Origin of the sequence: Vibrio sp. HDW18 (genome assembly GCF_011306175.1) — a bacterium.
Classification (GTDB): domain Bacteria; phylum Pseudomonadota; class Gammaproteobacteria; order Enterobacterales; family Vibrionaceae; genus Vibrio; species Vibrio chanodichtyis.
Genome location: NZ_CP049913.1, coordinates 576,716 through 692,058, shown reverse-complemented (window position 1 = coordinate 692,058; position 115,343 = coordinate 576,716). Strand labels below are relative to the sequence as shown.

Below are 115,343 nucleotides of genomic sequence, written 5' to 3'. Positions count from 1 at the left end.
GCAGCGCCCTTCGGACATGATGCACAAACTACCAAAGGCAAACACTTCCAGCTCGACACCTTGTGGAATATGACGCGAAAGCTGCTTAACCTGATGGATCGACAGCACACGCGGTAGCACAACCCGTTTGACGTTAAAATTCTGATGATAAAACTCAACCGCTTTAACGTTAGTGGCTGATGCTTGCACCGATAGATGCAGCTCAAGGTGTGGATATTTGCGCGCCGCGTACTCTAGTACGGCAATATCGGCGATGATTAAGGCATCGACGCCAAGATCGGCGGCTTGATCGACAGCGGTAGTCCAGCGTTCAAAACCATGTGGGTGAGCAAAGGTATTGAGCGCAATATGAATTTTTTTGCGGTGATCGTGCACATATTGCACTGCTTTTTCGAGTTTCTTGCCGCTAAAATTAAGACCGGCAAAATGGCGGGCATTGGTATCATCTTTAAAACCGATGTAAACCGCATCGGCACCGCAATCAATCGCTGTTTTCAGGGCCGGCAAATTTCCGGCCGGACAGAGAAGTTCCATAGCGTAAGGCTCTGAATTCAGGGAATAGTGTCTGCATTTTAGGCAGGATTAAGCGCAGCAGATTTGATATAAGGCAGGTTTCCGATAATCAAAACCAAATTACCCCCTTAGAGGGATTTGTGATGACGACGATTTTGGGCGAAGAGTTCTTCCACTTCATGCTTTGGCTGTGGACGATAAAAATGGAAGCCTTGGATCGAATGGCAGTTGAGGTTAGAAAGCAAAGTGGCTTGGTGCTGGGTTTCTACCCCTTCCGCGACTACAGTTAAACTCAGCGAGCGCCCCAAGTTGATGATGTTTTCTATCACTGTCAACTGCTTAGGCAGAGTATCGATATCACTGATGAATGCGCGGTCAATTTTTAATTCATCAATCGGGAAGCGAGCTAAGTAGGCTAGCGATGAATAACCGGTGCCAAAATCATCGATGGATAAGCTAAAGCCTAACTTTTTAATCGCATTGAGCATTTGTAACGTGTGTTCGCTATCACTCATCACTGCACTTTCGGTTAGCTCAAAAGTGATGCAGTTTGGATCTAATCCACTGGTGCGCAGCAATTTTTCTAAATAGTCAATTAACTGAGGGTTACCAAATTGCTCTGGTGAGATATTGATGGCGACTCGTCCTGGTAAAATGCCTTGCAGTTTCCAGCGTTTAACGGTGGCGAACACTTCACGCATCACCACGCGACCTAAGTGTTCAATTAAGCCCGCTTTTTCTGCCACCGGAATAAAGGAGCTTGGGCTGATATAACCCTCAATCGGGTGCTTCCAACGCACCAGTGCTTCTGCTCCATTGATACTGAAATCGCGCGCGTTGACTTTCGGTTGATACCAGACTTCTAAACCATTTTGCTGCAGTGCTTTTTGCAGTTCAATTTCCAACCACAGACGCATACGTGCTTCTTTGTTCATCTGGTCATTAAATTTGATCAAGCGATTGCGGCCACGTTCTTTGGCTTCATACATTGCGGTATCGGCATTTTGTAGCAGTAGCCGCGCATCATTGCCATCTTGCGGATAGCACACGCTACCAATTGAACAGGCTAAACGCTTACTAAAATGGTGCAGATCAAACGGCTGATTAATCAAAGAAATAATTCGCTCTGCCAACATCTCGGCGGAACGATGGTGCTCTGGATCGGGTAAAATTAGTCCAAATTCATCACCGCCCAAATGGCCCAAAATCGCTTGTTGAGGCAGCAGACGTTTTAAACGTGCGGCGACTTCTTTAATCACCTTGTCGCCAATATGATGACCGAGTGAGTCATTGATATTTTTAAAATTGTCGATATCCAGATACAGCATCACCAGCGGGGTTTCGTTGTGGATACACTGTTGTAAACGCTTAGTAAAACCGTGTCGATTATACAGACCCGTTAGGCTATCGATATGAGCATCGACCTGGGCGGTAGTTGAAAACACTTTGGAGGTATCATCAGCACTTTGTAATAAAATCAATTGTGCTTGATTACCGAGCAGTGAGGCATGCTTGGCATGCAGTTGCACTTGGTGCTCAAAACCACATCTTGGTCCGGTTAGACAGACGAGGGGCCTTTCGGTCAGTTGAGTGGCGAATTGGTTGGAGAAAACGGTTTTGGTTTTTTCATCGATAAACAGGCGCGATAGGTTTTCACCTAACAGTTTTTGCGGATCCTCAAAGCCCAGTAAGCGTGCGGCCGAGGGATTCGCTGAGAGAATGCTGTCGTTCTCCACCATCAGCAAGCCATCGGGCAATAGGCTGGTTAGTAATGCATAGTTAGTTTCAGACTCTTGCAAACTGCGTACTAAAATCTGTTTTTCTGAGCTATCAAGCGCGTGAAATACGATGTATTGCACTTGTTCGTTGACCACCAGCGGTGACAGTGAAAAGTGCAAACTGGTTTCGAGGTCTATTTCACTCAGTGTCAGCTCGGATTCGATGTGTTGATTATTAAAAGCTCGTTCATAGAAGGGTTTAAGGTGGTTGTAAAAATGTTCGCCTAACACTTGCTTATCACTCATACCGACCATCTCTTCACATGGTAGGCCAGCAATATCACCATAGCGCTGATTGACCATCACATACTGGTGTTGATCATTAAGGATGGCAAAAAAGAACGGACTATGTGACGTAATTTTTGCAAACCAGTGCTGGAGTTGGGATAGAGCTTGAACTGACATCAAGTGATTACCAACGGTCCATACGCAGTGACATTTATGTGATCCCTTCTAAATTGAGCCTGATATCGGCGGGAGTTGATACGAGCTGATGCAGATTATGCTGTTCATCATGACTTGGTTTCAACCACCGTAATTAACACTGATGATCAGAATGTTACACTCCGATCTGATAACTGAGTCACTATAACCGCGATTGCTAGCATAGAAAAGCTTCTCAGCCTCAAGTTATTTTTTTGATACATAACAGGAATCGGTATCCTGACATCCAGTATGATGTGCCTAGACAGACTAACAAGGTAACGGATAACGCTCGTGTTAAACAAGATTCGCACTCAACTGGTTCAGAACGCGGCTTCAATTTTGCGATCTCCAATCCACTTATTGCCTCAAAACGTTCAAAAAAAAGCCTTGCTTGATGCAATGAGTTTAGTATTTCGCGAGGCACTACAAGACGGAGATTTTGAGTTTTTGGAAGATAAATGGCTGAAAGTCGAAATAAAAGATCTCGATTTGCGTTGGTTTATCAGCTATCAAAACGATAAATTGGTGGTGGCGGATAGTCCTGTCGAGCAAGATGTCAGCTTTAGCGCTGAGTTAAATGATTTAGTGCTGATCGCGGGGCGTAAGGAAGATCCTGACACGCTATTTTTCCAACGCCGTCTTTCGATTGAAGGCGATACCGAACTTGGATTAGAAGTCAAAAACCTGATGGATAGCGTGGATCTGCAACAATTACCTAAACCTTTACAGATTTTACTTCACCAGTTAGCCGATTTTGTGCATAAAGGGATGTCAGTAGCGAACTCATCCCAAGAGGTTATTAATGCTTATTCGAACTGAAGCTCCCGCCGATATTCTCGTGGTCGATCAACTGCTCAAAGAGGTTTTTGCCACCGAGGCAGAAGCCGAATTGGTCATGGCACTACGTGAAAATGGGCGGCGTACCTTATCGTTAGTCGCTTGTGATGATGAGGGTGAAATTGTCGGTCATGTGCTATTTAGCCCAGTAACGGTCGCCGGTGAAGATTTGAATTGGCAAGGCTTAGCGCCTTTGGCGGTTAAGCAAGCATATCGTCGTCAAGGGATTGGTGCAGAGTTGGTTAAAGAAGGGTTAAGCTCACTCGGTGAGTTAGGCTATCCGGCTTGTGTAGTGCTTGGCGATCCAGCTTATTACGCTCGGTTAGGTTTTGAAGATGCGGCTCAATATCAGCTCTATTGTCCTTGGGAAGTGCCGCAAGGTGCATTTCGCGTGGTGGGATTGTGGGAACGAGAATTAGACGGTCGTCATGGCTTGATTGAATATTGTCCAGAATTTGCCAGCGTTTAGTCGTTTATCATCGACCTAGCCGTAGAGAAAGGAGCTTTTGAGCTCCTTTTTTGATTAGCGCTTGAGTCGGTTATCCTCGGTTTGTTAGCATGGTCACTTAAGTTAGTTGCGAGGCATGCATGTTTTCTTCTTCACACTATTTATCCGCGATGGGCATTCAACAATGGGATTTGATCCACCCTGAACGCTTGAGCGGTTTTCAAGTGACTGCGCAGCTATTGGATCCGGATTGTCGATTGTTGCTGGTGGCCAATCAGCCTCCACAAGATGCGGAAATTGTATTGTTAGAGCGCATTCTTAGTAGTTTTAAGCTTGAACTGGCAGTGGTACGTTATATTCAACCGACTCAGCTCAAACAACTGGCTTATCAAGACCTTGAGTGGATCTGGTTTGCTGGCTGTGAACCGATGGTTCACCAAGCACAAAAACAGCTACACTCACCTCGTTTGAGTGAGATTGCCGGCAATACTCAATATCGCCGCGCTCTGTGGCAACAAATTTGTCGTTATCAAGCTGCTACCACTCAAACCACTAGCACGCAAGCCAGCGCGACTCAAATACCGAACAGCCAAGGAACTCATCTATGACGCCACGGTTTAGCGCGATGCAAACTGAACATTTGCAGGCCATTTGGCACATTGAATGCTGTGCTCATTCGCATCCTTGGGCCGAATCTTTAGTGCGTGATCTCTCTAGCCGAGGAGCCTGTCATCAAGTGATGCTGGTTGAACAACAGGTGGTGGGGTATTTCTATGCCCAGAATATCGTCGGTGAAGTGACGCTACTCAATATTGCGATAGATCCCGCCGAGCAAGGTAAAGGGTATGGTAAGCAACTGTTAGAGCATTTTATTGAGCAGTGTGAGCAACAACAGGCGGAAAGCGCTTGGCTTGAAGTTCGTGAAAGCAATCAGCGCGCTTTTCAGCTGTATCAGCAGGCGGGTTTTAATGAGATTGATCGGCGGATTAACTATTACCCTGCCGCTAATGGCAAAAGTGAAGATGCAATCATCATGAGTTATCTATTTTTTTGAGCAATCCATGTTTTTTGAGCAATCCATGGTGAGCGGTAAGCGGTCGATTTGTGCATAGCTATTGCTAATAAAGCGCTGCGCGATCTCCTCTGCCCGTAGCGGTTTGTCAAATAAGTAGCCTTGAAATTGCTTGCAGCCAAGCTTTTTAAGGGCGGCAAGCTCGCAAACATCCTCGACACCTTCCGCGATGACTTCTAAGTCCAGTTTCCGTGCAATCGCCAAAATAGTATCGACGATGGCTTGATCGTTATCGTTGAGATGAAGCCGATTAACGAAAGAGCGATCGATTTTCAAAGCATCAATCGCCAAGTCTTTTAGATAACGCAGTGAAGAGTAACCCGTACCAAAATCATCAATCGAAATACTGATTTGACTCTCTTTGAGTTTGGCCATTTTTTGCAGCGCATTTTCGACGTTTTCCAGCAGTAAGCCTTCGGTGATCTCAAACTCAATCTGTTCGCCAGTGATCCCCGTTTGCTGCAGAATATGCTTCACTTGTTCGATAAACGAATCTTGTGCAAATTGTAATGGGCTAATGTTGATGGCTAAGCGGCGAAAATGCGTGGGTAGAATACCTTGTTTTTTCCATTGGGCGTATTGATAGCACGCTTGTTCGATGATCCAGTGACCAATTGACAAAATCAGCCCGGTTTCTTCGGCAATCGGCATAAATATTCCTGGTGAGAGTAAACCCCGTTTAGGATGATGCCAGCGGATCAGCGCTTCCACGCCAATCAGTTGCCCATGTTCGTCCACTTGTGGCTGATAATAAAGCTCTAATTGATGTTGTTTAAGCGCTTCATGCAGTCCTTTTTCGATCTCTAGAAAAGATTCCACCTGTGCCTGCATTTCTGGCTCATAGAAGACAAATTTATTACGGCCACTGGCTTTAGCTCGATACAGGGCTGTGTCCGCCTGACGTAACACATCAATATTACGGCATCCAAGCGCTGGGAAAATCGCGATGCCAATACTCGCGGTACAATAAAGTTGGTGATCATCAACCGTGTAAGAGTTGGAGATCAGCTTGAGCAGTTGTTTGGCGAGTTTTTCGGCTTTATTGGGGGATAAATAAGGGATCAACACCACAAACTCATCACCGCCAATCCGAGCGGATAAATAAGAATTTTTGGCCCAAATATCCATCCGTTGTGCCACGGATTTGAGCAATTGATCGCCAATCGTGTGGCCAAGTGAATCATTGATGGTTTTAAAACGATCAAGATCGAGATAAAACAACACGCCAGTGGTGTGTGAGTTTTCGGCGGTTTCAATCGCATCACTCAGCTTTTGCAGTAATAAACGGCGGTTGGCTAAGCCGGTTAAGCTATCGTAATAAGCAAGCTGGTTGAGCTTGGATTCGGCCAATTCTTTTTCTTGCCACATGGATTGAAAGGTCGAGGCTAACTCGCTCAGTTCATCATTTTGCTTGATCCGAGTTGGTAATGCTGCGCGTTGTGTATCATTGAGTGAGTTGACCCAATTGATAAGCATAGTGAGTGGCAATGAGAGCTTTTGATAGAAAAAAATCAGCAAAATCGAAGTCAGTAAGATATTTCGCAACAGATCAAACAACAAATCATGGGTGGTTCTTGCGATAAACATTCTGGCCAGTGAAAACCCATCAATATAGAAGCTCAGCTTACCCACAACCTGATCCGAGTTGGGCTGATGGAGATCCATACTAAACATCGAGACTTCAGGGGTTAGATAACCCGCCAGTACACTGACTAATCGGGTTTCTTCACAAGCATCGCGCGCGGTACTGCTCATCACATCACCAAAATCATCGACAATTTCGACTTTGGAGATGCCTGGATCAAGCATCAAGGCGGTCGCCACTTGTTCCGCCTGCAGATTATTCAAGTTATACGCAGCTTGACTGGCATTCTTATAACTTTGTGCCAGCTTAATGTTGTAGTACTCCTGTACCTTAGCTTGCTCATCGTGTAGGTCGGCTAAGGTGTGGTATAGACTAAAACCGAGCCCTAATAGCACCGAAACTAAAAACACACTTTTAGCTTGTTTAAACGCCAAAGAATGAAATTTGCGAAATTGGGTCATCGGTTGAGCTCGTGATTAGTCTCATTCTAAAGTTATGTCAATCATTCCCAAGATATGAAATAAAGCACTTACTGGTCGGATATGTTGCATCAAGTTGCACTGGTTGGGCATAGAGACGTAACAAGGATGAGGATAGGGTTAGCAATACTCAATATTGAGCATGAATGATGGTCGATTGGGCAAGCATAGATTGTGTATAACCGCAAGATCAGCGAAAATAGCCGCTAATTACGATTCCCACGATGGATTTGATCGGTGCCGTGCTCAGTGCTGGGCTAAATCGCGATCAATCTATGCACAAACCAAAAGAATTTATCCATGGCAAACCAAGAATTTCTTAATGAAATCAATAAGCGCCGCACGTTTGCGATCATTTCGCACCCTGATGCGGGTAAAACCACCATCACTGAAAAAGTGCTACTATTCGGACGTGCAATTCAAGTTGCCGGTACTGTAAAAGGTCGTGGATCCAACCAGCATGCCAAGTCAGACTGGATGGAAATGGAAAAAGAGCGGGGTATTTCGGTTACCACTTCAGTGATGCAGTTCCCGTACGGCGATTGTTTGGTTAACCTGCTAGATACCCCAGGACACGAAGACTTTTCGGAAGATACCTACCGTACTCTAACGGCTGTCGACTCATGTTTGATGGTGATTGATGCCGCGAAAGGGGTTGAAGATCGTACCCGTAAATTGATGGAAGTCACTCGCCTGCGTGATACGCCTATCGTTACTTTTATGAACAAATTAGACCGTGAGATCCGCGATCCGATGGAACTGATGGATGAAGTGGAAAATGAGCTGAAAATTGCTTGTGCCCCCATCACTTGGCCAATTGGTTGCGGCAAAGAGTTCAAAGGTGTTTACCATATCTCTCGCGATGAAACGATTTTGTACACCACTGGTCAAGGGCACACCATTCAAGATCAGCGTATTATTAAAGGGTTAGATAATCCTGAGTTAGATCAAGCGATCGGTGAAGAGTTGGCCGAGCAGTTGCGTGAAGAGTTGGAGCTGGTGGTAGGGGCTTCGCATGAGTTTGATCATGAACTGTTCTTACAAGGTGAATTGACCCCTGTGTTTTTTGGTACCGCACTGGGTAATTTTGGCGTAGATCATATGCTTGATGGCTTGACGCAATGGGCTCCGGCTCCGATGCCTCGTCAAGCGGCTGAGCGAGTAGTTGAGGCCAGCGAAGAGAAATTCAGTGGCTTTGTATTTAAAATTCAAGCCAATATGGATCCGAAACACCGTGACCGTATTGCTTTTGTGCGGATTGTGTCTGGTACTTACAAGCAAGGCATGAAAATGAACCATGTGCGCTTGGCGAAACAAGTTAATATTTCCGATGCGGTAACCTTTATGGCTGGTGACCGTGCCCGTGCTGAAGAAGCGTTTGCCGGAGATATTATTGGTTTACACAACCACGGTACTATTCAGATCGGAGATACTTTCACCCAAGGCGAAACGCTTAAATTTACCGGTATCCCTAACTTTGCACCTGAGCTATTCCGCCGCATCCGTCTGCGCGATCCGCTCAAGCAAAAGCAGTTGCTCAAAGGCTTAGTGCAACTGTCTGAAGAAGGGGCAGTACAGGTTTTCCGCCCACTGCAAAATAACGATTTGATCGTTGGTGCGGTTGGTGTGTTGCAGTTTGATGTGGTGGTGTCGCGTCTTAAATCAGAATACAACGTTGAAGCCATTTATGAAGGCGTTAACGTGGCGACTGCGCGTTGGGTAGACTGTGATGATGTGAAGAAGTTTGAAGAGTTCAAACGTAAAAACCAGAGTAACCTAGCGCTGGATGGCGGCGATAACCTAGCCTACATTGCACCGACTATGGTTAACCTCAACTTAGCTCAGGAACGTTCACCAGAGGTGGTGTTCCGTGCTACGCGTGAGCATTAAACCTGAGCATGATTGACTAAGGTGCACGTTGTATAATTCGTAGCTTAGTGACTAAATTGCAGTGATAAAAAAGCCGATGATGAATCATCGGCTTTTTTACTAGAGATTTTTTACTAGTGGTTTATTTATTAGTGAGTTAACGGCTCAAACGGGTGGCTATTTCTTTTTGGCCTTTTTGACTTTGCCTGTGCTTTTTTTCTTAGCAGTGCTTTTATCCGCTGGTTTCTTGCTGTCTTTTTTCTTTTTCTTGAACACGGGTTTTTTATGCTTAGGGCGTAAGCCATCAACAAAGCGCTCTTTGACTTCCTCTTTGATGTAGCGCTCAACGCGCGCCATCATCGGCTGATCATGAGCTTCAACCAGTGAAATCGCGATGCCTTTTTTGCCAGCCCGCGCGGTGCGGCCAATGCGGTGTAAGTAAACATCGGCACTGCGTGGTAGGTCAAAGTTGATCACGTGGCTGATGTCTGGCACGTCGATGCCACGAGCGGCAACATCGGTCGCGAGTAGAATGTTGATTGAACCATCACGGAAACGACTGATCGCATTGTTACGGCGATCTTGCGGCATTTCACCTTGGATCCACACGCACGGGATCTGGGCTTTTTCTAATTCTGCACGCAGTTCTGCCAGGCGTTCACGTGTTTTGAAAAAGACAATTGAACGCTCAGCTTGTTCGGTGAGGATTTTTTTCAGCAGCTCGACTTTATGTGGCATATCATCAGCACGATGATACCACTGAGAGATCTTTTTACGCTCGCGACGTGGTGGCTCGGCATCGACATGCGCTGGGTTTTTCAGCAGATCGGCAGTAAAGCCTTCGACGCCACGCCCTTCCAAAGTGGCAGAGAATAGCAGGGTCTGTTTACGCCAACGGCATTCGGTTGAAAGGCGATCCACTGTTGGACCAAAGCCCATATCCAGCATGCGATCCGCTTCATCGAGGATTAACCACTCAATGGCACGGCAATCAAAGCGTTCAGCATCAATATATTCTAAAAGACGGCCAGGTGTTGCGACCACGATATCTTGGGTTTTCGCCAAAATGTCCGCGTGCTCTTGATACTGAACACCACCGGTAATAGTGAAAATATTGAGATGGGTATTTTTCGCTAGAGTTTGGATTTGATCGGCAACTTGCATCGCCAGCTCACGGGTTGGGGTTAAAACCAAAATCCGCGCAGGGCCTGCTTTACGGCGTGGAAAATCGAGCAAATATTGCAGCGCAGGAATCGCAAAGGCTGCGGTTTTGCCAGTACCCGTTGGGGCAGAGGCTAAGACATCACGTCCATCCAGAGCTTGCGGGATCGCTTCAGCCTGAACTTGGGTTGGGCGGCTAAAGCCCATATCATCGATCGCTTCAAGCAGCACCGGATCGAGTTCGAGATCGGCAAAAGTTTTAATCACAAATAATTACTCCACAAGCGTTGAAAGGCTCTGTCTTAAAACAGGCCGCACATTATAGATGGATCACACTTTAGATCACATCTTTAATTACGTCATCTTCAGATAAAAATCGCGCGTCAGTTGGCAAAACGGCTCACTGTAAGCGCCATGCTGCTGGATCACCAGCTCGGTGGCTTGGCTGATAAAAGGTGATCGGTGCAGCTCAAACAGTAACCGATGGACCGGTTTGCTGGCAGTAGCTTGAACCTGACAATAGCGTCCCAGATAAAGTCCTGCCTGTTGGGCTAACGCGATAAATTGCTCGCCTTCGCTTTTTGGCAGAATAAAACTCGCCACGCCGTCTGAGGTTAGTAACTGAGGCAAGCGTGCAATTAATGCTGGATGACTCAAACCGAGCGTATGGCGAGCGGTGGCGCGAACCGGTTGTTGTGCGCTTGCACCACTAGTGAAATAAGGTGGATTACAAATAATCGCCGCAAAACGTGTCAGTGGTTGCCAATCGAGAATATCGGCCTGTTGGCTTGTAATGCGTGCTGCCCAAGGGCTGTTTTTGCGATTGAGTTCAGTGGCTTGATAGGCGCTAGCTTCAATATCGATGGCTGTGATGACAGCCAGAGAGAAACGCTGTGCGCACATTAAACTCAACAGTCCTGTGCCACAACCAATATCCAGAATTGTTGCCGGTGGAGTGCTAAAGGCCCAACTTCCGAGCAGCACTCCATCGGTACTGACGGGCATGCCACATTGCCCCTCTTGGATACTGAATTGTTTAAATTGAAAGCTTTTATTGATTAATTTATTGGTTTTCATCGTAAATTTGCTGCCAAACAGGAGTTAAGCGAAAAGCTCTTTCGGAAAGATGATTCATAATATTTTATTCTGTTGGTTGGTGAAAAAATAAGCGCATAAATCAGTTTGTCGTGCTGATTTTCTTGCGGCAGATAGCACATGTCACTGGGTTATTGTGCTAATTATAAATTATTGTGGCGTTTTTTGCTTTGCGGTTGCGAAATAGCAGCGCATTGGTCATTATTCGGCAACACAGGTTAGTGTTAAATTTTACTAAGCTGTGAGATGCATACACAACATTCATTACATTTATAAATAAGGGTTATCTGTGAAGCAGACGTTAAAACTAGCAGATATTTTAGCTTTGGGCTTTATGCTGTTCGCCTTCTTTCTTGGCGCAGGCAATATCATTTTTCCACCACTCGCGGGCCAATTAGCGGGTGAGCATATTACTCCAGCCATGCTTGGTTTTTTGCTGACTGCAGTGGGTTTACCGCTGATCACCATCATTGCTATTGCGGTAGCCGGAGGAAGTTGGGAGCATCTGACCAAAGATTTACCGGCTAAAGCCTCGCTGCTGATGGCGGCCTTGATCCTGATTGTGATTGGTCCTGCTTTTGCCGCACCTCGTACTGGTTTGGTGGCCTATGAAATGGCGGTAAAACCATTTTTTGTAGATAGCACTCAATCTTATTTAACCATTTTTTCGGTGCTGTTTTTTGCGGTGGCGATGTTCTTTTCATGGTCACAAGGTAAGTTGGTCGATCTGATTGGTAAGCTACTGACACCAGCACTGTTTATCGGTTTGGCGATTCTTGCGCTTGGGGTATTCACCAATCCACAAGGTGAAATGATTGCCGCACAAGGTGATTACCTGACGCAGCCGCTGACCAAAGGTTTCTTGGAAGGCTACAACACCATGGATACCTTTGCATCATTGATGTTTGGTATTTTGATTGTGGATGCTCTACGTAGCAAAGGTATCACTGAGCGTAGTGCGATTACTCGTTACTTGATCTCCTCTGCCGTGATTGCGGCGATCGGTTTAGCGCTGGTGTACGGCTCACTGTTCTATCTGGGCGCGACCAGCGCCAGTGTTGCCGCCGGTGCAAATAACGGCGGTGCGATTTTGAGCCAATATGTGCAAGCCCTGTTTGGTGCTAACGGTCAATTGGTCTTGTCCGTGATTGTGCTGTTGGCCTGTTTGACGACGGCGGTTGGCTTGATCTCAGCCTGTGCGGATTTCTTTAGCAAACACACTAAGCTTTCGTACAAGCAGTGGGTGGTGATCAATGGGATTGCGTGTGGGGTAGTGGCTAACGTAGGTTTAGCACAATTGATCACGCTATCGATTCCGGTACTGTTTGCACTATACCCAGTTGCGATTGCCTTGGTTGCTCTGACGTTTGTGCGTCACAAACTGCCGAATCCGCGTATCGCGTATCGGGTTGTGCTATCCGTTGCTCTGCTAGTGGCCTTGCTCGATGCGGCAAAAGTGGCGGGGTTTGATGTAGCGCTGTTCGATTTCTTACCTTTCTTTGAGTACGGAATGGGCTGGCTGTTACCTACTTGTGTGACGATGATCAGCATGTTTTTCGTATCGGCTCAAGCATCTCCATCGCTTGAGCAAGAGTTGGCATAAGCTGATTAAAGGTTGAATGGAGCGGAGGCAATAGCTTCCGCTTTTTTTATGTCTGGATTAGGTGCTTTCTCGCCATTCACCGGCAGAGATTGCGTATTTTTTCCTGTATCTTCATCACGTTTTTCAGTAGAATTTCGCGGTTAATTTCTATCCATAACTCATAAGCCAACATGTTTGAAATCAATCCTATTAAAAACCGCCTGCAGGATGTGTCTGAGCGCACAAATATCCTGAGGGGGTATCTTTGACTATGATGCCAAGAAAGAGCGTCTTGAAGAAGTCAATGCCGAATTAGAGCAACCGGATGTCTGGACTCAGCCTGAGCGTGCGCAAGCCCTCGGTAAAGAGCGCTCAGCACTTGAAGCGGTGGTCGAGACTATCGATCAACTGGATCGTGGTGTTGAAGATGTTGATGGTCTGCTGGAACTCGCGATTGAAGCGGAAGATCAAGAGACGTTCGATGAAATCGGTCCTGAGCTTGATGAACTAGAAGCCAAGCTCGAACAGCTAGAGTTTCGTCGTATGTTTGCCGGCGATCATGACTCCTCCGACTGCTACCTCGATTTGCAAGCTGGCTCTGGTGGTACTGAAGCGCAAGATTGGACCTCGATGCTGCTGCGTATGTATTTACGTTGGGCCGATGCCAAAGGTTTTAAAACGGAAGTGATTGAGGTTTCAGAAGGTGATGTGGCTGGTTTGAAATCGGCCACGGTGCGTATCATTGGTGATTATGCTTATGGTTGGCTGCGTACCGAAACCGGCGTACACCGTTTAGTGCGTAAATCACCATTTGACTCTGGCGGTCGCCGCCACACTTCATTTGCTTCGGCGTTTATCTACCCAGAGGTTGATGAAAATATCGATGTCGATATTAATCCAGCCGATCTGCGTATTGACGTGTATCGAGCTTCGGGCGCTGGGGGTCAGCACGTTAACACCACCGAATCAGCGGTACGGATCACCCACGTTCCAACCAACACCGTGGTACAGTGTCAAAACGATCGCTCGCAGCATAAAAACAAAGATCAAGCGATGAAGCAACTGCGCGCCAAGCTGTTTGAGCTGGAACTGCAAAAACAGAATGCGGAAAAGCAGGCCAATGAAGATGCCAAATCGGACATTGGTTGGGGTAGCCAAATTCGTTCTTACGTGCTGGATGATTCGCGGATCAAGGATTTACGTACAGGCATTGAAAACCGCAACACGCAAGCGGTACTCGATGGTGACTTAGACAAATTTATTGAAGCTAGCCTGAAATCAGGCCTATAAGCTTTTTACCGACTACACAAGGTATATGCCAATGACTGATGCTGTTCAAAATGAGATGAATCACGAACACAATGCGCAAGAAGAAAACAAACTGATTGCAGAGCGTCGTAGCAAGTTGGATCACATCCGCAAGGAGTGTAAAGCCAACGGGCACCCTAACTCGTTCCGTCGTGATAGCCTCGCGGGCGATCTGCAGAGTATGTTTGGTGACAAGACCAAAGAAGAGCTAGAAGCGTTAAATCACGTGGTGTCTATCGCTGGTCGAGTGATGGCAAAACGCGGTCCATTCTTGGTGATTCAAGAAACCTCTGGCCGAATTCAGGCTTATGCTGCCAAAGAAGTGCAACAACAGTTAAAAGACCAGTATCAAGGTCTCGACATCGGTGACATCATCGGTGTGCAAGGTGCGCTGCACAAATCAGGCAAAGGTGACTTGTATGTCAATATGGAACAATTCCAACTGCTGACTAAAGCACTGCGCCCACTGCCAGAGAAATTTCACGGTCTGACTGACCAAGAAACCCGTTATCGTCAGCGTTATGTTGATTTGATCGTCAACGAAGATTCACGCAACGCGTTTATCATTCGTTCTAAGTTGGTGTCGTCTATTCGTAACTTTATGATTTCAAAGGGTTACTTGGAAGTTGAAACGCCGATGATGCACGTGATCCCAGGTGGTGCCTCGGCACGTCCTTTTGTGACTCATCACAATGCATTAGATATGGATATGTACCTACGTATTGCCCCTGAGCTGTACCTAAAACGTCTGGTCGTGGGTGGCTTTGATCGCGTATTTGAGATCAACCGTAACTTCCGCAATGAAGGTCTGTCACCGCGTCATAATCCAGAATTCACTATGATGGAGTTCTATCAAGCCTATGCTGATTTCAATGATTTGATGGATCTGACTGAAGAGATGCTTAGCTCCGTTGCGCTGCAAGTGCTTGGTACCACTTCACTACCATACGGTGAGCATGTGGTTGAATTTGGTGGCAAATACACGCGGATGAGCATGCTGGAGGCGATCAAACACTACAATCCGAACCACGCTGAGATTCAGGCGTTGGATTACGATAAAGTGCAAGATCGTGAGCACATGGTCGCGATCGCTAAATCGGTGCGCGTCGAAGTTGAACCGTTTTGGACTTGTGGTCAACTGTTAGAAGAAATCTTCGGTGAAACCGCAGAGCCTAAACTGATGCAACCAACCTTCATTACTGGCTACCCAGCAGATATTTCACCGCTGGCGCGCCGTAACGATGATTTCCCATTTATTACTGATCGTTTTGAATTTTTCATTGGTGGCCGTGAAGTAGCGAATGGCTTCTCTGAGCTGAATGATGCGCAAGATCAAGATGCGCGCTTCAAAGCTCAAGTGGATGCGAAAGATGCCGGTGATGATGAAGCGATGTTCTATGATGCGGATTATGTACGCGCACTAGAGCACGGTTTGCCGCCAACCGCCGGTCAAGGGATCGGTATTGACCGCTTGGCGATGCTGTTTACCAATACTCACACTATCCGTGATGTGATTTTGTTCCCGGCTATGCGCCCGCAGCAATAATCGCTGATTGTGATGGATAAAGCCGCTTAATTCGCGGCTTTTTTTATACCGCTCACCAGTAATATGGCCGGGAACAGGCTTGATTTGCCGCGGTGAAGAATGCCAAATCATCCGTTTGTCATGATCGAGTTAAGTCAATTGACGAAAATATCACCCAATATCACTAATGATTTGATCTCCGATATTATGTGAACTCACACAAACGTTGACTGGAAAGTTTAGTATTTATAATTCAGTCTTATTTATGAAACAGACGGCAATCTAAAGTCTGGTTAATGTAGTCTATGTGACAAGTGGCAGATGTGGGCTGGTTGGCTTGCATTGAAATGATAAATATAAGGAATGTTGTTTCATGAGCACTCATTTCCGTATGGATTCAGTACCTGGCTCACTGATTGTGGTGGGTGGCAGTTATGAACCTTGGCTTGCTGTATTAGAAAATGTGGGTTGGCGCTGTACCCAAGTAGCGGATTTACGTAAAGCCGATACGTTGTTTGTTGAAACAGGGCCATGTATTGGGATTGTCGATTTAACCCATGATGAGTTTAGTCTGAACGGGATTGCTAATCTGGTTAGTAGCCATAAACAAGTACGTTGGCTGGCATTTATTCGTGAAGCGCAGTTAGGCTCAGATACGATTTGCCAATTTATTGTTAACTTCTGTATAGATTTTTTTACCGCGCCAATCCCGGATGCTCAATTGCTCGGTACCATCGGTCATCAGTTGGGGATGCTCAAGCTGGAAAAAAAGGTGTGGCCGCATTTTGGCTCGGTGGGCAACCTTGGTTTGATTGGCGAATCGATGCCACTCAAGCGTCTGCGTGATCAAATCAAACGGATTGGACCGACTGATGTCAGCATTTTGATCTACGGTGAAAGTGGCACGGGCAAAGAAACCGTGGCTAAAGCGATCCACAAAACCTCATCACGCGCAAAACAGCCTTTTTTTTCAGTTAACTGCAGAGCAATGTCCGAACGGCGCTTGGAAAGTGAGCTGTTTGGGATTGGCGAGCAGGATGCTGCTCAGCCGCCGATCTTGTTACAAGCTGATGGTGGGACTTTGTTGCTGAATGATGTTTTGACCCTGCCCAAAAGTCAGCAATTGAACTTACTGCGTTTTTTACAAGAAGGCACGCTAGAAACTTTGCAAGGTGTGGTTAAACTGGATGTGCGAATTTTGGCCGCCAATTCATCGGATATCGAAAAAGCGCTGATTGATGGGGATTTTAACGAGGAGTTGTATCACTACATCAATGTGCTGCGAATTAATGTCCCTAGCCTCAAGGAGCGTGCGCCAGATATTGTGTTATTGGCCAAATATTTTTTGCAGGAATATTCCAGAGAGTATAATTCCCAAGCGCGTAGTTTTTGTGAGGATGCGGTTCGTGCTTTAACTCGTTATTCCTGGCCGGGTAATGTGCGTGAACTGATGAATCATATTAAACGTGCAGTACTGATGTCTGATAGCGCGGTATTGGATGAGTCGTTGCTCGATATCCCTAAGCGCAGTGATAGTCGGTGCAGTTTAAAAACTATTCGTGAACGTTCCGAGCGAGATGCACTGTTGCTGGTGTTGGAGTCTAACTTTGGGCAAGTTTCCACGGCAGCCAAAGAGCTTGGCGTGTCGCGTGCGACTATGTATCGCTTGCTCAATAAGCATAATTTGATCACCGATGACAATCTCTCCTCACGTTGATTTAATCAGAGTTTGGCGAGGAGCTGCATAGATGCAGTGTGTTGCGATCGTCGATGTTAACCGGGGGCTGGTGTAACCGCCCCCATTGCAACACAAATATCCAAGTCCCTGTTGGCGAGGTGTGTAATAACTGGCTAGGAGTATTAATCGGTTAGGCGTAGTAACGCTGCAAAATTTGCGCGGTAAATTGAGTGCGTAAGTAGAAACCGCGTGGCAAGGTTTTAATCGGCCGTCCATTAATGCCGTAAGCCTCAGTAAGAGCTCGTCCATTGGCGGCTTTCGGACGTAGTTGCAGTACTTCACCATGTTTGGCGGTGATTTGCGCCACATTTCCTAGCACAATCAACTCCATTAACTCTTCCCAATCGGCTTTGAGCTGAGCTTCTTCATCTTGATTAGGGCTCCACAGCAGTGCTGAGCCAACACGGCGATCAGCGAGGGGGATTTCTCGCTCACCTTGCACTGGGATCCACAGGACTTTTGATAGCTTATTGCGCACGTGGCTCTGCTCCCAAGTTAAGCCATGCACCCCAGTCAGCGGTGCCACACACACAAAGGTGGTTTCGAGTGGTTTGCCTGAATGGCTGATCGGAATACTTTTTAACTCAATACCTAGGTGAGCAAAATCTTGCTCTGGGCGGCTGCCCGCGCTGGCTCCTAAATGCCATTCCAGCAGTTGACCCACCCAACCTTTATCTTTGCGTAAATCAGGTGGTACCACCATACCGGCTTCTGCGGCCAATTCTGCAAAGCTAAGTCCGGCAATTTGTTCTGCTCGCAACAGGAGTTCGGATTGAGAAGTGGGGGTTGGTTTCATACGCTGGCTTGGTTTGGGGTAATCGGCAAGATTGTACCAATTTTGTTGCGGATTGACATGGATAAACACCGTTCAAATAGCGTATTGAGTCAGGTTAGCTCACATGCTGCCTAGGCTGAGTTGAGCGCAGCAGTCTCGCTCAATCACTATGGATGTTTAGGTTATCCACAGCCTAGGTGTTGATCATCAACTATACTAACTAACTGGTTTTATACACAGTATTGTTAAGTAGGCCAATCTGAGCGTCACGCTGGATCTCTCGACTATCTGCTGTAGAGATAATCATGTTTAGCCTCGATTGATGGATCTTTAACCGCTGGTTAGGCTGTTTGATTCGGTGGTCGTGTTCTCCGTTTGTTTTCGGTGCGTAATTAAATTAACATCTTGTTTTTATGGATATTTTGTTTTTAATTGTCTGTTTTTATTGGTTGCTATTCCGTTAAAAAAATTTTTTTTTGCACAACCTCAAAGTTTTTTCACATGGTTATTCACAGAAAACGTGCATAAATGTGCGGAATGTCTCGTAAAGTTGTTGATAACTTAGTTTTTAAGCCAGATTTGGTTTTTTTCGCCGATTTACCGATAAATATCGAAGGAATCACAATAGTAAGTTTGCTCCGTTTGGGGATATGTGGAAAAATCAGCGCAATTAAACAAGTTACTAGAGGTTTGCCAGTGATCGATGGCGATGGTTACCGACTGAATGTCGGGATTGTGATCTGTAACAACCATGGTCAGGTTTTCTGGGCAAAACGATACGGGCAACACTCATGGCAGTTCCCACAAGGCGGGATTGATGATGGAGAATCTCCAGAACAGGCCATGTATCGTGAATTGTACGAAGAGGTTGGGCTGACCAAGAAAGACGTTAAAGTGATTGCGACCAGTCGTCATTGGCTGCGTTATAAGTTACCCAAGCGTTTGGTGCGTTGGGATTCGCAACCGGTCTGTATCGGACAAAAACAGAAATGGTTCTTGCTGCGTTTAGAATGTGATGAATCGAGAATCAACATGCAACGTGGTAGTTCGCCTGAGTTTGATGGTTGGCGCTGGGTAAGTTACTGGTACCCGGTTAGGCAAGTGGTATCGTTTAAGCGTGATGTGTATCGTCGCGCTATGAAAGAGTTTGTTTCATTGGCGATGCCATTTAAAGAGCGAAAAGTGAAGGGTAAACGCAACACTTATAGAGGTTAAGCCGCATGCTTTCTCAGCTAAGGGATATAGTAGAGCAAGTTTCAAAGGTCGAAGATGTCCATCAAGCCTTGGATATTTTTGTCAAGCAGACGTGTGAAGCGATGAGCACAGAATGCTGTACGGTCTACTTAGCTAACGAAGAGATGCATCGTTTAGAACTGATGGCAACTCAAGGGCTGAAGTTCAAAGGCGATAAAATTCACATTGATTTTGATGAAGGTTTGGTCGGTTTAGTGAAGCGTAGCGCTGAGCCGATTAATCTGGCTGAAGCATCAAAGCATCCTAATTTCAAATATTTTAAGCAACTCGGTGAAGAGGTGTATCACTCTTTCCTAGGGACGCCGATCATCTATCGCAAACAAGTGCTTGGTGTCTTGGTGGTGCAGCAAAAGTCACCTCGTTTGTTTAGCGAGATGGAAGTTTCTTTTTTAGTCACCCTTGCCGCCCAGCTAGCGGTGCTCGTTGCCCACGCTCAAACTCAAGGCCAGTGGCGTTTATCGAAAAAACAACCTGCAATCACTGGGGTTGCGGCTTCTTCTGGGGTCGCGATTGGTGAGTTTTGGTGGGATGATACTCAACCAGATCTGGCCGAAGTGTTACCAGCCTCAACCCTTGATATCGATCTTGAGCAGGGGCGTATCGCGTTAGCGGTTGAGAGTGCGCTGGCTGACTTTCGGCATATGCGTAAAAAACTCGATAATGACATCAACAAAGAAGCGTTGGCTATCTTTGATTTATTTACTCACCTACTCAATGATCCGATGTTGCGCAAAGATCTCAAAGCGCAGATCCAAAAAGGCGATCGCGCGGATTGGGCGCTGCGCCAAGTGGTGGAAAGTTATTCAAACCGTTTTGCGCGCATGTCCGATGTTTATCTGCGTGAACGGGCGCAAGATATTCGTGAATTAGGCCAGCGCTTACTGTTTTTCTTGCTCAATACTGAGACAAGCGAGCCAAAAATCGATAAACCCGTGATCTTGGTGGTACGTGAGCTGACCGCAACCGTTTTAGCGTTACCGAAAGACAAGTTGTTAGCGGTCGTTTCACTGGAAGGGGCTGCGAATTCCCATGCCGCGATTTTATCGCGTGCATTAGGCATCCCTGCGGTGATGGGCGTCTCGGTTAACCTGCGTGATATCAATACCAAGCAAGGTATTGTCGATGGTTATCGTGGCAAGTTATTTATTACCCCATCGAAAAGCATTCTGAATGAATATCGCACCTTGGCCAGTGAAGAGCGTGAGTTGGCACAGATGGTCAATGAGGCGATCCATGAGCCTGCTGTAACGTTAGATGGTGCAAGAATTGAGCTGTTATTAAATGCCGGACTTAACGCTGACACTAGCAGTGTGATTAATCAAGGTGTTGATGGGGTTGGGCTGTATCGCACGGAAATCTCGTTCTTATTGCAGCATCGTTTTCCTTCCGAACAAGAACAAACGCAACAATACCGCCAAGTGTTAAACATGTACCCTCATCAATCGGTGGTGATGCGTACCCTTGATATTGGTGGCGATAAACCTTTGCCCTATTTGCCGATTGAAGAGGATAATCCATTTCTTGGTTGGCGTGGCATTCGCTTCACCTTAGATCACCCTGACATTTTCATTATTCAGTTGCGTTCCATGATCAAAGCGAGCGCAGAATCTGGCAATTTATCCATTTTGCTGCCGATGATTTCGGGCGCGAAAGAGCTGGATGATGCGCTGAAGTTTATCGATCAAGCCTATCAAGAGGTTTCACAGTTGGATCCGCGCGTGGTGATGCCGAAAATTGGCATCATGCTTGAAGTGCCTTCCATGCTCTATTTATTACCGCTGATCGCTGACAAAATTGATTTTGTATCGGTTGGCAGCAATGATTTAACCCAATACTTACTGGCCGTGGATCGTAACAATGCGCGAGTCGCGGATGTGTATGAATCGATGCATCCTGCGGTGGTGATGGCGCTCAAGCAGATCCAAGTCACTTGTGCCATTCATCGTATTCCGGTGTGTGTTTGTGGTGAGTTAGCCGGCGATCCGATAGGGGCTTTACTGCTGATAGGGCTTGGTTATACCACCTTAAGTATGAATGCTTCGAATATCGCCAAGGTAAAATATTTGGTGCGTCATTCGCAATTGGCTGAACTCAAGCAACTTGCCGAACAAGCAGTAAGCCAACCCTATGGACGTACAATCTACAATATGATGGTGTCGTATATCGAACAGCAGGGATTTGCAGATTTTGTGCGTGCGGGTAAACAATAGGAACCGAATGTGAATCTTGAACTCTTAGTATTACTGTTGCTATTAGGTGCTGTGGTCGGGGTGTTGGCTGGCTTGCTCGGGATTGGCGGTGGTTTATTGGTCGTCCCCGTGCTGTTATTTTTATTGCCCTCTGCTGGTATTGCGCTGGATATGGTGATGCAAGTGGCTTTAGCTACTTCGTTAGCGACCATCATTGTCACTTCTGGCTCGGCGGCGCTCAATCATATCAAGCTGGGTAATGTTGATCTGTTTGTGGTCAAATGGTTAATGCCTGGGGTAGTGATCGGCGGCTTTGGCGGCGCGCTGCTCGCCGAATGGATCCCCAGTCAATATCTGCCCAAGGTATTTGGGGGAATCGTCTTGGTGTTGAGTTGGCAGATGTTTCGTTCGATCCGTCTCTCGCATGATTATCCAATGCCCAATGCTTTTCTGACTACGCTATGTGGCACAGGGATCGGTGTGGTTTCAAGCTTGGCAGGGATCGGTGGTGGCTCGTTATCGGTGCCGTTTTTAAATCGACATGGCATTGAGATGAAAAAAGCGGTTGGCTGTTCTTCAGTCTGTGGCTTTGCGATTGCCATCGCGGGCATGGCGGGGTTTATTTGGCAAGGTTATCAGCTCGAAAATTTGCCACCATACAGTATTGGCTATGTTTATCTGCCCGCTTTGCTGGCGATTGCGACGACCTCAATCCTGACAACGCGGATTGGTGCTAAGCTCGCCAGTCAAATACCGACGGCACAGTTGAAGAAGTTATTTGCGATTTTTTTAATGTGTGTTGCTGTGACCATGTTATTTCAATAACGCCATAAATCATGGCATTACTATTTTACAAGAGAAGGTTTGTTATGCCCGAGGGTTACCTGCAGTTTCCTAATATTGACCCAGTACTGTTTTCTATCGGCCCGCTGGCGGTGCGTTGGTATGGTTTAATGTATCTGGTCGGTTTTTTATTTGCGATGTGGTTGGCAAATCGTCGCGCGGATCGGCCAGCTAGTGGGTGGAGCCGTGAGCAAGTCTCAGATCTGTTGTTTGCTGGTTTTCTCGGCGTGGTGGTTGGTGGGCGAGTCGGTTATGTACTGTTTTACAATTTCGATCTGTTCCTTGCCGATCCAACCTATCTGTTTCAAATCTGGACCGGTGGTATGTCATTCCACGGTGGCTTACTTGGTGTGATCGCTGCGATGGCCTGGTATGCACACAAAAACCAACGCACTTTCTTTGGCGTGGCTGATTTTGTTGCGCCCTTAGTGCCATTTGGATTGGGCATGGGGCGGATTGGCAACTTTATGAACAGTGAATTGTGGGGACGGGTAACGGATGTGCCTTGGGCCTTTGTGTTCCCCAATGGGGGCCCGCTGCCACGTCATCCTTCGCAGCTTTATGAGTTTGCTTTAGAGGGTGTGGTACTGTTTTTGATCCTCAACTGGTTTATCGCCAAACCGCGTCCGCTTGGTAGTGTGTCTGGCTTGTTTTTAGCCGGTTATGGTAGTTTCCGTTTCTTAGTGGAATATGTGCGTGAGCCAGATGCGCAGTTAGGTCTGTTTGGTGGCTTCATTTCGATGGGGCAAATCCTCTCTTTACCGATGGTGATCATCGGGATGTTGATGGTGGTGTGGTCTTACAAACGTGGTCGCTATCAAGATCGTGTCGTAGCAAAATAGGGTAGTTAGGTGAAACAATATTTAGAACTTTGTCAGCGCATCGTCGATCAAGGTGTTTGGGTTGAAAATGAACGCACTGGCAAAAGGTGTTTAACCGTGATTAACGCCGATTTGACTTATGATGTTGCCAATAATCAGTTTCCACTGGTGACAACCCGTAAGAGTTTTTGGAAAGCGGCGGTCGCGGAATTACTGGGCTACATTCGTGGCTATGATAACGCCGCCGATTTTCGTCACTTAGGCACTAAAACTTGGGACGCCAATGCGAACTTGAATCAAGCTTGGTTGAGTAATCCTTATCGTAAAGGTGAGGATGATATGGGACGAGTTTATGGAGTTCAGGGTCGAGCGTGGGCTAAACCTGATGGCGGGCATATCGACCAATTACAAAAAATTGTCGATGATTTGACGCGTGGAGTGGATGACCGAGGTGAGATCCTCAATTTTTACAACCCAGGTGAGTTTCACATGGGCTGTTTGCGTCCCTGTATGTACAGCCATCACTTTTCGTTATTAGGGGATACCTTATATCTCAATAGTACTCAGCGTTCGTGTGATGTCCCGCTTGGGCTCAATTTCAACATGGTTCAAGTCTATGTGTTGTTGGCCTTAATAGCGCAGATCACCGGTAAAAAGGCAGGTACAGCCTACCATAAGATCGTCAATGCTCATATTTACGAAGATCAGTTAGAATTGATGCGTGATGTGCAGCTTAAACGCGAACCACTCGCCGCGCCTCAGTTCCATATCAATCCTGAGATCAAAACGCTGCATGATTTGGAAACTTGGGTCACTTTGGATGATTTTGAGGTGACGGGTTACCAATCCCACGACTCTATTCAATATCCGTTTTCGGTCTAAAGGCAACACAGGCTAGAACAATAAGTTGTGTTTGAGATAGCCCCAAACCAAAACCAAAAGCGCCCAAATTATGGGCGCTTTTTTTATCCATCGATACTCAATAAGGCTTAAGCGGTTAAAGCGAGGATTGCACCTGGAATGACTACAAATACACCCAGTAAGTAGGCAAGCACCACCATTTTGTTTTTACATGCCCAAGTTGAAATCAGCTCAGCCCCTTTGATCGGCAGTTCGCGCAGGAATGGAATACCATAGATCACTACAGTTGCCATCAAATTAAAGCATAAGTGCACCAGAGCAATTTGCAGTGCAAACACGGCAAACTCACCTGAAACTGCTGTTGCCGCAAGTAGTGCGGTGATACAAGTACCGATATTGGCACCCAGTGTGAATGGGTAGATTTCACGGATCTTTAATACGCCAGAGCCAACCAAAGGCACCATCAGGCTAGTTGTCGTTGACGAAGATTGTACCAGTACCGTTACTACAGTACCTGATGCAATTCCGTGCAGCGGACCACGGCCAATCGCATTTTGTAAGATTTCACGGGCACGACCTACCATCAGACTTTTCATTAGTTTACCGATCACAGTAATTGCTACGAAAATGGTCGCGATGCCGAGCACAATAAGCGCAACTCCACCTAATGGATAACCCAGAAACGCAAGTTGGCTTTCAAGAGTGCTGAGTACAGGCTTAGTGACCGGTTTAATGAAGTCTAAGCCTTTCATGCTCATATCACCGGTTGCCAGTAATGGTGATACCAACCAGTGTGACACTTTGGCTAAGATGCCAAACATCATTTCGAGAGGTAGGAAAATCACTACCGCTAACAGGTTGAAAAAATCGTGGATAGTGGCACTGGCGAACGCGCGGCGGAATTCTTCTTTGCAACGCACGTGACCTAGGCTGACCAAGGTATTGGTAACGGTAGTACCAATATTAGCGCCCATCACCATTGGAATCGCTGTCTCAACCGGTAAACCACCGGCGACTAAGCCAACAATAATCGAAGTGACGGTACTTGAGGATTGGATCAGGGCGGTGGCCACTAACCCAATCATTAATCCGGCAACTGGGTGTGAAGCAAATTCAAACAGAACTTTAGCTTGATCGCCAGTCGCCCATTTAAAACCACTGCCGACCATTGCGACAGCAAGAAGTAGTAGATACAGCATGAAAGCCAAGTTTGCCCAGCGCAGGCTCTTCGTCGTTAGCGAAATTGACGCTGTTGGGGAAGTTGCTTGGTTTATCATCATTTTCTCCGTGGACCGTTATTTAAAGGTGCGGTCGGTTATTCAATTCGAGGCTGATGGTAGAGTGGAAATATTTCACTAATATGACACTTTAGTGTAATCGGTAATTAATTAATCCAATCTTGCCGCTGACTTAAAAGCTTAGCCAATTGGATTTTTTATCTTGCTGATTTTAAAGGAATTGTAAGTGATAGTAAGGGGCGCGCTCGAATGAGGGGATCGGCAATAAAGTTGTAATAAGTCGAATAAAGCCAAGTGTTACATATTCATAATATGACGAATGGTTGATTTTTGTTGTGGTAAAATTCAGTGTTGTTTGTCGTTTTGTTCGGTTTATCCGAATTTATTGTGATAACAGAACGCATCTGTTATAAAACGGTTTGGTTTTTATTGGGTGCCACAAGCCATGTCTCATCTTAATTACAATCACCTCTATTACTTCTGGATGGTATGCAAGCAAGGCTCGGTGACTAAGGCAGCAGATGCCTTATTTTTAACGCCACAAACGGTTACCGGACAGATTAAAGCTCTCGAAGATCGTCTTGATGGCAAATTAACCAAGCGCAATGGTCGTAGCATTGAAGCCACTGAATTGGGGCAATTGGTGTTTAAATATGCTGATCGCATGTTTGGCTTGAGTTATGAAATGTTAGATATCGTCAACTACAGCCAACGTTCCAACGTATTGTTTGATATTGGGGTGGCGGATGCTTTATCAAAAAGATTGGTGAGTAAAATTTTGCTCACTTCAATGCCGAACGATAATCGGATCCACTTACGTTGTTTCGAATCGACCCACGAAATGTTGTTAGAGCAGCTGGCGCAGCATAAATTGGATATGATCTTGTCTGATTGCCCTGTTGATTCAAGCCAAAGTCCGGGTTTGTTTAGTAAAAAACTCGGTGAAAGCCGAATGAGTTTCTTTAGTTTTGGTGACGTCGACTTAGTGCCTTTTCCGGCGATCCTAGAACATAAAAAGTTACTGTTGCCTGGCAGTCGTACCGCTATGGGGCGCAAAGTAAGGCAATGGTTTGATCGACAAGGGTTACAACCGAATATCCTCGGTGAATTTGATGACTCGGCGTTAATGAAGGCATTTGCGATTTACCATAGTGATGCGGTATTTATGGCGCCATCATTTTATGTGTCCGAGGTCGATGCTGAATCGTCACTCAAGCTGATTGGTCATGTCGATGAGATCAAAGAAGAGTATTACGTGATTTTTGCCGAGCGCATGATCCAACATCCGGCGGTAAAAAATGTGTGTGATGCGGATTTTAGCAACTTGTTTTTATAGTCATCGAGAGTGATGAATTGGCTATTTTATCGACATTCGATTAGCCATGTCGTTACTATGATGGCCACTGAATAAATCACAGCAATAAAAAAACCGGCATTAAGCCGGTTTTTATTGCTGGTTTAAAACTCAATTACAGAGCTTTGATCGCAGCAGCAAAGCGAGACTTGTGACGAGCAGCTTTGTTCTTGTGAACAAGGCCTTTAGTCGCCATACGGTCTAGGATTGGTGTAACTACCGCGAATGCAGCAGTTGCAGCTTCTTTGTCGCCAGCAGCGATTGCAGCAACAGTTTTCTTCATGTAAGTGCGCATCATAGAACGACGGCTAGCATTGTGCTGGCGACGTTTCTCAGCTTGGATAGCGCGCTTCTTAGCAGATTTGTTATTTGCCAAGGGTCTAACTCCCAAAAACATAGTTCGGTGACATTTTAAGGGCGGGAAATATCCCCGATTTGCTCTTTAATGTCAAATGATTTGTGCAAAAACCCAACTGAACCAAACAAGCTTGGTATCGGAGAGTCTTCGCGGTTAAGATGGCGGGGATTCTATCAGCATTTTTTTACCAATGCTAATACTTATCTGATCTCTCGATGACATTCTTATGCTTTCGAATCAGATAATTTGGTTTTGACTGTTTGTTCGAGGTTACCGTGAGTAAACGCTTACTCAAGTCAGGCATGATTGTCAGTGCTATGACTTTGATTTCTCGTGTTTTAGGCCTAGTGCGTGATGTAGTTGTAGCGAACTTGATGGGCGCTGGTGCGAGCGCTGACGTGTTCTTTTTTGCCAACCGAATTCCCAATTTTTTACGGCGCTTATTCGCGGAAGGCGCTTTTTCTCAAGCCTTTGTGCCAGTATTGACTGAGTATCATGCCTCCGGTGATATGCATAAAACCCGCGAATTGATTGCACGGGTCTCAGGCACGTTAGGCGTGCTAGTCACTATCGTCACTTTAGTCGGAGTGCTCGGTTCTGGCGCTGTGGCAGCACTGTTTGGTGCTGGTTGGTTTATGGATTGGCTCAATGATGGCCCCGCAGCCGCAAAGTTTGAGCTGGCCAGTTTACTTTTGAAGATTACTTTCCCCTATTTATGGTTTATTACCTTTGTTGCGTTGTCAGGGGCGCTTTTAAATACCTTAGGTAAGTTTGCTGTTGCCTCTTTCACTCCCGTTTTCTTAAATGTAACCATGATACTCTGTGCTTGGTATCTATCGCCTAATTTGGCTCAACCAGAGATTGGATTGGCAATTGGTGTTTTTTTAGGTGGTTTGGTTCAGTTTTTGTTCCAATTGCCATTTTTGATCAAGGCTGGGCTGCTAGTGAAGCCGAAATGGGCGTGGCGTGATCCTGGGGTGGTGAAAATTCGCACACTAATGATCCCAGCTCTGTTTGGGGTATCGGTAAGCCAAATTAACTTATTGTTTGACTCATTTGTGGCCAGTTTTCTGCAGACCGGCTCGATCAGTTGGCTCTACTATTCGGATCGTTTATTGGAATTTCCGCTGGGCTTATTTGGGATTGCGATCGCGACAGTGATCTTACCTGCCTTATCTCGTAAACATGTCAATGCCCATAGTGCAGGATTTGCGCACACGATGGATTGGGGGATCCGTATGGTGATGTTTCTCGGTATCCCAGCCATGCTTGGTTTGATGGTATTGGCTAAGCCCATGTTGATGGTGCTGTTTATGCGCGGTGAATTTACCGCGAGTGATGTACAACAAGCCTCTTATTCACTGCAGGCTTATTCGGCGGGTTTGCTGAGTTTTATGCTGATCAAAATCTTAGCGCCTGGTTATTATTCGCGGCAGGACATCAAAACACCGGTGCGTTATGGCATTATTGCCATGCTCAGCAATATTGTACTCAACGCGATTTTTGCTTGGTTTTATGGCTATGTCGGATTAGCGATTGCGACGTCGATGTCTGCTTTACTTAATATGACCCTGCTTTATCGTGGTCTGCATCGACAAGGTGTATATCAACTTACCAGCCAAACATTGTGGTTTGTGTTGCGTTTAATTATCGCGGGGGCCGTCATGACTGGGATTATGTTATGGCAGCAAGCCAGTATGGCCACGTGGTTGAGTTGGGGAATTAGCCAGCGCGCGTTAATCCTCAGTGGGCTAATTGTGCTTGGCGCCGCGAGCTATTTGGCGGTTTTACTGTTACTAGGCATACGTCTCAAACACTTAAAAGCGGCGACAGAGTAGTGAGTTTTAGGTATAATCCGCCAGTTTCGCTCCACGAGAACTCAAATATAGGTTTTAAGCATTTCCCGATGGAATTAATACGCGGTATTCATAACATTCAATCTCACCATCATGGCTGTGTGCTGACGATTGGTAATTTTGATGGGGTTCATCTCGGCCATCAACAAGTGCTTAATCAGGTGGTACAACGAGCTAAGCAGATGGGATTACCCGCAGTGGTGATGACCTTTGAACCTCAACCTCTAGAGTTGTTTGCTAAACAGCAAGCCCCAGCGCGCCTGACTCGGCTGCGCGATAAGTTTGTACAATTGAGTAAACTTGGGGTGGATCGATTGCTGTGTGTTAATTTTAATCACCACTTCGCCGAGTGGAATGCTGAGCGCTTTATTGCTGACTTGTTGGTGGCTCGTTTGGGTGTTAAGTTTCTGGTGATTGGTGATGACTTTTGCTTCGGTCAACAGCGCAAAGGTGACTTCGCACTGTTACAGCAAGCTGGGCAAACATTCGGTTTTGAAGTCGTCAGCACGCAAAGTTTCTGTTGGCAACAACAACGAGTCAGCAGCACGGCGATTCGTGAAGCGTTAGCTGCCGATCAGTTACCGCAAGCGGCAGCGATGTTGGGGCGTAATTACAGTATTAGTGGCCGTGTCTCGCATGGGCAAAAACTGGGTCGGACTATCGGTTTTCCTACGGCCAATATTCCGCTTAAGCGTTGTGTTTCACCCGTGTCTGGTGTGTATGTGGTTGAAGCGTACGGTCTAGATACGATGCCGATTGTTGGGGTGGCCAATATTGGTTCTCGGCCAACCGTGAATGGGGTGCGCCAACAGCTTGAAGTGCATTTTTTTGACTTTCACGGCAACCTATATGGCAAGCAGTTGGAAGTCGCGCTATTACATAAACTACGTGATGAGCGCAAATTCGCCTCTTTTGAGGCATTAAAACAACAAATTGAATTGGATGCTGAAGCCGCAAGGGTGTGGCTGCTGCAGCTTAAGGGTTGTTCGGTTGATTCCACCCAACAACATCATGTCTAACTTCGCCCAATATAACGGAATTAAGAATCGATGAGTGATTATAAAGATACCCTGAACCTTCCTGAAACAGGGTTTCCAATGCGCGGTGATCTGGCCAAGCGTGAGCCAGAAATGTTGCAACGTTGGTACAAAGAAGATCTGTACGGTGCGATCCGTCAGGCTAAAAAAGGCAAAAAATCTTTCGTATTGCACGATGGCCCTCCGTATGCCAACGGTGATATTCACATTGGCCACGCTCTGAACAAGATTCTTAAAGACGCGATTATTAAATCGAAAACCCTTTCTGGCTTTGATGCACCTTATATTCCGGGCTGGGATTGCCACGGTTTACCTATCGAATTGATGGTAGAGAAAAAAGTTGGCAAACCAGGGCAAAAAATCACCGCAGCTGAATTTCGTGAAAAATGTCGTGCATACGCGGCAGGTCAAGTTGAAGGTCAAAAAGAGAGCTTCAAACGGCTCGGTATTTTGGGCGAGTGGGATAAGCCTTACCGCACCATGGATTTTATCACTGAAGCCAACATTATCCGTGCATTGGGTAAAATTGCCGATAATGGTCATTTGCTCAAAGGTTTTAAACCGGTTCACTGGTGTACCGATTGTGGTTCAGCACTGGCTGAAGCGGAAGTCGAATACAAAAACAAAGTCTCACCTTCGATTGATGTGCGCTTTAAAGCCGCTGACGAGGCCGCGCTACTGGCTAAGTTTGGTCTGAAAGCGGGTCATGAAGGCAAAGGTGATGTGTCGATTGTTATTTGGACCACTACCCCTTGGACACTGCCGGCCAACCGCGCTGTGTGTCTGCGTGCAGATTTAGAATACGTATTGATCCAAGTTGAAGGTGAGCAAGCAGAGCGGATTATTGTGGCCTCTGAACTGGCCAAATCGGTGATGGATCGTGCGGGCATTGAGCATTTCCATAATCTTGGTTTCGCAAGTGGTGCCGATCTGGAATTAGTCCAGTTCCAACATCCATTCTATGCCTTTACCGTACCGGCTATTTTAGGCGATCACGTGACCACCGATTCTGGTACGGGTGTGGTACATACTGCGCCGGGTCATGGTCAAGAAGACTTTGCGGCTGGTCAACACTACGGTTTGGAAGTCGCCAACCCAGTCGGTTCAAATGGTGTCTATCTGGCCGATACTGAACTGTTTGCCGGTCAGCATGTATTTAAAGCCAATGATTCAGTGTTAGAGGTGCTCAAAGAGCGCGGTGCACTGCTGCATCATCACGCTTATGAACACAGTTATCCGCACTGTTGGCGTCACAAAACGCCGATCATCTTCCGTGCCACACCTCAATGGTTTGTCTCGATGGAGCAAGCAGGTCTGCGTGAACAAGCACTGAGCGCGATCAAAGGTGTGCAATGGATGCCGGATTGGGGTCAAAGCCGAATTGAAGGCATGGTTGCTGGTCGCCCTGAGTGGTGTATTTCACGGCAGCGTACTTGGGGCGTGCCGATTGCTCTCTTTGTTCATAAAGAAACCGCGGAACTGCATCCTAACAGCGCTGAGCTGATTGAGAAAGTTGCACAACTGGTTGAGCAAAAAGGTATTCAAGCATGGTGGGATCTAGATACTGCGGAGCTATTGGGCGCAGAAGATGCGGCCAACTATGAGAAGGTACTGGATACTCTAGACGTATGGTTTGACTCTGGTGTGACTCACTCTGCAGTGGTGGATGCGCGGAGCGAATTCAATGGCGCACAAGCGGATATGTACCTAGAAGGTTCCGATCAACACCGTGGTTGGTTCCAATCCTCACTGATCTCTTCTATCGCGATGAAAGGTCAAGCACCTTACAAAGAAGTGTTAACGCACGGCTTCGTGGTTGATGGTCACGGTCGTAAAATGTCGAAATCGGTCGGTAACGTGGTTGCGCCGCAAGATGTGACTAATAAGCTCGGTGCGGACATTCTGCGTCTGTGGGTTGCTTCCACCGATTATACTGGTGAAGTGGCGGTCTCCGACGAGATCCTTAAGCGTTCAGCGGATGCGTATCGCCGTATTCGTAACACCGCGCGTTTCTTCCTGGCAAACTTAAATGGCTTTAATCCAAGCACTGATATTGTACCGGTTGCCGAGATGGTGGCGTTAGATCGCTGGGCAGTTGGCCGTGCACTCGCTGCACAGCAAGAGATCATCCAAGCTTATCAAGATTATAACCTGCATACCGTGGTACAACGTTTGATGAACTTCTGTTCAATCGAGATGGGCTCCTTCTATCTTGATGTGATCAAAGATCGTCAATACACCGCCAAACGTGGTGGCCATGCGCAGCGCAGTTGTCAAACCGCCTTGTTCTTCATTGTTGAAGCACTGGTGCGTTGGATGGCGCCAATTATGTCGTTCACGGCGGATGAAATTTGGAATGCGATGCCAGCACAACAAGCCGATGGCAGCCAACGTGATCAGTTTGTGTTTACTAGCGAATGGTTTGATGGCTTATTTGGTTTGGCGGAAGGTGAAGAGCTTAACAACGTATTTTGGGATGAAATCCAGCAAGTGCGTGGCGCGGTGAATAAGCTGCTAGAAAATGCACGTAACGAGAAGCGGATCGGTGGTTCATTGCAAGCCGAATTGGTGTTGTTTGCCGATCAAGCGTTGGCAAGCAAGCTTGCGAAACTGGGTGATGAGCTACGCTTTGTGCTGCTGACATCACAAGCGGTGGTTAAACCATTGGCAGAGAAGAGTGATGCTGCACAGGCCACTGAAATTGATGGCTTGTGGTTGCAAGTGAACAAAACTGAAGCTGAGAAGTGTGATCGCTGCTGGCATCATACCCATGATGTAGGCACGCTAGCTGGCCATACCACTATTTGTGGCCGCTGTGTGACTAACGTTGAGGGTGAAGGTGAAGTTCGTCAATTTGCGTAACTTAGGCTGAGCATCATGTCAAATTTGCCACTGAGTGTTAAACAATCCGGATTGCGCTGGCTATGGCTAGCGCTGCTGATGTTCATTGCGGATATTACGATTAAGTGGGTCGTGATGAACAATATGGGTTATGGCTGGGGGAATCGCATTGAGATCCTCCCATTCTTTAACCTGCTGTATGTGCATAATTACGGTGCCGCATTTAGTTTTCTGAGCGATCAGCAAGGTTGGCAGCGTTGGCTGTTTACTGGCATCGCTTTTGCGGTGACTGGAATGCTCACCTACTGGATGCGTCGTCTACCGGCCAGTGATAAGTGGAATAATATCGCTTATGCGCTGATTATTGGTGGTGCACTCGGTAATGTATTCGACCGTGTTGTGCATGGTTTTGTGGTCGACTATCTCGATTTTTATTGGGCTAGCTACCATTGGCCAGCATTTAATTTAGCCGATAGTGCGATCTGTATCGGAGCGGCGATGATCATTCTCGATGGTTTTCGAGCTGATAAAAAAGCACCACAGCCTTAAGCGTACTGCCTAGTTGTCGGTCGATTACGGTGAATAACCATAAGCGCTGTCCGTTGATTCGGAGAGCGCTTTTTATTATAAAGGCTGGGATTTGATGTAGGCCTCAGCATGGCATGGAGATTTTTCTGCTAAAAGGTTTGGCCTACAATCCCTCCATAACGATGAGCAATGAGCAAGCCAATGAAAATACTGTTAGCTAACCCTCGCGGTTTCTGCGCCGGTGTCGATCGTGCGATCAGCATTGTTGAACGCGCGCTTGAACTTTATCAGCCGCCGATTTATGTACGCCATGAAGTGGTGCATAACCGTTTTGTGGTTGAAGGGTTAAAACAGCGCGGCGCTTGTTTTGTTGAGGAATTAAATGAAGTTCCTGACCATAATATCGTAATTTTTTCGGCTCATGGCGTTTCACAAGCTGTGCGCCAAGAAGCTAAAGAGCGTTCACTGACGGTATTTGATGCCACTTGCCCACTGGTGACCAAGGTGCATATGGAAGTGGCACGGGCCAGCCGTAAAAATATGGAAGTGGTATTGATTGGTCATGCAGGCCATCCAGAAGTGGAAGGTACTATGGGGCAATACATCAGTGATTCGGGTGGCATGTATCTGGTCGAAAAGCCAGAAGATGTCGTGTCACTACAAGCTAAGGTAAAAGATCCGAGTCATCTACACTACGTGAGCCAAACTACGCTATCCGTCGATGAGACGGCGGACGTGATTGACGAACTGCGCCGAGTGTTTCCTCAGATTCAAGGGCCTCGTAAGGATGACATTTGTTATGCCACCCAAAATCGCCAAGATGCAGTACGGTTATTGGCTGCACAAGTGGATGTGATGGTGGTGGTGGGTTCGAAAAACTCTTCTAACTCAACGCGTTTGAAAGAGCTGGCTGAAAAACTTGGCACACCAAGTTATTTAATTGATTGTCCCCAAGATATTGATCCGCAATGGTTTGAACAGGCGAAGATGGTCGGGGTTACCGCTGGCGCATCTGCGCCACAACAATTAGTCGATCAAATTTTGCATCGCATCAAAGCGCTCGGTGCCAACTCGGTGGAGGAGGTACTCGGGCGTGAAGAGAATATGTTTTTTGAAGTACCCAAAGAGCTACAAATTAAAGCTCTGGATTAGCCTTATTTGAGCTTAACTTGAGCACAGCATCTTTGCGTGCAACACCATGCTCTCTCTAGAGAGAGCATGGTGCACTGTTGATTGAGCATATACGGCTCCCATCTAGGGAGCCGTATGCTTCAATGCGGGTTGCTGAGGATTTAAAGCAAAGTTGCATTTGGAGTAGAAGATGGTGCTGTATCCATATCCGTGGTTGCCTCACCATCTTTCGGATCTAAATCAGGAAATCGTCCGACAATCGCCTTCAACTCTTCTTGGTTCTCACGTAACGCATTGACACAGTCACGATCTAATTTGCCTTCGCTGACCATTTTTTCAAGTTCTAACAGGGTATGAGTGATCGATTGTGCTTGTTGATAAGGCCGATGAGCGGTCAGGGCATCAAAGATATTGGCGACCGCCACAATTCGAGCTGGGATGGGGATCTGTTCACGGGTGAGACCAAAAGGATAACCGCTACCATCTAAAAATTCATGGTGGTAGGCCATAATTTCACGCAGTACCGCAAGGCACGGATGGTGAGGAGTACCCAACTTTTCAATCACATTATTGAGTAAGTCGATCCCATGTTCAATGTGGCGGTAGATCTGCAGCCGTTCACTGCTGGCCAGCGATGGATTTTTTTGCAGCAGATCGGCGGGTAACGCTAGCTTACCTAAGTCATGACAAGTGGCAAACTGGCTGATATTTTCAATTAATCCATCATCAAGCGCATATTGCTCCGCGATATCGAGCGCGATAATGCGAGCATAGCGGCGAATGCGTTCTTTGTGTTGTTTGATGTATTGCCAATGATCTGGCGAGTTGGATTTCATCTGCTCAACATTTTTGATCAGATAATGAACCAGTGCGTATTCACAGCAGACGGCTTGCTCAAGTAAATCAATATAAATTTTTAACTGTTCAACCACCTGTGAGGTGAAATAGTGTTCTTTCGAGGCATTAAAGAATAGGAAACCGACGAAAGTCTGTTGGTGAAAAATGGGTTTAACGAAAGAGGATCGGTATTGGTGTTCGAGTAGCCAGTCATTATGGCGAGTTTGGCTATGTAACTGGAGCGGCATGTCATCAATAATACGTACCGTCTGATTCTCTTTAATCTGTTGCAGTGACGGTAACTTGGCAAGCGGAAATTCATAATGCACAAAATCATGACTGACGGGAGAGCTATCCGCATAGGTTTTGATTGAGTCGTTTTTTTTATCATACAGCGAGAAGGATATTCTTTTAATATCAGTAAATTCAACCGCTATTTTCTCCAGCATATTGATGAAGTAAGTATTTAACGAACCGACTGATGGATAATAGCGCAACTGCCCAAATTTAGATTGGACTTGCATGTTAATCGCCCTCTTCTTATCTATTATCTATTTAGTTTAGACAAGGTATTTCTGGTTGACGAATCGTGGTGACACTTTTCTTTTACACTAGACGAGACTGCTAATTAAGCCAAACAGTAGAGCGCCGATGACCATGGCAAACAAAGGTACTCGTAGCGTTTTAAACAGAAAAAATCCAACCATAATGGCTGACCAGTCGAGAGGATTGTATACCGTGGTACTCCAAATCGGTTGATAAAGTGCTGCTAATAGCAAACCGACAACACAGGCATTTACGCCATGCATCGCTCCGGCAATTTTCGGGCGCTGGGCCAGATTAGACCAGTGCTTTAACACCCCTAATAGCAGTAAAAAACCGGGCAGAAATATCGCTAAGGTGGCGGTTAAAGCCGCTGTGATCGGCATATCTGGATGTAGCAGATAACCAAGATAAGTCGCCAAGGTGAACATCGGGCCGGGCACCGCTTGTGCCGCTGCATAGCCAGTGAGGAATTGATCGCTTGAGAGGGTATCTGCAAAGGTACTCTGTAGTAGAGGCAGTACGACATGCCCGCCACCGAACACCAAACTGCCCGCTTGGAAAAAATCGCTAAATAGTGTGAGCCATGACGAGCTCGCGGCGCAAATAGGTAGTCCGAACAATAATAGGGCGAAAAGGATCAAGGGTCGCCAAGCGGGAGTAAAGTTTGCGGATGATCTCAGATCAGTAGGCGCTAAATAAGCTTGGCCAACCAACGCCGCCAGTAGTAATAGTAGCAATTGACTCGGTAAACTTGGCGCTAAACTGATGGTCACTGCAGTGACAATACATAGCGCTCCAGTAACACGTTGTTGGCAAAAGTTACGGTACATGGTCAAACACGCGTCGGCCACGACGATAATCGCCAGCAGTTTTAAACCATGGGTAATGTGCGCAAATAAAGGTGTTTGCCATAGATGGCGACTCAAGCCAGCCAGTAGGAGCATGATCAATACGGAGGGCAGCGTGAAGCCGAGAAATGCCGCCCAAGCTCCAGCAATCCCGCCACGATGATAGCCAATCGCAAAGCCAACTTGACTGGAACTGGGACCTGGTAAAAATTGGCTTAAGGCGATAAATTGTGCGTATTGTTGTTCACTCAGCCAGCCTAATTTATCCACAAAAGTGTGACGAAAGTAACCAAGATGTGCCGCTGGGCCTCCAAAGCTCACCCAACCTAGTGCAAAAAAAGTTTTAAAAATAGATAACATAGGAGGAGAACCAGTATTGAATAGGTTTGCTAGCGCTAATAGAGCGGTCATCGACAAAATATCTATTCTACATTTTATCGATGACAAACAGATGACACTCAGCTAAGGCTATTTATTTTCGAAAAAACGTAGCCGACGTAGTATCAACAGTTCCAAACCGAAAATCAGCATCAGTCCGGCACAAAATAGCCCAAAGGCAAGAGGGGATTCGGTACCAGGAATTCCACCAACGTTTACCCCAAGTAAGCCAGTTAAGAAACTGGTGGGTAGAAAAATTGCAGCAATCACCGAAAATAAATAGGTGTTTTGGTTCATTTTTTCAGCATGATACTGGCGTAACTCACCTTTGATGATTTCTAGCTCACTCAAAAAGAAGTCGAGCGTTTCGTTAATTCGCGTCACGGTGTTGACACTGTGGCGTAGGCGCAAATGTTGGTTTTGTGCCAGCGTCATTTCACTGTTGAGATAATCATCTAAAGCGTATTGTTGTGGCTTGATGAAACGTTTGAGCTTGAGTAGTGATTTGTGGGTTTGCATTAAATCGCTGCTGAGTTCTAGCTCATCATCAAATTGAGTGATTTTCTCTTCAATCTGATCCAGATAGATGTCGATATTTTTGTTGATCTCATCGACCACCCGTACGATAAGCTCTGCCAAGCCGGCTGGGCCTTGGCCTTGCTCTAAAGCTTCACGTACCGTGCTGATAGCTTTAGATGCTGTTTTACGGGTTGAAATTAATACGCCGCGGTAATACAGCAAGCGAACACTGAGCATATCGGCAGGATCAGCATTGCCACTTAAATTTACTCCGCGCAAGATCAGCAAAAAGTTTTGTTCATTATATTGCTCAAACAGTGGGCGGGTATCTTCGGCTAATAAGCTCTCAACAATTGACGCTGGAATTTGTTGGCCGATTAACCATTCACGCAGTCCTGCGGCATCGCGTTGGCAGTGATACCAATCTCCTGCTTGTAGATTTTGCAATTGAGCAGGATGACGTTGTGGTACAGCACCGTTAAAACGCCAATGATCGATAATAAACTCCATAGTGACTCTCATTCTCTCTCTAAGATAGGCAAGAAAGTAGCAATCCAGTGTTGAAGAGTCAAAGCCCGGATAGTGATCCGGGCTGATTGAGTGATTGAGTGATTGAGTTGCCTAGAAACCGCGCATTTGAATGCGGCGTAAAAACTCGGTCATTACTCGGTCATAAAGCAGATCGCCTAAGAATCCATCTTCGACATGGTGGTCGATACTTGGGTTATCGTTGACTTCAATCACATAGACTTGACCATCAATCTCTTTGAGGTCAACTCCATACAGGCCACCACCAATTAGGTTGGCCGCTTTCACTGCGACATCCACTACGCTCTTTGGTACCTGCTTGAGATCGAGGGTTTCAAAACCACCGGCGGAGACTCGGCCGCTGTTGTGGTGCTGATAAATTTGCCAGTGACCGCGACTCATCATGTACTTACAGGCAAAAATAGCTTGCCGATTCATTACTCCAATGCGCCAGTCAAAATCGGTCGGCATAAACGCTTGGGCTAAGATCAGTGCACTTTTTTCAAACAGAGTCTCGGCTTCTTTTTCTAGCTCTTGCTCATTACGCACTTTCACTACCCCGCGTGAGAAAGCGCCATCTGGAATTTTTAGTACCATAGGAAAATCCAGTTGTTCCATTAAACCGGTTTTCCATTCGGGGTCAAAGCTGCGAATGATCACGCTTTTCGGGGTCGGGACCTTATTGGTTTCTAACAGCTCAGTTAAAAACACTTTATTGGTGCATTTCATGATCGATTCGGAATCATCCATCACCACTAACCCCATTTTTTCAGCGGTTTTGGCAAAGCGATAGGTGTAGTTGCTGATGTTGGTGGTGGCGCGAATAAACAGGCCGTCAAACTCACCCAGTCGAGATAAGTCATCCGGTGAAATGGTTTCTAAGTTCATGCCTAAGCGGTTGGCAGCACGATGAAAACGTTTCAGCGCCGAAGCGTCAGATGGCGGCATTTTTTCGTCAGGATCAACCAACATTGCAATGTCATAGCGGTATTTTTTCTCTTGCTTTGGTCGTCGCCAGACTTTGGTTGAGAACATTTCCAGTGATTCAATAAAGAAATCTTGCTCGGGGTCGGCCAAGTCTTGGAATGGGAAAGGTACAATTTTAATGATCTGCCATTGGCCTTGATATTTGTGCATTTCCAATTCAATCACCGGCACCATGAACTCTTCAAACAGCCGGCGTGCGAGTTTTTCCAAGCCTTTTTGTGGCGTGCGGCCAAAGTAAATTTTGGTGCTAATGATCTCTTCGTTACTACTTAGCTTGTGCATTTTGATCAGCCCTGAAGAGAGGAAAAACGGCTGATTAATATCATTGATGGCCATGACGCGTGGAATGACGCGATGTCCGCGAGCTTCTGCCATCAGTGAGACATAGTAACCACTACTCATGTAGCCGTAATCGCGGCACAGGTTGACCACCTGTACACTACGCTGATTAAATTTCCAATCGGTATCGAGATACTGATCGACACTCACCACTTGTTCAGAAGGGAAGTATTGTCGCCAGTCACTGACCTGATCGGTCACGATTAAAAGGTTAGCCATCAGTATATTCTTCCTTGCGATAGGTCTATTATTTGATTGGTAATCTGGTCAATCCACACACGATTAAGGATGTAGAATGGACATTCGTCTTGCTACTAGCGCTGATCTCAATGCGCTTAATGCGTTAGAACAACAGCTGTTTGACGGAGACCGAATCTCTCCTCGTCAAATGAAGCGTTTTTTACATTCCGACCATGCCGTGTTGTTTGTGGCGGATGCCGGCGACCAACTGGCAGGATATGCACTGCTGCTTTTTCATCAAGGGACACAGCTATCAAGATTGTATTCGATTGCCGTTAAGCCTGAGTTCAGAGGGCGGAGAATTGCGCAAAGTCTGGTTGAACAGTGCGAGCGTGCTGCTCTTGATCAAGGCTCGACTACATTACGGCTGGAAGTGCGTGAAGACAATACCGCCGCATTAAAATTATATGAAAAGATGGGCTATAAAACCTTGAAGCTGCTCATCCATTATTATGATGATTTATGCGATGGACGACGGATGCAAAAGCGGCTAACGCCCTTAGAATCGAAAGTACTACTGCCGATGCCGTTATATGTACAAACCACGCCTTTTACTTGTGGTGCAGCTTGCTTATTAATGAGCTTTTCTTGCTTGGATACGCAGTTTGAACCAACTCGTACTCAAGAAATGCAGTTATGGCGTGAATCGACCACCATTTTTATGGCCGCAGGCCACGGTGGTTGCAGTGGACAAGGTTTGGCGTTGGCGGCGACGCGACGTGGTTATCATGTGGAGTTGTGGAATCAGTCTAAATCGACCCCATTTATTGATAGTGTGCGTGATCCAAATAAAAAACAGATCATTGAGTTAGTGCATCAAGATTTTTGTCAGCAACTGACCGAGCAAGATGTGAGCATGATTGATGCTCCGCCTTCACAACAGCAGCTTGAAGCATGGGTAAGGCAGGGGGCTTGTGTGCTGCTGTTGATCAGCACCTATCGCTTTGATGGTAAGAAAGAGCCGCACTGGATTGTGCTAAGTGGCTTGAGTGATAAATTCTTCTTTTTTCATGATCCGCATGCCGAATCGGAAGATCATGCAGTGGGGTCGGGATACATCCCAGTTGGGAAAGCGGCGTTAGCACAAATCATCGGCTTTGGTAAACAAAAGCAGATTGCTTGTGTAGTGATCACCCCGCGTCAAGCGCAGGAATAGAAAAGAGCACCGTACGCGTGCCATCACCACAATGGCTTGGTAATCCAAGCCATTGTCGAGGCGGTGGCTCAATCACACTGAGCTAACAGCACATTCGTTGACATCTGATCAATCAAGCTCACCGTACCATCAGTTATTTTTGTGCAGTTCGCTGTTGAGTTCGACCGCTGATTTGTTGGCGAGACATTCAATTTGTCCAGTCAGCGAATTGCGACGGAACAGCAGGTCAGAAACACCAGCCAGATCGCGCGCTTTAATAATATCGACTTGGTTGCCCTCTTTATCCAGCATACGCACCTTGGTACCCGCCGTGACATATAGACCCGACTCAACGGTGCAGCGATCGCCGAGCGGGAAACCTAACCCTGCGTTGGCGCCGAGCAGTGAGTTTTCCCCAATCGAGATCACCACTTTGCCGCCACCAGACAGTGTACCCATAATTGATGCGCCGCCACCAATGTCTGAGCCATTACCCACCACGACACCGGCAGAGATACGACCTTCCACCATACTCACGCCTGTGGTGCCCGCATTAAAGTTGATAAAGCCTTCATGCATTACCGTGGTGCCTTCGCCAACATGAGCGCCAAGGCGTACCCGTGAAGTATCGGCGATACGGGTGCCGGTTGGGACCACGTAGTCGACCATTTTCGGGAATTTATCCACACAATCAATAGTTAACACTTGGCCTGCCAGACGCGCTTCAATTTGGCGCTCCGCTAGCTCTGGCAGATCAATCGGGCCTTGGTTGGTCCATGCGATGTTGTGCAGTAGGCCGAAAATGCCCTCCAGCACGGTACCGTGTGGCTGCACCAGACGGTGTGAGATCAGTTGTAGCTTGAGGTAACCTTCAGCCACGCTTCGTGGCTTGTCGTCACTGGCCAGAATTACCAGTACTAGAGGCTGATTGCTATTTGCCGCTTTATCGGCAAATGCAGCACTGGCCGCTTGTTGATGAGCGGCGAACACGGCGGCTAATGCCTTACTTTGTGCGGCGCTGATGTTTAGTACTTGATTGCCTACTTGGTAGTCTACGATCGCAGCCAATTCGGCCACCAAAGCATCGCTAGGCGCCAGAATCGGGGTTGGGAAGAAGGCTTCAATAATTTTTCCATCACGGTTTTTGGTCGCGGTTGCTAGACCTAAAGCAAAGTACGCCATTTGTATTCTCCATCATCAAGGGTGAGTTGAGCATCTATCCCCTTCCTACTTGAAGATGCAGCGGTGTTGGCGACGTTCGTTCACCCCAATCACATAGTTTGTCTATGCTCATGGGGACTCACTCACTTACCGACTACCTGCAACTCCAAGTTGTTTGGGTATACCGCTCAACTGATCGGTTGTTTATCATCATAAAGAGTGGATAAGCTGGATAAAAGAGCGTGCCGGTAATCCGTCTGTAAAAGGATACCTTTTGTCTTTTTAAAGAGATATTGCGTTATCCCCTTCTTACTTGAAGCTGCAGCGGTGTTGGCTACGTTCGTTCACCCCAATCATATAGTTTAATCTATGCTCATGGGGATGAACTCTCTTGCCGCCTACCTGCAACTCCAAGTAGTTTGGGGATAAAAAGAATCCCGTTCATTTTTCGCATCGTTGCGTTTATCAGCTAATCTCAGCCAATAAAAAACCGCTGGCTTAAGCAGCGGTTTTCTCGATTAGGCAGCGTCGTCAACCGACTCATCTTCATCACTGTCTGCCACCGCTTTCGGCTTTTTGTCGGTTGCTGGAGCCGGTTTACGTTTGGCTCCCAGTGCGCACAATACGTCTTCTTTGTTTTGCGCCAAGAACATCGCTAGCTCTTCTTGCTTGGTTTCATCTTCGATCAGAGCACTTTTACCGAGCAATTCGAATAGCTCGTCTGCCATATCCAGCATTTTGTCATAAGCGTCAGCTTCGGCTTTCGAGGTAAAAGTCATTTTCTCTTCTCCGTTGCGCTCTACCACGTACTTCACGATAACAGCCATGGTTAATCCTCTAGTTTGGTCGCGAAAAATAACTGGCTGTTTATACAGTTTTTGGTCATTAAAGTCCAGTGACGAGCACTAAAATGGGCGCTGAGTCATATCCCTTATTTCGTTGCTGGATCGAGTTGCAACAAGGGGCTGTGGTTGGCCCATTGTGGGCAAAATTCAATGAACTGGCGCAGTAGTGGGGTCTGGTATTTCTCTTTATGTACCAACATCCAGAACCGACGTTGCATATCAAGCGGTACATTGAGAATCACCACTCGACCATCTTGTTGCGGCGTGTTGGCCGCTAAGCGAGACAAGCAGCCTAGCCCTAAGCCGGAGCAGACACTGTTGATCAGCGCTTCGGTGGTATTGAGCTCAAACGCTTCAATCCAGTGTTCGATGCGTGGCGCGATCACGCGTAAGAAGAACTCTCGTGAGCCAGAACCCGCCTCACGCAGTACCCAGTGCGAGTGTTCAAAATCGCTCATGGCCAAACGCTGTTGCTGCGCAAGGGGATGATCCGGCGCGCAGATAATACACATCTCATCTTGGCTAAATGGCGTTGAGATCAGTTCAGGATGCAGCGTTTTACCTTCAATCAGACCGATATCGAGCTCGTAATCGACCAGCTTTTGGCACACTTGTGCCGAATTGGAAATAAATAGACTTTGTGAAGGATGCGGATGCAATTGACGAAAGGCGCTGATCAGATAAGGTGCCACTTGGTTACCTATGGTATCACTTGAACCGATGCGCAGTTTGCCAGTGAGCACCTGCTGTTCATCAAATAGGCGGTCGATATCTTTGGCACGCTGCAGCAGTTCATCGGCGATGGGGAGCAGTTTTTTCCCCTCTTGATTGAGCACCAAGCGGTTATTGACCCGATCAAACAAGGCATGGCCAAGCTGTTTTTCCAGCTCAGACAGCGCGACGCTGACCGCCGCTTTCGACAGGCACAGCACTTCTGCGGCGACAGTCAAACTTTTCTGTTGGGTAATGGTGGTGAAAACCCGCAATTGTTTGAGCGAAATATGGCTAGCCATAGTGAGCGTTTAGTTATAGTGAACATGTGTTAGTAATAATTAGATAGTTGAAAACAAAGCGCAAGCGTAAAATCAGCGTATCAATCGACAACCATCAATAGAGAGACAATATGATTCGAGCAGCCAAAGCAAAAGTAATGGGCGCGCCAACCCCAATGGCCGGCCTTGCACTAGGGATTGCGAGCTTAGGATGGTGTTGGGAAAACATGCTTGCGGCCCACGGTGTCGCACAGTGGGTGGGTGCCGCGCTGGCTTCTATTTTACTGCTGATCCTCGCTTTCAAGTTTTTATGGCATGGGCATCTACTGCGCCAAGATCTCGCACATCCTGTGGTGGGCAGTGTGGTACCGACCTTTGCGATGGCGACTATGGTGGTATCGGCGTCACTTGGTCACTTTTACCCGCTGGCGGGAGATGCGTTGTGGTTGTTTGCTGTGGGCTTACACCTTCTGTTTTTGGTGAGCTTTGTGTATCACCGCAGCCAAGCATTTGAGCTGCATCATATGGTGCCGAGTTGGTTTGTTCCTCCGGTGGGAATTATTGTGGCGGATGTAGCGTTTTCCGGTAATCCATTGCTCGCCCCAATTGCGTTCACTGCTTTACTGTTTGGCATGCTGGCTTACGCGGTGATGCTGCCGATGATGATCTATCGCTTTATTTTTACCCAAGAAATTCCAGATGCTGCGAAACCGACGTTAGCGATCATGGCAGCACCGGCTAGCCTCTCTCTCGCGGGTTATCTGACGGTAGTTACTGAACCTTCACCTGTGATTGTGGCACTGCTGTTTGGTATTGCGGTACTGATGACGGCCATTATCTATTTGGCGTTCACCCGTTTACTGCGACTCCCCTTCAGCCCTGGTTACGCTGCTTTTACCTTCCCGATGGTGATTGGCGCCACTGCGCTGTTTAAAATGGCGCATTGGATGGAAAATATCGGCGTGGCCGAGCGTTATGTGGCGCAAGTGCATGGCTTGGCGAGTTTAGAGTTGATAGTCGCTACTGTGGTGGTGAGCTATGTGGCAATCCGTTATCTGGCGTTTTATCAACCACATAAAGTGTTAGTGGGTTCTCGTTAACCATTCCCTTCCTACTTGAAGTTGCAGCGGTGTTGGCGACGTTCGTTCACCCCAATCACATAGTTTGCCTATGCTCATGGGGACTCACTCACTTGCCGCCTACCTGCAACTCCAAGTAGTTTGCGTATATATTGAGAACTCGCCCCACGCTTTTTTATCCTGCCTGACATGCACTTATGCTACTCTCCGCTGATGATGAGCCGAGCAGCATGAGTGCATTGTGTTTACTGTCTACCACTCCAACCACCTTGAAACGCTGAAAATTCTACTGGTGCATTTGATCAAGCATGAGCCTTTGTCCGATCCTTTGCAGGCGGAATGCATTTTGGTGCAAAGCCCCGGCATGTCGCAGTGGCTGAAAATGGCCCTGGCCAGTGAATTGGGCGTTGCGGCCAACTTAGAGTTTCCGCTGCCAGCGACGTTTATCTGGCAGATGTTTACTCAAGTGTTGCCCGATGTGCCGGCGCGCAGCGCGTTCAATAAAGAAGCGATGAGCTGGCGTTTGATGGAACTGTTGCCCAAGCTGCTGGACCGCATTGAATTTGAGCCGCTGCAACGCTATCTGCAAGAGGATAGTGATGATTCAAAACGCTTTCAGCTCGCGGAAAAAATTGCCGATATTTTCGATGGTTACTTGGTGTATCGCCCCGACTGGATTTTACGTTGGCAAGCGGGTGAAGAGGTGGCGGAAATCGCTGACCAACATCCATGGCAGCCGATTTTGTGGCGTGAACTCTACGCTTACACGCATAAGCAAGGGCATTCGATTTATCACCGTGCCAATCTCTATCAGCATTTTATTGAGCAGTTGGAAAGTGGCAACTTTGATCGCAGTACATGGCCTAAGCGCTTGTTCATCTTCGGTATTTCTGCGCTACCCCCGCGTTATATTGATGCGCTGCGCGCGATGGGTGAGCATATCGATGTGCATTTGATGCTGAGCAACCCTTGTCAGCACTATTGGGGCGATATTCGTGATCGCAAATATCTGGCGCGAGTGGCGGCACAAAAACGCAAACTTTTACACATTAACGGTGAGCAAGTGACCGTCGGCAGTGAAGTGTCGCCGCTCAAAGGCGATCTAGAAAGCTATTTGCACCAGTCGCTGCACCTGAGTCACGCAGTGGGCAATAGTTTGCTCGCATCAATGGGTAAAATGGGACGCGATAACCTCGCGCTACTCGCGCAGCATCAAGCATCGGAATTAGAGCTATTTATTGAGGTGGAACGCGATTCGTTGCTGCATCATATTCAAGCCGATATTTTGCATTTGCAAGAGCATCAAGACGATGCCAAGTTCGCCACTAGCCAACATAAACCGAGCATTTTGGCACAGGATGATTCCCTGCTGATTTCGCTATGCCACAGCCCGATCCGTGAAGTCGAGGTGCTACATGATCGACTGCTGGCGGAATTTGAACGCGATCCGAGCTTAAAACCGCGCGATGTGATCGTGATGGTGCCAGACATTAACGTCTACGCACCTTATATTCAGGCGGTGTTTGGTAATGCGCCCGGCGAGCGCTTTATTCCATTTTCAATTTCTGATCGCAGCGCCGATCAAGAAAGCCCGATCTTAACTGCCTTTTTGCAACTACTCGCGCTGCCACAATCGCGCTGTCTGGCTTCTGAATTACTTGAATTGCTTGAAACGCCTGCCATCATGGCACGCTTTGCGATTGATGAAGAAGAGTTCGCCACTGCCAAGCGCTGGGTGGAAGAGGCGGGCATTCGCTGGGGATTAAATAGCGCCACCGGAGCCGAGTTTGATCTGCCCGCCAGCGAACAAAATACTTGGCAGTTTGGTATCGAGCGGATGTTACTCGGTTACGCGATGCCGGCTGAAGCCGGGTTATATGAGCTGGCAGGCCAGTGGCTTGCGCCTTACAACCCAGTGCAAGGTATGAGCGCTGAGCTGGCGGGTAAGTTGGCCAACTTTATCACTACGCTCAGTGAGCTGCGTAGCCAACTGGCGCAAACTCAAACGATGGAGCAGTGGCGTTATTGGCTCAATCAACTGTTGGAGCGCTGTTTTAGTGTCGATTTGCAAGGTGAGCTGGCGCTGAAAACCATTCGTGATAGCTTGGTCAATCTAAAGCAGCAATTGGCTGATGCGGGCTACCAAGCGGCGATTTCACCTGCGATTATTCGCCAAGTGTTGAGCGATAAACTCTCCTCCACCCGGATCAGCCAGCGCTTTTTAGCCGGCCAAGTCAACTTCTGTACCTTGATGCCGATGCGCTCGATCCCATTTGCTAAAGTCTGCCTATTGGGCATGAATGATGGCGTTTATCCGCCGAATGAAATGGCCGAAGGGTTTGATCTGCGTAATATGCAGCGCCGAGTCGGCGACCGCTCACGGCGCGAAGAGTCGCGCTACCTATTTTTAGAAGCGCTGTTATCGGCCAAACAGCAGCTTTACATCAGTTATGTCGGGCGTTCAATTCAAGATAACCGCGAGTGCATGCCTTCGGTATTGGTCAGCGAATTGCTGGAATATTGCGAACAAAATTACTGTTTATCGGGCGATGAACATTTAACCAGTGATGATTCTGGCCGCCGCTTGGTGGTGCACTTAACCACTGAGGCGGCGATGGTGCCGTTTAGTCCGCAGGCGTTTATCGCTGGCAGTTTCGCCCGTGAATGGTTACCTGCCGCCCGTCGGCAAGGCCAGCGTCGGGCCGATTTTCTGACCCCACTTAGTGATTATCGCTTGGAAGTGAGCTGGCCACTTGAGCTGGAGCTGGTTGAGTTACAACGTTTTTGGCGTTTGCCGGTTGAGTATTTTTTCAAGCGCCGTTTAAAAGTGAGCTTTGAGCCGCCGCTGGCGATGCTCGACGATGATGAACCGTTTGCCCTCAATGGGCTGAGCGCCTATCAGTTGCGTGATGAGTTGGTGGAAAAATTGCTCACGTGCCGTACTGCTGCCGAGCGTGACCACTGCATCGCGCAGTTTGCTAAACAGCAGCGCGCACAAGGCAAATTGCCGGTGGCGGCGTTTGGTGAACTTGAACTAGCACAAAGTGCTGAGCAGGCGGCAGCGCTGGCCGAGAAAATCGGCTTTTTGTGTTATCAGCCATTGGAAGATGAAGAGATTGATCTGCGTTTGCAGCCGTTTGCCGATGAGCGAGAAGTCTTGCTGCGTGGCTGGCTGGTCAAGCGTTATCAATCGGGCTTAGTGCGCGCGCGCAGTGGCGCAATCCGCTCGCAAGATTTATTAGCGGCATGGATTGATCATCTCTGTTTGGCGACGAGCGGCAAAGCCGTCACAACCCATTTGATTGGGTATGAGCGCAAAGACGGGGTGCAGCACCAAATGCTGCCGCCACTCAATGATGCGCAGCAAGCTAAGGCACTGCTGAGTGAACTGGTGGCGCTGTTTTGCCAAGGCATGGATCAGCCGTTGGCCTATTTTCCAAAAACGGCGTTAGCCTGCGTGGAAGCGGGCTTTTCTCGTGGTAAATATCAGCCTGATGAAGCGAAGTCCTACAAAAAAATGGCCGACACCTTTAACGACGGCTATTACCTCAAAGGTGAAGGGGATAATCGTTACATTGTGCGCATCTGGCCGCAATGGAGTGATGAATTGGCTAGCGCACTCTATTCATTAGCGATGGGCGTGCTGCAAACTGCGCGCTTGCAAGTGCAAGATGCAGGGTAAGTTCAATCATCAAGCGCTGGAAAAGCAATTAAGGTAGGAAGTGAGTGGCCGCCAGAAAATCATTATTGGTGTAGGGCGTTCGCTGTACGGCCACGGGTCAGAGGGACCACAATTCTTGTGCAACCCATTCTCGATTAAGTAAGGGATTGGTTAACCTGCGCGCAGTGTAAAGTGCTGCTTCGGCTGGTGCCGTGAAGTGGATCCCATAAGCTCATACTCAATAACGGTTTTGGGTTGAGCGCAGAGAAATATTTGTCTTGCGTCACATCTGTGTGGAAAGGATAAGGATTAAGGCTGATGAGTGCCGATTCAAATAAGTTAGCGGTTACGCTGGATACGTTGCGTTTTCCCTTACATGGGGCACGCTTGATTGAAGCGTCGGCCGGAACTGGAAAAACTTACACCATTGCCGGACTTTATCTGCGGCTGGTACTTGGCCATGGTAGCGGCGAGACACGTCATGCGCAGCCGCTCAGCGTGGATCAAATTCTGGTGGTGACCTTTACTGCCGCTGCGACCGCCGAGCTGCGTGATCGTATCCGTCGTCGCTTGCACGATGCTCGCCTCGCTTTTGCGCGCGGTGCCAGTGACGATCCGCTGATCCACTCCTTACTTGAGGAGTTTACCGATCACAGCTTAGCGGTGTCTTTATTGCTGAATGCTGAGCGGCAGATGGATGAAGCGGCGATTTTCACCATCCACGGTTTTTGCCAACGTATGCTGACCCAAAATGCCTTTGAATCGGGCAGCCGCTTTGCAAACGAATTCATCACGGATGAAAGTCGCCTTAAAGCGCAAGTGGTGGCCGATTATTGGCGCCGACAATTTTATCCGCTGCCGATGGCTCTGGCGAGTGAAGTGCGTCGCCTATGGCCTGCGCCCTCAGCACTGTTGGCTGAGATTGCAGGTTATCTTTCTGGGCCGCCGGTCAAACTGACCACGCCATTAATGACTGGAGATTTGGCCGCACTGCAACAAGCGCAGATGGCGCGCATTGGCGAGATGAAGCAGCACTGGTTAAGTGAGTGTGATGAGATAGCCGCAGTATTAGCCAGCTCGGATCTGCATAAAAATAGCCAAAATGCGCTGCTGCGTCGGGTGCCGATTCTGGATAGTTGGGCACACAGTCAAACGCAAGATCTGCACGTGCCCTCAGAGCTTGCAGAGTTCACTCAAAGTGGGCTGCTGGCGAAATCGAAGCAAGGCAATCCGCCACAATTAGCGCTGTTTGAACGGATAGAAGCGTTTGTTGCCGAACCAGTATCACTCAAAACTCCGTTGTTGGTGCATGCGATCCACCACTGTCGCCAGTGGCTGGCACAAGCCAAATCTGCGCAACATTGGCTCTCGTTTGATGATCTACTGACCCAGCTCAGCGCGGCGTTAGATCAGGATCAGCAAGGGTTGCTCGGGGAGCGGATCCGCGCGCTTTATCCGGTGGCGATGATCGATGAATTCCAAGACACCGATCCGCTGCAATACAGCATTTTCAGCCGCTTATATCTTGAGTATCCGCACTGCGGCTGGTTGATGATTGGTGATCCGAAACAGGCGATTTACGCTTTCCGTGGCGCGGATATTTTCACTTACATCAAAGCGCGCAATCAGGTGAGTGCTCACTACACCTTGGGTACTAACTGGCGCTCCAGCGCAGCGATGGTAGCGGCGGTTAACCAAGTGTTCAGCTCGGCCAGCGATCCGTTTATTTACCGCCACGATATTCCGTTTTTACCGGTGGCGGCGAGTCCGAGTTCTGATCTGCGCCACTGGACACTGTCTGGGCAAGTGCAACCGGCTTTGACCTATTGGTGGCCACAAGATGTTGAGAAACCGCAAAGTAAAACCGACTACTACGCGCAAATGGCCGAGGCCTGTGCCGCGCAGATCCAGCATATTTTGAGCACTTCGGCGGCGGGTGAGGCAAGCTTTGATCGCGGTACTGCGATTGATGCGGGTGATTTAGCGGTATTGGTGCGCACCGGTAATGAAGCGCGTATGGTGCGCGATGCGCTTAGTCAACAAGGCATCGCTAGCGTTTATTTGTCTAACCGTGACAGCGTGTTTGCCAGTGAGGTAGCGCAAGATGTGCAACGCTTGCTGCTGGCGGTGTGGCAACCGGAAGATGAGCGTTTATTACGCGCCGCCGTTGCTTCGCATTTGTTTGCGTTAACCGCCAGCGAGCTGGATGGATTGAATAACGATGAAAACCAGTGGGAGCAGTTGATTGCCGAGTTTCGCCACTATCGCTGGTTGTGGAGTGAGCGCGGTGTGCTGCCAATGTTACGAGCAGTATTGACCCAGCGCCATATTGCCGAACGTTGGCTAGCGGAGACAGAAGGTGAACGTTGGCTGACCGATTATCTGCATCTCAGTGAATTGTTGCAGCAGGCGACGCGTGACATTGATAGCGATCAGGGCTTGCTGCGTTTTCTGGCTCAAGCGATGGCCGATGCACAGTTAGGACTTGGCGCCAGTGATGAGCAGATCCAGCGGCTTGAGTCTGAGCGCCGCTTGGTGCAGATTGTCACCATCCACAAATCAAAAGGGCTTGAATATCCGCTGGTGTTTTTGCCGTTTGCAATGAACTATCGCGAGAGTAGCGAGGGTAAATATTACGATGCCGAGTCGGCCACCACTTGGGTCGATTTAACCGGTAATCAGGAGGCGTTAGCCAAAGCCGATCAAGAACGTTTAGCGGAAGATTTACGTTTGCTGTATGTGGCGTTAACTCGTGCCGTGTATGGCTGCTTTATTGGTATCGCCCCACTGCGTAACGGGAATTCGAGCCAAGAGCCAACCTCGGCTCATCGCAGCGCGATGGGGTATCTGTTGCAAGATGGCCTGCCGGGTGGGATTGCCGATCTAGAGCAAGCTCTGCTCAAACAGTGTGAGCGTCTGCCAGATGTGGTTATGCAATCTCCGCCGCCGCGCGTTGAGCAAGCGTATCAGCCACCCCAATTGGAGGAGCGCGAACTGACTGCTCGCGAGTTAAGTCAAGCCATCGATCGTCGTTGGCGAGTCACCAGTTACTCAGGCTTGGTAATGCAAGCGAGCCATGCTCGTCATGATCCGATGCAAGAGATCCCCCTGCTTGAGGTGGGCGGTTTTGATCTCGACAGTGCGCAAGAGGATCGCGCGCAAGAGCGAGATGGCGCGGTGCTTGAATCGGTCGAACGTTCGATTTTCAATTTCCCACGTGGTGCACGCCCCGGCACTTTCTTGCATTCGCTGTTTGAAGAGGTCGATTTTCAGCAATCGGCGCACAGTGCCGCCAATACGCAAATTATTCTGGATTTAATCGAAAGTGAGCAGATTGACGCAGAGTGGCTGCCGGTGCTGCAACAGTTGATCGATACGGTATTAAGCACGCCACTCGATGGCAAAGCGCTGTGTTTACAGCAGATCACGGCGGCCCAGCGGCTAACAGAATTGGAGTTTTTACTGCCGATAGAAGGTTTAGATGCCGCCAGCCTCAATCGAATTATTCAGCGCCATGATCCGCTTTCCGCGCAAGCGGGCGATCTCAGTTTTCATACGGTGCAAGGCATGCTGAAAGGTTTTATCGATCTGGTGTTTCAATACCAAGGTCGTTATTACGTGCTGGATTGGAAATCCAACCATTTGGGTAATGATCCTGCGGCCTATCATCCACAGCGTTTGGGCAGTGCCATGGCAGAACACCGTTACGATCTGCAATACCAGATTTACGCGTTAGCCCTGCACCGATTTTTGCGCAGCCGTTTAGCCGATTACGACTACGAGCAACATTTCGGCGGTGTGTTTTATCTTTTTTTACGCGGTATGGATGGCAGCACCGAGCAAGGTGTGTTTCATACCAAGCCAAGTTTGGCTTTGTTAAATGAGTTGGATGGATTGATTGCCGGGCGCGAGCTGGCACAAAGAGCCAGTAAAGCCGGGCAGATGGAGCTTGATTTATGATGTTTTGGCTGAGTGAAATCGCGCAGCGTTTACAGGCCCAAGGCGCGCTACGTCCTTTGGATGTGCAGTTTGCCCGCTTTATCGCGAAACAAGCCGCATTGGCTGGGCACAGTGCGGCAGAAAGTGAGCTGTTGAGCGTCCTGTCTGCCGCACTGAGTGCAGAGTTAGGTCGTGGCCATATTTGTTTACCGCTGAACGATGCGCATGGCCATCACTGCGATTTAGCGGCGTTGATTGGCCTCTATGGTGAGGCGAGTTTGCAGCACCGCGAGCGCTGGTTGGCGCTGGATTGGTCAGTGCTATTGCACGCTTCCCCTCTTGTTGGGCACAAAGGCGAAGCCGTCCCTTTAATGTTTGATGGCACAAGACTGTATCTGCATCGCTACTGGCATTATGAAACCCAGTTGGCTGCGCGCCTCACTGAATTGGCGACCCCTTGCCGTTTAACCAGCAGCGAATTGGCCCGTTTACGCGCGCAGCTTGATAACTTATTTGCTCGCGACTACGTGGGCTTATGGCAGGCTTTACAAGCCTTACAAGCCTTGTCCCCAGCCACGCCACTCACTGCGGTTGAACGTATTCAATGGCTAAGTGATCGGTTAGATATTGTTGCGCCAGAATTGCTCGATTGGCCAGCGATTGAAGCCGTGCTGGCAAAGGCGCAGCGCGCCGCGGATTTACAAGCGTTAGATCAACTGGTTGCGCCTGAGCACTGCTTAAATTGGCAAAAAGTCGCTGCCGCGGTGGCACTTACTCGCCGTTTCGCGGTGATTTCTGGTGGGCCGGGCACCGGTAAAACCACTACCGTGGCTAAGTTATTGGCGGCACTGATCAGCCAAAGTCTCGCGCAAGGTAAAGCACCGGAGATTAAATTGATTGCGCCAACTGGCAAAGCGGCGGCACGTTTAACCGAATCGATGGGGAAAGCCATCAGTCAGTTGGCGATTGAGCCGGCGATCGCTGCCGCAATCCCCAGCAGTTCCAGTACCATTCACCGTTTGTTAGGGGCTATCCCTGGCAGTGCCGAGTTTCGCCATCATGCGCACAATCCACTGCATCTGGATTTACTGGTACTCGATGAAGCCTCGATGGTCGATTTACCTTTGATGGTCAAATTGTTAGAAGCGCTGCCTAAACATGCTCGCTTGATTTTGCTCGGCGATAAAGATCAGTTAGCCTCGGTTGAGGCTGGCGCTGTCTTAGGAGATATTTGCAGTTTCATCAGCCAAGGTTATAGCGCAGATCAGGGAGCGCAACTGGCGGCATTGACTGGTTTTACCACTTTGAAGCCAGCGGCGAGTCATGCCGTGAATCCACTGGCCGATTGTCTGTGCATGCTGCAAAAAAGCTACCGCTTTGATGCGCGTTCAGGGATTGGGCAATTGGCCAAAGCGATCAACAGTGGCGTGCCAGCGCGGGTTAGCGCAGTGTGGCAGCAGCAGTTTAGTGATATCGAGCATTTTGCTTTAAGCGGTACCCATTATCAGCAACTGCTGCAAACCTTAGTGCAAGCGTATCGCCCCTATTTAAGCTTGATCCAATCTCCTCATCCAAATTCAGCGGCGTTGCCAGCGAGTACTCCAGATATGCTCACGTTGGCCAAAGCCGCACTGGATGCCTTTAGTCGCTGCCGATTACTGTGCGCATTGCGCGAAGGTGATTTTGGAGTAGAAGGCTTAAATATTCGCATTGAACGCGCACTCAATGCACATAAACTGATCAAAAGCCAAGAGGAAATTTGGTATCACGGGCGACCGATCATGGTCACGCGTAACGATCATGGCTTGGGTCTCTACAATGGTGATATTGGTTTGTGTCTGCGTGATGACGGGGATGAGCAGCGTCGACTAAAAGTCTATTTTGAACTGCCCGATGGCAGTATCAAGGCGGTATTACCGAGCCGAGTTCCTCAGCATGAAACCGCTTATGCGATGACGATTCATAAATCGCAAGGCAGTGAATTTGATTTAACGTTGTTGATCTTACCGCCAGAGCATAGCCCGATTTTGACCCGTGAGCTGGTGTATACCGGCGTCACACGTGCTAAACAGCAACTGAAATTGTATTGCGAACCGTCAGTGTTACAGCGGGCGATTAAACTGAGTACCCAAAGGGCGAGTGGTTTAGTGGTGCGTTTACAGCAGTAAATGCTCCGCCAATCCGTGGCGGTAGGGCATTAAAGATTGGAGAATGCTTTGGTAAAGGTGATATTACGGATTTGGTGGCGTTGACCAGCTTCGATCAGCATCATCTTAAGGCTCTCAGCGGCGGGAAACACACAATGTACATGCACACCAGACAGAAAATCAGCGTCTGCCATATCCCAAAAACTTTGTAGTGAGTTACAAATAACAGTTTTCATTGACGATTTGCTCTTAGGTACTGAATTTAGTAGTAAAAGCAATCCATGCGTGGCGCTAACCACACGATGAGCGTGATCACATCACCCACTGCTCAAGCGCCTAATCCTAACGACTTGATTGAACGGTATTTAATCAAGTGGGCGCATTTTAGCGATCTTGCGCACAAAATAAAAGCAAAAATGCATAAAAAAACGGCAGTAATTGCCGTTTGATTATTTATGCATTTCATTGTCTTTATTGCGTCTGATGAGGGGCGGCATACTCGATTCAAAGCGCGAGCATTAAAATTTTTGAGCGACGTTGATAGTTATACAGACGCTGTTTTGCCACTGGCAGCGCTTCGACATCCACCTCATTAAAACCTTGTTCACGAAACCAGTGAGTACTGTGTGTGGTGAGTACAAACAGATCATCGATCCCCATCTGTTTAGCTTGCTGTTTACTGTGCAGCAGTAAATGCAAGCCACGATGGCCATCACGGTATTCCGGATGGATCGCCATGCACGCCATTTCCGCCATGCGCTCTTCAGGATAAGGGTAGAGCGCCGAACAGCCGATGATTAAACCATCTTTGTCAATAATGGTGAATTTATGGATCTCTTGCTCTAACTGCTCACGAGAACGGCGGACCAGAATCCCTTGCTCTTCAAGTGGGCGGATCAGATCGAAAATTCCACCAATATCGTCGATGGTGGCTTGGCGGATCTGCTCAGCACTTGCCATTACAATCTGTGTACCGATCCCGTCAAACGAAAACAGCTCTTGCAGCAATGCGCCATCTTGTTGATAACTGACTAAGTGGCTACGCGGTACACCTGCACGACAGGCTTTTAAAGCGGCACGCAAGAAGCGTAGGGTACTAAAGCAATCTTCATCATTGGCCGGGCACTCTTGCGCCATCTTTTCTACTAGCCGTTCAACATCACTGGGAAATAATTCAGCAATCGCATTGCCTTTGCTATCAATGATGCCTTGCTGTGGACAAAACCCGATCAGCTTATCGGCTTTGAGCTTAATCGCGACTTGAGTGGCCACTTCTTCGGAAAGCAGGTTAAAGCACTCGCCGGTGACTGAGCTGGCGATAGGGCCGAGCAGAACAATCGAACCTAAATCCAGCATGCGATTGATGCCTTCCACATCAATCCGGCGGATCCGCCCACTGTGGCAGTAATCGACGCCTTCATCGATCCCGAGTGGTTGCGAAATAATAAAGTTACCGCTGACCACGTTAAGCTGCGCCCCCGCCATCGGCGTATTGTTAAGATTCATTGAAAGGCGCGCGGTGATGGCGTGTTGCAGTTGTCCGGCCGCTTGCATTACTAAACTTAGCGAGGATTCATCGGTGATGCGCACGCCTTTGTGATAAGGAGTATCACGATGATTTTTTTCAAGAATTTTATTGATTTGTGGCCGAGCACCGTGCACCAATACAATTTTTACGCCAAGGCTATGCAGCAGGGCAATATCGCTAATGATATTGGCGAAATTACTATCGGCAATCGCCTCACCACCGAGCATGATCACCATGGTTTTGCCACGATGGGCATTCACATACGGCGCTGATTGACGAAATCCTTTGACGAGAGCTGTGCTACGAATTTTCACGGCTAAACATTCCATTTGTTTAAATATGCTAAAATAATGACTTTTTATTCTTCATTCGGCAAGTTTTTTATCTACTGGGCGTTAGCTCCGATTTCAGGAGTCGCCGCGTGTAGATTAATCGGAATAAAAAACAGAGAGATGACAATCGGCGATGGGTTATCGAGATACGGGTTCAATTGTTAGAAAGTGCAAAAAATCATCGTGATTGGTCTAAGGTTAATTGCACTGTTCGACTGAGTTTGTCATGCTCTTGGCAAACTCAAACTATGGATCGCTTTTGTGAGTAAACATCTTCTTTCTGTGCTGAGCTTAGGGCTGTTATTTGGTTGCGCTCAACCGAATACTGATCGTGCTCAGCAGTATCACCAAGCTCATTTCCCGCACATTTTAAATCGAGTGGATGTGGTGGAATCCAATACGCCGCGTGACTACACCGAATTCAGCAAACAGAGTGAGCAGGTGGTGCAAGGCTCTGCTTCTATGGCAAAAATCTATCAACCCTTGTATCAGCAGTTGAATGAGTGGGTATTACAAAGTGGCGATCCGACCACATTGGGGCAGTTCGGTATTCAAGCTGCGCAGTTCGGTGGTGGTGATAAGCAAGGTAATGTGTTGTTTACGGGTTATTTTTCGCCAGTCATGGAGCTGCGTCATCAAGCTGATGCGGTATTCAAATACCCAGTGTATGGATTGCCTAATTGCCAGCAAAATTGCCCAACCCGAGCCGACATTTATCAAGGTGCGTTAGAGGGGCAAGGCTTAGAGCTTGGCTATGCAGCCAACTTAATTGATCCGTTTATTATGGAAGTGCAGGGCAGTGGTTTTGTCCATTTTGAAGATGATGACACCTTGGAGTATTTTGCTTACGCCGGTAAAAACAACAAAGCTTATGTAAGCATAGGTAAAGTGCTGATTGAGCGCGGTTTAGTGGCGCGCGAGCAGATGTCGCTTAAAGCGATCAAAGATTGGGTGCTGGCCAATGATGAACAAACGGTGCGTGAACTGCTGGAACAAAATCCTTCCTTTGTTTTCTTTCAACCGCGCGCGGCGGCTCCGGTAACCGGTAGCGCCGGTATCCCACTGTTGCCGATGGCCTCGGTCGCTGGTGATCGTTCCATTTTGCCGATGGGGACGCCGATTTTGGCCGAAGTCCCGCTACTGAATGCCGATGGCACTTGGTCTGGTGCACATCAGTTACGTTTATTGATTGTGCTGGATACCGGCGGTGCGGTGAAGCAAAACCATCTCGACTTATATCATGGTATGGGGCCGCGTGCTGGCTTGGAGGCGGGGCACTATAAACATTTTGGTCGAGTGTGGAAGTTGGGGTTAGATAATTCGCCCACTCAAGCGCCATGGGCTTTGCCGCCAGAAAAGCAGCAATAGGTTCTGCCGTTAGCCGCTTAGCCTGTGGTGAGCGCGAGCAAACTGGACATTTTTATGTAGAGTGCGTATAAATCGCACTCTTTATTTTTCAGCTAGAGTGGAAATGCGTTATGCGTGAACTGGATACTGCAGCCTCCGACAATTACAACCAACGGTTTGGTGGTACGCGCCGTTTGTATGGTTATGACCAAGTTGACATTTTACGTGCTGCGCACGTGTGTGTGATTGGGATTGGTGGTGTTGGTTCATGGGCGGTTGAAGCTTTGGCGCGAACCGGAATTGGCGAGCTGACCTTGATTGATATGGATGATGTCTGCGTGACCAATATCAATCGGCAAATCCATGCCATGACGGGTACGATTGGCAAGAGCAAAATCGAAGTGATGGCAGAGCGGGTAAAACTCATCAACCCTGAGTGCAAAGTTAATTTAATTGATGATTTTATCACTCCAGATAACCAGCATCTTTATCTTAGTCAATCATTTGATTATGTGTTGGATGCGATTGATAGCTTAAAAGCCAAGGCGGCACTGCTCGCGTATTGTCGCAGTAATAAAATCAAGGTGATCACTATCGGTGGTGCGGGCGGGCAAACCGATCCTACGCAAATCACTGTGGCCGATTTGACCAAGACGATTCAAGATCCGTTGGCGAAAAAGCTTAAAGATCGGCTGCGTCAGCAGCATAATTTCCCGACCAACCCGGCACGTAAATTTGGAATTGATTGTGTGTTCTCGACCGAACAGCTCAAATACCCACAGGCAGACGGTTCGGTATGTGCAACCAAATCAAGCGCCGAAGGCCCGAAACGGATGGATTGCGCCAGCGGATTTGGCGCTGCGACGGTAGTCACGGCAACGTTTGGTTTTGTTGCAGTGGCACGTATTGTTGATAAGTTGCTGAAAAAGCATCAAGTAAAGGCGATAACGCAATGAGCCCATTTGCAGCCCATCCGTTTGGGGATGTCATCACGGCTCAAACCATCTTAGAGACTTTGCAAACTTTGCACGGTTGGGAAGACCGTTATCGGCAGATCATCCAATGGGGCAAATTGCTGCCCGTGATGCCTGCAGCGCAGAAAAGTGAGCTAGTTCTCGTCTCTGGCTGTGAAAGCGAAGTGTGGTTAGTGGCAGAGCAGCAAGGTGAGCAGTGGTTTTTCTGCGCCGATTCCGATGCGCGGATTGTGCGCGGTTTGATTGCGATTGTGCTGGCTGCGCTCAATGGCAAAACCTCAGCACAGATCCGCGCATTTTCGATGGATGACTACTTTGCCGAGCTTGGTTTGCTCGCGCATTTAAGCCCATCCCGTGGCAATGGTTTGCAAGCGATAGTCACGACCATTCAGGCCAAAGTGCTCAATTAATCGATGTAATCAAAAGAGCCTCGTGATGAGGCTCTGTGGCGATCGGTGCTTAGGTTTTTGCTCTCAGATCACAGCAGATCGACCGCTTTATGGATCGCGGCGATTAAACGATCCACCTCTTCGGTGGTGTTATACACCCCAAACGAAATTCGCACCGTGCCTTTGACGCCAAATGCATCCATTAATGGGTGAGCACAGTGGTGCCCAGCACGCACCGCAATCCCTTGTTGATCGAGCAAGGTCGCCAGATCCTGATGATGCACACCCTCCATCACTAAGCTCAGCACACTGGCGTTAGGCTGATAACCGAGTACCCGAATATCATCGATTTGCGAAAGCGCTTGGTAAGCTTGCTGTTGCAGTTGGTGTAAATGCGCTTCCACCGCGGCGCGATCAAGACTTTGATACCAATTAATCGCGCTGGCAAGCGCAATCGCTCCGGCGACATTCGGCGTGCCGGCCTCAAATTTTCCGGGCAGGCCAGTAAAGGTGGTGCCAGCAAACGAGACCTTTTCAACCATCTTGCCGCCGCCGTGCCAAGGTGGCATCGCTTCTAACAGCGCTGTTTTCCCATACAGCACCCCGATGCCCGCTGGCGCATACAATTTATGGCCGGAGAATACATAGAAATCCGCATTCAGCGCTTGAACATCTACCGTTTCATGGACGATGCCTTGCGCACCATCGATCACCACCACTGCGCCTTGTTGATGCGCGGCTTGGATCACTGCTTCAATCGGCTGACGAGTTGCCGTGACATTGGTGATATGGGCGAGGGCGACGATTTTGCAGCGCGGTGACAGCAATTGTGCAAAGGCGGCAAAGCCAAATTCACCATTAGGCGTCATCGGAATTTTGACCACTTTGGCGCCGGTTTGCTCGGCGACCATCTGCCACGGCACAATATTGGCGTGGTGTTCGGTTTCACTAACCAGGATCTCATCGCCCACTTGTAATGTGCTGCGCGCATAACTTTGCGCAATCAGATTGAGCGCTTCGGTCGCTCCGCGGGTCCAGATAATATTTTTGATGCTTGGCGCACCAATAAACTGGGCGACTTGCTCACGCGCGGCTTCAAATTGGCTGGTGGCTTGCGCGGTTAAACTGTGGCTACCGCGATGTACGTTCGCATTGTGCTGGCTGTAGTAGTGGCTTATCGCATCAATCACACATTGCGGTTTTTGCGTCGTGGCCGCACTGTCAAGATAGATCAGCGGGTTACCGTTGACGATTTGTTGCAGCGCTGGAAATTGCGCGCGGATAGCATCAAGATTGAGCATCAATAAAACCTGAAAGTTCAGTCAGTTGTTGAGGGTGAAGTACCATAGGTGCGGCAACGTGTTGAGCCAGCTCAGCGCCAGCGAGGAGGACAATCATGGCGAGCGCAAACTCCAGCGCAGTACCCGGTCCTTGACTGGTGAGTAACGGTTGTGTGGCAGAGTAACAGATGCGTTGACGGCTTAACTGTGCGGCTGGGATTTGCTCAAAAAAGTTGGGGTGACAGGTCATCTTAGCGTCACGCCATTGCTGCTGTGTGGCCAGAACTAATGCCGGTGTGGCGCAAATCGCGGCAACCAGCTTGCCTTGCTGGGAAAACGCATCAATCAAGGCAAGGAGCGGCGCACTATTGGCAAAAGCTTGCGCGCCACCAAGCCCGCCAGGTAGTGCTAGCGCATCAAAATCGTCGGCTGAGCACTCGGTTAGGTGCTGAGCGGCGCTCAGCCAAACACCGCGTGAGCCTTGCACTGGTAACGTGTCACCGACCGCTGCCATGATGACCTGAAATCCTGCACGCACCAAAGTATCAATGATAATGACGGTTTCCATTTCCTCGCTGCCATTGGCAACGGGGACGAGAATTCGTTTACTCATACTTAACTCCAACTCTGTTCTACGGTTTTGATTTGCTCATACAGATGATGATTGGTTGGTGTAGGTATGCCATGTTGCTTTGCTTTGCGCACTACGTAACCGGTAATAAAGTCTATCTCAGTTGGTCGCTGGTGAAAAATATCTTGCTGCATCGAGGAGTAATTGGCTGCGGTGGCATTGATCACCTGATAAACCGATGTACGTAGTGCGGTATCGTCAAAGGCGATCGATTCCGCCCGCATCACCGCGGTGACTTCATCTAAAATCGCGGTGATAGTCGGGGTAAATTTAGCCGCCGCTAATGCACCATTTTGGCATTGATGAATGGCGGTGAGTGGATTTATTGCACAGTTGATCGCGAGTTTATGCCAGAGCGCGGGCTGAATATCGGGATTCCATGTCACTGGCGCGAGTGCGTGCTGTAAAACCTCAGCAATAAAATCGCAGCGTGCTCCGAGAGGATTATCGGCGCCGATCTGGGTTTGACCTAAACCGGTATGGTGGACTTGGCTTTCCGTCGTTTTGAGTGCGCCATGAGTTGTGGTGGCGAGCAGAATTGGGAAATCGGCGATGGAGTGATGTAAAGCTTCGACGGCCCCCATGCCATTGTGCATAAACAGTAAGATGGTTTCACGTTGGAGATGGGCTAATAATGGGGTTAAGGCCGCAGCCACTTGCCATGCTTTAACCGTGATCAGCACCAGATCGGCGTTGGCGAGAGCGTCTAGCTTTTGATTGTTAAAGGTTACGGGTTGGCCATCATCGAGTTGCAGCGTGACTTTTGCTTGAGCTTGACGGCGCCATAATGAGACTTGATGCCCCGCACCATGCAAATTCAGCGCCCATAAAGCGCCTAGCGCACCCGGGCCAAGTACCACAATATTCATCTTTATTCCCTAGCCAATATTTGATGTGCCAAGGATAGCGATGAGTGCTTGGAAAGCAATAAAAAATGGCGCGAAGTCGCGCCATTTTGCTGTTCTGCTGATTCGGTATTGAGTACCGAGTCGGTTATTTAGAACTTGTAAGTGACCGCTAGGTAGTGACCAAAGCCAGTTGACTTGAAGCCTGAAGAGTCTTTGATACCGTAAATATCTTTATAGCCTTTAAGGCCGTAACCGACTGCAAAGCGATCTGAATGCCAGTAAAGGCCGTTAAACATTGCGCCGCCATTTGATGCGTCAGAATCCATACCAAATTGGTAATCGATATAACCTTGGTAAGAGACAAATGAACCGTTTTCGAAGAAGTACACTGGTTTAAACCAGTTGGTTGAAACTTGGAAACCGTTCCAGTCTTTTTGATTTGAGTCGTAAGTCCCGTATAGGTTTACTGCAACTTTACCAAGCCATGGCACCATCACATCGGAACCCAGACCAATTTTTTGAGTGTTAACCTCAGCGTTACCGCCCCATTCCATCAAGGTTGCTACGTACAATTCTTGCACTGGGCCAAAAGAGAGATCTTTACCCGTTAAACCATCAAGTGACATGCGTGGAGCAAACTTCATAAAGATTTTTTCGCCGCCGTCTTTATCGCTGCCTTTATCGCTGGTCAGGTTAAAAACGTCAACGTAGCCGTACAGATCAAAGATGCCTGAGCGACCGCCAAATTCCATTTCCATATAGTCATGAGATGACTTACCTGGTAGTTCATCGAATGCACCCATCAGGTTAAATTGCATCCACTTGTAATCATTTTTATGGATATCGCCATCTGTGTAGTCAGCGGCGATAACTGGCGCTGAAGTCGCGGCCAATAGGCTTAAAGTAAGAAGTGATTTACGCATAAGGGAATTCTCTCTCTGTATGGTGTGTATGGCAGCCGCTTAACTGCAGCTTGTTCAACTGGCGGGCATAATAGCGATAAAAATCGCAATTAAAAGTGATAACGCATGCAAACTTAGACTCATTGAGTGATCCGTGTCTCATTTTGCTAAATTTATTTTGAACTAATTTGATTTTTCATAAGGTTTCACTTTTATTGTGATCTTGGTTTGGTTTCTGTGTGGTAATTAATTGACATTGAGAATTCGTAACTCAGCAAATTTGGCAAAAATTAGCTAGGAGATCGTTTGCGTCGCTGAAGCAACTTAACCCTAAGGAGTCGAATTCCTAGTGAACAGGGGGATTTGGGGTTATTTAGCGTGGTTTTTCTGAATGAAAAATGAAATTGAACGCTTGGTGTACAGCAAACCAGCTGTCGGGGTAAGCCACGCTGGTTTGCTTATAAATAAAATAGAAAGGCAAATAGATTAGCGGCAACGTGGGATGTTGATCATCGCTAGTGATCTGTATGCGATAGGGGACATTGTTACTTTATTTTATTCCCTTGTGTTGATGGCCGAGCACTGGGTTGCTTGGCACGCTGCAGCATTTGGTTAAAGTCATGGCGTAGTGAATAGAGCATGATCAGGCTCGGGATCACCATTACCGCGGTCAAAATAAAGAACAGTGACCAGTCATTCAGATAGTCGGCTAATTCGCCGCTTAATGACGCCAGGGTGGTTCGGCCTAAGTTGCCAAGTGAAGCGAGCAGGGCATATTGGGTGGCCGAAAATGCTTGGCCGGTCATCAGGGTGAGGAAAGAAACAAACGCCACGGTTGAGAACGCTGAGGTAAAATTGTCCACCACTAAAGTGGCGAAGAACAGCGATTCACTCGGGCCGACTTTGGCCAGCCAAGCAAACATCAAATTACTCGATGCCATGGCGATACCGCCAATCATTAAGCCACGCACGAGACCAAATTTGATGTTGACTAAACTGCCAAGCAGAGTGAAGAAAATGGTGATCCCCCAACCGAGCAATTTCGAGTAGTAACCAATCTGTTCATTGCTAAAGCCGATTTCTTTATAAAACGCAATCGACATTCGGCCTAGGAACGCTTCGCCAATTTTAAACAGGAAGACAAACAGCAGTAGGGTAAGCGCTACGCGTAAGCCATTATTGCGGAAAAAATCGATGAAGGGTTCTAATACTGTGACGCTGAGCCAGCGCAGCAGCCGATTATTGACCACCTGTTGGTGGCGCGCTTCGGCCAACTGTTGTAGGTGATCGCGATCGGTGTGCGGCTCTTGGACCAAGCAAGTAAATAACATCAGTACCCCAACCACGGCGGCCATGATCAAATACACCCCATTCCAACCAATACGATCTGCATTGGCAAAGGCGAAATAGCCGGGCAGTGAGTAGCCCGTCCACCAACCGATCACGGTCATTGCAGACGCTTGTGGCAGTTTAGTCGATTCGGCTTTGGCAAAGGTGTCGATTCGAAATGCGTCAATCGCGATATCTTGAGTCGAAGAGGCGATAGCAATAGCGAGAGCTAGCAATGAAGTCAGTATTAAATTATCGGCGGGATTTACCCCCGCGATCAGCAAGGTGCAGCTCAATACCACCAACTGGCAAAATAAAATCCAACTGCGACGCTGGCCAAGCCTGTGATGCAGGATGGGTAATTTGACCCGATCAACCAAAGGTGCCCACAAAAAATTGATCGCATATACCACAAATACGCTACCAAAATAGCCAATTGCGGTGCGGCTCAGTCCGGCATCTTTCAACCAGCCGGTCATATTGGAACCAATTAATACCCATGGGAAACCGCTGGCACAACCAAGCATGAATACCCAGAGTAAACGTCGGTCAAAATAGCTAACTACAAGTTGTTGCCAGGTAGATGAATGGGGTTGTTGAGCCATACGGCATCCTTTTATGAGTAGTGATGAGGGAAGTGGCACTCCCAAGGTGAGGGAGTGCGCGGCTTTAAGGTAAACGAGAGACTTGGTTGATCACGATAGGCGTGATCGGTACATTTTGCATCTGACCTTGAGTTTTGGTTGGCTGAGCGGCCATTAACTGAATGACATCAAAGCCTTCAATCACTTGACCAAATACCGCATAGCCCGGTGGTTGGGAAGCGTAATTGAGGAAGTCATTATCGACCAGATTGATGTAAAACTGGCGGGTAGCCGAATTGGGATTTTGCGTACGTGCCATAGCAATGGTCGCAGTATTGTTACCTAGACCATTGTTTGCTTCGTTGCTAATCGGTGCATAAGTCGGCAATGGTTTGAGATTGGCATCAAACCCGCCACCTTGTGCCATAAAGCCAGGGATCACCCGATGGAATTGGCTGCCCACATAACTGCTATCATCGACATAACGCAAGAAATTGGCCACCGAAATGGGGGCTTTTTCTTGATTAAGCTCAATAATGAAGCTACCAAGCGTGGTTTCAACCGCCACTTTAGGGCCGGCCCACACACAACTGCTCACTAACGCGGCGGCAGCCAGCAGCCATGACTTAGCCATTGAAGCGCTCCTGCATGTAGTTTTGCAGTTCGCTATCGTTAGCGATCTCTTTGAGAACCACATTGAGCACGTCGTTGAGTACGGTTTCGATCTCGTCATTGGATGCGCTTAACACGCCAGTGCGTTTGGCGGTGCCATGGTAGCTTTTGACCAGTTTACCTTTTGGCGTTTCGGCCGTCACTTCTAAGGTCACGCTACCATCCATCTGATTTTCGATGATTGAATGTTTCACCGAGACTAAAAGCTCCTGAATCTCCAGCGTGATGGTATTTTCACTGTTGACGCTCAGACGAAAACCTTGTGAGCCCAATTGTTCAGCCAAAGCATTTTCTAATGCGATGCGCACATTTTGGCGAGGATGGATCGGTTCAATGTTATTGCGACCACTATCGACCAAAGCGACATATTGTGCCGAGCGCACATCTTTGCTGACCAAAGCAAAACTGCTGTTGGTGACGATCGCGTTTTGGCTTAAGGTTGCTTGAGGAGCTAGGTTAATTTGGCTTTGCTTGGGAGCCGCGCAAGCGGTCAGTAACGCGATTGAAGCCGCAAGAACCAGTTTTTTCATGGTTAATTCCTTTCGTTTTATTATGCACACGCCACAAGGCTTAAGATTTAATCGCCTGTAAGATAACAAATTTACTGTTATTGGCGATCACTCTAACATGATTTTTACCGAACAATCTCGCCAGTTTGACATCGTAGCCAAGGTGACGATTGCCGATCACCCATAATTTACCGCCTTTTTTCAGCACATGTTGTGCATCACAGAACATTTGCCAAGCGATGTGATCGGTAATGGTCTGCTGTTGATGAAATGGTGGATTACACACAATCATCGAGCTGCTGTGGGCAGCAAAACCATCCAAACAGTTATTGGTGATGCACTGGATTGGCCTTTCGCCAAGATTTTCTCGTAGATTACTCAGCGCTGCAGCGGTCGCCATAAAGCTCTCATCGACACAGGTAATGGCGGCTTGCGGGTTGAGCTGACCAAGCCGAACCGATAGCACGCCATTGCCACAGCCCAGATCAATAAAATCTTCCAGCGTGGGATCCGCGGGCAAATGCTCAAGCATAAATCTTGCGCCGAGATCTAAGCTTTCACCCGAATAAACATTGGCTAAGTTGTTCAGTGTGATAGCGTAAGGTTCGACATGCCAACGGCAGGTTGGACTCACCTCAACCATCGGTTCGACATTTGGGTGACTAAACACTAAACGGTGTTTTTTCCACGCCAGTGAAGTGGTGGTCACACCTAAGTGTTTTTCAAATAGATTTAGGGTTGAAGTGTGGATCTCTTTGGCTTTATTGACCGCAATAATCGGGGTGTTATTCGGCAGCGCTTGGCGAAGTTGGCTTAAGATCCACATCAAGTGACGGTTACTTTTCGGCAGTTGCAATAATACCAGATCGACATCGCTGGGCGGTGTATCCATCGTGGTCAGTAACGTGATAGGCGGGCGCTGATTGTGTTGCAGATTGGCGAGAGTGGCTTGCTGAGCAATATACGAATCGCTCATCATGCTCACTCGGTGTTGTTTGGCAAACCAACAACTCAATGCGCCGAAGTGGTCGTTGATGATGAGAATATGACGATGTGCAGGCAAACCCAGTTGTTCAACGTGTTGGATCAGGTACTCATCACCCGCATCCCAAGCTTGCAGGGGGTCATTATTACGCTTGGGGTATCGATGAAGAGTGAGCGTTTGCTCAAACAAGGTAAGCTCGGTTTTCATATTGCTCGTAATTCTAGTAAATTGACCGGGTATTGTCTCAGATGATGCTAAAACCGCAAACCAAAACCTAGATTTTAGCATTCGAAAACTCCCTGTGAGATCGCTATGGTCTATTCTCTATTTGTCATGTTGTCGACACGCTCGTGCTCAACAAGGAAAGCGAAATGATTCAAGATGTTATTGAAATGAAATTGCGTAGCGAATTTCAGCCACTGTTTCTCAAAGTGATTAATGAAAGTGATATGCATAATGTGCCGCGAGGTTCTGAGAGCCATTTCAAGGTCATAGTGGTAAGTGAGCGCTTTATTGGTTTACGCCCGATTGCTCGTCATCGTCTGGTTAATCAAACCTTAGCCGATGAGTTAGCCAACCATATTCACGCTTTGGCGATTCATACTTATACTGCTGAGCAGTGGCAACAGTTGGATCAAGTGATCCCAGAAAGTCCGATGTGTTTAGGTGGGTCTAAACTGGGTGGATTAAAGAGCGATGCTTAACCAAGTGTTGCATCAGTGGATACTGTTGATGATTTTTCAAGCACGACTTTAACGTTAATCAAACAAGTGAGTAGTGCTGAGTCTTAACTCAATTAAGTAGGGCGATTAACACGGCCAATAAGCGAGTTGAAACGTTCGGATAGTCAGTTTGTGCGATGCTTCAAAATAATGGTGATTTGTTCAGCGTTCACTGAGAGATCGATGGAAATAAAACAGTGAACTAGGGGATTGGTCATGGCATCAAGTTCCCAAAAAATGCTAGACTTAAACACCTAACAAATCCCCCACATGATTTGTGACGGGGGTTTTAAAAGGATGTTGCGATTTTAATGGTCAATACCATTAAAACGGACACAAACAATGTCGTGTCTACCGAGGTAAGGATTCCGCTAGCGTTGTTCAGTTGTAAGAACAAGGCAAACGGAGTGCGCCTCGAATTTGCGCAATTAAAGAATCTTTTTCCCGATAAAAGTAGTGCAAGTGCGTATGATTACAATAAAAAAGGGATTGGACCTTCCTATCGCAGGAACTCCTTCCCAGGTGATTAGTGATGGTAAAACCATCAAAAAAGTCGCCTTGCTTGGCGAAGAGTACGTTGGCATGCGGCCTACAATGCATGTTCGCGTAGGTGATGAAGTAAAAAAAGCTCAAATTCTTTTTGAAGACAAGAAGAATGTCGGCGTGAAATTTACTTCACCAGTCAGCGGCAAAGTGGTTGAAATTAATCGTGGTGCAAAACGTGCCCTTCAGTCAGTAGTGATTGAAGTTGCGGGCGATGCCCAAGTGACATTCAACAAGTTTGAAGCCTCTCAATTGGCGAGTTTGGATCGTGATGCGATAAAAACTCAGTTAATTGATTCAGGTCTTTGGACGGCTTTTCGTACTCGTCCGTTTAGCAAGGTTCCAGCGGTTAACTCCTCTTCTGCAGCCATTTTTGTGACCGCGATGGATACCAATCCATTAGCGGCTGAACCAACAGTGGTGATTAATGAGCAATCGCAAGCTTTCATTGCTGGACTTGATATCCTTTCCGCACTGACCACTAGCAAAGTGTACGTGTGTAAAAAAGGGACGAGTTTGCCACGCAGTCAACAGTCAAACGTTGAAGAGCATGTATTTGATGGCCCACATCCAGCTGGTCTGGCTGGCACTCATATGCATTTCCTCTACCCTGTGAGTGCAAGTCATGTCGCGTGGAGCATTAACTATCAAGACGTGATTGCGATTGGCCAGTTGTTCCTGACCGGTGAGCTCTACACTCAACGTGTGGTTGCGTTGGCAGGTCCTGTGGTTAACAAACCTCGCTTGTTGCGTACAGTGATGGGTGCATCACTCGAGCAGTTGGTAGATAGTGAAATCATGCCAGGCGAAGTGCGTATCATCTCAGGCTCTGTGTTGTCCGGTACTCAAGCTAGCGGACCTCATGCTTATCTTGGTCGTTACCACCTACAAGTTTCAGTCCTGCGTGAAGGGCGTGATAAAGAGCTGTTAGGTTGGGCGATGCCGGGTAAGAATAAGTTTTCAGTGACTCGTTCTTTCCTTGGTCACCTGTTCAAGAGCCAAGTGTACAACATGACCACCACAACCAACGGTAGTGATCGTGCCATGGTGCCGATTGGTAACTACGAAAAAATCATGCCATTGGATATCGAGCCAACTTTGTTGCTGCGTGATTTGTGTGCGGGTGATAGCGACAATGCGATTCGCTTAGGCGCTTTAGAGTTAGATGAAGAGGATTTGGCACTGTGTACTTTTGTTTGCCCGGGCAAATACGAGTATGGCCAGATCTTACGTGAGTGCTTAGACAAGATCGAGAAAGAAGGGTAATTTCCATGGGCCTTAAAAAGTTTCTTGAAGATATCGAGCATCATTTTGAGCCAGGCGGCAAACACGAAAGATGGTTTGCACTGTATGAAGCAACAGCAACACTGTTGTATACACCAGGCCAGGTCACCAAGAGAAGCTCACATGTTCGTGATTGCGTTGATCTAAAACGAATCATGATCATGGTGTGGCTTGCGGTATTTCCAGCCATGTTCTGGGGTATGTATAACGCAGGCGGTCAAGCCATTGCTGCGCTGAATCATCTTTATGCAGGTGATCAACTGGCTGCGATTGTAGCTGGTAACTGGCACTACTGGTTGACAGAAATGCTCGGTGGCATGCTGTCAAGCGATGCAGGCTGGGGCAGTAAAATGCTACTCGGTGCAACCTACTTCCTACCTATCTATGCCATGGTATTTTTGGTGGGTGGATTTTGGGAAGTGCTGTTCTGCATGGTACGTAAGCATGAAGTAAACGAAGGTTTCTTCGTCACTTCCATTCTGTTTGCGCTCATCGTTCCACCTACACTGCCTTTGTGGCAAGCGGCACTCGGTATCACGTTTGGTGTCGTAGTGGCGAAAGAGGTGTTTGGTGGTACTGGTCGTAACTTCCTAAACCCAGCGTTAGCCGGGCGTGCTTTCCTATTCTTTGCTTATCCAGCACAGATTTCCGGTGATTTAGTTTGGATCGCCGCAGATGGCTTTTCTGGTGCGACAGCACTTAGCCAGTGGGCACAAGGTGGTGCGGGTGCACTGATCAATAACGCAACCGGTCAAACTATTACTTGGATGGATGCGTTCATCGGTAACATTCCTGGTTCGATTGGTGAAGTGTCAACCTTGGCACTGATGATCGGTGCAGCCTTGATCGTCTACATGGGCATTGCTTCATGGCGCATTATCGGCGGTGTGATGATCGGTATGGTCCTATTGTCGACGCTATTTAATGTGATCGGCTCGGATAGCAACCCAATGTTCAATATGCCTTGGCATTGGCACCTTGTGTTAGGTGGCTTTGCATTTGGTATGTTCTTCATGGCGACCGATCCGGTATCGGCTTCCTTTACGAATAACGGCAAATGGGCTTACGGTATTTTGATTGGCGTGATGTGTGTGCTGATCCGTGTCGTTAACCCTGCTTATCCTGAAGGTATGATGCTGGCGATCCTATTCGCGAACCTATTTGCACCACTGTTTGACCATGTGGTTGTCGAAAGAAATATCAAGCGGAGATTAGCGCGCTATGGCAAGCAATAACGATAGCATTAAAAAGACGCTGTTTGTTGTTATCGCGTTGAGCCTTGTATGCTCAATCATCGTATCGACTGCAGCAGTCGGTCTGCGCGACCAGCAAAAAGAGAACGCAGTACTGGATAAGCAGAGCAAAATTCTGCAAGTAGCTGGGATTGAAGCAAAAGGCAGCAAGCAGATCATTGAACAGTTCAATAAGAGTATTGAGCCACGTTTAGTCGATTTCAACACGGGTGACTTTGTTGAAGGTGATGCTGCAAATTACGATCAACGTAAAGCCGCGAAAGAGGCGTCAGAATCCATCAAACTGACTGCCCAACAAGATAAAGCTAAAATTCAACGTCGTGCGAATGTTGGGGTGGTTTATCTGGTTAAAGATGGCGAGCAAACCAGTAAGGTGATTTTGCCCGTACATGGTAACGGCCTATGGTCAATGATGTACGCGTTTGTAGCAGTAGAAACGGACGGTAATACCATTGCCGGTTTGACTTACTATGAACAAGGTGAAACTCCGGGATTGGGTGGCGAAATTGAAAACCCAGCTTGGCGAGCTCAATGGGTAGGCAAAAAATTGTTTGATGACAACCACAAGCCTGCAATTAAAATCGTTAAAGGTGGTGCGCCAGAAGGTTCTGAGCATGGTGTTGATGGCCTATCGGGTGCAACCCTAACCGCCAACGGCGTTCAAGGTACATTTGACTTCTGGTTGGGTGATATGGGCTTTGGTCCTTTCCTCACAAAAGTACGCGACGGAGGTCTTAACTAATGTCTAGTGCAAAAGAGCTGAAAAAGAGTGTGTTAGCGCCAGTATTCGACAATAACCCAATTGCATTGCAAGTTTTAGGGGTTTGTTCGGCATTGGCAGTGACCACTAAGCTGGAAACGGCATTTGTAATGACATTAGCGGTAATCTTTGTTACTGCATTGTCTAACTTCTCCGTTTCGCTGATCCGTAACCATATTCCTAATAGTGTGCGTATTATCGTGCAAATGGCGATCATCGCTTCTTTGGTTATTTTGGTTGACCAACTGCTTAAAGCCTATCTTTATGATATTTCTAAGCAATTGTCGGTATTTGTTGGTTTGATTATCACCAACTGTATCGTAATGGGTCGTGCCGAAGCATTTGCAATGAAGTCTGCGCCTATCCCATCGTTGATTGATGGTATTGGCAATGGTTTAGGTTATGGTTTTGTGCTGATAACGGTGGCTTTCTTCCGCGAATTACTGGGATCCGGTAAATTGTTTGGCTTAGAAGTTCTGCCTTTAATCAGTAACGGTGGTTGGTATCAACCTAACGGTATGATGCTACTCGCACCTTCAGCGTTCTTCCTGATCGGTTTTATGATTTGGGCGATTCGTACCTTCAAACCAGAACAAGTTGAAGCGAAGGAGTAAGGTTGTCATGGAACATTATATTAGTCTGCTGGTGAAAGCGATTTTCATCGAGAACATGGCACTCGCTTTCTTCTTGGGGATGTGTACTTTCCTCGCGGTTTCGAAGAAAGTTAAGACCTCATTTGGTTTAGGTATTGCGGTTATTGTGGTGCTGACGATTGCAGTACCAGTTAACAATCTCGTTTACAACTTGGTGCTCAAACCTGATGCGCTGGTTGCCGGCGTTGATCTTAGCTTCCTAAACTTTATCACCTTTATCGGTGTAATTGCTGCATTGGTACAGATTTTGGAAATGGTCCTCGATCGTTTTTTCCCACCTCTGTATAACGCACTGGGCATCTTCTTACCTTTGATCACAGTAAACTGTGCCATCTTTGGTGGTGTGTCTTTCATGGTGCAGCGTGACTACAACTTTGCTGAATCCGTGGTTTATGGTTTTGGTTCTGGGGTAGGCTGGATGCTGGCTATCGTCGCTCTTGCAGGTCTCCGTGAGAAAATGAAATATTCAGACGTTCCTCCAGGTCTGCGTGGTTTGGGTATCACCTTTATCACCACTGGTCTGATGGCACTGGGTTTTATGTCTTTCTCTGGTGTTCAACTGTAAGCCGGGTAAACCGCAGCAATAAAGGAATAGTTAATGTCTACTATTATTTTTGGTGTAGTGATGTTTACCCTGATTATACTGGCGCTGGTTTTGGTGATTTTGTTTGCCAAATCTAAGCTAGTACCAACAGGTGACATTACAATTTCGATCAATGGCGATCCTGAAAAAGCGATCGTAACCCAACCGGGTGGCAAGTTACTGACAGCACTAGCTGGTGCAGGGGTGTTTGTTTCTTCGGCTTGTGGTGGTGGTGGTTCATGTGGCCAATGCCGCGTAAAAATCAAATCGGGTGGCGGTGATATTCTGCCAACTGAGCTGGATCACATCAGCAAAGGTGAAGCCCGTGAAGGTGAGCGTCTAGCCTGTCAGGTGGCGATGAAAACCGATATGGAACTGGAATTGCCAGAAGAGATCTTTGGCGTTAAGAAGTGGGAATGTACAGTTATCTCTAACGATAACAAAGCCACTTTCATCAAAGAGCTTAAACTGCAAATTCCAGATGGCGAATCGGTACCTTTCCGTGCCGGTGGCTACATCCAAATTGAAGCTCCTGCGCACCATGTTAAGTATGCGGATTTTGATGTACCAGAGATGTATCGTGATGATTGGGACAAGTATGATCTGTTCCGCTACGAATCGATCGTCAAAGAAGACATCATTCGTGCCTACTCAATGGCGAACTACCCAGAAGAGTTTGGCATCATTCTGCTTAACGTGCGTATTGCTACACCGCCGCCAAATAATCCAGATGCACCTCCTGGTCAAATGTCCTCTTACATTTGGTCACTAAAAGAAGGTGATAAGTGTACGATTTCTGGCCCATTCGGTGAGTTTTTCGCAAAAGATACCGATGCAGAAATGGTCTTTATCGGTGGTGGTGCTGGTATGGCACCCATGCGTTCGCATATCTTTGATCAACTTAAGCGTTTGAAATCTAAGCGTAAAATGTCTTATTGGTACGGTGCGCGTTCTAAACGTGAAATGTTCTATGCAGAGGATTTTGATAGCCTAGCGGCTGAGAATGACAACTTTGTATGGCATTGTGCCCTGTCTGATCCTCTCCCTGAAGATAACTGGACAGGTTACACCGGCTTTATCCATAACGTGTTGTACGAAAACTATCTACGCGATCATGATGCGCCAGAAGATTGTGAATACTACATGTGCGGACCACCAATGATGAATGCAGCGGTAATCAACATGCTGAAAAATCTAGGTGTAGAAGAAGAAAACATCCTGTTGGATGACTTCGGCGGTTAACCAATAACTCGCGCTATACTGATGGCTGGCTCATGAGAGTCAGCCATTGTTTTTTGCAAAGTGGATATTGAAAGTGTCGATTGCGAGCCACTTAGCGATTCGAATGGCATTTCCCATATCAATCTTTAATTATCAAAGGAGTAAGCAAGTGAAAAATTGGCTTGTTGCATTCGCTGCTCTACTGTTGCTCGCGGGCTGTGAAAAGCCGATCGAGCAGGTGCATCTTAACGGTCCGACCATGGGCACTAGTTACAACATTAAATATATTGTGCAGCCGAATATCGCTGACTCCACTACTTTACAGGGTGAGATTGCCCGCTTGCTGGAACAAGTTAATCAGCAGATGTCGACTTATCGTAACGACTCTGAACTGAGCCGCTTCAATCAACATACCAGCGCTGAGCCATTTAATGTGTCGCTTGAAACTGCGACTGTGGTTAAAGAAGCGATCCGTCTTAATCGATTAACGCAAGGCGCGCTCGATGTCACGGTCGGTCCTTTGGTGAATCTTTGGGGTTTTGGTCCTGAAGCGCGGCCGGATATTGTGCCTTCTGATGAAGAGTTAAATGCACGTCGTGCCATGACAGGAATTGAGCATTTACGTGTTGAAGGTCAGACGCTGACTAAAGCTATCCCACAACTGTATGTTGATCTGTCCACCATTGCGAAAGGTTGGGGAGTGGATGTAGTGGCTGATTATATGCAAGCACAAGGCATCAACAATTATATGGTCGAAATTGGTGGTGAAATTCGTCTCAAAGGGGTCAACCGCGAGGGAAAAGCTTGGCGAATTGCGATTGAAAAACCTACGGTAGAGCAGCGCAGTGTGCAAGAGATCATCGAACCTGGTGAGTATGCGATTGCCACTTCGGGTGATTATCGTAATTATTTTGAGCAAGATGGCATTCGCTACTCGCACATTATTGATCCAATTACCGGGCGGCCGATCAACCATCGGGTGGTTTCGGTGACCGTGTTGGATAAATCCTGCATGACGGCCGATGGCTTAGCCACCGGACTGATGGTGATGGGAGAAGAGCGCGCTATGGCGCTCGCGGAAGCACAACAAATACCGACGCTGATCATTGTCAAGACCGATGATGGCTTTAAAGAGTATGTATCAACGGCGTTTAAGCCATTTTTAAATCAATAGCCTAGAGTGAGCATAAAATAATGAATACCTTTCTGATTACTTTTGGTTTTTTCCTCGCCGTGATAGCGGCGATGGCGGTCGGCTACATTTTCCAACGTAAAGTGGTGAAAGGCAGCTGTGGGGGATTAGGCGCGGTTGGGATTGAAAAAGTATGTAACTGCCCTGAGCCTTGTGACGCCCGTAAAAAACGTGAAGCGAAAGCGGCTGCTCGAGCAGAGCGTCTTGCGGCTTGGGAAAAAGATCGCATCGCATAAAGCGTATATTCCGTGCTACCCAAAGCTCGCTACGGCGAGCTTTTTTATGATTCGACTTTCCTTACTGCAGACTTGCTTTTATACTGTGTAAATATACAGCTTGGTGAGTTATGCAACCTACAATTCGCAAGATTATTCATGTCGATATGGACTGCTTTTTTGCGGCAGTTGAAATGCGCGATAACCCGGCATATCGTGATATTCCGCTTGCCGTCGGCGGGCATGAGAAGCAACGCGGTGTGATCAGCACCTGTAACTATCAAGCGCGGCAGTTTGGAGTGCGCTCTGCAATGCCCACCGCTCAGGCGCTAAAACTGTGTCCACAATTACATGTCGTGCCGGGGCGGATGTCGGTTTATAAACAGGTTTCACAACAAATTCGCACCATTTTCCAGCGTTACACGACAGTGATTGAACCGCTTTCGTTGGATGAGGCTTATCTTGATGTCAGTCATGCTACTGCCTATCAGGGTAGTGCGACCTTGATCGCAGAGGCGATCCGGCGTGATATTTGGCAAGAGCTAAATCTTACCGCTTCAGCTGGGGTTGCGCCGATCAAATTTCTGGCCAAAGTGGCCTCTGACATCAATAAGCCCAATGGATTGTATGTGGTGACGCCGGATCAGGTGCAAGGCATGGTTGATCGGCTACCGTTAGAGAAAATCCCCGGTGTGGGTAAGGTCGCGTTAGCAAAGCTCCATCAAGCCCAGCTTTATGTTGGTGCCGATGTCAGAAACGCAGATTATCGGCAGTTGCTGCATCAATTTGGCCGTTTGGGTGCATCATTATGGAAAAAGAGCCACGGGATTGATGAGCGAGAAGTGATCACTGAGCGTGAGCGAAAATCGGTTGGAGTCGAATATACCTTTAGTCACAATATCACCACCTTGGCGGAATGTTGGCAGGTGATACAACAAAAGTTATATCCGGAACTCTGTGCTCGTCTTGAACGAGCTCATCCACAGCGAGCGATTATTAAACAAGGTATTAAAGTTAAGTTTGCGGATTTTAAGCTCACGACTATCGAACATGTGCATCCGACGTTAGATTTGGACTATTTTCATTCACTGCTTGAACAAGTGTTGCAGCGTCAACACGGGCGTAGCATTCGTTTGCTGGGGGTCAGTGTGATGCTAAAGTCGGAACTGCAGATGAAGCAGCTATTGATGTTTCCCAATCCATAACAAAGTTATCATCCATCACTGATTTATTCTGACATTGGCTTGGCGTAGGATTCATCGCCATTAATTATTATCGGCCACACATCAGCCACAGAGAACACTATGAAAAAAATCATGTTATTTTTAGCGCTATTGATCAGTCCGGCGACTTGGGCTGCACAGTGCCGAGTCGATATTCAACATGAAGTGCACGTTAATTCGCAGCGTATTGCCATTTTACGTAGCAGTCATGATCAAGCGGTGCTAGATCAGCAAAACCATCTTGCGATTCAAGGTAAGAAAATAAATCTCACTGCTGAGCAGCAAGCTGCGCTGGCAGATTACCGTGTGCAGCTAACTAGTCTGCAACCTAAAGCACAGCACTGGGCTGATCAAGCACTGGTGCAGGCTAATCAATGGGTAGATGAAATCGCGAATTCTTTAGACGCACCACAAGCATTCGACAACGTCAAACAAGCGATGGCGAGCTTGTGGGCGGAGATGCAAGCTGAGTATTTAAAAGACGGTGAGTTGGTGGTACCTGCTGCCACATTTGATGTAATGCAGCAGCGTTGGCAGCAACAGTTTGCTCAGGCTCAAGTGGCGCTTAGCCAGCAGTTGTTTGCCAGTGCGTTTACCGTGATGGCGAGCCATATGCAACAAGAGAGCGGTTTAGATCTCAATCAACTGAGCAAAAAGATGGCGGATTTAAAGGGCAAATTAGATACCGAGTTAAAGGCGAGTCACTCAAGTTTTGCCCGGAAAGCAGGTGAGTGGTGTGAAACGCTCAATCAGTTAACGTTGCAAGAGCAGCAATTGCATCAAAAGATCCCCCAATTAAAGAATTATCAAATCTTCAGTCTCTAAGCTAGCCACCCCAATCACATAGTTTTCCCATGTGATTGGGACTCACTGACTTGCCGCCTACCTGCAACTCCAAGTTGTTTGGCTATAGTTGTTTGGCTATAGTTGTTTGGCTATAAATGCGCACTGAGTGGTGGTTTTTTAAGCGAATGATACTATTAATGATTGAGTCGATGGTCACTTTGTATTAATGTACTAGTTAACTAGTGTGTTGTTATAGTGAAGCGTCGATATGACACAAACAAATTCTCGTGAGACATTCAGCTCTCGTCTTGGTTTTATTCTTGCGGCTGCAGGAGCCGCAGTGGGTTTAGGCAATATTTGGGGCTTTCCAACCCAAGCTGCCAGCAATGGTGGTGGTGCGTTCTTGTTGGTCTATTTGATTATGATCTTCGTGGTCGCCTTTCCAATGCTGGTGGTGGAAATGGCGATTGGTCGTTACGGCCAAGCCAATCCGGTTGATAGTATGCGCTCGTTAACCAGCAATCCAATCACTAAAAAAATGGGTGGCTTAGTTGGCTGGTTAGGGTTAAGTGTGCCGAGCGCGGTGCTAGCGTTTTACAGCATTGTTGGCGGCTGGATCATCTGTTTCTTGTTTGGAGCGATGGCCGATTTGCTTGGCTTGACAAGTGCGAGTGCATGGTTAAAAGGTTTTAGTGTCGAGCGTAACCTGTTTGGCACTATCCTGTTCTATATGCTGACGATTTTGATTGTACAAGGTGGCGTAAAACAGGGTATTGAACGTTGGTCAACCCGCTTGATGCCGGCTCTATTTGTACTGTTTGCTGTGCTGTTTGTGTACATCATGACTCAGCAAGGTGCGATGGAAGGTTTGCAGCACTATTTGATCCCTGATTTTGACAAAGTGTGGGATCGCAAACTGATCTTAGCCGCGATGGGACAAGGCTTCTTCTCGTTAACCATTGGTGGCTGCTCGATGTTGATCTATGGCTCTTATTTGAGTAAGCAGGAAAACCTGCCCAAAATGGCCATGAGTGTGACTCTGGTGGATACTGCGATCGCTTTTATTGCTGGTCTTGTGGTGTTACCTGCAATGTTTGTGGCGATGAATAAAGGGGTTGAAATTTACGCTGCTGACGGCTCATTACTGAGCTCTGACACCTTAGTATTTACCGTATTACCTTTGATGTTTGATAGCTTAGGTACCCTAGGTCAGATTTTTGCTATGGTGTTTTTCTTGCTGTTGACCATTGCCGCACTGACCTCTTCCATCTCAATGTTGGAGTGTCCAGTGGCTCTAGTCGGGGAGCGTTTTAATACGCACCGTACACCGACCAGTTGGGCCTTGGGTGGTTTGATTGCGCTGGTCAGTGTGGTGATCGTGTATAACTTTGGCGCACTGTTTGGATTAGTCGCGATGTTTGCCACGCAATATCTGCAACCGACTGCGGCTTTGATGTTCTGTCTATTTGGTGGCTGGGTATGGCATCGTGATAGCAAAATGCAAGAGTTACAAGCCGGCTTTCCTGAGCTGAAACAGAGCCTGTTTGGTAAGATTTGGCCTTGGTATGTGAAATTTGTCTGCCCAATTCTAGTCGCCACAGTGATTTGGGCTTCTTTTGGCTAAAGATATTGAGTGGATAAGCGTGCGGTTGGCTGGTTTGACAGGTGAGCCACTCACCGATCAAGATTGGAGTGCAGAGTGGGGAAACGTGCTTTCCCCACCATCAATTGGCGTGCTATCGGTAATTGTCGTTAGCCTCGGCCACGAGTTTTAGTACTTTTGCTGGCGGCATTTTTTTCAATGAATTCGACGATCATTCCTGCAATATCTTTGCCGGTTGCCGCTTCAATCCCTTCTAAGCCCGGTGAGGAGTTCACTTCCATCACCAGTGGTCCACGAGCTGAACGTAGTAAATCGACCCCCGCGACATTCAGCCCCATAATTTTGGCGGCATCAATCGCGGTTTTACGCTCTTGAGGGGTAATTTTGACCAATGACGCGGTGCCTCCACGATGTAGATTGGAGCGAAACTCGCCGTCAGCGCCTTGGCGTTTCATCGCGGCAATCACCTTTCCACCGATCACAAAGCAGCGAATATCGGCACCACCGGCTTCTTTGATGTACTCTTGCACCATAATATTGGCCTTGAGTCCCATAAACGCTTCAATCACGCTTTCGGCTGCAGTACGAGTTTCGGCTAACACCACACCAATGCCTTGTGTGCCTTCCAATAGTTTGATCACCACCGGTGCGCCGCCCACCATATCCAGTAAGTCTTTTACATCGTCAGGTTTGCTAGCAAAACCGGTGATCGGCATGCCAATGCCTCGGCGAGATAATAACTGCATGGAGCGTAATTTGTCGCGCGAGCGGGTGATGGCCACGGACTCATTGGCCGGATAGACCCCCATCATTTCAAATTGGCGCAGTACCGCTGTACCGTAGAAGGTGACCGAGGCACCAATGCGCGGAATAATGGCATCAAAGCCGGCTAATTCTTCGCCTCGGTAATGAATTTCCGGTTTATCCGAATTGATATTCATATAACAGCGTAAAGCGTCAATCACGCGAACTTCATGGCCCCGCTGTTGGCACGCTTCAATCAAACGCTTGGTGGAATACAGTGCAGCGTTACGTGACAGAATACCAATTTTCATTTATTCGGTTCCTCGAAAGGGATTAAAAACGATTGTGTCGGATCAACGATGATTCGATGATGCATAGCGGTGCGGCCTAACAACATCCGAAATGCCATATTTTCCCGGTTGGTTAAGGTGATCTCAATTGGCCATGTTTGGCCTCCAAAACTTACCTCGGTACGGATCACATAGCGTTGTTCTTGGTGACCGCCAGAATCGCGCACACTGCGTTGATCAATCACCTCGGCTTCACATACATTGACCAGTTCAACATTATTCTGCATTGGGTGGATCCAAAAACGCACCCATAGCATCGATCCTTTGTTGAAGCGCTCGATTTTGAACGCATGCAAGCAAGACGTTCGGGCTCCGGTATCAATTTTGGCTTTAATCCGTGCAATACCTAACCCCGGAAGGCTGAGTTCTTCACGCCATCCGACCAGCATTTTTTGTTTCATTGCAATGTCATTCGTTGGAGAAATGCAGATACTGCCAAGGACCAGCAGTAACCTCTAAACAACCTGCATTTGGCAAGTTATCGCCTTGAAGAGAGTCTGGTGAATAACTCTGGGAAATTCAAGGGGGCGAACTCTAGCAGCTAACCTTAAATTCAAGCTAATGAATTTAATTTTCCTTCTCGATAAAAAACTTTGATACAAACTCGCCGAGCGGTGGGGCTCGGCGAGTTTAGGATTAAGCTTTAAGTGGAATTTTGCTCAATAAGGCAACCATTTGTTGCCAGAAGAGATCAACGCTCGCGATATTCACTTTCTCATCCGGTGAATGTGGGAATTTGATGGTTGGACCGAACGACAGCATATCCATATCCGGATACGGTTTTTTGAATAGTCCGCATTCAAGGCCGGCGTGGATCACCATGATATTTGGCTTATGACCGTAAATGTCGTCATACATATCACGGAAAATACCCATGATTTCTGAATCTGCATCCGGTTTCCAACCTGGGTAAGCCCCAGAAAATTCCAGCTCAGCCTCGGCCAGTTGAGCAATAGAACGCAACATACTTTCCACTTGCTGGCGGCCTGAGTCGATTAACGAGCGGATCAAACAGAGCACTTTAACCGATGAGGCTTCAGTGGTGATCACTCCCAAGTTGAGAGAGGTTTCTACTACGCCGATAATCTCATCACTCATGCGGATCACCCCATTAGGGCAGGCATTGAGTGCGGCAATCAAGCGTTGCTGGGTGTGAGTGGTCAGCGCTGGCTCATGAAGTGGTTTACTTTCAAGCAAAGTGACGAGGCTGGTTTCAACCTTGCCTAATTCCGCGTTGAGTTGTTCAGTGTAGGCGCGGAACAAGGTTTCTAATTCGCTGACCCGATTTTCTGGCAGTGCAACAGTGACAAAAGCTTCACGCGGGATTGCGTTACGCAGACTACCACCACGCAATTCGACCAGACGCAGCTCTAACTGTTGCGCATATCCAGCTAAAAATCGCGCCATCAGTTTATTGGCATTACCACGCCCAGTGTGAATATCACAACCGGAATGACCGCCTTTTAACCCTTTTACGATCAGTTGGCGGCCTACATAGCCGGCAGGAATCGCTTCACGTTCAATTGAGAAAGAAAATTCGGCGTTCACACCGCCCGCACAACCCATATAGACTTCGCCCTCTTGCTCAGAATCCGTGTTGAGCAAAATATCGCCTTCTAACCAGTCGGCTTGCAAGCCAAATGCGCCGGTCATTCCCGCTTCTTCATCAATCGTTAGTAGTACTTCAATCGGGCCGTGCGCAATATCCTTTGCTGCCAATACCGCAAGGCAAGAGGCCATCCCGATACCATTATCTGCACCTAAAGTGGTGCCTTTAGCCGTGACCCATTCGCCATCAATATAAGGCTGGATCGGATCTTGGTTGAAGTCATGCTCAGTATCTTCATTTTTCTGCGGCACCATATCAATATGCGCTTGCAGCACCACGCCTTTACGATTTTCCATACCGGCGGTGGCTGGTTTTTTAATTAATACGTTACCGGTTTGATCACGCTGTACCGTTAAACCTTGCTGGGTGGCCCACTTGATAATGTATTGAGCTAACGCTTCTTCGTGTTTTGAGGGGTGGGCAATCGCACAAATAGACGCGAAAAAAGGCCAAATAGGATTGGATGATAGTTGGTCTATCTCGGTTTGAAACTCAGACATGCATGACTCCTTTATAGTAATTTCCCGAATGTTTTCTGACCCGTGTTGAGCGATGGTCGAAAATGGGCTTGCAGGTTAGAACTTTTGTGCCGCAGCATAGCACTGCACTGAACCTCGGTGTAGGTGCAAGCGGTGATAAACCCCGTGTTTACCTGTTTATGATTCATTTTTTGCAATTAACAGCAGGTTGTTTGATGGGTAACTAGTGCATCTTTATGCATTAAAATAGAGTGTTAATTTCACGAAGCTGTAATTTAATTACCTTAATGGCTTGATGGAGATCAATAATCATAGCTTTTGTGATTTTAATCCCCATTTTTATTGTAATTAAATTTCTTGGTGCTATATTTATGTACAACTTCGCTAGCGAAGAGCAAATGCTCAAAGGATGAGTCCGAGTTATCGCCTCCATGGAACCGAGAAATCAACGAGACAATTTTTGATTTTAATGGTGATAGTTATGAATAAAGGTTTATCGTCAGTAATGTTCTGGAATCAACACTCTGTATATACCAGTGACTTTGCATACCCTTGTAGTTTTGGCTATTGAGTCGTTTCGGCGACGGAGATGTGATGCTCGCATCTCGAACAGGTTTTGTTCACCCCTAAATTAGAATTTATTGGCAACCACGTTTGGTTGATATGATTCACCGCCACCTCCTCTGAGGTGGCGTTTTTTTATTCGAAAATCCCCGCTTGATGTTGATCGCACTCTTTTGTGCAGTGCTGTGATTGGCTTTATCTTTGACTTGAACTTTACCTATTTCGCTTAGAAAACCCGCGTATCATCAGAATTGTGTGTGGAATTTGTGAGTTGATAACTCTATAATCGCCGCCAATCGTTTACGCAACCGTTTACTTTTTCACCTTTTACCTTTAAAGGATTCGAACATGCTGGAGAAGCTTTTTAAACTCAGTGAATATCGCACCAACGTGCGTACTGAAGTCCTAGCTGGGGTCACCACTTTCCTGACCATGGCCTACATTATTTTTGTTAACCCAGCAATTTTGTCGGATGCCGGCATGGATCGCGGTGCGGTATTTGTCGCGACCTGTCTTGCGGCGGCAATTGGCTGTTTTATCATGGGCTTTGTGGCCAATTACCCGATCGCACAAGCCCCGGGTATGGGGCTGAATGCTTTCTTTACTTACGGTGTTGTGTTGGGTATGGGTTACACTTGGCAGGTGGCTTTGGCTGCGGTGTTCTGCTCTGGTGTGCTGTTCATCCTACTGAGCTTATTCAAAATTCGTGAGTGGATTATCAACTCGATTCCTCATTCATTGCGAACTGGTATTTCGGCCGGTATTGGTCTGTTCTTAGCATTCATTGCGTTAAAAAATGCTGGGATTGTGGTGGATAACCCAGCCACACTCGTTTCTCTAGGTGACATCACCTCATTAAATGCCGTGTTGGCTTCGATTGGCTTCTTTTTGACCATTGGACTGGTCTATCGCGGTGTAAAAGGGGCGGTCATGATCGCTATTTTAGCGATTACTGGACTTGGTTTAGTGCTCGGTGATGTGCAATGGGGTGGAGTCATGTCCACGCCACCAAGTCTTGCACCGACTTTTATGGAACTGGATTTCTCTTCTGTTTTTGAATTAGGCATGATTTCTGTTGTTTTTGCCTTCTTGTTTGTGGATCTGTTTGATACTGCAGGCACCTTGGTGGGAGTGGCAACCAAAGCCGATCTGCTTGACAAAGATGGCAAAATTCCACGTTTGAACCGTGCGCTGTTAGCGGATTCCACCGCGACATCGGTTGGGGCATTGCTTGGCACTTCGAACACCACCTCTTATGTGGAAAGTGTTTCAGGGGTTGCGGTTGGCGGTCGTACGGGGTTAACCGCCGTGGTGGTTGGTATTTTATTCTTGCTTGCATTATTCTTCTCGCCACTTGCGGGTATGATCCCTGCGTATGCCACTGCCGGGGCGCTGTTCTATGTTGCTATTCTGATGATGTCAGGCTTAGTGAGCATTGATTGGCGCGATCTGACCGAAGCGGCGCCGACCGTAGTCACCTGTTTGGTTATGCCGTTGACTTTCTCGATTGCGGAAGGTATTTCACTGGGCTTTATTGCCTATGCGGCGATCAAACTCTTCAGTGGTCAAGGGCGCAGCGTATCTCTCAGCGTATGGGTAATGGCCGCTATTTTTGTCATTAAATACATACTGGCTGTATAACAAAACGTTATAAAAATTCAATTTAGGTTTATCACATGAGCAAAAAATTCGTTATCACTTGGGATAATATGCAGCATTACTGCCGTGAACTTGCACAGCGTCAAATGCCAGCAGAACAATGGAAAGGGATCTTGGGCGTTAGCCGTGGTGGTTTGGTTCCTGCCGCTATTCTGGCTCGTGAATTGGGGATCCGCTATGTCGATACCGTGTGTATCTCTAGCTATGATCACGATCACCAGCGGGATATGACTATCCTTAAAGCTCCAGAGCATGATGGCGAAGGATTCCTCATCGTGGATGACTTGGTGGATAGCGGTGATACTGCACGTAAAATTCGTGAAATGTACCCTAAAGCCAAATTTGTCACTGTGTGTGCCAAGCCTGCCGGTAAAGATCTGGTGGATGAATACGTAGTGGATATTCCGCAAGATACTTGGATTGAGCAGCCTTGGGACATGGTGTTGTCCTATGTTGAACCAGTGAATCGTAAGCAAAAATAGTCTTTTTGTGTAGAATGCTAAAATGACCCTTTCAAGGGTCATTTTTTTTGACTAATGTTAGCCAACTTTAGCCCAACTTAGCGCAACGTCAGTATCGAGGCTTATCATGTCACCAGCGATCAGTAAAAATCTGTCAGAGACTCTGTTTCAAAACCACAAACAAGCCAAAGAGACCTCAGCTCTTACCCAGTATATGCCGAGCAGTTTAGAGCTGTTGCAGGCGCAGCGTGAGCAATCTGCTCATGCTTGGTATCGTAATTTGCGTCGCTTACAGTGGGCTTGGCAAGGGGTTGATCCGGTTGAGCAAGAACAAATTTTGGCGCGAATTGCGTCATCTCAGCATTCACGGACTCATGATGAATGGCTAGACACTGTGATGGGCTATTGCAGTGGAAACTGGACTTATGAGTGGACGCGAGTTGGCATGCAGTATCAGAAACAAGCCGCTGAGTGCCAAGGTGATGATGCAGCGGAGCGGATGTTTGCTGCTGCGCTGCATTACAGCATTGCAGGCTACCCTTATCTGCGTAATGACAATCTTGCTTTGCAAGCACAGGTGTTGGCAAACAACGCCTATCAAGCCGCGGCTGAGTTAACCAGTCATGTGGTCAAGCGTTTAGAGTTTACTTACCAAAATAAAAAAATCGCGGGCTATTTACATCTGCGCAATACTGACTCACCGAAGCCAGTTGTCTTAGTCAGTGCCGGTTTAGACAGTTTGCAAACCGATATGTGGCGTCTATTTCGAGACTATTTAGTCAAGCGCGATATGGCCATGCTAACTATTGATATGCCTTCGCTGGGCAGCAGTTCACATTGGGCGTTGACCGAAGATTCTTGCTGTTTGCACCAAGCGGTATTGAATCAATTAGCAGAATTACCTTGGATTGACCATTTCCGCGTTGGGCTGATTGGCTTTCGGTTTGGTGGTAATGCCATGGCACGTCTGGCTTTTCTAGAAGCGGAGAAGGTAAAAGCGTGTGTCACGTTTGGCGCACCAATCCACGATATCTTCACCTCGCCGAATAAATTGGCAAGCATGCCAAAAATGTATTTGGATGTCTTAGCATCGCGCTTAGGTAAAAATGTGGTTGATATACCAAGTTTGGCAGGGCAATTGATGGCGTGGTCCCTTAAAGTTCAAGGGTTTATGTCTGGACGCAGAACCAAAACGCCGATATTGGCCCTTAGTTTAGAAGGCGACCCGATATCACCTTATTCCGACAATCAATTGTTGGCACTGTTTAGCCAAGGTGGGCAAGCTAAGAAAGTAAAAACTAAAACCATTTCACAGGGATATGAGCAATCCCTCGATTTAGCAATAAACTGGCTAGAAGATCAACTTTGCCAGTGACATTTGCCGAAAATTCATCAAGAGTAAGCTTTCAATCGCGAAGATTTGTTCGTCTAATCAATCAATAAACTGGATTTTGATTGTTGCTTATGGATATCAACTATGTCTGAGATGACCCCGAAAATAACCCACTATCGCCTACGTACCGCTTTAAAGGCGATAGGTCCCTATTTGCGTGAAGGCGAGTGTAGCGAGCAGCGCTACTTATTTGATTGCTTAGCGGTCTGTGTCAATGACAAGCGGCCACCCGAAAAACGAGAGTTTTGGGGCTGGTGGATGGAGTTAACCCCTCATCAGCAGGAGATGATGGCTTGCTATCACATCGGTCGTTATACCCAAGCTGGAGAGTGGGTCGCGGAGACGCTTCCTGAAGCGGCTTGTCAGCAAGTCAATTACACTCAGGTTGAGTTCCATAAAAAGCTAGTCAAAACGTTGCACGAACGTTTTGAGCTCAGTGTCACTCTTGCGAGTGCATCAGCACAGTTCGCTTAATCTCTATGCTCGGATAGCTAATTGTTAGAAAATGCTAATCAGTAGGACAGGCGAATACACAAGTAGAAAAAGGGGCTGAGGTCCCTTTTTCTACTTGTGCATTGGCGAGCGGATTGCTAAAACATCGTCTGTTCATCTTTTTTCTCAACATAAGCAATCATGACGACAAATCAATCAAGCGTAAAGGCGCCACAAACGATGGTGGTAAAGCTGGGAACCAGTGTTTTGACTGGCGGTACTCTGGCGTTGGATCGCGCTCATATGGTCGAGCTGGCTCGCCAATGCGCCGAACTCAAACAGCAAGGTCATTCGGTAGTGATCGTCACTTCGGGGGCGATTGCCGCAGGTCGCGAACATCTAGGTTATCCCGCGCTGCCCAACGCGATCTCTAGCAAGCAACTGCTAGCCGCGGTGGGGCAAAGTCGTTTGATTCAGGTATGGGAATCACTGTTTGCAATCTATGGTATTAAAATTGGGCAAATGTTGCTGACCCGAGCCGATCTCGATGATCGGGAGCGCTTCCTTAATGCGCGGGATACGATTAATGCGTTAGTGGAAAATGGCATTGTGCCCGTGGTGAACGAGAATGATGCGGTTGCCACCAATGAAATTAAAGTCGGTGATAACGACAACTTATCAGCTTTAGTCGGCATTTTATGTGGCGCAGATAAACTGCTGCTGCTGACGGATCAAAAAGGCTTGTTCACCGCCGATCCTCGTAAAGACCCGAACGCTCAACTGATCAAACAAGTCACCACGATTGATGACACACTGCGTAAAATTGCCGGTGGTAGTGGTACCACACTCGGTACCGGCGGCATGGCGACCAAACTGCAAGCTGCTGATATTGCCCGCCGAGCTGGAATTGAAGTGATTATCGCCGCTGGTCGTGCACCGAATGTGATTTTTGATTCTTTGAGTGCTGAGCCGCAAGGCACGCGCTTTTTAGCTTTGGAAGAAGCGTTAGAAAACCGCAAACGCTGGATTTTGGCGGGACCTGCGGCCGCGGGTGACATCGTGATTGATGATGGTGCTGCCAAAGCGGTGCTCAATAAAGGTAGCAGTCTACTTGCCAAAGGTGTGCTGCGGGTGCAGGGCCATTTTGCCCGCGGTGAAGTGGTGCGCGTGCTGGATAAACAACAACATCTGATTGCGCGTGGCATCGTGGCTTATGCGCAGGATGAAGTGGCACAAATAGCCGGTAAACACAGCAAAGAGATCGTGGATATTTTAGGTTACGATCATGGTTTAGAAGTGATCCACCGTGATGATATGGTCGTGATTCAAGAATAAAGGAAACAATGATGGAGTTAAGCGTACTCGGTAAAGCGGCCAAAGCGGCCTCTTTTCAGCTAGCCACCGCAAGCACGGCGCAAAAAAATCAGGCTTTGTCGATCATTGCCGCCGAATTAGAAGCACAAAGCACGCGTATTTTGGCTGCCAATGCCAAAGACATTGCGTTGGGGCGCGATGCGGGCTTATCGGAAGCGATGTTGGATCGCTTGCTGCTCAACCCTGAGCGTTTGCAAGCGATGGCCAATGATGTGCGTAACGTGATCACACTGCACGATCCGGTCGGGAGTGAAATCGAAAGTCGAGTGCTGGAAAATGGCTTGGCGCTTGCTCGCCGCCGCGTACCACTGGGCGTGGTTGGGGTGATCTATGAAGCGCGCCCCAACGTGACGATTGATATTGCAGCACTGTGTCTTAAAACCGGCAACGCGGCCATTTTGCGTGGTGGTAAAGAGACATTTTTCTCGAATATGGAACTGGTCAAAGTCATTCAAGCGGCCTTAACTCAAGCCGATTTACCTGCAGCATCGGTGCAGTACATTGAAAAACCGGATCGTGAGTTGGTGACCCAACTGCTGAAAATGGATGATTACGTGGATATGATCATTCCGCGTGGCGGGGCTGGCCTACATAAAATGTGTAAAGAAAACAGCACAGTACCAGTGATTATCGGTGGCTTTGGGATCAGCCATATTTTCGTTGATCAAAGTGCCGATCTGGATAAATCGGTAGCGGTGATTGAAAACGCTAAAGTGCAGCGTCCATCGGCGTGTAATGCACTCGACACGCTATTGGTCCATCAAGCAATCGCTCAACCGTTGCTGGAAAAACTGATTGCGAAACTGAAAGGTAAAGTGGCGTTTGTAGCTGAGCCTAAAGCTAAGGCCTTGATGAGTTCTGCCAGTGATCTGCGTGATGCGCAAGTCGGCGATTTTGATACTGAATGGCTCAGTTACACCTTAGGGGTGAAAGTGGTGCAGGATGTACAAGAGGCGATCGAACATATGCGTGAGCACAATGCTAGCCATTCCGATGCGATTATGACCAATGATCTTTACAATGCCGAGCTGTTTATCAATAGCGCTGGCTCTGCTGCGGTCTACGTCAATGCCTCGACACGTTTTACCGACGGTGCCCAGTTTGGTTTGGGCGCAGAGGTCGCGGTATCGACTCAAAAATTGCATGCGCGTGGCCCAATGGGCTTGGAAGAGCTGACCAGCTATAAGTGGGTCGGTAAAGCCAATTACCTCTCACGCAGTTAACAAAATCGACGTAAACCGAGAATGTAAAGGGGCAGCATGCCCCTTTTTCTTTGGCTCTCTCCTCGACATCGGCTACACTGACTACCTTGTTATGGAGGTAATATGCATTGTCCTTTCTGTTCTGAAAATGATACCAAAGTGATCGATTCACGGCTGGTGGCTGATGGACACCAAGTGCGCCGTCGTCGTCAGTGTTTGGCTTGTAGTGAGCGTTTTACCACCTTTGAAAGCGCCGAATTAGTCATGCCGCGCGTGATCAAAACCAATGGTAACCGCGAGCCTTTCGATGAAGATAAAATGATTGGTGGTCTGCAACGTGCGTTAGAAAAGCGTCCAGTGAGTGCCGACGCGGTAGAGCTTGCGATCAGCACCATCAAGTCTAAGCTGCGCGCGACTGGTGAGCGTGAAGTGCCGAGTAAACTGATTGGTAATTTGGTGATGGAACAACTGAAAGTGCTGGATAAAGTGGCCTATATTCGCTTTGCCTCGGTCTATCGCAGTTTTGAAGATGTGCGTGAATTTGGCGAAGAGATCGCTAAACTACAAGATTAATCCAGCGTGACTATGTCTATGTTTACCTCTTTTGATCATCAAATGATGTCCCACGCGCTGCAATTGGCTCAGCGTGGGCGTTTTACTACCGCGCCGAATCCGAATGTTGGCTGCGTGATCACCCGCGGTGCACAGATTGTCGGTGAAGGCTGGCATAAAAAAGCCGGGGAGCCGCATGCGGAAGTGCATGCGATACGTCAAGCGGGCGAGCTTACCCGTGGTGCGACTGCTTATGTAACGCTTGAGCCCTGCTCGCACTATGGGCGAACCCCACCTTGTGCCGTAGGTCTGATTAAGGCGGGAGTAGCGAAAGTGATCTGCGCGATGCAAGATCCTAATCCGCAAGTAGCAGGGCGCGGCGTACAGATGCTGCGTGAGGCGGGGATTGAAGTGCAAGTGGGTCTGCTAGAAGCCGATGCGCGTGCATTGAACCGTGGTTTTCTCAAACGTATGCAGACGGGCATGCCTTATGTGCAGCTTAAAATGGCGGCGAGCCTCGATGGACAAACCGCGCTGGCCAATGGCCAAAGCCAGTGGATCACCTCTGTAGCGGCGCGTAAAGATGTGCAATCTTTTCGCGCGCAAGCCAGTGCGATTCTTTCTACCAGTCAAACCGTGCTTAGCGATAATGCCTCGTTGGCGGTACGTTGGCACGATTTACCGCAGTCGATACAAACGCAATATTCGCCTGCGGATTTACGTCAGCCAGTACGCATAATTTTGGATCGCCAGCATCAGTTATATCCTGAGTTAGCCTTATACCAAACTCCATCCCCCGTGCTGCGAGTGGCCAGCGAGAATGCCGACCTTTGTGTCGCAGCCGACCATGGCCAGCTTGATTTGCGCGAACTGTTGACTCAGTTGGCACAGCAGCATCAGATCAATCAAGTGTGGGTAGAAGCGGGTAGCCAATTGGCGAAATCCTTGATTGAGCAAAAATTGGTGGATGAAATTATTCTCTATTTAGCACCGAAACTGATGGGCAGCGATGGCCGTGGTTTATTTGGTGCACTGGGTTTGACGCAAATGGCCGAGTCCATTGAACTCAAAATTGAAGATTGTCGAATGGTTGGCAGCGATCTGCGCATCATTGCCACCCCAACATCAAAAGATTAGCACTATGTTTACAGGAATTATTGAAGCGATCGGCAAGCTGACCGCGATCATCCCCAAAGGCAATGATGTCACCATCAGTGTTGAGGTTGGCAAGTTGGATATGGCCGATGTTAAATTGGGGGATAGTATTGCCACCAATGGGGTGTGTTTAACCGTGGTGGCGTTTGATCGGCGTAGTTTCAGTGCCGATTTATCGCTGGAAACGTTGAACAAATCCGGTTTTACCAATTACCAAGTCGGCGATCGGGTCAATCTGGAAAAAGCCATGTTACCGACCACTCGGTTTGGCGGTCACATCGTATCTGGACACGTTGATGGTGTCGGCGAAATCGTGGAACGTATTCCGGTTGGACGCGCGGTTGAACTGTGGGTGAATATGCCGGCTGAACTGAGCAAATACGTCGCCCAAAAAGGCTCGATCACCGTTGATGGGATCAGCTTAACGGTCAATGATCTGCGCAAAAATGCATTTAAACTGACGATTGTTCCTCATACCAGCGCGGAAACAACCATGGATCAGTTTCAAGTTGGTCGCCGAGTCAATCTGGAAGTCGATGTACTGGCCCGATATATGGAACGTTTGCTACAAGGCCAATCAGAAAGCGAACCTCAATCACGCCTGACGATGGATTTTCTGCAGCAAAACGGTTTTGCTTAATCTCGGCGCATACCGATAACGATAGGATAGACACCATGCCAATTAGTACTCCACAACAAATTATTGAAGATATTCGTCAGGGCAAAATGGTTATCCTGATGGATGATGAAGATCGTGAAAATGAAGGCGATCTGATCATGGCCGCTGAGCACATTACCCCAGAGGCGATCAATTTTATGGCAACCCATGGTCGCGGTCTGATCTGCTTAACTATGACCAAACAGCGTTGCCGCCATTTAGGATTAAATCCTATGGTGCAAGATAACAATGCTCAGTACACCACCAATTTCACTGTATCAATTGAAGCGGCAGAAGGGGTGACCACGGGCATTTCCGCTGCCGATCGCGCGCGCACTGTGCAAGCCGCGGTTGCTAAAGAGGCGGTAGCTGCTGATTTGGTTCAGCCGGGGCATATTTTCCCGCTGGCTGCGCAAGATGGTGGTGTGCTGACTCGCGCAGGGCACACGGAAGCCGGCTGTGATCTTGCTCGCCTCGCGGGGCTTGAGCCCGCATCAGTGATTGTTGAAATTCTCAACGATGACGGCACCATGGCACGTCGCCCTGATTTGGAAGTGTTTGCTGAAAAACATGGTTTGAAACTGGGCACGATTGCCGATCTGATTGAGTATCGCAATCACACTGAAACCACGATTGAGCGTGTTGCACAGTGCAAACTGCCGACTGAGTATGGCGAATTTGAGTTAGTGACTTACCGCGATATGATTGATCAGCAAATCCACTTCGCTTTGTGCAAAGGCGATATTGCCAGCGCGCCAACGCTGGTGCGTGTACATCTGCAAGATACCTTTACTGATCTGTTGCACAGCAACCGAGCGGCAGAGCGCAGTTGGCCACTGGCGACTGCGATGCAACGGATTGGTCAACAAGGCGGTGTGTTGGTGATCCTAGGCAGTGAAGAGTCGAGCGATCTGTTACTGCATCGGGTGAAAATGTTTGAGTTGCAAGATAAAGGTGAAGCCCCTGCGATGGCGAAAAAACAAGGTACTTCACGTCGGGTTGGCGTTGGTTCGCAAATCCTCGCCGATCTTGGGGTCACAGAGATGCGTCTGCTCTCTTCACCAAACAAAAAGTACCACGCATTGGGCGGTTTTGGTCTCAATGTGGTCGAGTACGTGTGCGAGTAATCGCTATTCCCTTGCTACTTGACGTTGCAGCGCTGTTAGCGAGGTTCGTTCATCCCAAGCATAGCGTCGGTCTATGCTCATGGGGATGAATTCAGTTGCCGTCTACCTACAACGTCAAGATATTTGCGGATATTTAATCGGCGTTTTGCCGCGTGTTGCCTTGATAGCTGTGCGCGGTGTTAGCTCAAATTTATGTTAGATATTGCTCACAAAATTGTGCTAGAATCCGGCGATTCTCACTTGATGAATAGAGTTAAAGGAAAGCTTATGAAAGTTATCGAGGGTGGTTTCCCAGCACCAAAGGCGAAAATTGCGATTGTGATTTCTCGTTTCAACAGTTTTATCAATGAGAGCTTACTTTCTGGTGCGATCGATACTCTTAAGCGTCACGGTCAGATCAGTGATGACAACATTACAGTGGTGCGTTGCCCTGGTGCGGTTGAGTTGCCATTGGTTGCCCAGCGTGTGGCCAAAACTGGCGACTACGATGCGATTGTCTCTCTGGGTTGTGTTATCCGTGGTGGAACACCGCACTTTGACTATGTTTGCAGTGAAATGAATAAAGGTCTGGCCCAAGTGTCTCTGGAATTTAGTCTTCCGGTCGCATTTGGTGTATTGACTGTAGATACTATCGATCAAGCTATTGAACGCGCAGGAACCAAGGCTGGTAATAAGGGTGCTGAAGCAGCACTGAGCGCACTTGAGATGATTAATGTTCTTTCTGAAATTGATTCCTAATGGGGGCCAGTGTGAAACCAGCCGCACGTCGTAATGCACGTCAATTTGCGCTACAAGCAATTTATTCATGGCAAATTACTAAAGAGAATGTTGCGACTATTGAAGAGCAATTTCTAACCAGTGGTAAATACGATGAAGAACAACATCGTGCCGCTGAGCCAGCTCTTGCTGCTCCTGAAACCGATGTTTCTTATTTCCGTGATCTGTTGGCCGGTGTGGTACTGAACCACACTGAACTTGACAGCAAACTGCGTCCTTTTGTTTCTCGTCCAATGCAAGATCTGGACATGATGGAACTGGCGCTGCTGCGTTTGGCCATGTATGAAATGACACGTCGTGAAGATGTGCCTTACAAAGTGGTGATTAACGAGGCGATTGAACTGGCAAAAGTGTTTGCCGCAGAAGATAGCCATAAATTCGTTAACGGTGTGCTAGATAAAGCCGCACCGCACGTACGTAAGAAAGCGTAATTCGTTTTCCACCAGAAGGTCAGCAGTTGCTGACCTTTTTTCTTAATGAGCGGCCGCTTGTTGGCATGGCAACCAAAGAGTCGAGTGAATGTTGGGTGAATTTAATTTAATCGATAAATATTTTGCTAACCGGCAAACGCAACGTAAAGATGTGCACTTAGCACTGGGCGATGACTGTGCCATTGTCAAAGTACCGGAAAATTCGCGTATTGCGATCAGTACCGATACCTTAGTCGCGGGCACTCATTTTCTGGTCGATGCCAATCCTGCTTGGGTGGCACATAAGGCATTAGCCTCTAATATGAGCGATCTCGCGGCGATGGGTGCAACCCCCGCTTGGGTATCGCTGGCGTTAACGTTGCCTGAGATTGATGAGGCGTGGTTACAGCCATTCTGCGCGGCCTTTTTTGACTTAGCCAATTATTACAATGTGCAGTTGATTGGCGGTGATACCACCAAAGGGCCACTTAGTATTACCCTCACCGTGCAAGGTTTTTTACCCAAAGAGCAAGCCATGTTACGTAGCGGGGCGAAAATCGGTGATTGGCTGTATGTCACTGGCGATCTGGGTGATAGCCAGGCTGGGTTAGAGGTGATTTTGCAGCCAGAAAAACGTCAGCGACCATTTGCCGATATTCTTGAGCAGCGTCATTATCTGTCCACACCGCGTATTGTTGCTGGGCAAGCCTTAGTGCATTTGGCTTCCTCTGCGATTGATATTTCTGATGGTTTGATCGCTGATCTGCCACATATTTTACGCCGCTCAAATGTTGGAGCGAGTATTGATGTCAGTTTGCTGCCACTGTCGAAGGAGTTATTACAGTTTGTTGGGGATGTGACCACTGCACAGCAGTATGCGCTGACCAGTGGCGAAGAGTACGAACTCTGTTTTACCATTCCTGAGCAAAACCGTGGTTCATTAGCTCATGCACTAGCGCACTGTGGCACTAAAGTGACTTGTATTGGCCAAATTCGTCCCGCGGGTACTTTTGAGCTGCATAATCAAGGCAAAAAACTCGATTGGCAATTGGCTGGCTATGAGCATTTCAAGGGGAAAGTATGAGCGATCCACGCAGTAAAATATCCTTAAGCAATCCTTGGCATTTGTTGGCCACAGGCTTTGGCAGTGGCTTAGCACCGATGGTGCCCGGCACCATCGGCACCTTAGCTGCAGTGCCACTGTATCTGCTGCTCGCTCACCTGCCGCTGGCTTGGTATCTAGGCGCCATTGTGGTCGCCAGTTTGGTGGGGATTAAACTTTGCCAAGTTACCTCTGATGATATGCAGGTACACGATCATGGCTCGATCGTGTGGGATGAGTTTGCTGGATTTTGGATCACTATGCTGATTGTGCCGTTGTGGCAATTACCGGTGTTTGACTGGCGGTGGTTAGTGGGCGGCTTTGTACTGTTTCGTTTTTTCGACATGCTGAAACCTTGGCCGATAAGTTGGTTGGATCAGCGGGTACATGGCGGCTTAGGCATCATGCTGGATGATATTGTTGCCGGTATTATGGCGGCGATCAGTCTAGGCTTGCTCGGTCATTGGGCTGGTTGGTATCATGTTTAGTTGAGCAGTGTAAAATTGCAGTTATCTATAGGTTGCTTGATTATCGTTTGATCTGAAATATTAAAATAACAAGGTGTTTTATATGCTAAATATAACAATTGGCCAAAAATTAACGGCTGTATTTTCAGCAATCGTTCTGACTTTCGGACTTTTTGCTGGGTATTCAAATTTACAAATGTCAACGATACATGACACAACAAAAGAACTTACAGAGAAGGTAATTCCCTCAGTTGCTGCAGCTACAAAAATTGGTTTTGCTGTTCAAGATCAACGCCTTGCATCACTGCGTTTGGCTTATGCTTTGATGATTGATGATTTATCTTATCAAAGAGCTTCCAAGCTAAATCTTGAGCAAAAAATGGCTGAGTATAGTTCTGCTGAGTTGGCATACGGTATATTGCCTATTATCTCACAAGATGATGCTCGAATTTTTGATGCATTAAAAAGTGCAGCGAGAGAATACGCAGCTATGCTTAACAACTTAATTAAGATTGTTGAATCGGGAGATATTGTAGCAACGGACAATATGATCAAAAATCTGACGCCATTAACTCAGAATATTGTCCAGTTGAGTATGGAATTACAACTCGAAAATGAACGTGTGGCGGGGGTATTAACTAGTCAGAGTAATACTGTTTATGATAAATCATTTACAACGAGCATAATGATTAGCGTATTTATTACATTATTAGTAGTCGTTATTGCTTATTTCCTAATAAGACAAATTCGTAACCCTCTCTTCGTTTTGCAGGAATCTATACGTAAGATAGCTGGAGGTGATCTTGCCAGTTTAATCGATATCAAGCAGTTTGCTGCCGATGAATTCGGAGATCTCGCTAAAGGTTTTAGTGAAATGCAACATAATCTGCGTCTATTGGTTAATGAGGTTTCGAGCTCTGTGATACGACTTGGTACTGCAGCTGAAGAAATTAGTACGGTTGCAATGCAGTCAGCCAATAATATGACTACACAGCAGAATGAGATAAATCAACTAGCCACAGCAATGAATGAAATGTCATCGACTGTTCAAGATGTTGCTTCCAATACGAACGATGCCGCTGAAATGGCGAATTCTGCTACCAGTACTGCCGAATTAGGTAGCCAAGTTGTAGGGGATGCCGCGACACATATTGAAAAAGTCGCTTCAGTTATTGAAGATACGGCGGTTGTTATTCATGGATTGAGTGATGATAGCCGTAATATCGGTATGGTGCTGGGGGTTATTCAGGGAATTGCAGAACAAACCAACTTATTAGCGCTTAATGCTGCGATTGAGGCTGCACGCGCTGGAGAACAAGGGCGGGGGTTTGCAGTTGTAGCCGATGAAGTTAGAGCTTTAGCTAAACGCACACAAGATTCTACAACGGAGATCAATCGTATTATCTCTGATTTACAACAAAGAGCGGCTGATGCAGGGGTTACAATGCAGCAAAGCCAAAATATGATATTAGAAGCGGTTTATTCTGCTCGTGAAGCGGGTAAGTCTCTCTCAGAAATTAATTCATCAGTAAATAGTATATCTCAGATGAATATCCAAATTGCGACAGCAACAGAAGAGCAAAGAGCAGTCACAGAAGAGCTTAATCGTAATGTGGTGAATATTAGCGACGCATCAGAAGAAGTTGCAACGGGTGCACAACAGATGTCTCAAGCTTGCCGAGATCTCAATCAATTAGCCGATCAGTTACAAGAAGTTGTTGCTCAATTTAGAGTTTAAGTTTTTTACCTAAGCTGAGTTCGGTTGTAAAATATCGAGCTCAGATTATCTTTTATTTATTCAAAGAATTATCTCATTTTTATTTAACGTGATGGTGAATCTTGGGCTGGCTATTACTGATCATTTGGCGCTAAATGAGCCACATTGGTGAACAGTGTTTCGCGTAGTTGCTGCTCTTCAGTGTCATTGAGACGGGTGCCTTGTGAGTTAGTCAGAATAAATAAATCTTCCGCTCGCTCGCCAATGGTAGTGATTTTGGCCGCGTGCAGGTCAAGGTTGAGTTCGGCAAAGGTGGCGGCGACCGTGGCCAGTAATCCCGGAGTATCGAGTGCAACAAATTCGACTAAGGTGCGTTTTTTGCTTTTCGTCGGCAGAAAATCGACCTGAGTTTTGACTTTAAAGTGTTGTAAATTGCGTGGAATGCGGCGCGCTTTTTGAGTGGTGGGGCGGCCATCTTCTAGCACATGAACGAGGTGGCGGATCAAGGCTTGTTGGCGCGATTCTTCAATTGCCCGCCCGTTATGATCCAGCACCATAAAGGTATCTAGCACATAACCATCTTTACTGGCCATGATCTGTGCGTCATGCACGTTAAGATTGCGCCGATCAAGCTCGGCGACCACGGTTGCAAATAACGCCGCTTGATCTTTGGTATAGATAAACACTTCAGTCCCCCCACGGGTGGCTTTTTTGCTTAGTAATACCAGTGGCTGGTTGGGGTCACTATGGCGTAATAAATGGGCGCAGTGCCAGGCAATTTGTTGGTGGGTATGGCGCAGGAAATAATCGGCCTTAAAGCGCTGCCACAACACTTCTATTTCACGGCTAGTGAAGCCCTCTTTGCGCAATTGTGCCAACGCCATTTGTTGATTGTGGCGAATACGCTCACGCACATCGACCGGATTTTCTAAACCACGGCGCAGAGCGCGTTGTGTGGAGTGGAACAGCTCGGCAAGTAGGGTACGTTTCCAACTGTTCCACAACTCAGGGTTAGTGGCGCAGATATCAGCCACGGTTAGACACACCAAATATTCCAAACGTTCTTCATCGCGCACCTTTTTGGCGAATTCGATGATCACATCCGGATCGTAAATATCACGACGCTGAGCGGTGACTGACATCAACAGATGATTTTTCACTAGCCAAGCGACTAGCTTCGCTTCCGGTTTTGATAGCCCGTGCTCAATACAGAAATCAAACGCTTCATTTGCACCAATCTCCGAGTGATCACCGCCGCGGCCCTTACCAATATCGTGGAAGATTGCCGCGAGGATCAATAACTCTTTTTTCTGAATTTTAGGGTAGATTTCACAGCAAATAGGGTGGCGATCGTGATTGTTTATATCACTAAATAAATGAATATGTTTGAGTAGACGCATGCTATGCTCATCCACCGTATAAACATGGAATAAATCAAACTGCATTTGGCCAACAATTTGATGCCATTGTGGCAAATAAGCGGCGATCACCCCTAATTTGTGCATCTGGCTGAATGCCTTATGCAACGCATTGGGATGACGCACTAGCTCGATAAATTTTTCTCGTGCGGCTGGAATGGTATGCAAAAATTTATTCAAACGGCGGCGAGCCGTGCGCAGTTGGCGCAGGGTGGCAGGAGCGACTGATTCGATGCTTGAGTCATTAGCCATGTGCAAAAACATATCCAAAATGGTTTCTGGGCGAGCTTGGAACAGGGCTGGTTTGCGCGCTTCAATCAGATTACCTCGGCGTTGAAAATCCTCATCAATCACCACGGCAGGTGCTTCTTCACCATTATTTAAGATCGCTTTATCAAAAATTTTCAGCAGCATCTTGTTGAGTTCGGCGACCCGGCGTAGGGTGCGGAAAAACTCTTTCATCATCATTTCTACGCCACGGTTACCTTCACCAAAGTAACCGAGATGACGAGCGACTTGCACTTGATGAGCGAACGTTAAGCGATTGTCGTAACGTTTGAGTTCAATGTGCAGTGCAAAGCGTACTCGCCATAGGAAATTTTGACACTCAACCAACTCGCGATATTCCGCATCGGTGAGAAAACCAAAGCGGCTCATTTCATACAGCGAGGTGGCACCGAAATGGCGGCGAGCGATCCAGGTTAAGGTGTGAATATCGCGCAGCCCACCCGGAGTTGATTTAATATCCGGCTCTAAGTTGTAGGTGGTATCGTGATAGCGGGCATGACGTGCTTTCTGCTCTTGCACTTTAGCTTGGTAGAAAATCTCACTTGGCCAAAAGGATTCCGAGTGAATGACCATTTTTAGTTGATGAAAGGTGGCCGCACAGCCACAGAGTAAGCGTGCCTCTTGCAAATTGGTGGCGACGGTTAAATCGGTTTTGCCGATTTCTGCACACTGTTCAACGGTGCGTACCGCATGGCCGATCTCTAATTTTAGATCCCACAACAGGGTTAAAAACTGACTGATTTTATTGGCGACCGGCTCACTGAGTGGCTGTTGTGAAAGCACCAGCAAGTCAATGTCTGACAGCGGATGCAGTTCTCCGCGTCCATAACCACCGACCGCAATCAGGCTGACTTCGAGCAGTTGATCTAAGCCAAAAAATTGCCACAGGCGGTGCAGCAATAAATCCATATATTCTGAGCGGCCAAGTACAAGGTCGGTGATCGGATGATGATTGAAAAAAGCCTGTTTTTGATACTCAGTAAAACTTTCCAACTGTTGCTTTAAACTGTCAACGGTGAGTTGGGCGGGTTGAAAGGTCAGTGGTGATTGATACGGCATAGCGCGTCCATGCAGGCGTTAACACGAATGGTGTCAATCTAGCAGATGAGAGCCAATAAAAAAATATCCCTGACTGAGCAGGGATATTTTTAAGCCAGCACGAATTAAGCGTTATTTAGCAGTCGTGGTAGCGTTTCATCTTGGCGCAGGGTGAGAATTTCACAGCCGTTCGCGGTGACCAAAATCGTGTGTTCCCACTGGGCTGACTTTTTGCCATCGGCGGTATAAACGGTCCAATCGTCTTGATCATCTAAGCGGCAACCAAACTTACCGGCGTTAATCATTGGTTCAATGGTGAAAATCATCCCTTCACGCAGCACAGTGCGATCACTATTTTTGTAGTGCACTACTTGTGGCTCTTCATGGAATTCAGCGCCAATGCCATGGCCGCAATAATCACGGACGATAGAAAACTTAAAGCGTGGATTGTTTTTATTATTGGTCTTGATGTGTTTTTCGATCGCGGTACCAATCTCACCCAGTTGTAGGCCCGGTTTCACCAGTTTCAGCGCCAGATACAGACACTCTTGCGCCACATGGCACAGACGTTTGTCTTCAATCGAGGCTTCTCCAATTACAAACATTTTCGAAGTATCGCCGTGGTAGCCATCTTTAATCACGGTAATATCAATATTGAGAATATCGCCATCGCGCAATACCGCTGGACGCAATAGCTGGCCAAACTGACTGTCTTGAGTAGCAGGAATACCGTGACACACAATATGGTTAATTGAGGTACAGATCGATTTAGGAAAGCCGTGATAATTCAGTGGTGCCGGAATTGCGCCTTGCACTTCAGTAATGTACTGATGACATCTCTGATCTAATTCTTCGGTGGTTACGCCTGCTTGCACGTAAGGTTCAATCATTTCCAGAACCTCAGCAGCTAAGCGGCCAGCAACGCGCATTTTTTCAATTTCTACGGCATTCTTGATTTTTATAGACATCAGCTTTCTCTACTCACTGGTGAGCACACAAGGTGCGAGTGGCGCTATTGTAACAATGGACAGATGAAGCGCAAGGAGACAGGCTGAACTGAGCCAAAATCCTTGGTTAACTGAACGATGATCGCGAGTTAAAAAGTACTATTCAGCTTAACGGACGACAATTTTTACTAGCCATATTAGGCCGAAATATGGTATAAAGCGCGCCGGAATCCGGGTCCTTATTCTCCAAATTGGCGAAAAGGATCGGGAACCATAAACCTAATTGTTTAAATCACACACATTTCGACACGCGTTCCGGGGTGCTCCAATTAAGGGGTCGGATACGTGGGGAATGTGGAGGCCTAACCCCATAGAGGATTTTAAAATGGCATCTGTATCAATGCGCGATATGATGAAAGCGGGCGTACACTTCGGTCACCAAACTCGTTACTGGAACCCAAAAATGAAGCAGTTCATTTTCGGTGCTCGTAACCGCGTACACATCATCAACCTAGAAAAAACTGTACCTATGTTCAACGAAGCTCTGGCTGAGCTAGTAAAAGTTGGCGACAAAAAAGGTAAAGTTCTGTTTGTAGGTACTAAGCGCGCAGCGTCTGAGTCTGTTAAAGAAGCAGCTCTAGCAAGCAACCAATACTACGTTAACAACCGCTGGTTGGGCGGCATGCTGACTAACTGGAAAACAGTTCGTCAGTCAATCAAACGCCTGAAAGAGCTGGAAGTTCAATCTACTGATGGTACTTTTGAAAAGCTGACTAAGAAAGAAGCTCTAATGCGCACTCGCGAAATGGAGAAACTGGAAAAGTCTCTTGGTGGTATCAAAGATATGGGCGGCCTGCCTGATGCTCTGTTCGTTATCGACGCTGATCACGAGCACATCGCTATCAAAGAAGCGAACAACCTAGGTATTCCAGTATTTGCTGTTGTTGATACTAACTCTAACCCAGATGGCGTTGACTACATCATCCCAGGTAACGACGACGCGATCCGCGCTGTTCAACTGTACCTGAATGCAGCGGCTGAAGCGATCAACGAAGGTCGTAACAAAGACGTAGCTGCTGTAGCAGAAAAAGACGGTTTCGTAGAAGCGGAATAATCTCGGCTCTGAGTCAAACTTAGGTGCTATCTGCCACATTCAGCGTTATTCGCCATAATAGTGCAGCATAGACCAAGTTATAGTTAGCATTGGGGGCCGATAATGTAGGCCCTCAAATTTTATCCAATCCAGAATTAACTGAGGAATAGAGAATGGCTGTTACTGCTGCTCTAGTAAAAGAACTGCGCGAGCGTACTGGCGCGGGTATGATGGAATGTAAGAAAGCCCTTGTTGAAACTAACGGTGACATCGAGCTGGCAATCGAAAATATGCGTAAGAGTGGTGCTGCTAAAGCTGCTAAAAAAGCGGGCAACATCGCTGCTGAAGGCACCATCATCATCAAAGAAGGCAAAGGCGTTGCTGCTCTGGTTGAAGTTAACTGCCAAACTGACTTCGTAGCCAAAGACGGTAACTTCGTTGCATTTGCTAACCAAGTTGCTGACGCGGCTCTGGCTTCTAAAGCTTCTATCGAAGAGCTACAAGCACAATTCGAAGAAACTCGTATTGCTCTAGTTGCAAAAATTGGTGAAAACATCAACATCCGTCGCGTTCAGTACGTTGAAGGCGCAGCTCTGGCAACTTACCGCCACGGCGATCGTATTGGTGTTGTCGTTGCAGGTTCTGCGGATACTGAAACTCTGAAGCACGTAGCAATGCACGTAGCGGCTTCTCGTCCAGAATTCCTGACGCCAGATGACGTTCCTGCTGAAGTGGTGGCTAAAGAGCGTGAAGTTCAAGTTGGCATCGCTATGAACGAAGGCAAGCCAAAAGAAATCGCAGAGAAAATGGTTGAAGGCCGTATGAAGAAATTCACTGGCGAAGTTTCTCTGACTGGTCAACCATTCGTTATGGAACCAAAGAAAACTGTTGGCGAAATTCTTGCGGATAAAGGTGTAACTGTTTCTGCATTCGTACGTCTAGAAGTAGGTGAAGGCATCGAGAAACAAGAAGGCCTAAGCTTTGCTGAAGAAGTAGCGATGGCGGTAAAAGGTTAATCCTAGCCGATTGCTCACTAAAAGACCGTGGCCATGGCTGCGGTCTTTTCACGACTATCTTTTCACGACGAATGGGTCGATGGTTAGCCATGATGTCGAGATTAATCGTGATGAATAGATTTAAGCGCTAGCTCAAGTCTATTCATGACTGTTAATCCTCAACTCTCTTTGGAAGGAAACTCCCATGACAACGAATCCTAAACCCGCTTATCAACGTATTCTGTTAAAACTCAGTGGTGAAGCGCTACAAGGCACGGAAGGTTTTGGTATTGATCCTACCGTACTTGATCGTATGGCTCAGGAAGTAAAAGAACTGGTTGAACTGGGCGTGCAAGTAGGACTGGTGATTGGTGGGGGTAACCTATTCCGTGGTGCTGGTCTGGCCAAAGCGGGAATGAACCGCGTGGTGGGTGACCATATGGGGATGCTGGCGACAGTAATGAATGGTTTGGCGATGCGCGATGCACTGCACCGTGCTTATGTGAATGCGCGTTTGATGTCTGCGATCCCGCTCAATGGCGTATGTGACGACTACAGCTGGTCTGATGCGATTCGTGAACTGCGTCAAGGCCGTGTGGTCATTTTTGCTGCAGGAACCGGTAACCCATTTTTCACCACTGACTCTGCGGCGTGTTTGCGTGGGATTGAGATTGAAGCAGATCTGGTTCTCAAAGCGACCAAAGTAGATGGGGTTTACAGTGCCGACCCGGTAGCCAACCCAGAAGCACAACTGTATGATAAGCTGACTTACAACGATGTGCTTGATAGTGAGCTGAAAGTGATGGATTTGGCCGCGTTTACTCTAGCACGTGACCATAAAATGCCGATTCGTGTGTTTAACATGAACAAGCCTGGCGCGCTGCGTCGTGTCGTGATGGGTGAAGCGGAAGGCACGCTGATCAGCGATGCCCAGTAATTATCTTTGCAACCCAACGGCTCTCGAAACGAAAACAAGAATTAAGGTGATATTGTGATTAATGAGATCAAAAAAGATGCGCAGCAGCGTATGGAGAAAAGTGTTGAAGCACTAAAAAATGGCCTATCGAAGATCCGTACTGGTCGTGCTCATCCAAGTTTATTGTCGGGTATTTCGGTTGATTACTACGGCGCTCCAACTCCACTTAATCAGGTTGCTAACGTGATTGCAGAAGATGCACGTACGCTAGCGATCACCGTGTTCGATCGCGATTTGACGCAAAAAGTTGAAAAAGCGATCTTGATGTCTGATCTGGGTTTGAACCCAATGTCAGCCGGTACCCTGATCCGTGTGCCACTGCCACCACTGACCGAAGAGCGTCGTCGTGATCTGGTAAAAATCGTGCGTGGTGAAGCGGAAGGTGGCCGAGTTGCAGTACGGAACATTCGTCGTGATGCGAACAACGATCTGAAAGGTCTACTGAAAGATAAAGAAGTTTCAGAAGATGATGAGCGTCGCGCACAAGAAGAAATTCAGAAGCTGACCGATGCGGCAGTGAAGAAGATTGATGAAGTTCTTGCGGCTAAAGAAAAAGAGCTGATGGAAGTTTAATCGTCTGATCTAGCGAACAAAACGCTGTGCTCGCAGCCCAGCGTTTTTTTATGCTACTCTTGCGCCTCTTTGATTGTTTATTGTGTTTCTTATGCAAAATCTATCTATTCCCAAGGAATTATTGCCTAAGCATATTGCTGTGATTATGGACGGCAATGGCCGCTGGGCGAAAGCACAGGGAAAACCGCGGATATTCGGTCATAAAAATGGCGTTACTGCGGTACGTAAAACCATTTCAGCCGCCGCTCGCTTTGGTATTCAAGCTATCACTCTATTTGCTTTTAGCCGTGAGAATTGGCGTCGCCCTGAGGAAGAGGTTGGGGTGCTGATGGAGCTCTTTATCACGGTGCTTTCCTCCGAGATTAAGAAACTGCATAAGAACAATTTACGTCTGCGTGTGATTGGCGATAAAAGCCGTTTTAGCGATCATCTACAAGCCAAAATCGCGCAAGCAGAAACGTTAACCGCCAACAATACTGGCATGGTGGTCAACATTGCCGCTAACTACGGTGGGCAATGGGATATTTTGCAAGCCACTCAAGCGTTAGCCAATAAAGTGGCGCAAGGCGAGCTGATGCCGACTGAAATCGATGAGGCGATGATCCAGCAACATTTAACCATGGCCGATCTGCCAGAGGTTGATTTGCTGATCCGTACCAGCGGTGAGTGTCGAATTAGCAACTTTATGCTTTGGCAACTCGCTTATGCAGAATTGTATTTTACGCCAGTCTTCTGGCCTGAATTCGATGAAAACTGCCTAATTGAAGCAGTGACTTGGTTTGTTAACCGTGAGCGCCGTTTCGGTTGTACTGGTGAACAAATCAAGGCATTGATGGAAAACTGAATATAGGACTTCTCAATTTGAAGCAGCGAATCATTACTGCGCTTGTTCTTGCGCCTTTGGTGATCTTGGGCATTATTTATTTGCCTTTATCGTGGTTTATGGTGGCACTTGCCGTGGTCACGTTACTTGGATTTTGGGAATGGACGCAGTTCGTTAACCAAACTTCTCGCCCATTAGCTATGCTGCCTGCTTTGCTGTTTGGTGGACTTAGCCTTGCTTTGATCAATGTTGAATTGCCGAGTATCAGCCAGATGGCCACTCCCCATTTCACCTTGTTGATGATCGGCAGTGGTTGGTGGATTTTTTCTAGTATTTTAGCGTTGACGTATCCTCGTTCGCGTCCCTGTTGGGAACCTTCGAGCAGCATGCGGCATTTATTTGGCCTGCTCACCCTGTTGCCTTTTTTCTGGAGCGTGGTGTTTTTACGCGCGCACTCTTACCTCAGCGATCCCTTTTATGGCGCGAAGTTAGTGCTGTTCGTCTGTTTTCTGGTCTGGGCGGCTGACAGTGGTGCTTATTTTGTCGGCAAAAGTTTCGGCAAACATAAAATGGCTCCCGCAGTCAGCCCGAATAAGACCATCGAAGGCTTAATTGGTGGGATTGTGATGGCGATGCTGGTCGGTTATTGGGCTGCCCAATGGTTTGCGATCCCATTCAGTTCCACTCTTAGCATGTTGCTGATCATTTTAGTCACCGTAGTGATTTCGGTATTGGGTGATTTGGTTGAAAGCATGTTTAAACGAGTGTCTGGTATTAAAGACAGCAGCAATATTATTCCTGGGCATGGCGGCATATTGGATCGAATTGATAGCCTAACGGCCGCGTTCCCAGTGTTTGCTCTACTCTATTTTTTATTCTAATCATCAGGCTGCTTAAGCAGCCTGCTGTGAATAACAGCGATCTTCACTATGCGTAAACTCACCATTTTAGGTGCCACCGGTTCAATTGGAGCCAGTACCCTTAAAGTGCTAGCACAAAATCCACAGCAGTTTTCAGTCGTCGCCTTAGTTGCTGGCGGCAATGTGGCCAAAATGTACCAACTGTGCTGCCAATGGCAACCTAAGTACGCAGTGATGGCCAGCGCTCAAGCGGCTGCAGAGTTACAACAATTACTTAAATCACAGCCGATGGCCACTGAGGTATTGTACGGTGAATCCGCGATGTGCCAAGTGGCCGCGCTGGATGAAGTGGATACCGTGATGGCAGCGATTGTCGGCGCGGCGGGGTTATTACCGACCATGGCGGCGGTCAAGGCGGGCAAGCGGGTACTGTTAGCCAATAAAGAAGCGTTGGTGATGTCTGGCCAACTGTTTATTGATGCTGTCGCTCAATCCGGTGCGGAGCTGATCCCTGTTGATAGCGAGCACCATGCCATTTTCCAATGTTTACCGAGCGAGATTCAAGTTGAGCTCGGACGCTGTGATTTACAGCAGCACGGTATTGAACATATTTTATTGACCGGATCGGGTGGCCCATTTCGCTACAGTGATGTGGCACAGCTTGATCAAGTCACGCCTGAACAGGCGATCGCGCATCCAAACTGGTCGATGGGACCGAAAATCTCCGTCGACTCAGCGACCATGATGAACAAAGGCCTTGAGTATATTGAAGCAAAATGGCTGTTTAATACCTCGCGTGAGCAGCTTAAGGTGCTGATCCATCCTCAATCGGTGATCCACTCTATGGTGCAGTACAAAGATGGATCGGTACTGGCGCAGATGGGGGAGCCGGATATGGCTACGCCGATCGCTTACGCTTTAGCCTACCCACAGCGGATTGCCGCCGGAGTGCCAGCCCTTGATTTCACCCGCATACAACAATTGACGTTTATGGAGGTGGATTATGCTCGCTACCCTTGCTTGCAACTGGCGATTGAGGCTTGCTTTATCGGCCAGCATGCCACCACTGCACTTAATGCCGCCAATGAAGTCGCAGTTGAGGCATTTTTACAGCAGCAGATCCGCTTTACCGACATCGCGCGGATCAATGAGCAGGTTTTATCTAAGGTTTGTGCAAGCCACATGCCGTTCGATTACCGAGACTTGGAAAGCCTACTTGAGCTAGATACAATGGCCCGACATTTTGCCCACCAAGCCATAACAGAGCGCCAAGTATGAACGACATTCTCTGGAACTTTATCTCCTTTATCATCGCGTTGGGTATTTTAGTCGCGGTGCATGAATTTGGACATTTTTGGGTCGCGCGACGCTGCGGCGTTAAAGTGGAAAAATTTTCAATCGGCTTTGGTAAATCGATTTGGTCACGAATCGGTCGTGATGGTACTGAATATTCGCTGGCGATGATCCCACTCGGTGGCTACGTCAAGATGCTGGATGGTCGAGTGGATCAAGTTGCGGCAGAACAACAAGGCATGGCGTTTGACCAACAATCGTTGTGGAAGCGCTCTGCGATTGTCAGTGCCGGACCATTGTTCAATTTTCTATTTGCCATCTTTACCTACTGGCTGATGTTTATGATTGGTGTGCCCGCGGTCAAACCGGTGATTGGTGAAGTTACTCCTTACTCAATCGCTGCGCAAGCGGGTCTCGAACCCGGCATGCAAATTAAAGCCGTTTCAGGTGTCAATACGTCAGATTGGGAGTCGGTCAATATGGGGTTGATCGGCCATATTGGCGATGCCAGTTTGACTTTGACCGTGACCAGCGCACAAGAAGTGGGTCATGAGCAAATCAAGACAATTAATCTGCGTGATTGGAACTTTGACCCTGAAACAGAGTCTGCTATGAGGGCACTTGGTTTTAAGCCGTTTACGCCGGAAATTTCTAACCAATTAGCCAATGTGACGGCCCAAGGGGCAGGTGAGCGGGCTGGGCTACAAGCTGACGATATCTTGCTGCAAATCAATGCTCAGACGATCAGTGAATGGCAACAAGTGGTGACGGCTATTCAAAGCCACCCGAATACACCGATCGCCGTATTGGTACAGCGCGCGGGTCAGCAAGTTGAGCTGTGGCTCACACCCGATAGTCGAGAGCTTTCGCAAGGAAAAGTGATCGGCTTTGCGGGAATCGCACCCAAAGTCGCAGAATGGCCGCAAAACTATCGATTTGAATTGCAATTTGGTGTATTTGAGTCGCTTGGCAAAGCGGTTGAGAAAAGTGGCCAAGTGATCAATCTCACCGTCAGCATGTTAAAAAAACTGCTGGTTGGCGATGTGGGGTTAAATAACCTCAGCGGTCCAATTTCTATTGCCAAAGGGGCGGGGATGACCGCAGATTTTGGTTTTGTCTACTTTTTAGGTTTTTTAGCCCTGATCAGTATTAACCTTGGCATTATTAATTTGGTGCCGCTGCCGATGCTCGATGGTGGGCATTTGCTGTTTTTCATGATTGAAGCGGTGATCCGTCGCCCAGTACCAGAAAAGGTGCAGGAAATGGGTTACCGGATTGGTGGTGCCATCATTTTCTCTTTAATGGCCGTAGCAATCTTTAATGATTTTACTCGCCTGTGATCGATAAACATTAGGCAACCGTTGCAGTAAGGAAGAACTCAAAACAATATGGCGATGAAACAGATTCTACTCGCGACATTGCTCGCTACCAGCGTGTCAGCCAATGCGGCCGAAAAATTTGTGGTACAGGATATTCAAATCAACGGTCTACAGCGGGTCGCCTTGGGTGCGGCTTTGCTGAGAATGCCAGTGCGGGTTGGCGATAGTGTCGATACGCAAGATGTGGCGAATATCATTAAAGCGCTCTATTCCTCTGGTAACTTTGAAGATGTTAAAGTGCTGCGTAATGGCGATATTTTGCTCGTGCAAGTCAAAGAGCGCCCGACGATTGCCAGCGTTTCATTTTCTGGTAACAAGGCGATCAAAGAAGAGCAGCTTAAGCAAAATCTAGAAGCTTCCAGCATTCGGGTTGGCGAAGCGTTAGATCGCACGACCCTGAGCAATATTGAAAAAGGCTTGGAAGATTTCTATTACAGTGTCGGTAAGTACAATGCGACGGTGCAAGCGGTGGTTACGCCATTACCGCGTAATCGTGCCGACCTTAAGTTTGTCTTTACCGAAGGGGTTTCTGCCAAGATCCAGCAAATCAACTTTATCGGCAACCAAGTGTTTAGCGATAAAGAGCTGCTGTCACGCTTTAACTTGAATGTGGATATTGCGTGGTGGAATTTCCTGTCCGATGACAAATATCAAAAGCAAGTGCTGGCTGGCGATATTGAAGCGCTGCGCACCTACTACCTTGATCGCGGCTACCTAAAATTTCAAGTTGATAGCACGCAAGTGGCGATCTCGCCAGATAAGAAAGGCGTGTATATCACGCTCAACCTCAATGAAGGCGAACCATACACGGTAAGCCAAGTACAGTTCCGTGGTGAACTGAAAGGCAAAGAGGCGGAGTTTAGCACACTGATCCCGTTTGAGATCGGTGAAACCTATAACGGTTCGGCAGTGACACGTTTAGAAGAGAGCATCAAGAAAGTGCTTGGTGAGGCAGGTTATGCTTACCCACAAGTGCGGACCATTCCTGAATTTGATGATCAAACCCAGCAAGTGTCACTAGTCGTTGATGTGGAAGCCGGTAAGCGTATTTATGTACGTGATATTCGGTTTGTCGGTAATAACAGCACTCGTGATGAAGTGTTGCGCCGCGAAATGCGCCAGATGGAAGGTGCGTGGCTCAACTCCAAAGACATTGAAACAGGTAAAGCGCGGATTAACCGGTTAGGTTTCTTTGAAACGGTGGATGTGCAGACGGTTCGTGTGCCGGGCAGTGAAGATCAGGTTGACTTGGTTTACAGCGTTAAAGAGGCGAACTCAGGCAATATTAACTTCGGGGTCGGTTACGGTACCGAATCTGGGGTCAGTTTCCAAATTGGTTTAGAACAAGACAATTTCTTAGGTTCGGGTAATCGGGTCGGCGTGAACGCGATGATCAACGATTATCAGAAAAACTTAACCTTAGAGTATCGCGATCCGTACTGGAACTTGGATGGGGTCAGTCTGGGTGGTAAGGTTTTCTACAATGAGTTTGAAGCCTCTGAGGCGGGAATTGTTGACTATACCAATGAAAGTTATGGTGCGAGCTTAACTTGGGGCTTCCCGTTTGATGAATTAAATCGCTTTGAATTTGGGATTGGTTATACCCACAACAAGATCGGTAATTTAACCCCGTATCTGCAAGTGGAGAAATTCCTGATCGCGCAAGCCAGTAATCTGGATGATGATGGTAATTTACTGACCAACGATTTTGATTTTAACTTGGCTTGGACACGTAACAACCTCAACAGTGGTTACTTCCCGACTGCCGGTAACTATCAGCGTCTGTTCTATAAAATGACCGTACCGGGCTCGGATGCGCAGTATTTCAAATTGCAATACGATGTGCGCCAATACTTCCCGCTGACCAAAAAGCATGAGTTTGCTCTGTTGCTGCGTGGTCGGTTAGGTTATGGCAATGGTTATGGACAAACCGATGGCCAAGATAACCTATTCCCATTTTATGAGAACTTCTACGCGGGTGGCTTTACCTCTTTGCGTGGTTTTGGCTCAAACTCGGCAGGGCCGAAAGCGGTTTACCGTGATCATTCCGGTTCCAACAATGGTAGTGATACCGCAACCGATGATTCAGTCGGTGGTAATGCGATTGGCTTAGCCAGTATCGAGCTGATTGTACCGACCCCGTTTGCCTCTGATGAGGCGCGCAACCAAATTCGTACCAGTGTGTTTGTCGATGCGGCTAGCGTATGGGATACCGAGTTCGATTATCGCGAGCGTGGTGCCGATTACGGTAACCAGTATTACTATGACTATTCAGATCCCACCAATTATCGCGCTTCTTATGGGGTGGCGCTGCAGTGGGTCTCACCAATGGGACCGTTAGTGTTTGCATTGGCTAAACCGATTAAAAAGTATGAAGGCGATGACGAAGAATTCTTCACCTTCACGATTGGAAGAACCTTCTAGGAGAGGAACGTAATTTGAACAATATGATAAAAGCAGCCGGATTGGGTTTGGTTATTTTGAGCTCATCGATGTTGGCGAATGCGGCGCAAGCGGCACAAAAAATCGGTTACATTAACACGGCCCAAGTGTTTCAGGCCCTGCCGCAGCGTGAAGTGGTTTTGCAAAAAATGCAAAATGAGTTCAAAGATAAAGCGGCAGAACTGCAATCTATTCAAGCGGATGCTAAAACCAAAATTGAAAAGCTCAAACGTGATGGTCAGTTAATGGGCCAAGATGAAATTGAAAAACTGCGCATTGAAATTGGTCAGTTAGACAGCAAATACAAGATCAAAGCTCAGGCTTTAGAAGAAGCATCAGCGCGCCGCGAAGCAGAAGAAAAACAAAAGCTGTTTAAAGTGATCCAAGATGCAGTAACCAAAGTGGCAGAGCAAGAAGGCTACGATGTGGTATTGGATACCAGCGCGATGCAATACGGTAAGCCAGAGCACAATCTGTCTGAAAAAGTTATTAAAGCCATTAAATAATCGAGCATGATGATCACACTAACTTTAGCCGAATTGGCTACTATCACCGCAGGGGAACTGTTCGGTGATCCTAATGCACAAGTCAGTGCCGTTGCGCCAATGGATAAGGCCCAGCAAGGTGATGTGACATTTTTGTCTAATCCCAAATACGCTAAACATTTAGCCGACTGTAAAGCGACCGTGGTCATGGTTAAAGCCAGTGAGCGTGAATTGTGCCCGAGTAACGCTTTAGTGGTGGCCGATCCTTATGTCGCGTTTGCCAAAGTGACTCAAGCGCTGGATTCAACCCCAGCGCCAGCCTGCGGAATTGCGCCGAGCGCGGTGATTGCCGAAGATGCAAAGTTAGGCCACAACGTTTCGATTGGAGCCAATGCAGTGATTGAATCCGGCGCTGAGCTTGGTGATAACGTGGTGATTGGCGCAGGCTGTTTTATTGGTCAGCAAGCCCGTTTGGGCGCGAACACCAAGCTGTGGGCGAATGTCACCATCTATCATAAGGTGGAGATTGGCGCTGACTGTTTAATTCAGTCTGGTACAGTAATTGGTGCTGATGGCTTTGGTTACGCTAACCAAGCTGGTGAATGGATCAAAATCCCGCAGCTTGGCTCAGTGCGAATTGGTGATCGAGTCGAGATCGGCGCTTGTACCACGATTGACCGCGGTGCGTTAGATGATACCGTGATTGAAGATAACGTGATCATCGATAACCAACTGCAAATCGCCCATAACGTGCACATCGGATATGGTACTGCTCTAGCTGGTGGTACGATTATTGCCGGCAGCACTCGCATCGGTAAGTATTGCATTATTGGTGGCGCGAGTGTGCTTAACGGGCATATCGAGATTGCGGATGGTGTGACCATTACTGGCATGGGTATGGTGATGCGCAGCATTGAGCAGAAAGGCATGTACTCTTCGGGCATTCCGCTGCAAACCAACAAAGAGTGGCGTAAAACTGCCGCTCGAGTGCATCGTATTGAAGATATGCATAAACGACTGAAAGCTTTGGAAAAAATTCTGGAACAATCCGCTGAAGAGCAGCTCGATAACTCCCAAGCTTAAATGGTTGGTTACTAAGGCTCGCAGATTGCGAGTCTTTTCGCTGTTGGGTGTCCCCCTATTTATCTATTTATACACAGGATGATGATTTTGACTACTGATAAGAAAACGATGAATATCACTGAAATTCAATCGCTTCTGCCGCACCGCTATCCATTTTTGCTGATTGATCGTGTGACCGACTATCAAGAAGGTAAGTACCTAATTGGCCTAAAAAATGTGTCAGTGAATGAGCCTCAGTTTACCGGTCATTTTCCACAACTGCCGGTCTTCCCCGGAGTGCTGATTTTAGAAGCGATGGCGCAAGCTACCGGTCTTTTGGCGTTCAAAACCTTTGGCGCACCAAAAGAAAATGAATTGTACTATTTTGCCAGCATTGATGACGCCAAATTCCGCAAACCCGTTACCCCTGGCGATCAACTGATGATTGAAGTTGAATTTGTCAAAGAGCGCCGTGGTATTGCCCTGTTTAATGGTATTGCCAAGGTTGATGGTGATGTGGTTTGTTCCGCTCAACTTAAATGCGCACGTCGAGAGTTTTAATATGATCCACGAATCTGCCCAAATTCATCCTAGTGCAGTAGTCGAGCCTGGCGCTATTATTGGTGCCAACGTTAAAATTGGCCCATTCTGTTTTGTTGATAGCAAAGTGGAAATCGGTGAAGGTAGCGAATTGCTCTCCCATGTAGTGGTCAAAGGCCCGACTAAAATTGGTTGTTTTAACCGTATTTTCCAGTTTGCCTCGATAGGTGAAGCGTGTCAGGACTTGAAATACGCAGGTGAAGATACGCAACTGATTATTGGTGATCGTAATACTATCCGTGAGAGCGTGACCATGCATCGTGGTACAGTGCAAGATCAAGGCATTACCGTAGTGGGTAGCGATAACCTGTTTATGATCAATGCCCATGTGGCCCACGACTGTGTAATTGGTGATCGCTGTATTTTCGCCAATAATGCAACGTTAGCCGGACATGTCAAAATTGGTAATCAAGTGATTGTTGGCGGTATGTCGGCGATTCACCAGTTCTGCCAAATTGGCGACCACTGTATGCTTGGTGGTGGTTCAATTGTGGTGCAGGATGTGCCACCGTATCTGATGGCCCAAGGTAACCACTGTGCGCCATTTGGCATCAACGTGGAAGGTCTGAAGCGGCGCGGTTTTGAAAAAGCGGAAATTCATGCGATTCGTCGAGCATACAAATCTTTGTACCGCAATGGTCTGACCTTAGATGCAGCTAAGGCAGAAATTGCTCAAGAAGCGGAGCAATATCCTAGCGTGCAGTTGTTCCTTGAGTTTCTGCAGCAGTCACAGCGTGGCATTATTCGCTAAATCAACCGCTTGTTAACTCAACAGCTTTACTAACTCGTGCCCTGTCATGAGTTGCGCTCTTACCGAGTTATTAAAAGATCGCTGCTTTGCTGCGGTCTTTTGCCTTTTTTAACCGGTAGCGAATAGGGCGATGTTAGATAAAACGCCAGAGGAAATAGGATGAACAAACCATTACGGATCGGCATCGTTGCGGGTGAACTCTCCGGTGATACCTTAGGTGCCGGCTTAATCCAAGCGATACGTGCACGGTATCCAGAGGCTGAATTTGTTGGCATCGGTGGGCCGAAAATGATCGCGCTTGGCTGCCAATCTCTATTTGATATGGAAGAGCTGGCGGTGATGGGGTTGGTTGAAGTGCTGGGGCGTTTGCCACGGTTACTAAAAGTCAAAGCTGAATTGGTTAAATATTTCACCGCCAATCCGCCAGATGTCTTCGTCGGCATTGATGCACCGGATTTTAATTTACGCCTTGAGCTGAGCCTCAAACAAGCGGGCATTAAAACCGTGCATTACGTCAGTCCATCGGTGTGGGCTTGGCGACAAAATCGGATCCACGGTATTGCGGCGGCCACTGATTTAGTCTTAGCTTTTCTACCGTTTGAGAAAGCGTTTTACGATCGCTTTCAAGTGCCGTGCGAGTTTATCGGCCACACCTTAGCCGACTCGCTTCCACTACAGCCGGATCAATCAGCGGCGCGTCAGTTACTCGGCTTAGATCAGCAACGTCGTTGGTTAGCCGTATTGCCCGGCAGTCGTGGTGGTGAAATGAAGCTGCTGGCTGAACCCTTTATCGCCACGTGTCAAAAACTGCATGCCCGTTATCCCGATCTTGGCTTTGTGGTCGCTTTAGTGAATGCCAAACGGCGTGCACAGTTTGAACAGGCTTGGCAGCAAGTCGCCCCAGAGCTTAATTTTGTATTGGTGGATGATACCGCGCGGGATGTGATCACCGCGGCCGATGTAGTGATGCTGGCTTCCGGTACTGTGGCCCTCGAGTGCATGTTACTCAAACGGCCAATGGTGGTTGGCTATCGTGTGAATGCCTTGACGGCCTGGC

At 47.6% G+C, this 115,343-nt stretch carries 98 protein-coding genes and 1 pseudogene (2 of these 99 running past the window's edge); 69 read left to right on the top strand and 30 right to left on the bottom strand.

From position 1 onward, the window contains the following. Positions 1 to 534, bottom strand: the 5' portion of a protein-coding gene (locus G7083_RS03230) for a peptidase U32 family protein (protein ID WP_166013565.1). It extends 480 nt beyond the left edge of the window; only the first 534 of its 1,014 coding nucleotides appear in the window; the start codon lies at positions 532 to 534; its stop codon lies beyond the left edge, outside the window. A gap of 107 nt (positions 535 to 641) precedes the next feature. Beyond that, on the bottom strand, positions 642 to 2,696 hold the full coding sequence (locus tag G7083_RS03225) for a bifunctional diguanylate cyclase/phosphodiesterase (RefSeq protein ID WP_166013564.1): 2,055 nt from the start codon (positions 2,694 to 2,696) through the stop codon (positions 642 to 644). 312 nt (positions 2,697 to 3,008) lie between these two features. On the opposite strand from G7083_RS03225, the gene G7083_RS03220 reads away from it, so the two are divergent. From G7083_RS03220 to rimI, 4 genes and pseudogenes are all read left to right on the top strand, one after another. Continuing rightward, positions 3,009 to 3,536 carry an SCP2 domain-containing protein gene (locus tag G7083_RS03220; protein ID WP_166013563.1) on the top strand — a complete coding sequence of 176 codons (528 nt, stop codon included), beginning with the start codon at positions 3,009 to 3,011 and terminating at the stop codon, positions 3,534 to 3,536. Beyond that, entirely contained in the window at positions 3,520 to 4,023 is a 504-nt protein-coding gene (locus G7083_RS03215) for an N-acetyltransferase (protein ID WP_166013562.1), read from the top strand. The genes G7083_RS03220 and G7083_RS03215 overlap by 17 nt, the downstream gene beginning before the upstream one ends. A 119-nt stretch (positions 4,024 to 4,142) precedes the next feature. Continuing rightward, a pseudogene (locus tag G7083_RS03210) lies at positions 4,143 to 4,547 on the top strand (DNA polymerase III subunit psi); the annotation flags it as partial. Positions 4,548 to 4,606: 59 nt separating this feature from the next. After that, positions 4,607 to 5,056 (top strand): ribosomal protein S18-alanine N-acetyltransferase, encoded by a 450-nt coding sequence (gene rimI, locus G7083_RS03205; protein ID WP_166013560.1) that lies wholly within the window; start codon positions 4,607 to 4,609, stop codon positions 5,054 to 5,056. Here the strand turns inward: rimI and G7083_RS03200 are convergent. Next, positions 5,045 to 7,120 (bottom strand): EAL domain-containing protein, encoded by a 2,076-nt coding sequence (locus G7083_RS03200; protein WP_166013559.1) that lies wholly within the window; start codon positions 7,118 to 7,120, stop codon positions 5,045 to 5,047. The genes rimI and G7083_RS03200 overlap by 12 nt on opposite strands. A 318-nt stretch (positions 7,121 to 7,438) precedes the next feature. On the opposite strand from G7083_RS03200, the gene prfC reads away from it, so the two are divergent. Further along, positions 7,439 to 9,028, top strand: a complete 1,590-nt coding sequence (gene prfC, locus G7083_RS03195; protein ID WP_166013558.1) for a peptide chain release factor 3 — start codon at positions 7,439 to 7,441, stop codon at positions 9,026 to 9,028. Positions 9,029 to 9,184: 156 nt separating this feature from the next. Here prfC and srmB read toward each other — a convergent pair whose 3' ends face one another. Together srmB and G7083_RS03185 are read right to left on the bottom strand one after the other, a co-directional pair. Beyond that, entirely contained in the window at positions 9,185 to 10,435 is a 1,251-nt protein-coding gene (gene srmB, locus G7083_RS03190; protein ID WP_166013557.1) for an ATP-dependent RNA helicase SrmB, read from the bottom strand. Between the two features lie 87 nt (positions 10,436 to 10,522). After that, positions 10,523 to 11,245, bottom strand: coding sequence for a methyltransferase (locus tag G7083_RS03185; protein ID WP_166013556.1), 723 nt, complete (start codon positions 11,243 to 11,245; stop codon positions 10,523 to 10,525). A 307-nt stretch (positions 11,246 to 11,552) separates the two neighbouring features. Between G7083_RS03185 and brnQ the strand changes: the two genes are divergently transcribed. The 4 genes from brnQ to vpsR all read left to right on the top strand — a co-directional run bounded on the left by brnQ (position 11,553) and on the right by vpsR (position 17,395). Continuing rightward, on the top strand, positions 11,553 to 12,866 hold the full coding sequence (gene brnQ, locus G7083_RS03180; RefSeq protein WP_166013555.1) for a branched-chain amino acid transport system II carrier protein: 1,314 nt from the start codon (positions 11,553 to 11,555) through the stop codon (positions 12,864 to 12,866). A gap of 170 nt (positions 12,867 to 13,036) precedes the next feature. Beyond that, positions 13,037 to 14,135 (top strand): peptide chain release factor 2 gene (gene prfB / locus G7083_RS03175; RefSeq protein ID WP_166013554.1). Its coding sequence is split into 2 segments (ribosomal slippage): positions 13,037 to 13,111 and positions 13,113 to 14,135, totalling 1,098 coding nucleotides; the frame shifts between segments, so codons are not numbered across the junction. Positions 14,136 to 14,166: 31 nt separating this feature from the next. Then, positions 14,167 to 15,699, top strand: a complete 1,533-nt coding sequence (gene lysS, locus G7083_RS03170) for a lysine--tRNA ligase (RefSeq protein WP_166013553.1) — start codon at positions 14,167 to 14,169, stop codon at positions 15,697 to 15,699. 352 nt (positions 15,700 to 16,051) lie between these two features. After that, positions 16,052 to 17,395 (top strand): cyclic-di-GMP-binding transcriptional regulator VpsR, encoded by a 1,344-nt coding sequence (gene vpsR, locus G7083_RS03165; protein ID WP_166013552.1) that lies wholly within the window; start codon positions 16,052 to 16,054, stop codon positions 17,393 to 17,395. A gap of 151 nt (positions 17,396 to 17,546) precedes the next feature. Here vpsR and mutH read toward each other — a convergent pair whose 3' ends face one another. Further along, positions 17,547 to 18,212 carry a DNA mismatch repair endonuclease MutH gene (gene mutH / locus G7083_RS03160; protein ID WP_166013551.1) on the bottom strand — a complete coding sequence of 222 codons (666 nt, stop codon included), beginning with the start codon at positions 18,210 to 18,212 and terminating at the stop codon, positions 17,547 to 17,549. A gap of 675 nt (positions 18,213 to 18,887) precedes the next feature. Between mutH and rppH the strand changes: the two genes are divergently transcribed. From rppH to G7083_RS03135, 5 genes are read left to right on the top strand one after another with little or no spacing between them, the layout of a single operon-like run. After that, entirely contained in the window at positions 18,888 to 19,406 is a 519-nt protein-coding gene (gene rppH, locus G7083_RS03155; RefSeq protein WP_166013550.1) for an RNA pyrophosphohydrolase, read from the top strand. A gap of 5 nt (positions 19,407 to 19,411) precedes the next feature. Further along, a complete protein-coding gene (gene ptsP, locus G7083_RS03150; protein WP_166013549.1) occupies positions 19,412 to 21,655 on the top strand; it encodes a phosphoenolpyruvate--protein phosphotransferase in 2,244 nt (747 codons plus the stop codon). A gap of 9 nt (positions 21,656 to 21,664) precedes the next feature. Next, the gene (locus G7083_RS03145; protein WP_166013548.1) at positions 21,665 to 22,459 is read left to right on the top strand and encodes a sulfite exporter TauE/SafE family protein; all 795 of its coding nucleotides are present in this window, start codon (positions 21,665 to 21,667) and stop codon (positions 22,457 to 22,459) included. Positions 22,460 to 22,503: 44 nt separating this feature from the next. Further along, complete coding sequence (lgt, locus tag G7083_RS03140; protein ID WP_166014976.1) at positions 22,504 to 23,319, top strand: prolipoprotein diacylglyceryl transferase; 816 nt, start codon at positions 22,504 to 22,506, stop codon at positions 23,317 to 23,319. Positions 23,320 to 23,328: 9 nt separating this feature from the next. Next, positions 23,329 to 24,180: a thymidylate synthase gene (locus G7083_RS03135; protein ID WP_166013547.1), complete on the top strand. Its 852-nt coding sequence runs from the start codon at positions 23,329 to 23,331 to the stop codon at positions 24,178 to 24,180. Between the two features lie 107 nt (positions 24,181 to 24,287). Here the strand turns inward: G7083_RS03135 and G7083_RS03130 are convergent, their stop codons facing one another. Beyond that, complete coding sequence (locus G7083_RS03130; RefSeq protein ID WP_166013546.1) at positions 24,288 to 25,436, bottom strand: Na/Pi symporter; 1,149 nt, start codon at positions 25,434 to 25,436, stop codon at positions 24,288 to 24,290. Between the two features lie 406 nt (positions 25,437 to 25,842). On the opposite strand from G7083_RS03130, the gene nhaR reads away from it, so the two are divergent. After that, complete coding sequence (gene nhaR / locus G7083_RS03125) at positions 25,843 to 26,733, top strand: transcriptional activator NhaR (protein ID WP_166013545.1); 891 nt, start codon at positions 25,843 to 25,845, stop codon at positions 26,731 to 26,733. Positions 26,734 to 26,866: 133 nt separating this feature from the next. Here the strand turns inward: nhaR and rpsT are convergent, their stop codons facing one another. Continuing rightward, positions 26,867 to 27,127, bottom strand: a complete 261-nt coding sequence (gene rpsT, locus G7083_RS03120; protein WP_166013544.1) for a 30S ribosomal protein S20 — start codon at positions 27,125 to 27,127, stop codon at positions 26,867 to 26,869. A 257-nt stretch (positions 27,128 to 27,384) separates the two neighbouring features. On the opposite strand from rpsT, the gene murJ reads away from it, so the two are divergent. The 5 genes from murJ to ispH all read left to right on the top strand — a co-directional run bounded on the left by murJ (position 27,385) and on the right by ispH (position 34,523). Beyond that, the gene (gene murJ, locus G7083_RS03115) at positions 27,385 to 28,947 is read left to right on the top strand and encodes a murein biosynthesis integral membrane protein MurJ (RefSeq protein ID WP_166013543.1); all 1,563 of its coding nucleotides are present in this window, start codon (positions 27,385 to 27,387) and stop codon (positions 28,945 to 28,947) included. A 68-nt stretch (positions 28,948 to 29,015) separates the two neighbouring features. Further along, positions 29,016 to 29,984 (top strand): bifunctional riboflavin kinase/FAD synthetase, encoded by a 969-nt coding sequence (ribF, locus tag G7083_RS03110; RefSeq protein WP_166013542.1) that lies wholly within the window; start codon positions 29,016 to 29,018, stop codon positions 29,982 to 29,984. Positions 29,985 to 30,014: 30 nt separating this feature from the next. Beyond that, positions 30,015 to 32,864 (top strand): isoleucine--tRNA ligase, encoded by a 2,850-nt coding sequence (ileS, locus tag G7083_RS03105; protein WP_166013541.1) that lies wholly within the window; start codon positions 30,015 to 30,017, stop codon positions 32,862 to 32,864. A gap of 15 nt (positions 32,865 to 32,879) precedes the next feature. Then, positions 32,880 to 33,392, top strand: a complete 513-nt coding sequence (gene lspA, locus G7083_RS03100) for a signal peptidase II (RefSeq protein WP_166013540.1) — start codon at positions 32,880 to 32,882, stop codon at positions 33,390 to 33,392. 168 nt (positions 33,393 to 33,560) lie between these two features. Then, positions 33,561 to 34,523 (top strand): 4-hydroxy-3-methylbut-2-enyl diphosphate reductase, encoded by a 963-nt coding sequence (gene ispH, locus G7083_RS03095; RefSeq protein ID WP_166013539.1) that lies wholly within the window; start codon positions 33,561 to 33,563, stop codon positions 34,521 to 34,523. A 140-nt stretch (positions 34,524 to 34,663) separates the two neighbouring features. Here ispH and G7083_RS03090 read toward each other — a convergent pair whose 3' ends face one another. The 4 genes from G7083_RS03090 to G7083_RS03075 all read right to left on the bottom strand — a co-directional run bounded on the left by G7083_RS03090 (position 34,664) and on the right by G7083_RS03075 (position 39,703). Continuing rightward, complete coding sequence (locus G7083_RS03090) at positions 34,664 to 35,863, bottom strand: HD-GYP domain-containing protein (RefSeq protein WP_166013538.1); 1,200 nt, start codon at positions 35,861 to 35,863, stop codon at positions 34,664 to 34,666. Between the two features lie 87 nt (positions 35,864 to 35,950). Then, positions 35,951 to 37,093, bottom strand: a complete 1,143-nt coding sequence (gene chrA, locus G7083_RS03085; RefSeq protein ID WP_166013537.1) for a chromate efflux transporter — start codon at positions 37,091 to 37,093, stop codon at positions 35,951 to 35,953. A gap of 108 nt (positions 37,094 to 37,201) precedes the next feature. Continuing rightward, entirely contained in the window at positions 37,202 to 38,140 is a 939-nt protein-coding gene (locus tag G7083_RS03080; RefSeq protein ID WP_166013536.1) for a CorA family divalent cation transporter, read from the bottom strand. A 111-nt stretch (positions 38,141 to 38,251) separates the two neighbouring features. Then, entirely contained in the window at positions 38,252 to 39,703 is a 1,452-nt protein-coding gene (locus tag G7083_RS03075) for a RimK family protein (protein ID WP_166013535.1), read from the bottom strand. 76 nt (positions 39,704 to 39,779) lie between these two features. Here G7083_RS03075 and G7083_RS03070 point away from each other — a divergent pair, with 76 nt between their 5' ends. Further along, the gene (locus G7083_RS03070) at positions 39,780 to 40,880 is read left to right on the top strand and encodes a GNAT family N-acetyltransferase/peptidase C39 family protein (protein WP_166013534.1); all 1,101 of its coding nucleotides are present in this window, start codon (positions 39,780 to 39,782) and stop codon (positions 40,878 to 40,880) included. Positions 40,881 to 41,009: 129 nt separating this feature from the next. Here G7083_RS03070 and dapD read toward each other — a convergent pair whose 3' ends face one another. From dapD to G7083_RS03055, 3 genes are all read right to left on the bottom strand, one after another. Beyond that, entirely contained in the window at positions 41,010 to 42,041 is a 1,032-nt protein-coding gene (gene dapD, locus G7083_RS03065) for a 2,3,4,5-tetrahydropyridine-2,6-dicarboxylate N-succinyltransferase (protein WP_166013533.1), read from the bottom strand. A 497-nt stretch (positions 42,042 to 42,538) separates the two neighbouring features. Further along, on the bottom strand, positions 42,539 to 42,847 hold the full coding sequence (locus G7083_RS03060; RefSeq protein WP_166013532.1) for a YebG family protein: 309 nt from the start codon (positions 42,845 to 42,847) through the stop codon (positions 42,539 to 42,541). A gap of 104 nt (positions 42,848 to 42,951) precedes the next feature. Then, positions 42,952 to 43,878, bottom strand: a complete 927-nt coding sequence (locus G7083_RS03055; RefSeq protein ID WP_166013531.1) for a LysR substrate-binding domain-containing protein — start codon at positions 43,876 to 43,878, stop codon at positions 42,952 to 42,954. Between the two features lie 110 nt (positions 43,879 to 43,988). On the opposite strand from G7083_RS03055, the gene G7083_RS03050 reads away from it, so the two are divergent. From G7083_RS03050 to recD, 4 genes are all read left to right on the top strand, one after another. Beyond that, positions 43,989 to 44,957 (top strand): TDT family transporter, encoded by a 969-nt coding sequence (locus G7083_RS03050; RefSeq protein ID WP_166013530.1) that lies wholly within the window; start codon positions 43,989 to 43,991, stop codon positions 44,955 to 44,957. A gap of 220 nt (positions 44,958 to 45,177) precedes the next feature. Then, complete coding sequence (gene recC, locus G7083_RS03045) at positions 45,178 to 48,618, top strand: exodeoxyribonuclease V subunit gamma (RefSeq protein ID WP_166013529.1); 3,441 nt, start codon at positions 45,178 to 45,180, stop codon at positions 48,616 to 48,618. 297 nt (positions 48,619 to 48,915) lie between these two features. Continuing rightward, on the top strand, positions 48,916 to 52,557 hold the full coding sequence (gene recB / locus G7083_RS03040) for an exodeoxyribonuclease V subunit beta (RefSeq protein ID WP_166013528.1): 3,642 nt from the start codon (positions 48,916 to 48,918) through the stop codon (positions 52,555 to 52,557). Continuing rightward, the gene (gene recD / locus G7083_RS03035) at positions 52,554 to 54,704 is read left to right on the top strand and encodes an exodeoxyribonuclease V subunit alpha (RefSeq protein ID WP_166013527.1); all 2,151 of its coding nucleotides are present in this window, start codon (positions 52,554 to 52,556) and stop codon (positions 54,702 to 54,704) included. Before recB ends, recD begins: the two co-directional genes overlap by 4 nt. 29 nt (positions 54,705 to 54,733) lie before the next feature. Here the strand turns inward: recD and G7083_RS03030 are convergent, their stop codons facing one another. After that, positions 54,734 to 54,919: a hypothetical protein gene (locus tag G7083_RS03030; protein WP_166013526.1), complete on the bottom strand. Its 186-nt coding sequence runs from the start codon at positions 54,917 to 54,919 to the stop codon at positions 54,734 to 54,736. A 268-nt stretch (positions 54,920 to 55,187) separates the two neighbouring features. Beyond that, the gene (argA, locus tag G7083_RS03025; protein ID WP_166013525.1) at positions 55,188 to 56,525 is read right to left on the bottom strand and encodes an amino-acid N-acetyltransferase; all 1,338 of its coding nucleotides are present in this window, start codon (positions 56,523 to 56,525) and stop codon (positions 55,188 to 55,190) included. Between the two features lie 279 nt (positions 56,526 to 56,804). On the opposite strand from argA, the gene mltA reads away from it, so the two are divergent. From mltA to csdE, 3 genes are all read left to right on the top strand, one after another. Next, complete coding sequence (gene mltA, locus G7083_RS03020; RefSeq protein ID WP_166013524.1) at positions 56,805 to 57,911, top strand: murein transglycosylase A; 1,107 nt, start codon at positions 56,805 to 56,807, stop codon at positions 57,909 to 57,911. Between the two features lie 110 nt (positions 57,912 to 58,021). Further along, positions 58,022 to 58,846, top strand: a complete 825-nt coding sequence (tcdA, locus tag G7083_RS03015; RefSeq protein WP_166013523.1) for a tRNA cyclic N6-threonylcarbamoyladenosine(37) synthase TcdA — start codon at positions 58,022 to 58,024, stop codon at positions 58,844 to 58,846. Then, positions 58,843 to 59,274, top strand: coding sequence for a cysteine desulfurase sulfur acceptor subunit CsdE (gene csdE, locus G7083_RS03010; protein ID WP_166013522.1), 432 nt, complete (start codon positions 58,843 to 58,845; stop codon positions 59,272 to 59,274). Before tcdA ends, csdE begins: the two co-directional genes overlap by 4 nt. A gap of 68 nt (positions 59,275 to 59,342) precedes the next feature. Here the strand turns inward: csdE and csdA are convergent, their stop codons facing one another. The 8 genes from csdA to G7083_RS02970 all read right to left on the bottom strand — a co-directional run bounded on the left by csdA (position 59,343) and on the right by G7083_RS02970 (position 67,200). Continuing rightward, on the bottom strand, positions 59,343 to 60,554 hold the full coding sequence (gene csdA / locus G7083_RS03005; RefSeq protein ID WP_166013521.1) for a cysteine desulfurase CsdA: 1,212 nt from the start codon (positions 60,552 to 60,554) through the stop codon (positions 59,343 to 59,345). Continuing rightward, positions 60,541 to 61,146: a DJ-1 family glyoxalase III gene (locus G7083_RS03000; RefSeq protein ID WP_166013520.1), complete on the bottom strand. Its 606-nt coding sequence runs from the start codon at positions 61,144 to 61,146 to the stop codon at positions 60,541 to 60,543. The genes csdA and G7083_RS03000 overlap by 14 nt, the downstream gene beginning before the upstream one ends. A 2-nt stretch (positions 61,147 to 61,148) precedes the next feature. After that, the gene (gene panE / locus G7083_RS02995) at positions 61,149 to 62,033 is read right to left on the bottom strand and encodes a 2-dehydropantoate 2-reductase (protein WP_166013519.1); all 885 of its coding nucleotides are present in this window, start codon (positions 62,031 to 62,033) and stop codon (positions 61,149 to 61,151) included. A 128-nt stretch (positions 62,034 to 62,161) separates the two neighbouring features. Then, positions 62,162 to 62,935 carry an outer membrane protein OmpK gene (locus G7083_RS02990; protein WP_166013518.1) on the bottom strand — a complete coding sequence of 258 codons (774 nt, stop codon included), beginning with the start codon at positions 62,933 to 62,935 and terminating at the stop codon, positions 62,162 to 62,164. Between the two features lie 524 nt (positions 62,936 to 63,459). Continuing rightward, positions 63,460 to 64,770: an MFS transporter gene (locus tag G7083_RS02985; protein WP_206212116.1), complete on the bottom strand. Its 1,311-nt coding sequence runs from the start codon at positions 64,768 to 64,770 to the stop codon at positions 63,460 to 63,462. Between the two features lie 142 nt (positions 64,771 to 64,912). Then, positions 64,913 to 65,461 (bottom strand): peptidylprolyl isomerase, encoded by a 549-nt coding sequence (locus tag G7083_RS02980; RefSeq protein ID WP_166013516.1) that lies wholly within the window; start codon positions 65,459 to 65,461, stop codon positions 64,913 to 64,915. Next, positions 65,454 to 66,029: a YajG family lipoprotein gene (locus G7083_RS02975; protein ID WP_166013515.1), complete on the bottom strand. Its 576-nt coding sequence runs from the start codon at positions 66,027 to 66,029 to the stop codon at positions 65,454 to 65,456. The genes G7083_RS02980 and G7083_RS02975 overlap by 8 nt, the downstream gene beginning before the upstream one ends. A gap of 40 nt (positions 66,030 to 66,069) precedes the next feature. Continuing rightward, entirely contained in the window at positions 66,070 to 67,200 is a 1,131-nt protein-coding gene (locus G7083_RS02970; protein ID WP_166013514.1) for a class I SAM-dependent methyltransferase, read from the bottom strand. A 164-nt stretch (positions 67,201 to 67,364) separates the two neighbouring features. Between G7083_RS02970 and G7083_RS02965 the strand changes: the two genes are divergently transcribed. From G7083_RS02965 to G7083_RS02910, 12 genes are all read left to right on the top strand, one after another. Beyond that, positions 67,365 to 67,697, top strand: a complete 333-nt coding sequence (locus tag G7083_RS02965; RefSeq protein ID WP_166013513.1) for a BolA/IbaG family iron-sulfur metabolism protein — start codon at positions 67,365 to 67,367, stop codon at positions 67,695 to 67,697. A gap of 486 nt (positions 67,698 to 68,183) precedes the next feature. Continuing rightward, on the top strand, positions 68,184 to 69,524 hold the full coding sequence (locus tag G7083_RS02960) for a Na(+)-translocating NADH-quinone reductase subunit A (RefSeq protein ID WP_166013512.1): 1,341 nt from the start codon (positions 68,184 to 68,186) through the stop codon (positions 69,522 to 69,524). 5 nt (positions 69,525 to 69,529) lie between these two features. Then, complete coding sequence (locus tag G7083_RS02955) at positions 69,530 to 70,777, top strand: NADH:ubiquinone reductase (Na(+)-transporting) subunit B (protein ID WP_166013511.1); 1,248 nt, start codon at positions 69,530 to 69,532, stop codon at positions 70,775 to 70,777. After that, positions 70,764 to 71,537 carry a Na(+)-translocating NADH-quinone reductase subunit C gene (locus G7083_RS02950; RefSeq protein ID WP_166013510.1) on the top strand — a complete coding sequence of 258 codons (774 nt, stop codon included), beginning with the start codon at positions 70,764 to 70,766 and terminating at the stop codon, positions 71,535 to 71,537. Before G7083_RS02955 ends, G7083_RS02950 begins: the two co-directional genes overlap by 14 nt. Beyond that, a complete protein-coding gene (locus tag G7083_RS02945) occupies positions 71,537 to 72,169 on the top strand; it encodes an NADH:ubiquinone reductase (Na(+)-transporting) subunit D (protein ID WP_166013509.1) in 633 nt (210 codons plus the stop codon). The genes G7083_RS02950 and G7083_RS02945 overlap by 1 nt, the downstream gene beginning before the upstream one ends. 7 nt (positions 72,170 to 72,176) lie before the next feature. Then, positions 72,177 to 72,773 (top strand): NADH:ubiquinone reductase (Na(+)-transporting) subunit E, encoded by a 597-nt coding sequence (gene nqrE / locus G7083_RS02940; protein ID WP_166013508.1) that lies wholly within the window; start codon positions 72,177 to 72,179, stop codon positions 72,771 to 72,773. A gap of 33 nt (positions 72,774 to 72,806) precedes the next feature. Continuing rightward, positions 72,807 to 74,033: an NADH:ubiquinone reductase (Na(+)-transporting) subunit F gene (gene nqrF, locus G7083_RS02935; RefSeq protein ID WP_166013507.1), complete on the top strand. Its 1,227-nt coding sequence runs from the start codon at positions 72,807 to 72,809 to the stop codon at positions 74,031 to 74,033. 148 nt (positions 74,034 to 74,181) lie between these two features. Continuing rightward, positions 74,182 to 75,186 (top strand): FAD:protein FMN transferase, encoded by a 1,005-nt coding sequence (locus G7083_RS02930; RefSeq protein ID WP_166013506.1) that lies wholly within the window; start codon positions 74,182 to 74,184, stop codon positions 75,184 to 75,186. Positions 75,187 to 75,206: 20 nt separating this feature from the next. After that, complete coding sequence (gene nqrM / locus G7083_RS02925; RefSeq protein ID WP_001091359.1) at positions 75,207 to 75,440, top strand: (Na+)-NQR maturation NqrM; 234 nt, start codon at positions 75,207 to 75,209, stop codon at positions 75,438 to 75,440. 110 nt (positions 75,441 to 75,550) lie between these two features. Then, on the top strand, positions 75,551 to 76,624 hold the full coding sequence (gene dinB, locus G7083_RS02920; protein ID WP_166013505.1) for a DNA polymerase IV: 1,074 nt from the start codon (positions 75,551 to 75,553) through the stop codon (positions 76,622 to 76,624). Between the two features lie 99 nt (positions 76,625 to 76,723). Beyond that, positions 76,724 to 77,467, top strand: coding sequence for a DUF2884 family protein (locus G7083_RS02915; RefSeq protein WP_166013504.1), 744 nt, complete (start codon positions 76,724 to 76,726; stop codon positions 77,465 to 77,467). A 229-nt stretch (positions 77,468 to 77,696) separates the two neighbouring features. Beyond that, positions 77,697 to 79,052 (top strand): sodium-dependent transporter, encoded by a 1,356-nt coding sequence (locus G7083_RS02910; RefSeq protein ID WP_166013503.1) that lies wholly within the window; start codon positions 77,697 to 77,699, stop codon positions 79,050 to 79,052. Positions 79,053 to 79,180: 128 nt separating this feature from the next. On the opposite strand, the gene rimK is transcribed toward G7083_RS02910, so the two are convergent. The 3 genes from rimK to G7083_RS02895 form a co-directional block, all read right to left on the bottom strand. Then, on the bottom strand, positions 79,181 to 80,086 hold the full coding sequence (gene rimK, locus G7083_RS02905) for a 30S ribosomal protein S6--L-glutamate ligase (RefSeq protein ID WP_166013502.1): 906 nt from the start codon (positions 80,084 to 80,086) through the stop codon (positions 79,181 to 79,183). Further along, positions 80,083 to 80,526 (bottom strand): ATP-dependent zinc protease, encoded by a 444-nt coding sequence (locus tag G7083_RS02900; protein WP_166013501.1) that lies wholly within the window; start codon positions 80,524 to 80,526, stop codon positions 80,083 to 80,085. The genes rimK and G7083_RS02900 overlap by 4 nt, the downstream gene beginning before the upstream one ends. Positions 80,527 to 80,761: 235 nt before the next feature. Then, the gene (locus G7083_RS02895; RefSeq protein ID WP_166013500.1) at positions 80,762 to 82,234 is read right to left on the bottom strand and encodes an aminoacyl-histidine dipeptidase; all 1,473 of its coding nucleotides are present in this window, start codon (positions 82,232 to 82,234) and stop codon (positions 80,762 to 80,764) included. Positions 82,235 to 83,125: 891 nt separating this feature from the next. On the opposite strand from G7083_RS02895, the gene G7083_RS02890 reads away from it, so the two are divergent. The 15 genes from G7083_RS02890 to G7083_RS02820 all read left to right on the top strand — a co-directional run bounded on the left by G7083_RS02890 (position 83,126) and on the right by G7083_RS02820 (position 97,284). Next, positions 83,126 to 84,418 carry an NCS2 family permease gene (locus G7083_RS02890; RefSeq protein ID WP_166013499.1) on the top strand — a complete coding sequence of 431 codons (1,293 nt, stop codon included), beginning with the start codon at positions 83,126 to 83,128 and terminating at the stop codon, positions 84,416 to 84,418. Positions 84,419 to 84,453: 35 nt separating this feature from the next. Next, positions 84,454 to 84,918 carry a xanthine phosphoribosyltransferase gene (gene gpt, locus G7083_RS02885; RefSeq protein WP_166013498.1) on the top strand — a complete coding sequence of 155 codons (465 nt, stop codon included), beginning with the start codon at positions 84,454 to 84,456 and terminating at the stop codon, positions 84,916 to 84,918. 106 nt (positions 84,919 to 85,024) lie between these two features. Beyond that, positions 85,025 to 86,272, top strand: a complete 1,248-nt coding sequence (frsA, locus tag G7083_RS02880) for an esterase FrsA (protein ID WP_166013497.1) — start codon at positions 85,025 to 85,027, stop codon at positions 86,270 to 86,272. 102 nt (positions 86,273 to 86,374) lie between these two features. Continuing rightward, positions 86,375 to 86,764: a sigma factor-binding protein Crl gene (gene crl / locus G7083_RS02875; protein WP_166013496.1), complete on the top strand. Its 390-nt coding sequence runs from the start codon at positions 86,375 to 86,377 to the stop codon at positions 86,762 to 86,764. A gap of 159 nt (positions 86,765 to 86,923) precedes the next feature. After that, positions 86,924 to 88,057, top strand: coding sequence for a glutamate 5-kinase (gene proB, locus G7083_RS02870; protein WP_166013495.1), 1,134 nt, complete (start codon positions 86,924 to 86,926; stop codon positions 88,055 to 88,057). Between the two features lie 11 nt (positions 88,058 to 88,068). Then, a complete protein-coding gene (locus G7083_RS02865) occupies positions 88,069 to 89,319 on the top strand; it encodes a glutamate-5-semialdehyde dehydrogenase (RefSeq protein WP_166013494.1) in 1,251 nt (416 codons plus the stop codon). Positions 89,320 to 89,421: 102 nt separating this feature from the next. Further along, entirely contained in the window at positions 89,422 to 89,871 is a 450-nt protein-coding gene (gene nrdR / locus G7083_RS02860; RefSeq protein WP_166013493.1) for a transcriptional regulator NrdR, read from the top strand. A 12-nt stretch (positions 89,872 to 89,883) separates the two neighbouring features. Beyond that, positions 89,884 to 90,987, top strand: coding sequence for a bifunctional diaminohydroxyphosphoribosylaminopyrimidine deaminase/5-amino-6-(5-phosphoribosylamino)uracil reductase RibD (gene ribD / locus G7083_RS02855; RefSeq protein ID WP_166013492.1), 1,104 nt, complete (start codon positions 89,884 to 89,886; stop codon positions 90,985 to 90,987). 4 nt (positions 90,988 to 90,991) lie between these two features. Then, positions 90,992 to 91,645, top strand: a complete 654-nt coding sequence (locus tag G7083_RS02850) for a riboflavin synthase (RefSeq protein WP_166013491.1) — start codon at positions 90,992 to 90,994, stop codon at positions 91,643 to 91,645. Between the two features lie 35 nt (positions 91,646 to 91,680). Continuing rightward, positions 91,681 to 92,790: a bifunctional 3,4-dihydroxy-2-butanone-4-phosphate synthase/GTP cyclohydrolase II gene (gene ribBA, locus G7083_RS02845; RefSeq protein WP_166013490.1), complete on the top strand. Its 1,110-nt coding sequence runs from the start codon at positions 91,681 to 91,683 to the stop codon at positions 92,788 to 92,790. Positions 92,791 to 93,057: 267 nt separating this feature from the next. Then, positions 93,058 to 93,528, top strand: coding sequence for a 6,7-dimethyl-8-ribityllumazine synthase (gene ribE, locus G7083_RS02840; protein WP_166013489.1), 471 nt, complete (start codon positions 93,058 to 93,060; stop codon positions 93,526 to 93,528). Further along, positions 93,528 to 93,998, top strand: a complete 471-nt coding sequence (nusB, locus tag G7083_RS02835) for a transcription antitermination factor NusB (protein ID WP_166013488.1) — start codon at positions 93,528 to 93,530, stop codon at positions 93,996 to 93,998. Before ribE ends, nusB begins: the two co-directional genes overlap by 1 nt. Positions 93,999 to 94,086: 88 nt before the next feature. Next, the gene (gene thiL, locus G7083_RS02830; protein ID WP_166013487.1) at positions 94,087 to 95,061 is read left to right on the top strand and encodes a thiamine-phosphate kinase; all 975 of its coding nucleotides are present in this window, start codon (positions 94,087 to 94,089) and stop codon (positions 95,059 to 95,061) included. After that, entirely contained in the window at positions 95,058 to 95,567 is a 510-nt protein-coding gene (gene pgpA, locus G7083_RS02825; protein WP_166013486.1) for a phosphatidylglycerophosphatase A, read from the top strand. The genes thiL and pgpA overlap by 4 nt, the downstream gene beginning before the upstream one ends. Before the next feature lie 82 nt (positions 95,568 to 95,649). Beyond that, on the top strand, positions 95,650 to 97,284 hold the full coding sequence (locus G7083_RS02820; RefSeq protein WP_166013485.1) for a HAMP domain-containing methyl-accepting chemotaxis protein: 1,635 nt from the start codon (positions 95,650 to 95,652) through the stop codon (positions 97,282 to 97,284). A gap of 113 nt (positions 97,285 to 97,397) precedes the next feature. Here G7083_RS02820 and glnD read toward each other — a convergent pair whose 3' ends face one another. Together glnD and map are read right to left on the bottom strand one after the other, a co-directional pair. Continuing rightward, a complete protein-coding gene (glnD, locus tag G7083_RS02815) occupies positions 97,398 to 100,028 on the bottom strand; it encodes a bifunctional uridylyltransferase/uridylyl-removing protein GlnD (RefSeq protein WP_166013484.1) in 2,631 nt (876 codons plus the stop codon). A gap of 104 nt (positions 100,029 to 100,132) precedes the next feature. Next, positions 100,133 to 100,975: a type I methionyl aminopeptidase gene (gene map / locus G7083_RS02810; RefSeq protein WP_166013483.1), complete on the bottom strand. Its 843-nt coding sequence runs from the start codon at positions 100,973 to 100,975 to the stop codon at positions 100,133 to 100,135. A gap of 364 nt (positions 100,976 to 101,339) precedes the next feature. Between map and rpsB the strand changes: the two genes are divergently transcribed. The 14 genes from rpsB to lpxB all read left to right on the top strand — a co-directional run. Then, on the top strand, positions 101,340 to 102,068 hold the full coding sequence (gene rpsB / locus G7083_RS02805; RefSeq protein ID WP_166013482.1) for a 30S ribosomal protein S2: 729 nt from the start codon (positions 101,340 to 101,342) through the stop codon (positions 102,066 to 102,068). Between the two features lie 152 nt (positions 102,069 to 102,220). Next, positions 102,221 to 103,063, top strand: coding sequence for a translation elongation factor Ts (gene tsf, locus G7083_RS02800; RefSeq protein ID WP_166013481.1), 843 nt, complete (start codon positions 102,221 to 102,223; stop codon positions 103,061 to 103,063). A 184-nt stretch (positions 103,064 to 103,247) separates the two neighbouring features. Further along, entirely contained in the window at positions 103,248 to 103,979 is a 732-nt protein-coding gene (gene pyrH / locus G7083_RS02795; protein ID WP_166013480.1) for a UMP kinase, read from the top strand. Between the two features lie 54 nt (positions 103,980 to 104,033). Further along, positions 104,034 to 104,591, top strand: coding sequence for a ribosome recycling factor (gene frr / locus G7083_RS02790; protein ID WP_166013479.1), 558 nt, complete (start codon positions 104,034 to 104,036; stop codon positions 104,589 to 104,591). A gap of 91 nt (positions 104,592 to 104,682) precedes the next feature. Then, positions 104,683 to 105,435: a polyprenyl diphosphate synthase gene (uppS, locus tag G7083_RS02785; protein WP_166013478.1), complete on the top strand. Its 753-nt coding sequence runs from the start codon at positions 104,683 to 104,685 to the stop codon at positions 105,433 to 105,435. 17 nt (positions 105,436 to 105,452) lie between these two features. Beyond that, positions 105,453 to 106,295 carry a phosphatidate cytidylyltransferase gene (locus tag G7083_RS02780; RefSeq protein ID WP_166013477.1) on the top strand — a complete coding sequence of 281 codons (843 nt, stop codon included), beginning with the start codon at positions 105,453 to 105,455 and terminating at the stop codon, positions 106,293 to 106,295. Positions 106,296 to 106,343: 48 nt separating this feature from the next. After that, entirely contained in the window at positions 106,344 to 107,552 is a 1,209-nt protein-coding gene (gene ispC, locus G7083_RS02775; protein WP_166013476.1) for a 1-deoxy-D-xylulose-5-phosphate reductoisomerase, read from the top strand. Further along, the gene (rseP, locus tag G7083_RS02770; RefSeq protein WP_166013475.1) at positions 107,549 to 108,907 is read left to right on the top strand and encodes a sigma E protease regulator RseP; all 1,359 of its coding nucleotides are present in this window, start codon (positions 107,549 to 107,551) and stop codon (positions 108,905 to 108,907) included. Before ispC ends, rseP begins: the two co-directional genes overlap by 4 nt. 48 nt (positions 108,908 to 108,955) lie before the next feature. Beyond that, on the top strand, positions 108,956 to 111,370 hold the full coding sequence (gene bamA, locus G7083_RS02765) for an outer membrane protein assembly factor BamA (protein WP_166013474.1): 2,415 nt from the start codon (positions 108,956 to 108,958) through the stop codon (positions 111,368 to 111,370). Positions 111,371 to 111,384: 14 nt separating this feature from the next. Continuing rightward, complete coding sequence (locus G7083_RS02760) at positions 111,385 to 111,894, top strand: OmpH family outer membrane protein (RefSeq protein WP_166013473.1); 510 nt, start codon at positions 111,385 to 111,387, stop codon at positions 111,892 to 111,894. A gap of 9 nt (positions 111,895 to 111,903) precedes the next feature. Beyond that, entirely contained in the window at positions 111,904 to 112,956 is a 1,053-nt protein-coding gene (gene lpxD, locus G7083_RS02755; RefSeq protein ID WP_166014974.1) for a UDP-3-O-(3-hydroxymyristoyl)glucosamine N-acyltransferase, read from the top strand. 108 nt (positions 112,957 to 113,064) lie between these two features. Then, on the top strand, positions 113,065 to 113,496 hold the full coding sequence (gene fabZ / locus G7083_RS02750; protein WP_206212105.1) for a 3-hydroxyacyl-ACP dehydratase FabZ: 432 nt from the start codon (positions 113,065 to 113,067) through the stop codon (positions 113,494 to 113,496). Between the two features lies 1 nt (position 113,497). After that, positions 113,498 to 114,286 (top strand): acyl-ACP--UDP-N-acetylglucosamine O-acyltransferase, encoded by a 789-nt coding sequence (gene lpxA, locus G7083_RS02745; protein WP_166013472.1) that lies wholly within the window; start codon positions 113,498 to 113,500, stop codon positions 114,284 to 114,286. A 159-nt stretch (positions 114,287 to 114,445) separates the two neighbouring features. Further along, positions 114,446 to 115,343: the 5' portion of a lipid-A-disaccharide synthase gene (lpxB, locus tag G7083_RS02740; RefSeq protein WP_166013471.1), read on the top strand. The gene runs 248 nt beyond the window's last position; the window shows 898 of its 1,146 coding nt (coding positions 1–898); its start codon is at positions 114,446 to 114,448; its stop codon lies beyond the right edge, outside the window.

Excerpts from the sequence above, each read along its gene's own strand:
- G7083_RS02975 (WP_166013515.1), bottom strand. The coding sequence starts at position 66,029 with ATGAAAAAACTGGTTCTTGCGGCTTCAATCGCGTTACTGACCGCTTGC.
- rpsB (WP_166013482.1), top strand. The coding sequence starts at position 101,340 with ATGGCATCTGTATCAATGCGCGATATGATGAAAGCGGGCGTACACTTC.
- G7083_RS02950 (WP_166013510.1), top strand. The coding sequence starts at position 70,764 with ATGGCAAGCAATAACGATAGCATTAAAAAGACGCTGTTTGTTGTTATC.
- G7083_RS03080 (WP_166013536.1), bottom strand. The coding sequence starts at position 38,140 with ATGGAGTTTATTATCGATCATTGGCGTTTTAACGGTGCTGTACCACAA.
- ribF (WP_166013542.1), top strand. The coding sequence starts at position 29,016 with ATGGAATTAATACGCGGTATTCATAACATTCAATCTCACCATCATGGC.
- dapD (WP_166013533.1), bottom strand. The coding sequence starts at position 42,041 with ATGGCGTACTTTGCTTTAGGTCTAGCAACCGCGACCAAAAACCGTGAT.
- G7083_RS03000 (WP_166013520.1), bottom strand. The coding sequence starts at position 61,146 with ATGAGTAAACGAATTCTCGTCCCCGTTGCCAATGGCAGCGAGGAAATG.
- G7083_RS02850 (WP_166013491.1), top strand. The coding sequence starts at position 90,992 with ATGTTTACAGGAATTATTGAAGCGATCGGCAAGCTGACCGCGATCATC.
- chrA (WP_166013537.1), bottom strand. The coding sequence starts at position 37,093 with ATGTTATCTATTTTTAAAACTTTTTTTGCACTAGGTTGGGTGAGCTTT.
- bamA (WP_166013474.1), top strand. The coding sequence starts at position 108,956 with ATGGCGATGAAACAGATTCTACTCGCGACATTGCTCGCTACCAGCGTG.
- lspA (WP_166013540.1), top strand. The coding sequence starts at position 32,880 with ATGTCAAATTTGCCACTGAGTGTTAAACAATCCGGATTGCGCTGGCTA.
- ptsP (WP_166013549.1), top strand. The coding sequence starts at position 19,412 with ATGCTTTCTCAGCTAAGGGATATAGTAGAGCAAGTTTCAAAGGTCGAA.
- crl (WP_166013496.1), top strand. The coding sequence starts at position 86,375 with ATGTCTGAGATGACCCCGAAAATAACCCACTATCGCCTACGTACCGCT.
- nhaR (WP_166013545.1), top strand. The coding sequence starts at position 25,843 with ATGTCTCATCTTAATTACAATCACCTCTATTACTTCTGGATGGTATGC.
- G7083_RS03060 (WP_166013532.1), bottom strand. The coding sequence starts at position 42,847 with ATGGCTGTTATCGTGAAGTACGTGGTAGAGCGCAACGGAGAAGAGAAA.
- nusB (WP_166013488.1), top strand. The coding sequence starts at position 93,528 with ATGGGGGCCAGTGTGAAACCAGCCGCACGTCGTAATGCACGTCAATTT.
- G7083_RS03200 (WP_166013559.1), bottom strand. The coding sequence starts at position 7,120 with ATGACCCAATTTCGCAAATTTCATTCTTTGGCGTTTAAACAAGCTAAA.
- rimI (WP_166013560.1), top strand. The coding sequence starts at position 4,607 with ATGACGCCACGGTTTAGCGCGATGCAAACTGAACATTTGCAGGCCATT.
- csdA (WP_166013521.1), bottom strand. The coding sequence starts at position 60,554 with ATGCTCAATCTTGATGCTATCCGCGCGCAATTTCCAGCGCTGCAACAA.
- prfC (WP_166013558.1), top strand. The coding sequence starts at position 7,439 with ATGGCAAACCAAGAATTTCTTAATGAAATCAATAAGCGCCGCACGTTT.
- lpxA (WP_166013472.1), top strand. The coding sequence starts at position 113,498 with ATGATCCACGAATCTGCCCAAATTCATCCTAGTGCAGTAGTCGAGCCT.
- G7083_RS02910 (WP_166013503.1), top strand. The coding sequence starts at position 77,697 with ATGACACAAACAAATTCTCGTGAGACATTCAGCTCTCGTCTTGGTTTT.
- ribD (WP_166013492.1), top strand. The coding sequence starts at position 89,884 with ATGTCTATGTTTACCTCTTTTGATCATCAAATGATGTCCCACGCGCTG.
- G7083_RS03215 (WP_166013562.1), top strand. The coding sequence starts at position 3,520 with ATGCTTATTCGAACTGAAGCTCCCGCCGATATTCTCGTGGTCGATCAA.
- G7083_RS02900 (WP_166013501.1), bottom strand. The coding sequence starts at position 80,526 with ATGAAACAAAAAATGCTGGTCGGATGGCGTGAAGAACTCAGCCTTCCG.
- dinB (WP_166013505.1), top strand. The coding sequence starts at position 75,551 with ATGCAACCTACAATTCGCAAGATTATTCATGTCGATATGGACTGCTTT.
- G7083_RS03130 (WP_166013546.1), bottom strand. The coding sequence starts at position 25,436 with ATGATAAACCAAGCAACTTCCCCAACAGCGTCAATTTCGCTAACGACG.
- nrdR (WP_166013493.1), top strand. The coding sequence starts at position 89,422 with ATGCATTGTCCTTTCTGTTCTGAAAATGATACCAAAGTGATCGATTCA.
- tsf (WP_166013481.1), top strand. The coding sequence starts at position 102,221 with ATGGCTGTTACTGCTGCTCTAGTAAAAGAACTGCGCGAGCGTACTGGC.
- pyrH (WP_166013480.1), top strand. The coding sequence starts at position 103,248 with ATGACAACGAATCCTAAACCCGCTTATCAACGTATTCTGTTAAAACTC.
- ispC (WP_166013476.1), top strand. The coding sequence starts at position 106,344 with ATGCGTAAACTCACCATTTTAGGTGCCACCGGTTCAATTGGAGCCAGT.
- G7083_RS02970 (WP_166013514.1), bottom strand. The coding sequence starts at position 67,200 with ATGAAAACCGAGCTTACCTTGTTTGAGCAAACGCTCACTCTTCATCGA.
- glnD (WP_166013484.1), bottom strand. The coding sequence starts at position 100,028 with ATGCCGTATCAATCACCACTGACCTTTCAACCCGCCCAACTCACCGTT.
- ribE (WP_166013489.1), top strand. The coding sequence starts at position 93,058 with ATGAAAGTTATCGAGGGTGGTTTCCCAGCACCAAAGGCGAAAATTGCG.
- mutH (WP_166013551.1), bottom strand. The coding sequence starts at position 18,212 with ATGAAACCAACCCCCACTTCTCAATCCGAACTCCTGTTGCGAGCAGAA.
- gpt (WP_166013498.1), top strand. The coding sequence starts at position 84,454 with ATGAGCAAAAAATTCGTTATCACTTGGGATAATATGCAGCATTACTGC.
- fabZ (WP_206212105.1), top strand. The coding sequence starts at position 113,065 with ATGAATATCACTGAAATTCAATCGCTTCTGCCGCACCGCTATCCATTT.
- uppS (WP_166013478.1), top strand. The coding sequence starts at position 104,683 with ATGCAAAATCTATCTATTCCCAAGGAATTATTGCCTAAGCATATTGCT.
- lgt (WP_166014976.1), top strand. The coding sequence starts at position 22,504 with ATGCCCGAGGGTTACCTGCAGTTTCCTAATATTGACCCAGTACTGTTT.
- recD (WP_166013527.1), top strand. The coding sequence starts at position 52,554 with ATGATGTTTTGGCTGAGTGAAATCGCGCAGCGTTTACAGGCCCAAGGC.
- G7083_RS03090 (WP_166013538.1), bottom strand. The coding sequence starts at position 35,863 with ATGCAAGTCCAATCTAAATTTGGGCAGTTGCGCTATTATCCATCAGTC.
- proB (WP_166013495.1), top strand. The coding sequence starts at position 86,924 with ATGACGACAAATCAATCAAGCGTAAAGGCGCCACAAACGATGGTGGTA.
- recB (WP_166013528.1), top strand. The coding sequence starts at position 48,916 with ATGAGTGCCGATTCAAATAAGTTAGCGGTTACGCTGGATACGTTGCGT.
- G7083_RS03070 (WP_166013534.1), top strand. The coding sequence starts at position 39,780 with ATGGACATTCGTCTTGCTACTAGCGCTGATCTCAATGCGCTTAATGCG.
- pgpA (WP_166013486.1), top strand. The coding sequence starts at position 95,058 with ATGAGCGATCCACGCAGTAAAATATCCTTAAGCAATCCTTGGCATTTG.
- G7083_RS03055 (WP_166013531.1), bottom strand. The coding sequence starts at position 43,878 with ATGGCTAGCCATATTTCGCTCAAACAATTGCGGGTTTTCACCACCATT.
- vpsR (WP_166013552.1), top strand. The coding sequence starts at position 16,052 with ATGAGCACTCATTTCCGTATGGATTCAGTACCTGGCTCACTGATTGTG.
- tcdA (WP_166013523.1), top strand. The coding sequence starts at position 58,022 with ATGCGTGAACTGGATACTGCAGCCTCCGACAATTACAACCAACGGTTT.
- lpxD (WP_166014974.1), top strand. The coding sequence starts at position 111,904 with ATGATCACACTAACTTTAGCCGAATTGGCTACTATCACCGCAGGGGAA.
- rseP (WP_166013475.1), top strand. The coding sequence starts at position 107,549 with ATGAACGACATTCTCTGGAACTTTATCTCCTTTATCATCGCGTTGGGT.
- G7083_RS02985 (WP_206212116.1), bottom strand. The coding sequence starts at position 64,770 with ATGCTTGGTTGTGCCAGCGGTTTCCCATGGGTATTAATTGGTTCCAAT.
- G7083_RS02895 (WP_166013500.1), bottom strand. The coding sequence starts at position 82,234 with ATGTCTGAGTTTCAAACCGAGATAGACCAACTATCATCCAATCCTATT.
- ileS (WP_166013541.1), top strand. The coding sequence starts at position 30,015 with ATGAGTGATTATAAAGATACCCTGAACCTTCCTGAAACAGGGTTTCCA.
- G7083_RS02890 (WP_166013499.1), top strand. The coding sequence starts at position 83,126 with ATGCTGGAGAAGCTTTTTAAACTCAGTGAATATCGCACCAACGTGCGT.
- G7083_RS03075 (WP_166013535.1), bottom strand. The coding sequence starts at position 39,703 with ATGGCTAACCTTTTAATCGTGACCGATCAGGTCAGTGACTGGCGACAA.
- G7083_RS03225 (WP_166013564.1), bottom strand. The coding sequence starts at position 2,696 with ATGTCAGTTCAAGCTCTATCCCAACTCCAGCACTGGTTTGCAAAAATT.
- G7083_RS02965 (WP_166013513.1), top strand. The coding sequence starts at position 67,365 with ATGATTCAAGATGTTATTGAAATGAAATTGCGTAGCGAATTTCAGCCA.
- G7083_RS02820 (WP_166013485.1), top strand. The coding sequence starts at position 95,650 with ATGCTAAATATAACAATTGGCCAAAAATTAACGGCTGTATTTTCAGCA.
- G7083_RS02865 (WP_166013494.1), top strand. The coding sequence starts at position 88,069 with ATGGAGTTAAGCGTACTCGGTAAAGCGGCCAAAGCGGCCTCTTTTCAG.
- G7083_RS02960 (WP_166013512.1), top strand. The coding sequence starts at position 68,184 with ATGATTACAATAAAAAAGGGATTGGACCTTCCTATCGCAGGAACTCCT.
- G7083_RS02955 (WP_166013511.1), top strand. The coding sequence starts at position 69,530 with ATGGGCCTTAAAAAGTTTCTTGAAGATATCGAGCATCATTTTGAGCCA.
- G7083_RS03050 (WP_166013530.1), top strand. The coding sequence starts at position 43,989 with ATGATTCGAGCAGCCAAAGCAAAAGTAATGGGCGCGCCAACCCCAATG.
- nqrF (WP_166013507.1), top strand. The coding sequence starts at position 72,807 with ATGTCTACTATTATTTTTGGTGTAGTGATGTTTACCCTGATTATACTG.
- G7083_RS02945 (WP_166013509.1), top strand. The coding sequence starts at position 71,537 with ATGTCTAGTGCAAAAGAGCTGAAAAAGAGTGTGTTAGCGCCAGTATTC.
- ispH (WP_166013539.1), top strand. The coding sequence starts at position 33,561 with ATGAGCAAGCCAATGAAAATACTGTTAGCTAACCCTCGCGGTTTCTGC.
- nqrM (WP_001091359.1), top strand. The coding sequence starts at position 75,207 with ATGAATACCTTTCTGATTACTTTTGGTTTTTTCCTCGCCGTGATAGCG.
- thiL (WP_166013487.1), top strand. The coding sequence starts at position 94,087 with ATGTTGGGTGAATTTAATTTAATCGATAAATATTTTGCTAACCGGCAA.
- map (WP_166013483.1), bottom strand. The coding sequence starts at position 100,975 with ATGTCTATAAAAATCAAGAATGCCGTAGAAATTGAAAAAATGCGCGTT.
- G7083_RS03185 (WP_166013556.1), bottom strand. The coding sequence starts at position 11,245 with ATGAAAACCAATAAATTAATCAATAAAAGCTTTCAATTTAAACAATTC.
- rimK (WP_166013502.1), bottom strand. The coding sequence starts at position 80,086 with ATGAAAATTGGTATTCTGTCACGTAACGCTGCACTGTATTCCACCAAG.
- csdE (WP_166013522.1), top strand. The coding sequence starts at position 58,843 with ATGAGCCCATTTGCAGCCCATCCGTTTGGGGATGTCATCACGGCTCAA.
- nqrE (WP_166013508.1), top strand. The coding sequence starts at position 72,177 with ATGGAACATTATATTAGTCTGCTGGTGAAAGCGATTTTCATCGAGAAC.
- G7083_RS02980 (WP_166013516.1), bottom strand. The coding sequence starts at position 65,461 with ATGGCTAAGTCATGGCTGCTGGCTGCCGCCGCGTTAGTGAGCAGTTGT.
- ribBA (WP_166013490.1), top strand. The coding sequence starts at position 91,681 with ATGCCAATTAGTACTCCACAACAAATTATTGAAGATATTCGTCAGGGC.
- frsA (WP_166013497.1), top strand. The coding sequence starts at position 85,025 with ATGTCACCAGCGATCAGTAAAAATCTGTCAGAGACTCTGTTTCAAAAC.
- G7083_RS02990 (WP_166013518.1), bottom strand. The coding sequence starts at position 62,935 with ATGCGTAAATCACTTCTTACTTTAAGCCTATTGGCCGCGACTTCAGCG.
- lysS (WP_166013553.1), top strand. The coding sequence starts at position 14,167 with ATGACTGATGCTGTTCAAAATGAGATGAATCACGAACACAATGCGCAA.
- G7083_RS03030 (WP_166013526.1), bottom strand. The coding sequence starts at position 54,919 with ATGAAAACTGTTATTTGTAACTCACTACAAAGTTTTTGGGATATGGCA.
- G7083_RS02915 (WP_166013504.1), top strand. The coding sequence starts at position 76,724 with ATGAAAAAAATCATGTTATTTTTAGCGCTATTGATCAGTCCGGCGACT.
- panE (WP_166013519.1), bottom strand. The coding sequence starts at position 62,033 with ATGAATATTGTGGTACTTGGCCCGGGTGCGCTAGGCGCTTTATGGGCG.